Origin of the sequence: Kitasatospora sp. NPDC048540 (genome assembly GCF_040651175.1) — a bacterium.
GTDB lineage: Bacteria > Actinomycetota > Actinomycetes > Streptomycetales > Streptomycetaceae > Kitasatospora.
This window is the reverse complement of sequence record NZ_JBEZIR010000014.1, coordinates 1-98,382: the sequence shown is the minus strand read 5'-3', so window position 1 is coordinate 98,382 and position 98,382 is coordinate 1. Positions and strand designations below refer to the sequence as shown.

The 98,382-nt window shown below is 73.1% G+C and carries 93 protein-coding genes and 6 tRNA genes; 78 read left to right on the top strand and 21 right to left on the bottom strand.

Translation table 11 applies throughout. The annotated features are described in order from the left end of the window. Window positions 1-112: 112 nt before the first annotated feature. From AB0D08_RS08835 to AB0D08_RS08820, 4 genes are all read right to left on the bottom strand, one after another. Window positions 113-184, bottom strand: a tRNA-Val gene (locus AB0D08_RS08835). A 52-nt stretch (window positions 185-236) separates the two neighbouring features. Beyond that, a tRNA-Val gene (locus tag AB0D08_RS08830) sits at window positions 237-308 on the bottom strand. Window positions 309-341: 33 nt separating this feature from the next. Further along, a tRNA-Cys gene (locus AB0D08_RS08825) sits at window positions 342-415 on the bottom strand. A 40-nt stretch (window positions 416-455) separates the two neighbouring features. Continuing rightward, window positions 456-528, bottom strand: a tRNA-Gly gene (locus AB0D08_RS08820). A gap of 300 nt (window positions 529-828) precedes the next feature. Here AB0D08_RS08820 and AB0D08_RS08815 point away from each other — a divergent pair. From AB0D08_RS08815 to AB0D08_RS08805, 3 genes are all read left to right on the top strand, one after another. Then, the gene (locus AB0D08_RS08815; protein ID WP_359887159.1) at window positions 829-1,845 is read left to right on the top strand and encodes a chorismate-binding protein; all 1,017 of its coding nucleotides are present in this window, start codon (window positions 829-831) and stop codon (window positions 1,843-1,845) included. 104 nt (window positions 1,846-1,949) lie between these two features. After that, complete coding sequence (locus AB0D08_RS08810) at window positions 1,950-2,768, top strand: aminodeoxychorismate lyase (protein ID WP_359887152.1); 819 nt, start codon at window positions 1,950-1,952, stop codon at window positions 2,766-2,768. A 59-nt stretch (window positions 2,769-2,827) separates the two neighbouring features. Next, complete coding sequence (locus AB0D08_RS08805) at window positions 2,828-3,670, top strand: GNAT family N-acetyltransferase (protein WP_359887150.1); 843 nt, start codon at window positions 2,828-2,830, stop codon at window positions 3,668-3,670. On the opposite strand, the gene AB0D08_RS08800 is transcribed toward AB0D08_RS08805, so the two are convergent. From AB0D08_RS08800 to AB0D08_RS08790, 3 genes are all read right to left on the bottom strand, one after another. Beyond that, the gene (locus AB0D08_RS08800) at window positions 3,664-4,170 is read right to left on the bottom strand and encodes a DsbA family protein (RefSeq protein ID WP_033823045.1); all 507 of its coding nucleotides are present in this window, start codon (window positions 4,168-4,170) and stop codon (window positions 3,664-3,666) included. The two genes, AB0D08_RS08805 and AB0D08_RS08800, sit on opposite strands and share 7 nt — an antisense overlap. Window positions 4,171-4,239: 69 nt before the next feature. After that, window positions 4,240-4,809 carry a CGNR zinc finger domain-containing protein gene (locus tag AB0D08_RS08795; RefSeq protein WP_359887147.1) on the bottom strand — a complete coding sequence of 190 codons (570 nt, stop codon included), beginning with the start codon at window positions 4,807-4,809 and terminating at the stop codon, window positions 4,240-4,242. A 371-nt stretch (window positions 4,810-5,180) separates the two neighbouring features. Further along, window positions 5,181-5,594, bottom strand: a complete 414-nt coding sequence (locus tag AB0D08_RS08790) for an SsgA family sporulation/cell division regulator (RefSeq protein WP_030056266.1) — start codon at window positions 5,592-5,594, stop codon at window positions 5,181-5,183. Between the two features lie 195 nt (window positions 5,595-5,789). On the opposite strand from AB0D08_RS08790, the gene AB0D08_RS08785 reads away from it, so the two are divergent. The 3 genes from AB0D08_RS08785 to AB0D08_RS08775 all read left to right on the top strand — a co-directional run bounded on the left by AB0D08_RS08785 (window position 5,790) and on the right by AB0D08_RS08775 (window position 6,633). Further along, window positions 5,790-6,230 (top strand): TIGR02611 family protein, encoded by a 441-nt coding sequence (locus tag AB0D08_RS08785; RefSeq protein ID WP_033823043.1) that lies wholly within the window; start codon window positions 5,790-5,792, stop codon window positions 6,228-6,230. Between the two features lie 64 nt (window positions 6,231-6,294). Continuing rightward, window positions 6,295-6,366, top strand: a tRNA-Val gene (locus AB0D08_RS08780). A 195-nt stretch (window positions 6,367-6,561) separates the two neighbouring features. Further along, window positions 6,562-6,633 (top strand) — tRNA-Val (locus AB0D08_RS08775). A gap of 83 nt (window positions 6,634-6,716) precedes the next feature. Here the strand turns inward: AB0D08_RS08775 and AB0D08_RS08770 are convergent. Continuing rightward, window positions 6,717-7,490, bottom strand: coding sequence for a 3'-5' exonuclease (locus AB0D08_RS08770; protein WP_033823042.1), 774 nt, complete (start codon window positions 7,488-7,490; stop codon window positions 6,717-6,719). A 273-nt stretch (window positions 7,491-7,763) separates the two neighbouring features. Between AB0D08_RS08770 and thrS the strand changes: the two genes are divergently transcribed. Together thrS and AB0D08_RS08760 are read left to right on the top strand one after the other, a co-directional pair. Continuing rightward, window positions 7,764-9,743 carry a threonine--tRNA ligase gene (thrS, locus tag AB0D08_RS08765; RefSeq protein ID WP_359887145.1) on the top strand — a complete coding sequence of 660 codons (1,980 nt, stop codon included), beginning with the start codon at window positions 7,764-7,766 and terminating at the stop codon, window positions 9,741-9,743. 78 nt (window positions 9,744-9,821) lie between these two features. Then, a complete protein-coding gene (locus AB0D08_RS08760; protein WP_033823040.1) occupies window positions 9,822-10,382 on the top strand; it encodes an HIT domain-containing protein in 561 nt (186 codons plus the stop codon). A gap of 64 nt (window positions 10,383-10,446) precedes the next feature. On the opposite strand, the gene AB0D08_RS08755 is transcribed toward AB0D08_RS08760, so the two are convergent. Then, window positions 10,447-12,087: a hypothetical protein gene (locus tag AB0D08_RS08755; RefSeq protein ID WP_359887142.1), complete on the bottom strand. Its 1,641-nt coding sequence runs from the start codon at window positions 12,085-12,087 to the stop codon at window positions 10,447-10,449. 205 nt (window positions 12,088-12,292) lie between these two features. Between AB0D08_RS08755 and AB0D08_RS08750 the strand changes: the two genes are divergently transcribed. Next, window positions 12,293-12,715, top strand: coding sequence for a DUF393 domain-containing protein (locus AB0D08_RS08750; protein WP_033823059.1), 423 nt, complete (start codon window positions 12,293-12,295; stop codon window positions 12,713-12,715). A 37-nt stretch (window positions 12,716-12,752) separates the two neighbouring features. Here AB0D08_RS08750 and AB0D08_RS08745 read toward each other — a convergent pair whose 3' ends face one another. Beyond that, window positions 12,753-14,795: an elongation factor G gene (locus tag AB0D08_RS08745; protein ID WP_033823039.1), complete on the bottom strand. Its 2,043-nt coding sequence runs from the start codon at window positions 14,793-14,795 to the stop codon at window positions 12,753-12,755. 247 nt (window positions 14,796-15,042) lie between these two features. Here AB0D08_RS08745 and pgsA point away from each other — a divergent pair, with 247 nt between their 5' ends. From pgsA to AB0D08_RS08660, 17 genes are all read left to right on the top strand, one after another. Continuing rightward, the gene (gene pgsA / locus AB0D08_RS08740; protein WP_033823038.1) at window positions 15,043-15,711 is read left to right on the top strand and encodes a phosphatidylinositol phosphate synthase; all 669 of its coding nucleotides are present in this window, start codon (window positions 15,043-15,045) and stop codon (window positions 15,709-15,711) included. After that, window positions 15,708-16,622: a phosphatidylinositol mannoside acyltransferase gene (locus AB0D08_RS08735; protein WP_033823037.1), complete on the top strand. Its 915-nt coding sequence runs from the start codon at window positions 15,708-15,710 to the stop codon at window positions 16,620-16,622. Before pgsA ends, AB0D08_RS08735 begins: the two co-directional genes overlap by 4 nt. Then, entirely contained in the window at window positions 16,619-17,800 is a 1,182-nt protein-coding gene (locus AB0D08_RS08730) for a glycosyltransferase family 4 protein (protein WP_033823036.1), read from the top strand. The genes AB0D08_RS08735 and AB0D08_RS08730 overlap by 4 nt, the downstream gene beginning before the upstream one ends. An 84-nt stretch (window positions 17,801-17,884) precedes the next feature. Next, window positions 17,885-18,247, top strand: coding sequence for an isomerase (locus tag AB0D08_RS08725; RefSeq protein ID WP_359887139.1), 363 nt, complete (start codon window positions 17,885-17,887; stop codon window positions 18,245-18,247). Between the two features lie 11 nt (window positions 18,248-18,258). Beyond that, a complete protein-coding gene (locus tag AB0D08_RS08720) occupies window positions 18,259-18,804 on the top strand; it encodes a membrane protein (RefSeq protein ID WP_033823034.1) in 546 nt (181 codons plus the stop codon). A gap of 175 nt (window positions 18,805-18,979) precedes the next feature. After that, window positions 18,980-19,891, top strand: coding sequence for a pyridoxal 5'-phosphate synthase lyase subunit PdxS (pdxS, locus tag AB0D08_RS08715; protein ID WP_033823033.1), 912 nt, complete (start codon window positions 18,980-18,982; stop codon window positions 19,889-19,891). Between the two features lie 90 nt (window positions 19,892-19,981). Beyond that, entirely contained in the window at window positions 19,982-20,596 is a 615-nt protein-coding gene (gene pdxT, locus AB0D08_RS08710) for a pyridoxal 5'-phosphate synthase glutaminase subunit PdxT (RefSeq protein ID WP_033823032.1), read from the top strand. A gap of 78 nt (window positions 20,597-20,674) precedes the next feature. Further along, on the top strand, window positions 20,675-21,433 hold the full coding sequence (locus AB0D08_RS08705; protein ID WP_033823031.1) for a YebC/PmpR family DNA-binding transcriptional regulator: 759 nt from the start codon (window positions 20,675-20,677) through the stop codon (window positions 21,431-21,433). Between the two features lie 115 nt (window positions 21,434-21,548). Beyond that, window positions 21,549-22,124, top strand: a complete 576-nt coding sequence (ruvC, locus tag AB0D08_RS08700) for a crossover junction endodeoxyribonuclease RuvC (RefSeq protein WP_359887135.1) — start codon at window positions 21,549-21,551, stop codon at window positions 22,122-22,124. Then, the gene (gene ruvA / locus AB0D08_RS08695) at window positions 22,121-22,732 is read left to right on the top strand and encodes a Holliday junction branch migration protein RuvA (protein WP_033823029.1); all 612 of its coding nucleotides are present in this window, start codon (window positions 22,121-22,123) and stop codon (window positions 22,730-22,732) included. Before ruvC ends, ruvA begins: the two co-directional genes overlap by 4 nt. Window positions 22,733-22,784: 52 nt before the next feature. Then, the gene (gene ruvB / locus AB0D08_RS08690) at window positions 22,785-23,879 is read left to right on the top strand and encodes a Holliday junction branch migration DNA helicase RuvB (protein ID WP_033823028.1); all 1,095 of its coding nucleotides are present in this window, start codon (window positions 22,785-22,787) and stop codon (window positions 23,877-23,879) included. Window positions 23,880-24,079: 200 nt separating this feature from the next. Further along, a complete protein-coding gene (yajC, locus tag AB0D08_RS08685; RefSeq protein ID WP_051813524.1) occupies window positions 24,080-24,493 on the top strand; it encodes a preprotein translocase subunit YajC in 414 nt (137 codons plus the stop codon). A 228-nt stretch (window positions 24,494-24,721) separates the two neighbouring features. Then, on the top strand, window positions 24,722-26,443 hold the full coding sequence (gene secD / locus AB0D08_RS08680) for a protein translocase subunit SecD (protein WP_033823057.1): 1,722 nt from the start codon (window positions 24,722-24,724) through the stop codon (window positions 26,441-26,443). Between the two features lie 4 nt (window positions 26,444-26,447). Further along, window positions 26,448-27,560, top strand: a complete 1,113-nt coding sequence (gene secF, locus AB0D08_RS08675) for a protein translocase subunit SecF (RefSeq protein WP_359887132.1) — start codon at window positions 26,448-26,450, stop codon at window positions 27,558-27,560. A 23-nt stretch (window positions 27,561-27,583) separates the two neighbouring features. Beyond that, window positions 27,584-28,135, top strand: coding sequence for an adenine phosphoribosyltransferase (locus AB0D08_RS08670; RefSeq protein WP_359887130.1), 552 nt, complete (start codon window positions 27,584-27,586; stop codon window positions 28,133-28,135). 2 nt (window positions 28,136-28,137) lie between these two features. After that, on the top strand, window positions 28,138-30,687 hold the full coding sequence (locus AB0D08_RS08665) for a bifunctional (p)ppGpp synthetase/guanosine-3',5'-bis(diphosphate) 3'-pyrophosphohydrolase (protein WP_233289219.1): 2,550 nt from the start codon (window positions 28,138-28,140) through the stop codon (window positions 30,685-30,687). A gap of 109 nt (window positions 30,688-30,796) precedes the next feature. Further along, complete coding sequence (locus AB0D08_RS08660) at window positions 30,797-31,594, top strand: hypothetical protein (RefSeq protein WP_033823025.1); 798 nt, start codon at window positions 30,797-30,799, stop codon at window positions 31,592-31,594. 93 nt (window positions 31,595-31,687) lie between these two features. Here AB0D08_RS08660 and AB0D08_RS08655 read toward each other — a convergent pair whose 3' ends face one another. Further along, complete coding sequence (locus AB0D08_RS08655) at window positions 31,688-32,917, bottom strand: DUF349 domain-containing protein (protein ID WP_033823024.1); 1,230 nt, start codon at window positions 32,915-32,917, stop codon at window positions 31,688-31,690. Window positions 32,918-33,165: 248 nt separating this feature from the next. Continuing rightward, window positions 33,166-33,954, bottom strand: a complete 789-nt coding sequence (locus tag AB0D08_RS08650; protein ID WP_033823023.1) for a peptidylprolyl isomerase — start codon at window positions 33,952-33,954, stop codon at window positions 33,166-33,168. A gap of 249 nt (window positions 33,955-34,203) precedes the next feature. Between AB0D08_RS08650 and AB0D08_RS08645 the strand changes: the two genes are divergently transcribed. The 4 genes from AB0D08_RS08645 to AB0D08_RS08630 all read left to right on the top strand — a co-directional run bounded on the left by AB0D08_RS08645 (window position 34,204) and on the right by AB0D08_RS08630 (window position 38,589). Continuing rightward, window positions 34,204-34,911: an MBL fold metallo-hydrolase gene (locus AB0D08_RS08645; RefSeq protein WP_033823022.1), complete on the top strand. Its 708-nt coding sequence runs from the start codon at window positions 34,204-34,206 to the stop codon at window positions 34,909-34,911. An 11-nt stretch (window positions 34,912-34,922) separates the two neighbouring features. Beyond that, complete coding sequence (hisS, locus tag AB0D08_RS08640; RefSeq protein ID WP_359887126.1) at window positions 34,923-36,185, top strand: histidine--tRNA ligase; 1,263 nt, start codon at window positions 34,923-34,925, stop codon at window positions 36,183-36,185. Further along, a complete protein-coding gene (gene aspS, locus AB0D08_RS08635; protein ID WP_033823020.1) occupies window positions 36,182-37,969 on the top strand; it encodes an aspartate--tRNA ligase in 1,788 nt (595 codons plus the stop codon). Before hisS ends, aspS begins: the two co-directional genes overlap by 4 nt. Before the next feature lie 113 nt (window positions 37,970-38,082). Continuing rightward, the gene (locus AB0D08_RS08630) at window positions 38,083-38,589 is read left to right on the top strand and encodes an N-acetyltransferase (RefSeq protein ID WP_033823019.1); all 507 of its coding nucleotides are present in this window, start codon (window positions 38,083-38,085) and stop codon (window positions 38,587-38,589) included. Here AB0D08_RS08630 and AB0D08_RS08625 read toward each other — a convergent pair. Next, complete coding sequence (locus tag AB0D08_RS08625; protein ID WP_359887122.1) at window positions 38,562-39,599, bottom strand: LysR family transcriptional regulator; 1,038 nt, start codon at window positions 39,597-39,599, stop codon at window positions 38,562-38,564. The two genes, AB0D08_RS08630 and AB0D08_RS08625, sit on opposite strands and share 28 nt — an antisense overlap. A gap of 242 nt (window positions 39,600-39,841) precedes the next feature. Here AB0D08_RS08625 and ppk2 point away from each other — a divergent pair, with 242 nt between their 5' ends. Further along, the gene (gene ppk2, locus AB0D08_RS08620) at window positions 39,842-40,651 is read left to right on the top strand and encodes a polyphosphate kinase 2 (protein WP_359887119.1); all 810 of its coding nucleotides are present in this window, start codon (window positions 39,842-39,844) and stop codon (window positions 40,649-40,651) included. A gap of 9 nt (window positions 40,652-40,660) precedes the next feature. Here the strand turns inward: ppk2 and AB0D08_RS08615 are convergent, their stop codons facing one another. Continuing rightward, window positions 40,661-41,161, bottom strand: a complete 501-nt coding sequence (locus tag AB0D08_RS08615) for a VOC family protein (RefSeq protein ID WP_033823017.1) — start codon at window positions 41,159-41,161, stop codon at window positions 40,661-40,663. 94 nt (window positions 41,162-41,255) lie between these two features. Here AB0D08_RS08615 and AB0D08_RS08610 point away from each other — a divergent pair, with 94 nt between their 5' ends. Together AB0D08_RS08610 and rpsD are read left to right on the top strand one after the other, a co-directional pair. Continuing rightward, on the top strand, window positions 41,256-42,605 hold the full coding sequence (locus AB0D08_RS08610) for a replication-associated recombination protein A (protein WP_033823016.1): 1,350 nt from the start codon (window positions 41,256-41,258) through the stop codon (window positions 42,603-42,605). 320 nt (window positions 42,606-42,925) lie between these two features. After that, window positions 42,926-43,540: a 30S ribosomal protein S4 gene (gene rpsD, locus AB0D08_RS08605; RefSeq protein ID WP_033823015.1), complete on the top strand. Its 615-nt coding sequence runs from the start codon at window positions 42,926-42,928 to the stop codon at window positions 43,538-43,540. Window positions 43,541-43,647: 107 nt separating this feature from the next. Here the strand turns inward: rpsD and AB0D08_RS08600 are convergent, their stop codons facing one another. After that, complete coding sequence (locus AB0D08_RS08600) at window positions 43,648-45,762, bottom strand: regulator (RefSeq protein ID WP_359887115.1); 2,115 nt, start codon at window positions 45,760-45,762, stop codon at window positions 43,648-43,650. Between the two features lie 285 nt (window positions 45,763-46,047). On the opposite strand from AB0D08_RS08600, the gene AB0D08_RS08595 reads away from it, so the two are divergent. The 14 genes from AB0D08_RS08595 to AB0D08_RS08530 all read left to right on the top strand — a co-directional run bounded on the left by AB0D08_RS08595 (window position 46,048) and on the right by AB0D08_RS08530 (window position 60,233). After that, window positions 46,048-46,527, top strand: coding sequence for a DUF948 domain-containing protein (locus tag AB0D08_RS08595; protein ID WP_033823014.1), 480 nt, complete (start codon window positions 46,048-46,050; stop codon window positions 46,525-46,527). 2 nt (window positions 46,528-46,529) lie between these two features. Further along, on the top strand, window positions 46,530-46,952 hold the full coding sequence (locus tag AB0D08_RS08590) for a DUF6167 family protein (protein WP_055731255.1): 423 nt from the start codon (window positions 46,530-46,532) through the stop codon (window positions 46,950-46,952). Continuing rightward, entirely contained in the window at window positions 46,952-49,621 is a 2,670-nt protein-coding gene (alaS, locus tag AB0D08_RS08585; RefSeq protein ID WP_359887111.1) for an alanine--tRNA ligase, read from the top strand. The genes AB0D08_RS08590 and alaS overlap by 1 nt, the downstream gene beginning before the upstream one ends. Continuing rightward, window positions 49,621-50,103 (top strand): Holliday junction resolvase RuvX, encoded by a 483-nt coding sequence (ruvX, locus tag AB0D08_RS08580; RefSeq protein WP_359887108.1) that lies wholly within the window; start codon window positions 49,621-49,623, stop codon window positions 50,101-50,103. Before alaS ends, ruvX begins: the two co-directional genes overlap by 1 nt. Before the next feature lie 86 nt (window positions 50,104-50,189). Next, complete coding sequence (gene mltG / locus AB0D08_RS08575; protein ID WP_359887105.1) at window positions 50,190-51,377, top strand: endolytic transglycosylase MltG; 1,188 nt, start codon at window positions 50,190-50,192, stop codon at window positions 51,375-51,377. Window positions 51,378-51,503: 126 nt separating this feature from the next. Next, the gene (gene mltG, locus AB0D08_RS08570; protein WP_359887103.1) at window positions 51,504-53,294 is read left to right on the top strand and encodes an endolytic transglycosylase MltG; all 1,791 of its coding nucleotides are present in this window, start codon (window positions 51,504-51,506) and stop codon (window positions 53,292-53,294) included. Next, complete coding sequence (locus tag AB0D08_RS08565) at window positions 53,291-54,109, top strand: ATP-binding cassette domain-containing protein (RefSeq protein WP_359887101.1); 819 nt, start codon at window positions 53,291-53,293, stop codon at window positions 54,107-54,109. The genes mltG (AB0D08_RS08570) and AB0D08_RS08565 overlap by 4 nt, the downstream gene beginning before the upstream one ends. Before the next feature lie 103 nt (window positions 54,110-54,212). Continuing rightward, complete coding sequence (locus AB0D08_RS08560) at window positions 54,213-55,055, top strand: shikimate dehydrogenase (protein WP_359887098.1); 843 nt, start codon at window positions 54,213-54,215, stop codon at window positions 55,053-55,055. A 190-nt stretch (window positions 55,056-55,245) separates the two neighbouring features. Beyond that, complete coding sequence (gene aroC, locus AB0D08_RS08555) at window positions 55,246-56,430, top strand: chorismate synthase (protein WP_033823010.1); 1,185 nt, start codon at window positions 55,246-55,248, stop codon at window positions 56,428-56,430. Continuing rightward, window positions 56,427-56,942, top strand: coding sequence for a shikimate kinase (locus tag AB0D08_RS08550; RefSeq protein ID WP_033823009.1), 516 nt, complete (start codon window positions 56,427-56,429; stop codon window positions 56,940-56,942). The genes aroC and AB0D08_RS08550 overlap by 4 nt, the downstream gene beginning before the upstream one ends. Further along, a complete protein-coding gene (aroB, locus tag AB0D08_RS08545; RefSeq protein ID WP_033823008.1) occupies window positions 56,939-58,027 on the top strand; it encodes a 3-dehydroquinate synthase in 1,089 nt (362 codons plus the stop codon). The genes AB0D08_RS08550 and aroB overlap by 4 nt, the downstream gene beginning before the upstream one ends. Next, window positions 58,024-58,464, top strand: a complete 441-nt coding sequence (gene aroQ, locus AB0D08_RS08540; RefSeq protein WP_033823007.1) for a type II 3-dehydroquinate dehydratase — start codon at window positions 58,024-58,026, stop codon at window positions 58,462-58,464. The genes aroB and aroQ overlap by 4 nt, the downstream gene beginning before the upstream one ends. Window positions 58,465-58,566: 102 nt before the next feature. Beyond that, on the top strand, window positions 58,567-59,319 hold the full coding sequence (locus AB0D08_RS08535) for an AAA family ATPase (RefSeq protein WP_051813513.1): 753 nt from the start codon (window positions 58,567-58,569) through the stop codon (window positions 59,317-59,319). 107 nt (window positions 59,320-59,426) lie between these two features. Further along, window positions 59,427-60,233 (top strand): DNA-formamidopyrimidine glycosylase family protein, encoded by an 807-nt coding sequence (locus tag AB0D08_RS08530; protein ID WP_359887093.1) that lies wholly within the window; start codon window positions 59,427-59,429, stop codon window positions 60,231-60,233. A gap of 47 nt (window positions 60,234-60,280) precedes the next feature. Here AB0D08_RS08530 and AB0D08_RS08525 read toward each other — a convergent pair whose 3' ends face one another. Further along, on the bottom strand, window positions 60,281-62,215 hold the full coding sequence (locus AB0D08_RS08525) for a Xaa-Pro dipeptidyl-peptidase (protein WP_359887091.1): 1,935 nt from the start codon (window positions 62,213-62,215) through the stop codon (window positions 60,281-60,283). Between the two features lie 161 nt (window positions 62,216-62,376). On the opposite strand from AB0D08_RS08525, the gene AB0D08_RS08520 reads away from it, so the two are divergent. Then, window positions 62,377-64,038, top strand: coding sequence for a peptide-N4-asparagine amidase (locus AB0D08_RS08520; protein WP_359887088.1), 1,662 nt, complete (start codon window positions 62,377-62,379; stop codon window positions 64,036-64,038). A gap of 71 nt (window positions 64,039-64,109) precedes the next feature. Here the strand turns inward: AB0D08_RS08520 and AB0D08_RS08515 are convergent, their stop codons facing one another. Continuing rightward, complete coding sequence (locus AB0D08_RS08515; protein WP_359887086.1) at window positions 64,110-65,153, bottom strand: phosphatidylinositol-specific phospholipase C domain-containing protein; 1,044 nt, start codon at window positions 65,151-65,153, stop codon at window positions 64,110-64,112. A gap of 316 nt (window positions 65,154-65,469) precedes the next feature. On the opposite strand from AB0D08_RS08515, the gene AB0D08_RS08510 reads away from it, so the two are divergent. The 6 genes from AB0D08_RS08510 to AB0D08_RS08485 all read left to right on the top strand — a co-directional run bounded on the left by AB0D08_RS08510 (window position 65,470) and on the right by AB0D08_RS08485 (window position 71,677). After that, window positions 65,470-66,636, top strand: a complete 1,167-nt coding sequence (locus tag AB0D08_RS08510) for a hypothetical protein (RefSeq protein ID WP_359887085.1) — start codon at window positions 65,470-65,472, stop codon at window positions 66,634-66,636. 140 nt (window positions 66,637-66,776) lie between these two features. After that, on the top strand, window positions 66,777-68,273 hold the full coding sequence (locus AB0D08_RS08505; RefSeq protein ID WP_359887082.1) for a glycoside hydrolase family 3 N-terminal domain-containing protein: 1,497 nt from the start codon (window positions 66,777-66,779) through the stop codon (window positions 68,271-68,273). A gap of 12 nt (window positions 68,274-68,285) precedes the next feature. Continuing rightward, window positions 68,286-68,945, top strand: coding sequence for a DUF1796 family putative cysteine peptidase (locus tag AB0D08_RS08500; protein ID WP_051812864.1), 660 nt, complete (start codon window positions 68,286-68,288; stop codon window positions 68,943-68,945). Between the two features lie 328 nt (window positions 68,946-69,273). After that, window positions 69,274-70,008 carry a PIG-L family deacetylase gene (locus tag AB0D08_RS08495; protein WP_033821546.1) on the top strand — a complete coding sequence of 245 codons (735 nt, stop codon included), beginning with the start codon at window positions 69,274-69,276 and terminating at the stop codon, window positions 70,006-70,008. Then, window positions 70,005-70,796, top strand: a complete 792-nt coding sequence (locus AB0D08_RS08490) for an ABC transporter ATP-binding protein (RefSeq protein ID WP_359887077.1) — start codon at window positions 70,005-70,007, stop codon at window positions 70,794-70,796. The genes AB0D08_RS08495 and AB0D08_RS08490 overlap by 4 nt, the downstream gene beginning before the upstream one ends. Then, entirely contained in the window at window positions 70,793-71,677 is an 885-nt protein-coding gene (locus AB0D08_RS08485; RefSeq protein WP_359887075.1) for an ABC transporter permease, read from the top strand. Before AB0D08_RS08490 ends, AB0D08_RS08485 begins: the two co-directional genes overlap by 4 nt. 56 nt (window positions 71,678-71,733) lie before the next feature. Here the strand turns inward: AB0D08_RS08485 and AB0D08_RS08480 are convergent, their stop codons facing one another. The 3 genes from AB0D08_RS08480 to rpmG form a co-directional block, all read right to left on the bottom strand. Next, window positions 71,734-72,582: an EamA family transporter gene (locus AB0D08_RS08480; RefSeq protein WP_359887072.1), complete on the bottom strand. Its 849-nt coding sequence runs from the start codon at window positions 72,580-72,582 to the stop codon at window positions 71,734-71,736. 303 nt (window positions 72,583-72,885) lie between these two features. Beyond that, complete coding sequence (locus AB0D08_RS08475; protein WP_033823400.1) at window positions 72,886-73,131, bottom strand: type B 50S ribosomal protein L31; 246 nt, start codon at window positions 73,129-73,131, stop codon at window positions 72,886-72,888. 65 nt (window positions 73,132-73,196) lie between these two features. Beyond that, the gene (gene rpmG, locus AB0D08_RS08470; protein WP_051813707.1) at window positions 73,197-73,361 is read right to left on the bottom strand and encodes a 50S ribosomal protein L33; all 165 of its coding nucleotides are present in this window, start codon (window positions 73,359-73,361) and stop codon (window positions 73,197-73,199) included. A gap of 151 nt (window positions 73,362-73,512) precedes the next feature. Between rpmG and AB0D08_RS08465 the strand changes: the two genes are divergently transcribed. From AB0D08_RS08465 to AB0D08_RS08425, 9 genes are all read left to right on the top strand, one after another. After that, window positions 73,513-74,040, top strand: coding sequence for a PadR family transcriptional regulator (locus tag AB0D08_RS08465; protein WP_033823399.1), 528 nt, complete (start codon window positions 73,513-73,515; stop codon window positions 74,038-74,040). After that, a complete protein-coding gene (locus AB0D08_RS08460) occupies window positions 74,037-74,816 on the top strand; it encodes an ABC transporter ATP-binding protein (protein ID WP_082526918.1) in 780 nt (259 codons plus the stop codon). The genes AB0D08_RS08465 and AB0D08_RS08460 overlap by 4 nt, the downstream gene beginning before the upstream one ends. Beyond that, entirely contained in the window at window positions 74,813-75,004 is a 192-nt protein-coding gene (locus AB0D08_RS08455) for a hypothetical protein (RefSeq protein WP_359887069.1), read from the top strand. Before AB0D08_RS08460 ends, AB0D08_RS08455 begins: the two co-directional genes overlap by 4 nt. Further along, window positions 75,001-77,385 (top strand): FtsX-like permease family protein, encoded by a 2,385-nt coding sequence (locus AB0D08_RS08450; protein WP_359887066.1) that lies wholly within the window; start codon window positions 75,001-75,003, stop codon window positions 77,383-77,385. Before AB0D08_RS08455 ends, AB0D08_RS08450 begins: the two co-directional genes overlap by 4 nt. 80 nt (window positions 77,386-77,465) lie before the next feature. Beyond that, the gene (locus AB0D08_RS08445) at window positions 77,466-78,572 is read left to right on the top strand and encodes an aminopeptidase P family protein (RefSeq protein WP_033819216.1); all 1,107 of its coding nucleotides are present in this window, start codon (window positions 77,466-77,468) and stop codon (window positions 78,570-78,572) included. A 78-nt stretch (window positions 78,573-78,650) separates the two neighbouring features. After that, a complete protein-coding gene (gene efp, locus AB0D08_RS08440; protein WP_033819215.1) occupies window positions 78,651-79,217 on the top strand; it encodes an elongation factor P in 567 nt (188 codons plus the stop codon). Window positions 79,218-79,219: 2 nt separating this feature from the next. Next, complete coding sequence (gene nusB, locus AB0D08_RS08435) at window positions 79,220-79,660, top strand: transcription antitermination factor NusB (RefSeq protein ID WP_033819214.1); 441 nt, start codon at window positions 79,220-79,222, stop codon at window positions 79,658-79,660. 135 nt (window positions 79,661-79,795) lie between these two features. Next, window positions 79,796-80,623 (top strand): thioesterase family protein, encoded by an 828-nt coding sequence (locus AB0D08_RS08430; protein WP_359887062.1) that lies wholly within the window; start codon window positions 79,796-79,798, stop codon window positions 80,621-80,623. A 138-nt stretch (window positions 80,624-80,761) separates the two neighbouring features. Further along, window positions 80,762-81,625, top strand: coding sequence for a hypothetical protein (locus AB0D08_RS08425; RefSeq protein WP_033819212.1), 864 nt, complete (start codon window positions 80,762-80,764; stop codon window positions 81,623-81,625). A gap of 94 nt (window positions 81,626-81,719) precedes the next feature. On the opposite strand, the gene AB0D08_RS08420 is transcribed toward AB0D08_RS08425, so the two are convergent. Then, complete coding sequence (locus AB0D08_RS08420; RefSeq protein ID WP_014134541.1) at window positions 81,720-82,223, bottom strand: transcriptional regulator; 504 nt, start codon at window positions 82,221-82,223, stop codon at window positions 81,720-81,722. A 353-nt stretch (window positions 82,224-82,576) separates the two neighbouring features. Between AB0D08_RS08420 and pyrR the strand changes: the two genes are divergently transcribed. The 15 genes from pyrR to metK form a co-directional block, all read left to right on the top strand. Continuing rightward, entirely contained in the window at window positions 82,577-83,203 is a 627-nt protein-coding gene (pyrR, locus tag AB0D08_RS08415) for a bifunctional pyr operon transcriptional regulator/uracil phosphoribosyltransferase PyrR (protein WP_033819211.1), read from the top strand. Window positions 83,204-83,207: 4 nt separating this feature from the next. After that, window positions 83,208-84,197, top strand: a complete 990-nt coding sequence (locus AB0D08_RS08410; protein WP_033819210.1) for an aspartate carbamoyltransferase catalytic subunit — start codon at window positions 83,208-83,210, stop codon at window positions 84,195-84,197. Beyond that, entirely contained in the window at window positions 84,194-85,498 is a 1,305-nt protein-coding gene (locus AB0D08_RS08405; RefSeq protein ID WP_033819209.1) for a dihydroorotase, read from the top strand. Before AB0D08_RS08410 ends, AB0D08_RS08405 begins: the two co-directional genes overlap by 4 nt. Further along, window positions 85,495-86,067 (top strand): hypothetical protein, encoded by a 573-nt coding sequence (locus AB0D08_RS08400; RefSeq protein ID WP_359887056.1) that lies wholly within the window; start codon window positions 85,495-85,497, stop codon window positions 86,065-86,067. The genes AB0D08_RS08405 and AB0D08_RS08400 overlap by 4 nt, the downstream gene beginning before the upstream one ends. After that, complete coding sequence (gene carA, locus AB0D08_RS08395) at window positions 86,064-87,239, top strand: glutamine-hydrolyzing carbamoyl-phosphate synthase small subunit (RefSeq protein WP_051812011.1); 1,176 nt, start codon at window positions 86,064-86,066, stop codon at window positions 87,237-87,239. Before AB0D08_RS08400 ends, carA begins: the two co-directional genes overlap by 4 nt. 2 nt (window positions 87,240-87,241) lie before the next feature. After that, window positions 87,242-90,550, top strand: a complete 3,309-nt coding sequence (carB, locus tag AB0D08_RS08390; RefSeq protein WP_359887053.1) for a carbamoyl-phosphate synthase large subunit — start codon at window positions 87,242-87,244, stop codon at window positions 90,548-90,550. A gap of 70 nt (window positions 90,551-90,620) precedes the next feature. Then, window positions 90,621-91,724, top strand: coding sequence for a quinone-dependent dihydroorotate dehydrogenase (locus tag AB0D08_RS08385; protein ID WP_033819206.1), 1,104 nt, complete (start codon window positions 90,621-90,623; stop codon window positions 91,722-91,724). A 107-nt stretch (window positions 91,725-91,831) separates the two neighbouring features. Next, window positions 91,832-92,689 (top strand): dihydroorotate oxidase, encoded by an 858-nt coding sequence (locus AB0D08_RS08380; protein WP_033819205.1) that lies wholly within the window; start codon window positions 91,832-91,834, stop codon window positions 92,687-92,689. Beyond that, window positions 92,686-93,660 (top strand): dihydroorotate dehydrogenase, encoded by a 975-nt coding sequence (locus tag AB0D08_RS08375; RefSeq protein WP_033819204.1) that lies wholly within the window; start codon window positions 92,686-92,688, stop codon window positions 93,658-93,660. The genes AB0D08_RS08380 and AB0D08_RS08375 overlap by 4 nt, the downstream gene beginning before the upstream one ends. Beyond that, window positions 93,657-94,493 (top strand): orotidine-5'-phosphate decarboxylase, encoded by an 837-nt coding sequence (pyrF, locus tag AB0D08_RS08370; protein WP_033819203.1) that lies wholly within the window; start codon window positions 93,657-93,659, stop codon window positions 94,491-94,493. Before AB0D08_RS08375 ends, pyrF begins: the two co-directional genes overlap by 4 nt. Before the next feature lie 246 nt (window positions 94,494-94,739). Continuing rightward, window positions 94,740-95,066, top strand: a complete 327-nt coding sequence (mihF, locus tag AB0D08_RS08365; RefSeq protein WP_033819202.1) for an integration host factor, actinobacterial type — start codon at window positions 94,740-94,742, stop codon at window positions 95,064-95,066. Window positions 95,067-95,126: 60 nt separating this feature from the next. After that, window positions 95,127-95,684 carry a guanylate kinase gene (gene gmk, locus AB0D08_RS08360; RefSeq protein WP_063794310.1) on the top strand — a complete coding sequence of 186 codons (558 nt, stop codon included), beginning with the start codon at window positions 95,127-95,129 and terminating at the stop codon, window positions 95,682-95,684. A gap of 58 nt (window positions 95,685-95,742) precedes the next feature. Beyond that, window positions 95,743-96,009 (top strand): DNA-directed RNA polymerase subunit omega, encoded by a 267-nt coding sequence (gene rpoZ, locus AB0D08_RS08355; protein ID WP_033819200.1) that lies wholly within the window; start codon window positions 95,743-95,745, stop codon window positions 96,007-96,009. Window positions 96,010-96,157: 148 nt separating this feature from the next. Further along, window positions 96,158-97,396, top strand: a complete 1,239-nt coding sequence (coaBC, locus tag AB0D08_RS08350; protein ID WP_359887046.1) for a bifunctional phosphopantothenoylcysteine decarboxylase/phosphopantothenate--cysteine ligase CoaBC — start codon at window positions 96,158-96,160, stop codon at window positions 97,394-97,396. 156 nt (window positions 97,397-97,552) lie between these two features. Next, window positions 97,553-98,382: methionine adenosyltransferase (gene metK, locus AB0D08_RS08345; RefSeq protein WP_359887043.1), on the top strand; the 830-nt coding region annotated here is incomplete at its 3' end.

Genomic DNA, 98,382 nt, shown 5'->3' with positions numbered 1-98,382 from the left:
GGATTGAACCAGTGACCCCTACCGTGTCAAGGTAGTGCTCTCCCGCTGAGCTAATCGCGCTCGTCCGCTGTCACAGTCGCGGTCGTACTGTTCCGGGCCCCGTGGACCCGAGTGCGCGATACTGGGATTGAACCAGTGACCCCTACCGTGTCAAGGTAGTGCTCTCCCGCTGAGCTAATCGCGCTCGTCCGCTGTCACAGTCGCGGTCGTACTGTTCCGGATCTTGTCGATCCGAGTGCGCGATACTGGGATTGAACCAGTGACCCCTACCGTGTCAAGGTAGTGCTCTCCCGCTGAGCTAATCGCGCGGGAAGGACCCCCGGCGAACCAGGGGCACCTCTTGGAGGTGGAGACGGGATTTGAACCCGTGTACACGGCTTTGCAGGCCGTTGCCTCGCCTCTCGGCCACTCCACCAGGCAACTTCTGAAGAACGATCTTACCCTGTTCCCCATCGAGCGGACGACGAGATTCGAACTCGCGACCCTCACCTTGGCAAGGTGATGCTCTACCAACTGAGCCACGTCCGCCTGTCTCCCGGCCGCTTCCCCGATCTTTCTCGGCTCCGCGTCCCGGCGACGTGTTGAACTCTAGCGGATTCCCGGGCCAGCTAAAAATCCGTTCCCGCAGCGTGGCGCGGGGGTGGCCCCGAGGTGGCGGTTCGTCAGCCGGATCGGCCGTCCGGGGCACGGCGTCCCGCGGGACGCCGACCTACACTTCAGGCACCGGGGCCGCACCCCGGCCCGCGCGCCCGCACCCGGGCAGCAGTACCGAATCCGCGCAGGAGAACCGTGTCCGGCCGCACCGCCCAGCTCAGCCCCGACCAGCCGATGGCCCGCTTCGGCGGACTCCTCGCGACCGGGCTGCGCGAGGTGACCTCGGACCCGGCCGCGCTGGACTCGGCCGGCTTCTGGGCCGTCGCGTACGACTTCGAGGGCCGGCTGGTCTGCGCCCGCTTCGACGAACTCCACCCGGACCTGGCGCCGCCGCGCACCGACCGCTGGCTCGGACCGTCCCCGGACGCCTGGCACAGCTCCCTGGACCGGACCGCCTACACCGCGGGCGTGCGCCGCATCCGCGAGCACATCGCGGCCGGCGAGGTCTACCAGGCCAACCTGTGCCGGGTGCTGTCCGCGCCGCTGCCCGACCCGGAGCGCACCGACATCGACGCCCTCACCGGTCTGCTCGCCCACGGGAACCCGGCGCCGTACGCAGGAACGATCCGGCTCCCCTCGCACGGGGTGGAGATCGCCACCGCCTCGCCGGAGCTCTTCCTGCGCCGCGTCGGCGACACCGTCTCCTCCGGCCCGATCAAGGGCACCGGCCGGACCGAGCACGACCTGCTGGAGAAGGACCACGCCGAGAACGTCATGATCGTCGACCTGGTCCGCAACGACCTGGGCCGGGTCTGCGAGACCGGCAGCGTCACCGTGCCGGACCTGTGCGTGGTGGAGAAGCACCCCGGCCTGGTCCACCTGGTCTCGACCGTCCAGGGCACCCTGCGCGCGGACGCCGGCTGGCCAGGCCTGCTGGCCGGCACCTTCCCGCCCGGCTCGGTCACCGGTGCCCCCAAGTCCAGCGCCTTGCGGATCATCGAAGCCCTGGAGACCTCGCCGCGCGGACCGTACTGCGGCGCCGTCGGCTGGGTCGACGCCGACCGGGGCGAGGCCGAACTGGCCGTCGGCATCCGCACCTTCTGGATCGACCGGAGCGACGGCCGTCCGGTCCTGCGGTTCGGCACCGGCGCCGGCATCACCTGGGGCTCCGACCCCGAGCGCGAGTGGGACGAGACCGAGCTCAAGGCCTCCCGGCTGGTCGCGATAGCGTCGGGCACCCACGTCTACTGAGCCCCACGTCCACCGAGCCCCGCATCCCCCGAGCCCGCGCACCGATCCCCCCGTGCCGCCACCCCCGGCACCCACCACGGCACCCACCCGAGGAGCAGCGCCCGATGAAGATCTGGGTCAACGGATCCCTGGCGGAGAGCGACACCGCGGCGCTCTCCGTGCTCGACCACGGCCTCACCGTCGGAGACGGCGTGTTCGAGACCGTGAAGGCCGCCGACGGCCGGACCTTCGCGCTCACCCGCCACCTCGACCGGCTCACCCGCTCCGCCCGCGGCCTCGGCCTGCCCGACCCGGACCACGCCGTGCTGCGCGAGGCCTGCGCCCAGGTCCTCGCGGCCAACCCGATGCCGCTCGGCCGGCTCCGGATCACCTACACCGGCGGCACCTGCCCGCTCGGCTCCGAGCGCGGTGACCAGCCGCCGAGCCTGGTGGTCGCCCTCGACACCGCCAAGCGCCGGCCGGACACCACCGCAGTGGTCACCGTCCCCTGGCGCCGCAACGAGCACAGCGCGGTCGCCGGCCTGAAGACCACCTCGTACGCCGAGAACGTGGTCGCCCTCGCCGCCGCCCACCGGGCCGGCGCCTCCGAGGCGCTGTTCGCCAACACCGCGGGGCTGCTCTGCGAGGGCACCGGCTCCAACGTCTTCCTGGTCGTCGACGGCCAGTTGCTCACCCCGACCCTGGCCTCCGGCTGCCTGGCCGGCATCACCCGGCAGCTGACCGTGGACTGGACCGGCGCCGAGGAGCGGGACCTGCCGTTCGAGGTGCTCTTCGAGGCCGAGGAGGTCTTCCTGACCTCCACCCTGCGCGACGTCCAGGCGGTGTCCCGGATCGACGGACACGAACTGCCCGCCCCCGGCCCGGCCACCCTCAAGGCGATGGCCCAGTTCGCCGAGCGCAGCGCGGACGACCTCGACCCCTGAGCCCGCGCGGGGTGCCCGACCGGTGGTAGAACCGGGCCCCCACCGGGAAGGGAGCCCCCATGACCACCACCCTGCGCCCCGAGGGCGACGAGCACCCCTGGCCCGGCGGCGGCCGCAGCCGGCGCTGGCAGATCCGGGTCAACGGCCGCCCGGTCGGCGGCCTGCGCACCACGGCACTGCCCCGCGGCGACCAGTGGTGGGGTGAGATCTCCGAACTGGAGGTGGTCGAGGGCCGCCGGCGCGGCCGGGCCACCATCGGTGCGCTGGCCGCCGAGGAGGTGCTGCGCGGCTGGGGGTGCAGCCGGGTCGACGTGGCGGTGCCGGCCGATGCGCGGGCCGCCCTCGGCCTGGCCCGCGCGCTCGGCTACACCGAGCGGATGCGCAACATGGCCAAGCGGCTCACCGCCCCGCCCGAGCTGCCGCCGGGCCTGACGGTCCATCGGATCGGCCCCTCGGAGTACGAGGAGTGGCTGGCCGAGGCCCGGGCCGGCTACCTCGCCGACCTGACCGCCTCCGGGCTGACCCCGGCCCAGGCCCGGGCCAAGTCGGACGCCGACCACCTTCAGGTGCTGCCCCGCCGGGAGGCCACCGAAGGCGTGGCGCTGCGGCAGCTACGGGACGCCGGGGGCAGCACCGTGGGCAGTCTCTGGGTGGCCCTGAGACAGGGCACCGGGCCCGACGGCGGGCCGCTCGCCTGGGTGATGGTCGTCCAGGTCGACGAGGCGCACCGGCGCCGCGGCCACGGCCGCGCCCTGATGCTGGTCGCCGAACGCGAATGCCTGGCGGCCGGCGTCCACCACCTCGGCCTGAACGTGTTCAGCAGCAACGAGAGCGCCGCCGCGCTCTACACCTCGCTCGGCTACCGGGTCACCCTGCGGGTGCTCGGCAAGCCGCTCTACTGACCGGCCGCCCGGTGCTGCTCGATCAGCTCGACGATCTGCGCGCGCAGCCCGTCCTGGCTCTTGCCGCCGTCCAGCCGCCGGCCGGCGATCACATAGGTGGGCGTGCCGCTCACCCCGATCGCCTTGCCCTCGGCCTGGTCGGCGTCGACGAGCAGCATGTGCCGGCCGTCGATCAGCGCCAGGTCGACCTCGTCGGCGTCCAGCCCGATCTCCTCGGCCACCGCCACCAGGAACTTCGCCCCGCCCCGCTCCAGCTCCGCGATCCGGCCGAGCACGGCCTCCACGTACTCCCAGCCGCGGCCCTGGTCGAAGGCCTCCTGGGCGGCCTCGGCGGCCTGGTAGGCGTGCTTGTGCTTCTCCAGCGGGAAGTGCCGCAGCTCGACGGTGAGGGAGTCGCCGTACTGCGCGCGCAGCGCCCGCACGTCGTCCAGGGCGGTGCGGCAGTCCGGGCACTGGAGCTCGCACCAGAGCTCGAGGCGGGGGAGGGGGGCTTCGGTCATGGCCCCAGTCTCCCACCGGGCCGCGCCGGCCTGGACGACGTGCGGGCGCTGACCGGGCCGGGAACGGCCTCAGCCGGTGGCGACCGTCTCCGCGGAGCGCTGCCGGGCCCGGTAGGCGGCGACGTGCAGCCGGTTCCCGCAGGTCCGGCTGTCGCAGTAGCGGCGGGAGCGGTTGCGCGAGAGGTCGACGAAGACCCGGGCGCAGTCTGGCGCCTCGCAGCGGCGCAGCCGCTCGCGCTCGCCGGCCATCACGATGAAGGCCAGCGCCATCCCGAGCTCCGCCGCCAGGTGGTCCCCGAGGGCGGCGTGCGGGGCGAAGTAGTGGATGTGCCAGCCGTGGTGGTCGTGGTTGGTCAGCCGGGGCGTGGTGCCGGCCGCCGCCACCACGGCGTTGACCAGTTCGGCGGCCCGGTCGGTGGAGCCCGCCGAGAACACCTCGCGCAGCCGGCCGCGGAGCTGCTGGACGGCGGCCAGGTCGGCGGCGGTGAGAGCGTCGACCTCGCTGATCTCCTGGCGCACCACGAACCCGGCCAGCGCGGCCAGGTCCGGCAGCTGCTCGGCGCCGCACGCCTCGGGCGCGGTGTTGAGCAGCTCGACCAGAATGCTCAGGGCGCACTCGGTGTCATGGGTGATCAGCACGTGGGGGCTCCTCACGCGGCGGGGGCCGGTGCCTCCCGCGTCGGTCATCACCTGTGACTCTACCGGGAGCCACCGTCACCCGGCGGTGAACGGGCAGGTACGCGCCAGCCCGGCGGCCGGGCGCCGGGCCGCAGCGACGCCGACGGCGCGGCCGCCACACCCGGTGAGGGGTGGAGGCCGCGCCGCCGGGCGCGTTCCTCGCCGCGGTCGCGGCGGACTGTCGCCCGCCGTGGCCGCGGATGGTGCTCCTCGCTCTGGGCCGCCCCCGGTGCCGCCGCAGGGCGGCCCGGTGCGCGTCCGTGCCCCCGAGTTGGACGGACGCAGTGTGAGGTTCGCCCCGCCGCTCGCCGGCGGCGGGCACCCCGGTCGGATCAGCTCTCGGCGAGGATGTGGGACAGCTCCCGGTCGAGGTCGAAGTGACGGTGTTCGGTGCCGGGCGGCACGGCGGCGTCGGTGCGCTTGAGGAACGACTCGAGCGCACGTGCCGGGGCTTCCAGCAGTGCTTCTCCTTCCGGAGAGCTCAGGGCGATGCAGACCACCCCCTGTCCATGGCTGCGCGAGGGCCACACCCGCACGTCGCCGGTGCCGGTGGGTCGGTGCAGCCCCTCCGCGAGGAGGTCACGGGCGAACACCCACTCAACGGTCTCGTCGGCACCGGTGTGGAACGTCGCGTGCACGGCATAGGGGTCGGCGGTGTCGTAGCGCAGGCCCGCGGGGACGGGCAGTGAGGACTCGCTGGACACGATGAGGCGCAGGTGCAGCTCGCAGCTGACCGTGGTGTTCATAAGCGCCAGGGCCTTTCGCTCAGTGTGCGCTCGGGGAATCGCACGTCGGCGAACGGACCATCCCACCTCTAAGCCCGCTGTAAACCCGTCTGTCCCGATTCAGGTGCGAGTCGTACCCCTTCCGGCGCATTGCGGAATCGCCACGGCCACCCCGCTCGCCCCCGTCCCGCCCGGAACTCGGGTACTTTTCGCGGCATGGCTGTACGAAGTGACAAGGAACAGGCTGTGACGGCCGGCGACGACGGCCCCGGCGGCGGTGGCGGCGACGCCGGGGACCGGTGGACCGGCTCCCGGGCGCCGCGGTTCGTCCGGCGCTCGCCCGCGCTGCACCAGAGCTGGCGGGTGATCGTCTTCGTGGCGGGGCTGGCGGTGGTCGTGCTGGGTGTCGCGATGCTGCCGCTGCCCGGTCCCGGCTGGGTGGTCATCTTCCTGGGCATGGGCATCTGGGCGACCGAGTTCGAGTGGGCCCGCCGGGTTCTGCGCTGGACCAGGCAGAAGGTGGCCGAGGCGGCCCACCGGGCGATGGACCCGAAGGTCCGCCGCCGCAACCTGGTGATCACCGCGCTGGTGGTGGCGGCGCTCGCCGCGGGCGTCGGCTGGTACCTGTGGCGCTACGGGGCGGCGCTGCCCTGGTAGCCGGGGCCCGCCCGGGGAGTGTTCGGAGCACCCCCGCAGATGGGGTAATGTTTTCCCTGCACCCGGGCGATTAGCTCAGCGGGAGAGCACTTCGTTCACACCGAAGGGGTCACTGGTTCGATCCCAGTATCGCCCACCGGAATGCAGAGTAAGGCGTAGGGCCCCGGCCATTCATTGGCCGGGGCCCTTGCTTTTTATATCTGCGGCCGTAACTCCTGATGCCTATTCACCAGTGGGGTGCGCAGCGGGATCTGTGGGGGCGTCGGGCCGGGCCGGTGGAAGCGGATTGCGGACCCAGGGCCAAGTAGTGCTAGTCTTCTTCTCGTTGCCCGGGCGATTAGCTCAGCGGGAGAGCACTTCGTTCACACCGAAGGGGTCACTGGTTCGATCCCAGTATCGCCCACCGAGCACAACAGTCAGGCCCCGACCACCAGTTGGTCGGGGCCTGACTGCTGTTCGGGGCCCCCTCGGGGCGCCCCCGGGCGTTCAGGCCGCCAGCTCGCAGCGGTGGTCGGCGGTCAGGGTACGGCCGCAGCCGCACCGGGCCGGCCGCAGCGGCCAGGCGAAGTCGACCCGCTCCTCGCTGCCCGACCGCTCGAACCACCGCTGCAGGCCGCGGGCCTGGGCCGCGTGCCAGACGGCCTGGCGCAGGTGGAGCTCCGGCGGGGTCAGCGTGCCGAGCCGGTCCGGGAAGCGGGAGCCGAGGGCGCGCACCAGGTTGAGCGCCGCGGTGGCGTCCGCGGCGGCGTCGTGGGCGCCGACCAGGCTGATGTCGTAGTGCGCGCACAGGTCGGTCAGGGTGCGCCGGCCCTTGCGGTAGCGGTCCACGTGCTTGTCCAGCACCCACGGGTCCAGCACCAGGAGTTCGGTGCCGGCCAGGCCGGCGGCCAGCGAGCCGCCGCGGTGCCGGCGCAGCTCGCGGTCGAGCAGGGTGAGGTCGTACGGGGCGTTCATCACCACCACCGGGACGCCGGCCAGGGCCTGTTCGGCCAGCGCGCGGGCGATCTCGCCGACCACCGCGCGGGCCGGGCGGCCGTGGGCGCGGACCTGCTCGTCGCTGATGCCGTGCACGGCGCGGGCGCCGTCGGGGATCGGCACCCCCGGGTCGGCGAGCCAGGTGGTGGTGCGGGCGGGCAGGCCGGGGGCGCGTTGCAGGACCAGGGCGGCGGAGACGATCCGGTCGGACTCGACGTCCACGCCGGTGGTCTCGGTGTCGAATGAGGCGAGCGGACCTTCGTACCAGTGCCGAGACTGCTGCATGACTGCCCCTCACGGTGCCACCTGGCGGGGCGCGGCGCTCCGCCGAGGACCAGCGGCGCGCCGCGCCCAGCGGCGTTACGCAGTGGTGATACCGCAGTTGACGGCCGCTCAATCCCCGTCGCGGACCGGTCGCCCGCCGGGGCGGTGTCACGGAACGTGAGGGCGGTGTCACTGGTGCGCCGGGGTGGTATCGGTGCACGGCGGACGGCCCCGTCCCGTTACCATCGGGTTGCGCAGCAGAGTGCTGCGGCACACAGATGTCAGGAGAGACCGGTGACCGACGTCCGGATCATCATCAACCGCGAACCCGATCGGGAAGAGCGCGTGGTGACCACGGGCACCACCGCCGCCGATCTCTTCGCCGACGACCGCTCGATCATCGCGGCGCGGGTGGCGGGCGCGCTGAAGGACCTCGCGTACCAGGTGCAGGACGGCGACGAGGTCGAGCCGGTCGAGATCTCCAGCAAGGACGGCCTGGACATCCTGCGGCACTCCACCGCGCACGTGATGGCGCAGGCCGTGCAGCAGCTCTTCCCGGAGGCCAAGCTCGGCATCGGCCCGCCGGTCAAGGACGGCTTCTACTACGACTTCGACGTCGAGAAGCCCTTCCACCCCGATGACCTCAAGGCCATCGAGAAGAAGATGCAGGAGATCATCAAGCGCGGGCAGAGGTTCTCCCGCCGTGCGGTCACCGACGAGGCCGCCCGCGAGGAGCTGGCCGCCGAGCCGTACAAGCTGGAGCTGATCGGCCTCAAGGGCAGCGCCGCGACCGCCGGCGAGGGCGCCGACGTCGAGGTCGGCGCCGGCGAGCTGACCATCTACGACAACCTGGACGCCAAGTCCGGCGAGCACTGCTGGGGCGACCTCTGCCGCGGCCCGCACCTGCCCAGCACCCGGCACATCCCGGCCTTCAAGCTGATGCGCAACGCGGCCGCCTACTGGCGCGGCAGCGAGAAGAACCCGATGCTGCAGCGCATCTACGGGACCGCCTGGCCGACCAAGGACGAGCTGAAGGCGCACCTGGAGTTCCTGGAGGAGGCCGCCAAGCGCGACCACCGCAAGCTCGGCAGCGAGCTCGACCTCTTCTCCATTCCGGAGGAGATCGGCTCCGGCCTCGCGGTCTTCCACCCCAAGGGCGGCGTGATGCGCCGGGTGATGGAGGACTACTCGCGCAAGCGCCACGAGGAGTCCGGCTACGAGTTCGTCTACTCGCCGCACGCCACCAAGGGCACCCTGTTCGAGCTCTCCGGCCACCTGGACTGGTACGCCGACGGCATGTACCCGCCCATGAAGCTCGACGGCGAGACGGACTACTACCTCAAGCCGATGAACTGCCCGATGCACAACCTGATCTACCGCTCGCGCGGGCGGTCGTACCGCGAACTGCCCCTGCGGCTCTTCGAGTTCGGCACCGTGTACCGGTACGAGAAGTCGGGCGTGGTGCACGGCCTGACCCGGGCCCGCGGCTTCACCCAGGACGACGCGCACATCTACTGCACCCGTGAGCAGATGGCGGACGAGCTGGACTCGCTGCTCACCTTCGTGCTGAACCTGCTGCGCGACTACGGCCTGAACGACTTCTACCTGGAGCTCTCGACCAAGGACCCGGAGAAGTTCATCGGGTCGGACGAGGACTGGGAGGAGGCCACCGAGACCCTGCGGGCGGCCGCCGAGAAGCAGGGCCTGGAGCTCGTCCTCGACCCGGCCGGTGCGGCGTTCTACGGCCCGAAGATCTCGGTGCAGGCCAAGGACGCGATCGGGCGGACCTGGCAGATGTCGACCATCCAGGTCGACTTCCAGCTGCCGCAGCGCTTCGAGCTGGAGTTCCAGGGCTCGGACGGCAACCGGCAGCGGCCCGTCATGATCCACCGGGCGCTGTTCGGCTCGATCGAGCGGTTCTTCGCGGTGCTGCTGGAGCACTACGCCGGCGCCATGCCGCCGTGGCTGGCCCCGGTCACCGTGGTCGGCATCCCGATCACCGACGAGCACATCCCGTACCTGCGCGAGGTCGCGGCCGAGCTGAAGAAGCACGGTATCCGGGTCGAGGTGGACGCCTCGGACGACCGGATGCAGAAGAAGATCCGCAACGCGCAGAAGCAGAAGGTCCCCTTCATGCTGATCGCGGGCAACGACGACGTCGAGGCGGGTGCGGTCTCCTTCCGCTACCGCAACGGCGAGCAGAAGAACGGCGTCCCGGTGGCCGAGGCGGTCGCCGAGATCGTCGACGCCGTGGAGCGCCGCATCCAGGTGTGATCCGGCGGCGGTGGCACGGTGCGGGGCAGGCTCGAACGAGTCTGCCCCGCACTGGTTTCCCGGCGGGCTCCGGCGCCTATGCTGATCAGCATGACGAGCGAGCCGGAACTGCAGCAGGGCGTGGGGGAGCCGGACGGCTTCCAGCGCCTGTGGACCCCCCACCGGATGGCGTACATCCAGGGTGAGAACAAGCCCACCGGGCCGGCCCCCGGCGACGGCTGCCCGTTCTGCTCGATCCCCGAGCTCAGCGACGAGGACGGGTTGATCATCGCGCGCGGCGGCTCGGTCTTCGCGGTGCTCAACCTGTACCCGTACAACGGCGGCCACCTGATGGTCGTCCCCTACCGGCACGTCGCCGACTACACCGACCTCGACCCGGCGGAGACCGCCGAGCTGGCCGACTACACCAAGCGCGCGATGACCGCGCTGCGGGCCGCGGCCGGCGCGCACGGCTTCAACATCGGGATGAACCAGGGCGCCGCGGCCGGTGCCGGGATCGCCGCCCACCTGCACCAGCACGTGGTGCCGCGCTGGGGCGGGGACACCAACTTCATGCCGGTGGTCGGCCACACCAAGGTGCTGCCGCAACTGCTCGCCGACACCCGCAAGATGCTGGCCGAGCTCTGGCCGCAGGACTGAGCCGGACCGCCCACGCAAGAGGGCCGGCCCCACCGGGACCGGCCCTCTTCCGTGCGCCGCCGGGTCAGCCGGCGTCGTAGCGGTCCGCGTGGTACGGACGGGCGCCCTGCATCTCGGACTTCATGATGTTCGAGCGGTTGGTGAAGCGGTCGGTGGAGACGTCGTGCTCGTCCAGGAAGTCCATCGTTGCGGCCAGGATGACGTTCACCACCGGGGTCGCCCCCTGGATCACGTCGTCCGACTTGAACCGGCTCGGCCAGGTCTTGTCCGCCCAGGACGCGCGCAGGCTGAACGGCTCCGGCAGCCCGACCGAGCCGCCCAGCCAGGTGAGCAGGGTCGGGATGCGCATGAACGGCGCCCGCACCGCCTGCCGGACCACCTCGTCGTTGTCCACCAGGGAGAGCTGGACGGTCTGCTCCTCCCAGAACCGGACCGGCTTGGCGACGTTCTTCTCCTTGGGCTTGGGCTTGCCCGTGAAGTAGCCGGCGATCGGCCCCAGCGCGTGGCCGGCCACGCTGACCCGCAGGTTGTTGTGCAGCACCGAGATGTCCACCAGCAGGGTCGCCACCAGCTGGCCCTTGTGCAGCACGAACTGCACCGCGATCCGGTGCCGCAGGTCGGTGCCGTAGGTCTGCCGATTGGCCACCTCGCCGACGGCGAAGTCGCGCATCCGGAAGCCGTCCATCTCGCTGCCGCCGGGCCGGCCGATCTCGTCCGCGCCCTCCGGGATGTCCTGGACCACCCACTGGTGGACGGCGGGCCGGGGCATCGCGCCGTTCGGGATCTCGCTGGTGGCCAGCGAGCCGAGCCGGTCGGCGATCTTGCGGGCCAGGTCGTAGATGTGGAAGGTGCGGAAGTCCTCGTGGCCCTCGGCGGGCCGCAGGTCCTCGGAGAGGTCCCAGTTCGCCCAGCGGGCGCCGACCCCCAGGATGCCCTTGGTGCCGGCGTAGTGGTGGACGTTGGTCTCCTGCTCCGCCGTCAGACGGTCCAGCGAGCCCTTGAGTTCGGTGGCCTTCTTGTCGAGGTGGTCCCGGGGGACCGCCTTGGGCACGGTGGCGGCGACCGCACTGCCCTCGACCAGACCGCCCCAGCGCGAACGGAGTTCGACCGTGGAGCGCAGCGCGATCCGCTTGGCCAGGAACCAGCCGGCCACCGGGCCCAGCATCATGACCCGGAAGTACAGCCCCCAGACCCCGCCGACCGGCGGCCGGACGGCGAACAGCACGGCCAGCGCGGCGGCGGCCAGCAGGGCCAGGGTGCCGAAGAAGCCGTCGCGGGCCGAACCGGCCTTGGCGAAGTACGCGCGCACCTGGTAGGCGGCCAGCCAGATCAGGGTGCCGGGCAGGAAGATCCCGCCGCAGAGCAAAGTGACGGTGCTGAGCTGGCGGTCCCGGGCGTCCCGCAGGTCCTGGGCGGCCAGGCAGTGCTCGACCACCATCCGGACGTCGGTGCCGAAGGAGGGCACCAGCGGATTGCGCTTGGGCGGCAGGGTGCGGTCGAGCAGGGCGCGGCTGAAGGCCTCACCGGCGCTCGGCCGGAAGAGGGCGAACTTGCCCTCCTTGACCTTGACCCCGGCGAGGTCGCCGAGCACCTTGTAGTCGCCGTCGCGGTAGGCCGCCGAGGAGAGCGCCTGGGTGACCGCGGTCTGGTTGCCGACGTCCGTCCGGGGTATCTGCGCACCCGGGGTCATGTCGAGCTGGCTCACTGTGGCAGGCCCTCCTCCCCTTGTCAGCGGCAGGTTACCGTGCCGCCGCCCCGTCGCGTGGATGATCGTCTGAACCGCTGTCACATCTCGGCCACCACCGGTCCCGTCCCTGATGGTGCCCGTTCGCGGCGCGCTTCGATCCTCCGCCGATCGGTTGTCTTCCGGGGGCGTCCGGATGAGGCAGGATCGGGGCATGGCTGAGGACATGCGGCGGGACCCGGTACTGGTCTTCGACGGCGACTGCGGTTTCTGCACCACCTGCGTCAACTTCGCGGAGCGCTACCCGCGGGCGACCCTCGCCTCGGGCGGCTGGAGCGCCGTGCCGTACCAGTTCGCCGACCTGGCGGCGCTGGACCGGCGGGCCGGCGGACGCGGCCTGGTCACCGAGGAGCGGGCCGGGCAGGAGGTGCTGTGGGTGACGCCGACCGGCGAGGTGTACGGGGGCGCGCAGGCGGCCGCCCGGCTGCTGCTGCGCTCCGGCGGCGCCTGGGCGTACCTGGGCGGGTTCCTCACGCTGGCGCCGGTACGGCCGCTGGCGGCGGCGGTCTACCGCTTCACGGCCCGCAACCGCCACCGCTTCCCGGGCGGCACCGCGGCCTGCGCGCTGCCGCGGCGCGGACGCGGCTGACACCCGTCCGCGCCCGGGCTCCTCGTGGGCGCCGCGTTCAGGAGGCCTTCTCGTAGCGGGCCGCGACCGCCGCCGGCATCGGTGCGTGCCGCAGGTAGCTGCGGGAGAAGCTGCCGGTGCCGTGCGAGAGCGAGCGCAGGTCCACCGGGTAGTGGGTCAGCTCGATCTCGGGGACCTCGGCCCGGACCAGGCTGAGACCCGGGCCGCAGGGCTCGGTGCCCAGTACGTGCCCGCGCCGGGCGGACAGGTCGCTCAGCACGGCGCCCTGGTACTCGTCGGGCAGCATCACCTGGACCTCGTCGACGGGTTCCAGCAGCTGTACCTTGGCCTGGCCGGCGGCCTCCTTGAGGGCGAGCGCGGCCGCGGTCTGGAACGCGGCGTCGGAGGAGTCCACCGAGTGCGCCTTGCCGTCGGTCAGGGTGACCCGGATGTCGGTCACCGGGTAGCCGGCCAGCACCCCGTGGGCGAGCTGGGCCCGTACCCCCTTCTCCACGGACGGGATGAAGTTGCGCGGCACCGAACCGCCGACCACGTGGTCGACGAACTCGAAGCCGCCGCCGGGCAGCGGCTCCACGGTCAGGTCGCAGATCGCGTACTGGCCGTGCCCGCCGGACTGCTTGACGTGCCGGCCGTGGCCCTCGGCCCGGCTGCCGAAGGTCTCCCGCAGCGCCACCCGGTACGGGACCGCGTCCACGTGCACGCCGTAGCGCGAGCGCAGCCGGTCCAGGGCGACCGCCTGGTGGGCCTCGCCGGTGCACCAGAGCACCAGTTGGTGGGTGTCGGGGTTCTGCTCGACCAGCAGCGCCGGGTCCTGGGCGGCGAGCTTGGCGAGGCTCTGCGAGAGCCGGTCCTCGTCGGCCTTGCTGTGCGCCTCGACCGCGACCGGCAGCAGGGACTCCGGCAGCGGCCAGGGCGGGAGCACGTCGGGTCCGGTGGTGAGGGTGTCGCCGGTGCGGGCGCCGGCGAGCTTGGCGACGCAGACGATGTCGCCCGCCGTGCCCTGCCCGACCGGGCGCTGCTGGCGGCCGAACGGGCAGCTCAGGCCGGTGATCCGCTCGTCGGGGCGGCCCGGCAGCCCGACCGTGGTGTCGGGCCGCAGGGTGCCGGAGAACACCCGGGTGAGGCTGAGCCGGCCCACGTACGGGTCCTCGCCGGTGTGGATCACCTGGGCGGCGAGCGGGGCGTCGGCGTCGCAGGCGGGGAGGTCGTCGGCCCGCTCCAGCGGGGAAGGGAAGGCGGCGGCGATCAGGTCGAGCAACTCCTCGGCGCCGGGGGCCGGGCCGCCGGGTTCGGCGGGCGGCGCGGTGGCGAGGACGGGGTGCAGGGTGTCCTGGCGCAGTTCGCGGCGCAGCGCCGCCGTCAGTGCCCCGGTGTCGAGCTCCTCGCCGGCCAGGTAGCGCTCCAGCAGGGTGTCGTCCTCGCCGGCGATGGCCTCGGCCAGCAGGCTGCGCTCGGCGGTCAGGTCGCCGCTGTCGCCCGGGTCGCCGCGGCGGGTGCCGGTGAGCAGTTCGACCGAGCCGGTCAGGTGCCCGTCGGTGAGCGTGTAGTGGTGCAGCGGCAGCAGGGTGTCGGTGCGGCCGTCGGCGAGGTCGGCCCGCAGCGCGGTGAGGGTCTCGTCGAGGCGGACCCGGGCCGCGTTGAGGTGGGTGAGCACGACGGCCCGCGGCAGGCCCGCATCGGCGCACTGGCGCCAGAGCGCGAGTACGGCCGGTCCGACGGGTTCGGTGGCGGAGATCACGAACAGGGCGGCCTCGGCGGCGCGCAGGGCGGCCTGCAGCTCGCCCGCGAAGTCGGCGTAGCCGGGCGCGTCCAGCAGGTTGATCTTGGTGTCGCGCCAGGCGAGCGGGATCAGCGAGAGCTGGACGGAGCGCTGCTGCTGGTGCTCGATCTCCTCGTGGTCGCCGACGGTGGTCCCGTCGGGGACGCTTCCGGCCCTGGTGAGGGCGCCGGCGGTGAGCGCGAGGGACTCCGCCAGCGTGGTCTTGCCGGCCCCGCTGGCGCCGACCAGCACGACGTTGCGCAGCTGGTCGGGGCGCTCGACGGTGGGGGCGGGGCTGTGGGTGACTGTCCGGTCCGGCATGCTCTTCTCACCTCCGTACGCCCCATTGGTCCGTTACTGTCGGGGACGGGGTGATCACGTCCCGTTGGTGCCGAACTGCCCTCGGTGGCGGCCAGTTGGCCCGGGAACCCGCTCGCGGGCGTGGGGCGACGGAGCGCGCGAGCAGCGTGGATACCATTGTCCAGCCGGGTGGGACGATCCGCTCGGCCGCCCGGTGCCGCCAAGGGTCCGGAGCGTGATCCCGAGAATCGGAGCGGTCCGGAAGGCCATGCTCAACAAATACGCGCGTGCCTTCTTCACACGTGTCCTGACGCCGTTCGCCGCCCTGCTGCTCCGCTGGGGTGTGAGCCCGGACGCGGTGACGCTGATCGGTACCGCCGGCTCGGTCGCCGGGGCGCTGGTGTTCTTCCCCCGGGGCGAGTTCTTCTGGGGCACCATCACGATCACCCTGTTCATCTTCTCCGACCTGGTCGACGGCAACATGGCCCGCCAGGCGGGGCGTTCCAGCAAGTGGGGCGCGTTCCTGGACTCCACGCTGGACCGGGTCGCGGACGCGGCGATCTTCGGCGGCCTGGCGATGTGGTACGCCGGGAAGGGCGACAACAACCTGCTCTGCGTGGTCGCGATCTTCTGCCTGGCCAGTGGCCAGGTGGTGTCGTACACCAAGGCGCGCGGCGAGAGCCTGGGCTTCCCGGTGGACGTCTCCGGTCTGGTCGAGCGGGCCGAGCGGCTGGTGATCACGCTGGTCGCGGCCGGTGTCGCGGGGCTGCACACCTTCGGGCTGCCGTACGTGGAGTGGCTGCTGCCGTTCGCGCTGTGGGTGGTGGCGGCGGGCAGCCTGGTGACCATGCTGCAGCGGATCCTGACGGTCCGCCGGGAGTCGATCGAGCTGGACCGGGCCGCCGCGGTGGCGGCCGCGGCCGAGGGGGCGGAGTGAAGGAGCGGTTGGCCGACTCGGCCTACGCGCTGGGCTGGGCGGCCGTGAAGCGGCTGCCCGAGCCGGTGGCGCGCGGCCTGTTCAACCGGATCGCGGACACCGCCTGGCGCAAGCAGGGCAAGGGCGTGCGGCAGTTGGAGGCCAACCTCGCCCGGGTGCACCCGGAGGCGGACGCGGCCCGGCTGCGCGAGCTGTCGCGCGCGGGCATGCGGTCCTACCTGCGGTACTGGATGGAGTCGTTCCGGCTGCCGGCCTGGAGCCTGGCCCGGATCGCCGACGCCATAACGGTGAAGAACCTCGAGCCGCTGAACGAGGCGATGTCGGCGGGGCGCGGCGCGGTCCTGGCGCTGCCGCACATGGCCAACTGGGACCTGGCCGGGGCGTGGATCGCCTCGGCCGGCGGCTACCCGTTCACCACGGTCGCCGAGCGGCTGAAGCCGGAGTCGCTGTTCGACCGGTTCGTGGCCTACCGCGAGGGCCTGGGCATGGAGGTGCTGGCGCTCACCGGCGGCGAGGTCTCGGTGATCGGCACCCTGGCCCGGCGGCTGCGCGCGGGCGGCCTGGTCTGCCTGGTCGGCGACCGGGACCTGTCCGAGGCCGGGATCCAGGTGGACTTCTTCGGTGAGGCGACCCGGATGCCGGCCGGCCCGGCGGCGCTGGCCCAGCAGACCGGCGCGGCGCTGTTCCCGGTGACGCTCTGGTACGACGGTCCGGTGCTGCGGGCCGAGATCCACCCGGAGATCGCGGTGCCGGCCGAGGGCGACCGGCGCTCGCGGACGGCCGCGATGGTCCAGGAGCTGGCCGACGTGTGGGCCGAGGGCATCCGGGAGCACTCGGTGGACTGGCACATGCTGCAGAAGCTGTGGCTGGCGGACCTCACCGGTCCGCGGGCCCCGAGGGGGAGCCAGTGAAGATCGGCATCGTCTGCCCGTACGACTGGGACGTCCCCGGCGGGGTGCAGTTCCACATCCGCGACCTGGCCGAGCACCTGATCGGGCTGGGCCACCAGGTGTCGGTGCTGGCCCCGGCCGAGGACGACGAGGCGCTGCCGCCGTACGTGGTCTCGGCGGGCCGCGCGGTCGCGGTGCCGTACAACGGGTCGGTGGCGCGGCTGAGCTTCGGCATCCTGTCGGCGGCGCGGGTGCGGCGGTGGCTGCACGACGGGCGGTTCGACATCCTGCACGTGCACGAGCCGAACTCGCCGAGCCTGTCGATGCTGGCCGCCTGGTCGGCCTCCGGGCCGATGGTCGGCACCTTCCACACCTCCAACCCGCGCTCCCGGGCGATGATCGCGGCCTCGCCGATCCTGCAGCCCGGCCTGGAGAAGATGAGCGCCCGGATCGCGGTCAGCGAGTACGCCCGGCGCACCCTGGTCGAGCACCTGGGCGGCGACGCGGTGGTCATCCCCAACGGCGTCGACGTGCGGTTCTTCGCGGACGCCGAGCCGGACCCGCGCTGGCAGGGCGCGGCGCCCGACGGCGGGGCCGGCACGATCGGTTTCATCGGCCGGATCAACGAGCCGCGCAAGGGCCTGCCCACGCTGCTGGCGGCGCTGCCGCGGATCCTCGCGGAGCGCCCGGGGGTGCGGCTGCTGGTGGCCGGCAAGGGCGACGAGGAGGAGGCCGTGGCCGGGCTGGCGCCCGAGGTGCGGGCCCAGGTGGAGTTCCTCGGCATGGTCAGCGACGCCGAGAAGGCCCGGCTGCTGCGCAGCGTGGACCTGTACGTGGCGCCCAACACCGGTGGCGAGAGCTTCGGGATCATCCTGGTCGAGGCGATGTCGGCGGGCGCGCCGGTGCTGGCCAGCGACCTGGACGCGTTCCGGCAGGTGCTGGACGGCGGGGCGGCCGGCGAACTGTTCCCGGTGGAGGACGCCGAGGCGCTGGCGGGCGCCGCGGTGAAGCTCCTGGGCAACCCGCAGCGGCTGGCCGAACTGCGGGAAGCGGCCTCGCGGCACGTGCGGCGGTTCGACTGGGAGACGGTCGGTGCGGACATCCTGTCCGTCTACGAGACGGTGACGGACGGCATGCCGCCGGTCGCCGAGGACGAGCGCTCCGGCTGGCGCGAGCGGTTCGGGCTGGCCCGCGACTGAGCCGGGTCCGGCCCACCGGCCCCGCGGGCGGCGCCGGTGGGGGAGGATGGCGCGGTACCGACACCGTGCCCAGGGGAGGGCCCCATGCCGCAGATCACCGTCGACCACTCCGTGGACGTGAAGCTCGACCGGCGGGCGTTCGCCGCCGAACTGCACCCGCTGGTCGGCGAGGTGATCGGCGCGGCGGTGGCGGAGTGCAAGACGCGGTTCCGGCGGGTCGAGGAGAGCTACGTCGGTGACGGTGCCGCCGCCCGCGAGGTGGTGCTGCTGGAGATCCGGATCCTGGACGGCCGAACCGTCGAGCAGCGGACGGCGCTGGCGGAGGCGCTGCTGGGACTGCTGGAGCGCTCCGCGGTGGCCGCCGAGGGGGTCGAACTGCACCTGGCGGTCGATGTGGTGGAGATGGACCGGCGGACCTACCGGAAGTCGGTTTCGGCGGCGGGGTAGCGTAACGGCCTGTGACTACCTGGATCTGGGCCGCCGCGGCCGTCGTGCTGTTCGCCGTCTACCTCAGCTGGACGGCGGGCCGGCTCGACCGGCTGCACGCGCGGATCGACGCGGCGCGGGCCTCGCTCGACGCCCAACTGGTCCGGCGGGCCTCGGTGGCGCTGGAGCTGGCCACCTCCTCGCTGCTGGACCCGGCCGCCTCGATCCTGCTGTACGAGGCCTCGCACGCGGCCCGGCAGAGCGAGGACGAGCACCGCGAGGTGGCCGAGAGCGAGCTGAGCCTCGCGCTGCGCGCGGTGCTGGCCGAGCCCGAGCAGGTGCGGGCGCTGCTGGCGGCGCCCGGCGGGGCCGAGGCGCTGAAGGAGCTGACGGCGGCGGTGCGCCGGGTGCCGATGGCGCGGCGGTTCCACAACGACGCGGTGCGGGCGGCCCGAGCGGTACGCGAGCACCGTCTGGTTCGGTACTTCCGGCTGGCCGGCCGGGCGCCGTTCCCGCTCGCGTTCGAGATGGACGACGAGCCTCCGGCGGCGCTGACCCCGGAAGGCGCTCCGGCCTAGGTCCGGGCTCACCGGGCCCGGGGAACGGCCCAGCTTCTCGTACGGAGCTTTGGTCCGGATCCAGCCTCTTTGTCGTATGCCGAAGGTCCCAGTGGACCGGATGGCGCGTGGATCAGAGGCCGTTCGGGCCTACGATAGGGCGATAGCACTGGTTCATCTTCGAGTGAGGTCTCACGTGTCCACCACCCCCATCACCGCAGACCAGCCGCAGATCGGCACCGCCCGCGTCAAGCGCGGCATGGCCGAGCAGCTCAAGGGCGGTGTGATCATGGATGTGGTCAACGCCGAGCAGGCGAAGATCGCCGAGGACGCCGGTGCGGTGGCCGTCATGGCCCTGGAGCGCGTCCCCGCGGACATCCGCAAGGACGGCGGCGTCGCCCGGATGTCGGACCCCAACATGATCGAGGAGATCATCGCGGCCGTCTCCATCCCGGTCATGGCGAAGTCCCGGATCGGCCACTTCGTCGAGGCCCAGGTCCTGCAGTCGCTCGGTGTCGACTACATCGACGAGTCCGAGGTGCTGACCCCGGCCGACGAGGTAAACCACTCCGACAAGTGGGCCTTCACCACCCCCTTCGTCTGTGGCGCCACCAACCTGGGTGAGGCCCTGCGCCGCATCGCCGAGGGCGCGGCCATGATCCGCTCCAAGGGCGAGGCCGGCACCGGCAACGTGGTCGAGGCCGTCCGCCACCTGCGCCAGATCAAGAACGAGATCGCCAAGCTGCGCGGCTTCGACAACAACGAGCTGTACGCCGCCGCCAAGGAGCTGCGCGCCCCCTACGAGCTGGTCAAGGAGGTCGCCGAGCTCGGCAAGCTGCCGGTCGTGCTGTTCTCCGCCGGTGGTGTGGCCACCCCGGCCGACGCCGCGCTGATGCGCCAGCTCGGCGCCGAGGGCGTCTTCGTCGGCTCCGGCATCTTCAAGTCGGGCGACCCGGCCAAGCGTGCCGCCGCCATCGTCAAGGCCACCACCTTCTACGACGACCCGAAGATCATCGCGGACGCCTCCCGCAACCTGGGCGAGGCCATGGTCGGCATCAACTGCGACACCCTGCCGGAGACCGAGCGCTACGCCAACCGCGGCTGGTAGGCCTCCCTCCTCGCCCGCCGGCCCGCCGCGGCTCCACCGCGCGGCGGGCCGCGCCACGCATCCGCACCGATTTCCCAAGGGGTAGCAACCGTGTCCACCAACAACCCAGTCATCGGCGTCCTGGCCCTCCAGGGAGACGTCCGCGAGCACCTGATCGCGCTCGCCGCCGCGGACGCGCTGGCCCGGCCGGTGCGCCGGGCCGAGGAGCTGGCCGAGGTCGACGCGCTGGTGATCCCCGGCGGCGAGTCCACCACCATGTCCAAGCTGGCGCTGCTGTTCGGCGTGATGGACCCGCTGCGCGAGCGGGTGGCGGCCGGGATGCCGGTCTACGGCACCTGCGCCGGCATGATCATGCTGGCGGACAAGATCCTGGACGGCCGGGACGACCAGGAGACGGTCGGCGGCATCGACATGACGGTGCGCCGCAACGCCTTCGGCCGGCAGAACGAGTCCTTCGAGAGTGCGATCCCGTTCCAGGGGCTGGGCGACGAGCCGGTCAACGGCGTGTTCATCCGGGCCCCCTGGGTGGAGTCGGTCGGCGAGGGCGTCCAGGTGCTGGCCGAGGTGCCCGCCGCGGACGGCCCGGACAGCCGGATCGTCGCGGTGCGCCAGGGCAACCTGCTGGCCACCTCGTTCCACCCCGAACTGACCGGTGATCACCGGGTGCACGCGTACTTCGTGGCGATGGTCGAGAACGCGCACTGACCGTGTGCGAGGTGTCGGTGACGACACCGGTAAGATCTCCTCTGTTCATTTCCATCTGGCGACGTAAAGGAGCTGGCGATGTCCGGCCACTCTAAGTGGGCTACCACCAAGCACAAGAAGGCCGTGATCGACGCCAAGCGCGGCAAGCTCTTCGCCAAGATGATCAAGAACATCGAGGTGGCGGCGCGCACCGGCGGCGGCGACCCGGCGGGTAACCCCACGCTGTACGACGCCATCCAGAAGGCGAAGAAGAGCTCCGTCCCGATCGACAACATCAACCGCGCCGTCAAGCGCGGTTCGGGCGCCGAGGCCGGCGGGGCCGACTACTCCACGATCATGTACGAGGGCTACGGCCCCAACGGCGTCGCGGTGCTGATCGAGTGCCTCACCGACAACCGCAACCGCGCCGCCTCCGACGTGCGCGTGGCGATGACCCGCAACGGCGGCTCGATGGCCGACCCGGGCTCGGTGTCGTACCTGTTCAACCGCAAGGGCGTGGTGATCGTCCCGAAGTCGGACGGCGTGGACGAGGACAAGGTCTTCGAGGTCGTCCTCGACGCCGGCGCCGAGGAGGTCAACGACCTCGGCGAGACCTTCGAGGTGATCTCCGAGGCCACCGACATGGTCGCGGTCCGCACCGCGCTGGTGGACGCCGGGATCGACTACGACTCGGCCGACGCCAACTTCGTCCCCAGCATGCAGGTCGAGCTGGACGCCGACGGCGCCCGCAAGATCTTCAAGCTGATCGACGCCCTCGAGGACAGCGACGACGTCCAGAACGTCTTCGCCAACTTCGACATCAGCGACGAGGTCGGTGCCGAGCTCGACGCCGAGTGACCAGGCAGCACCTCCCCGGCCCGGTGGTCCGCCAGGACCGCCGGGCCGGTGTCGTCCTCCCCGGCTGTCGGTGGCGGGCGGTAGCCTGCACGGGTCACGGAAAGGCGGCACGGCATTGCGCGTACTAGGGGTGGACCCCGGGCTGACCAGGTGCGGCGTCGGCGTGGTCGACGGTGCGCCCGGGCGGCCGCTGACCATGGTCGGGGTCGGGGTGGTCCGCACTCCCGCCGAGGCCGAGATCGGGCCGCGGCTGCTGCTGGTCGAGCAGGGGATCGAGCAGTGGCTGGACGAGCACCGGCCGGACCTGGTCGCCGTCGAGCGGGTCTTCGCCCAGCACAACGTCCGTACCGTGATGGGCACCGCGCAGGCCAGTGCGGTCGCGATGCTCTGCGCCACCCGGCGCGGCATCCCGGTCACCCTGCACACCCCGAGCGAGGTCAAGGCCGCCGTCACCGGCTCCGGCCGGGCCGACAAGGCGCAGGTCACGGCCATGGTCACCCGGCTGCTGCGGCTGGACGCCCCGCCGAAGCCGGCCGACGCCGCCGACGCGCTGGCGCTGGCCATCTGTCACATCTGGCGCGGCGGCACCACCAACCGGCTCACCGCCGCCATCGCCCAGGCCGCCGCGGCCGCCCCCGCACCCCGTACCGCCCGCCGGGCACCCGCCGTCCACCAGGAGCGCCGCCGATGATCGCCTTCGTCCAGGGTCCGGTGGCGGCCGTCGCCGCCGGCACCGCCGTCGTCGAGGTCGGCGGCGTCGGGATGGCCGTCCAGTGCACCCCGGCCACGCTGGCCCGGCTGCGGCTCGGCGAGAGCGTCCGGCTGGCCACCTCACTGGTCGTCAGGGAGGACTCGCTCACCCTGTACGGCTTCGCCGACGACGACGAGCGGGCCACCTTCGAGGTCCTCCAGGCCGCGCCCGGCGTCGGCCCCCGGCTCGCCCAGGCCATGCTCGGGGTGCACAGCCCGGAGGCGCTGCGCGTCGCGGTGGCCGGCGGGGACGAGAAGGCGCTGATCGCGGTGCCCGGCATCGGCAAGGCCAAGGCGGCCAAGCTGCTGCTGGAGTACAAGGACAAGCTGGGCGCCCCGCACGGCACGGTGCCCGCCCAGAAGCCGGTCGCCACCGGGCCCGCCCCCTGGCACGAGCAGCTGCACGCCGCCCTGGTCGGGCTCGGCTACGCCCCGCGCGAGGCGGACGACGCGGTCACCGCCGTCACCCCGGAGGCCGAGGCGCAGGGCGTGCCCGACATCGGGGTGCTGCTGAAGGCCGCCCTGCGCGGCCTGAACCGCGCCCGCTGACGCCGTACCGATCTGACGACCTGTTACTTTGTCGACAATGGAGCCCGTCCCGATGAGCCCGTACGATCCCGAGCCCGCCGACCGCCTGGCCGCCGACCGGCTGGTGCAGGCGGCCGCCGACGGCGAGGACCAGGCGGTCGAGGCGGCGCTGCGGCCCAAGCTGCTGGACGAGTTCATCGGCCAGGAGCGGGTGCGCGAGCAGCTCTCGCTGGTGCTCCAGGCCGCCCGGCGGCGCGGCAGCGCCCCGGACCACGTGCTGCTCTCGGGCCCGCCCGGGCTCGGCAAGACCACCCTGTCGATGATCATCGCGGCCGAGCTCAACGCCCCGATCCGGATCACCTCGGGCCCGGCCATCCAGCACGCCGGCGACCTGGCCGCGATCCTCTCCTCGCTGACCGAGGGCGAGGTGCTCTTCCTGGACGAGATCCACCGGATGTCCCGGCCCGCCGAGGAGATGCTCTACCTGGCGATGGAGGACTTCCGGGTCGACGTGATCATCGGCAAGGGTCCCGGCGCCACCGCCATCCCGCTCGAGCTGCCGCCGTTCACCCTGGTCGGCGCCACCACCCGGGCCGGCCTGCTGCCGCCCCCGCTGCGCGACCGCTTCGGCTTCACCGGCCACATGGAGTTCTACGCGCCCGCCGAGCTCCAGCGGGTGGTGCACCGCTCGGCCGCCCTGCTGGACGTGGAGATCGACCCGGCCGGCGCCGCCGAGATCGCCGGGCGTTCCCGCGGCACCCCCCGGATCGCCAACCGGCTGCTGCGCCGGGTCCGGGACTTCGCGCAGGTCAGGCATGACGGCGTGGTCACCAGGGAGATCGCCGCCCGGGCCCTGGAGGTGTACGAGGTCGACGCCCGCGGCCTCGACCGGCTGGACCGGGCAGTGCTGGACGCCCTGCTGCGGCTGTTCGGCGGCGGCCCGGTCGGCCTGTCCACCCTGGCGGTCGCGGTCGGTGAGGAGTCGGAGACGGTCGAGGAGGTGGCCGAGCCGTTCCTGGTCCGCGAGGGACTGCTGGCCCGCACCCCCCGCGGCCGGGTCGCCACCGCCGCGGCCTGGCAGCACCTGGGGATGACCCCGCCGCTCCAGCAGCCCGGCGGGGCGGGCGCGGTCCAGCCCGGCCTGTGGCACGGAAAGGGTCAGGTCTGAGCGGGCCCGGCGACGGGGTCGTGAGCGAAGCGCACAGAAACTGTGCAGGCAGAGGGTCGCCACTTTCGGCGGCAGGATGCGATGCTTGGCGTTGTCCGATCGATAAGGGTCGCCTAGACTCCGCCGGACCGCCCCTCTCACCCGATGGGCCGACGCATACCCTGGCCGCCCGGGCGGGCGGCCTGTAAAGGACCCTGGCTGTGAACTTCATCATCCTCCTCCTCCCGCTCCTGGCGATCTTCCTGCTGTTCCGTTCGCAGAAGAAGCGCCAGTCCCAGATGCAGACGATGCAGCAGGCACTGGAGCCGGGCGCGGGCGTGCGCACCATCGGCGGCCTCTACGCCCTGGTGAAGTCGGTCAACGAGGAGACCGTCGAGCTGGAGATCGCGCCGGGTGTGGTCACCCACTTCACCAAGGGCGCCGTCGCGGCCGTGCTGGACCCGCTGGAGTACGACGCGATCATCAACGGCCGCCCGGCCGAGGACGACGCGGACGAGCTCGGCGAGCCGGTCGAGGACGTTGACGCGCACGACGCCGAGGACAAGCCGCTCAGCCTTGACAAGGACAAGTCGGGCAACAGCAGCGCCGACGGTGGGGCTCCCGAGAGCAAGTAGTACGGTCGGGCCTTGCCCGGCCGAGCGGCACCCGCCGCTGGCCAACAGGACCTCAGGGCCGTCCGCCGCCGATCCCGTCCGCCACGAGCCGGACCGGACCGGTCCGCGCGACGGCATGGACAGGGAGAAACGAGCAAGGTGGCAACACCAAAGTCGCGTCCGCGCGACGGTTACCCCGGACGGGCGCTGGCCCTCATCCTGGTGGCGACCGTCGGACTGGTCGCCCTCATGTTCGGGACGGGTCACAAGACCCCGCGTCTCGGAATCGACCTCGCCGGTGGCACCAGCATCACGCTGACCGCTACGTCGAAGGACCCGTCCGCGATCAACAAGTCCAGCATGGACATCGCGGTCGGGATCATTCAGCAGCGCGTCAACGGCTTGGGTGTCTCCGAGGCGGAGGTGCAGACCCAGGGCAACAACAACATCATCGTCAACATCCCCGACGGTGGTGACCAGCAGACCGCGATCAAGCAGGTCGGCGACACCGCGAAGCTCTACTTCCGCCCCGTCCTGACCTTCGCCCCGAGCGGCCAGCCCGCCGTGGACCCGTCGGCCTCCCCGAGCGCCCCGGCCACCGGCAGCCCCTCTCCCGGCGCCTCCCCGAGCAGCTCCGCCACCGGCTCGGCCGCCACCCAGGCCTCCCCGAGCGCCGGTGCCTCGGCCAGTGCCAGCAAGGCCGGCCGCGCGGTCAGCGGCGCCCTGCAGGCCGACCCGACGGCCTCGGCCGGCGCGAGCACCGCCGCCACTCCGGGCGCCGCCGCCTCGCCGGGCACTCCCGCCGACCCGGCCGCCACCCCGGCCCCGGCCACCGACCCGGCCATCGCCGCGCTGCAGCAGCAGTTCGCCGCGCTGGACTGCTCGGACCCGGCCCAGCGCAAGGACCTGCAGACCGACCCGACCAAGCCCGCGCTCGCCTGCTCCTTCCAGCAGGAGGACACCGCGGTCAAGGGCCAGAAGGTCTGGAACAAGTTCATCCTCGGCCCGGTCGCCCTCAACGGCGGTGACGTCGCCAAGGCCCAGGCCGGCTTCGACACCCAGCAGGCGGCCGGCTGGCAGGTCCAGCTGTCCTTCACCGACGCCGGCTCGAAGTCCTTCGCCGCGGTCACCGGCCAGCTCGCCACCCAGCCGCAGCCCGCCAACGAGTTCGCCATCGTCCTGGACGGCAAGGTGGTCTCCCACCCCTACGTCCAGCAGTCGATCACCGGCGGCAACGCGGTCATCTCCGGCAACTTCGGCCAGGAGGAGGCCAAGGGCCTCGCCAACGTGCTGAGCTTCGGCGCCCTGCCGCTCGACTTCACCAAGAGCGACGTCACCACCGTCTCCCCGCAGCTCGGCGGCGAGCAGCTGAAGGCCGGCCTGCTCGCCGGTCTGATCGGCATGATCCTGGTGGTCATCTACTCGCTGGTCTACTACCGCGGCCTCGGCCTGGTGTCGATCGCCGGTCTGCTGGTCTCGGCCTCCCTGACCTACGCGATCATGTCGCTGCTCGGCGCCACCATCGGCTTCGCGCTGAACCTCCCGGCGGTCTGCGGCGCCATCGTCGCGATCGGCATCACGGCGGACTCCTTCATCGTGTACTTCGAGCGCATCCGCGACGAGGTCCGCGACGGCGCCCCGCTGCGCCCGGCCGTCCAGCGCGCCTGGCCCCGGGCCCGGCGCACCATCCTGGTCTCGGACTTCGTCTCGTTCCTGTGTGCCGCGGTGCTGTACCTGGTGTCGGTCGGCAAGGTCCAGGGCTTCGCCTTCACGCTGGGCCTGACCACGCTGCTCGACGTCGTGGTGATCTTCCTGTTCACCAAGCCGCTGATCACCCTGCTGGCGCGCACCAAGTTCTTCTCCAGCGGCCACAAGTGGTCCGGCCTGGACCCGAAGCGGCTGGGCGCGCGCCCGCCGATCCGGAGCAGCCGCCGCCGCGGTTCCGCCCCCAGCGCCCCCAAGGAGGCCTGACGCCATGTCGCGCTTCGGCAACATCGGCCACCGCCTCTACCAGGGCGAGATCAGCTTCGACTTCGTCGGCCGCCGCAAGCTCTGGTACTCGATCTCCGGCGTGATCGTCCTGGTCGCGGCCATCGGCCTGGCCATGGGCCTGCACCTGGGCATCGAGTTCAAGGGCGGCTCGGTCTACACCGTGCACAAGCCCGGCCTGTCGGTCTCGCAGGCCCAGGACGTCGCCAACAAGATCACCCACGACTCGACCGCCGTGGTGCAGTCGACCGACAAGGGTGACGTCCGGATCCAGGTCAGCTCCGCCTCCGGCGTGGACGCCTCGACCTTCACCGAGCAGCTCTCCAAGGAGCTTTCGGTGCCGGCCAACGAGGTCGACGCCCAGGTGATCGGCCCCAGCTGGGGCCACGAGATCTCCCAGAAGGCCCTGCTCGGCCTGGTGATCTTCATGGTGCTGGTCACCATCTACCTGGCCGTCGCGTTCGAGTGGCGGATGGCGGCGGCCGCCCTGGTCGCCCTGATCCACGACCTCCTGATCACCATCGGTGTGTACGCCCTGGTCGGCTTCGAGGTCACCCCGGGCACCGTGATCGGCTTCCTGACCATCCTCGGTTACTCCCTGTACGACACCGTCGTCGTCTTCGACACGGTGAAGGAGAACACCAAGGGCATCACCAAGCAGAACAAGCGCACCTACAGCGAGGCCGCCAACCTCGGCCTCAACCAGACCCTGGTGCGTTCCATCAACACCACCGTGGTCGCGCTGCTCCCGGTCGCCGCGCTGCTGTTCATCGGCGGCGGCCTGCTGGGCGCCGGCACCCTGAACGACATCTCGCTGGCCCTGTTCATCGGCCTCGCGGCCGGTGCGTACTCCTCCATCTGCGTCGCCACCCCGCTGCTCGCGCAGCTCAAGGAGATGACGCCGGAGATGAAGGACCTGGCCAAGCGGGTCGCCGCCCGCCGGGCCGCGGACGCCAAGGCGGCCGAGCAGGCCGCCGAGCAGGGCGAGCACGGCGACCACGGCGAGGACGAGTCCGGCCAGCCGGCGGGTATGGTTGGTCAGCGCAACCAGCCGGTCGGCCGCGCCCGCGGCAAGGGCCGCCCCTCCGGCAAGCACTGAGCCCGTACTCCGTAAGGACCCCCGTGACCTCCGCTGACCCCGTCCTGGCCGAGCTGCTCAACAGCCGGATCAGGGACGTACCGGACTACCCGAAGCCCGGCGTGCTGTTCAAGGACATCGCGCCGCTGCTGGCCGACGCCGAGGCCTTCGCGGCCCTCGCCCGGGCGCTGGCCGACCGGGCCCGGGAACTCGGCGCCACCAAGGTGGTCGGGCTGGAGGCGCGGGGGTTCGTGCTGGCGGCCCCGGCGGCCTTCGCGGCGGGCCTCGGCTTCGTGCCGATCCGCAAGAAGGGCAAGCTGCCCGGCGAGGTCTTCGCCCGCTCGTACGAGCTGGAGTACGGCACCGCCACCCTGGAGGTGCAGTGCGACGCCTTCACCCCGGGCGAGAAGGTCCTGGTGGTGGACGACGTGCTGGCCACCGGCGGCACCATCGGTGCCTCGGTGGACCTGGTCCGGGAGGCCGGCGCCGAGCTGGTGGGCGTGGTGGTCCTGATGGAGCTGGGCTTCCTGCCCGGCCGGGAGCGGCTGGAGCCGCACCTGGGCGGTGCTCCGCTGGAGACCCTGGTCACCGTCTAGTCATTCCCCCGAGGGGGCGTACGGCCACGGCCGTACGCCCCCTCGGGCGTTCCCGGCCGGGCGGCGGAACGCCCGGCCTGCACTCTCGGTACCATGAAGGTTCACCCCTGCCCAGTTGTGCGAAGGGGCAGGCCCCGCGCCCCCGAGGAGTGTCCTTGCCCGACGAGGTTGTGCCCACGGCTGACCAGACCAGGACCGCGCCTTCCGGTACGGCCCCGGTCCGCCCCGGGCCGCCCGCCGCGCCCCGGCCGTCCTCCGGCGGCATGCGCGCCCGCCTGGCCCGGCTCGGCGGCCAGCGCAGCTCCACGGTCAACCCGGTGCTGGAGCCGCTGTTCCGCACCATCCGGGCGCAGGACCCGAAGGCCGACCCGGCGCTGCTCAAGGACATCGAGAACGCCTACGCGGTGGCCGAGAAGTGGCACCGCGGCCAGAAGCGCAAGAGCGGCGACCCGTACATCACCCACCCGCTCGCCGTCGCCACCATCCTGGCCGAGCTGGGCATGGACGCCCCGACCCTGATGGCCGGGCTGCTGCACGACACCGTCGAGGACACCGACTACGGCCTGGAGACCCTGCGCCGCGACTTCGGCGACTCGGTCGCGCTGCTGGTCGACGGCGTGACCAAGCTGGACCGGGTCAAGTTCGGCGAGGCCGCGCAGGCCGAGACCGTGCGCAAGATGGTCGTCGCGATGGCCAAGGACCCGCGGGTCCTGGTGATCAAGCTGGCCGACCGGCTGCACAACATGCGCACCATGCGCTACCTCAAGCGGGAGAAGCAGGAGAAGAAGGCCCGCGAGACGCTGGAGATCTACGCCCCGCTGGCGCACCGGCTGGGCATGAACACCATCAAGTGGGAGCTGGAGGACCTCGCCTTCGCGATCCTCTACCCCAAGATGTACGACGAGATCGTCCGGCTGGTCGCCGAGCGCGCGCCCAAGCGCGACGAGTACCTGGCCACCGTGATCGACCAGGTCCAGGGCGACCTGCGCGGGGCCCGGATCACCGCCCAGACCACCGGCCGGCCCAAGCACTACTACTCGGTCTACCAGAAGATGATCGTGCGGGGCCGCGACTTCGCCGAGATCTACGACCTGGTGGGCATCCGGGTCCTGGTCGACACCGTCCGCGACTGCTACGCGGCACTGGGCACCATCCACGCGCGGTGGAACCCGGTGCCGGGGCGGTTCAAGGACTACATCGCGATGCCCAAGTTCAACATGTACCAGTCGCTGCACACCACGGTGATCGGCCCCGGCGGCAAGCCGGTCGAGCTGCAGATCCGGACCTTCGACATGCACCGCCGGGCGGAGTACGGCATCGCGGCGCACTGGAAGTACAAGCAGCGCGCGGTGGCCGGTGCCTCCAAGGTCCGCACCGACACCCCCACCCACGGGCGCCAGCACGACAAGGCCGACGCGGTCAACGAGATGGCCTGGCTGCGGCAGCTGCTGGACTGGCAGAAGGAGACCGAGGACCCGAGCGAGTTCCTCGAGTCGCTGCGCTTCGACCTGTCCAACAACGAGGTCTTCGTCTTCACCCCCAAGGGTGACGTGATAGCGCTGCCGGCCAGCTCCACCCCGGTGGACTTCGCCTTCGCGGTGCACACCGAGGTCGGCTACCGCTGCATAGGGGCCCGGGTCAACGGCCGGCTGGTGCCGCTGGAGTCCACCCTGGAGAACGGCGACGCGGTCGAGGTCTTCACCTCCAAGGCGGAGAACGCCGGGCCGTCGCGGGACTGGCTGACCTTCGTCAAGTCGCCGCGGGCCCGCAACAAGATCCGCGCCTGGTTCTCCAAGGAGCGCCGCGAGGAGGCGATCGAGCAGGGCAAGGAGGCCATCGCCCGCGCGATGCGCAAGCAGGGCCTGCCGATCCAGCGGATCCTCACCGGGGACTCGCTGGTGACCCTGGCGCACGAGATGCGCTACCCGGACATCTCCTCGCTGTACGCGGCGATCGGCGAGGGCCACGTCACGGCGCAGTCGATCGTGCAGAAGCTGGTCCAGGCGCTCGGCGGTGAGGAGGGCGCGGTCGAGGACCTCTCCGAGACCACCACCCCGACCCACCAGAGCCGGGCGGTTCGCCGCCGGGCCAAGGGCGACCCCGGCGTGATCGTCAAGGGCGTCGAGGACGTCTGGGTGAAGCTGTCGCGCTGCTGCACCCCGGTGCCCGGCGACCCGATCGTCGGCTTCATCACCCGCGGCAACGGCGTCTCGGTGCACCGTTCGGACTGCGTCAACGTCGAGGCGCTGACCCAGCAGCCGGAGCGGATGATCGAGGTCGAGTGGGCGGCCACCCAGTCCTCGGTGTTCCTGGTCGCCATCCAGGTCGAGGCGCTGGACCGCTCGCGGCTGCTGTCGGACGTCACCCGGGTGCTCTCCGACCAGCACGTCAACATCCTCTCCGCGGCGGTGCAGACCTCCCGGGACCGGGTGGCGATGAGCCGGTTCACCTTCGAGATGGGCGACCCGAAGCACCTCGGCCACGTCCTGAAGGCGGTCCGCGGCGTGGAGGGCGTCTACGACGTGTACCGGGTGACCTCGGCCCGCAAGTAGCTCCGGCGGCCCCGCCCCCCCCGCGGCGGCTGCGGATGCGGGGCCTCCGCGAGCGGCACAGAATGTCACCGTCCGATGCGGTGCTGGGTGTCGACTCGCGGAGGCCGCCATGGGTGGCAGGCAGATCGTCGTGGCCGTGCTGATGGGTGCCGGGCTGACCGCCGCCACAGGCTGCGGCGGCGGAGGAGCGGGCGGCGGCGGGTCCTCGGCCCAGCCGGCCGCGGCGTCCTCGGCCGACCCGTCCGCACCGAACGGGGTGGAGTCGCTGGCCCCGCGCGAGATCGTCGACAAGTCGGTCCAGGCGCTCAAGGAGAGCCACAGTGTCCACGTGGCCGGCCAGGTGAGTTCGGCGGGCTCGGCGGTCACCATCGACCTCGCAATGGACGGCGATGCGCACTGCGCCGGCTCGATGAGCCTGGACGGCGAGGGCGGCTTCGGCGTGGTCCAGCTCGGCGAGCAGCTCTGGATCAAGCCCGACCAGACCTTCCTGGAGACGCACGGCGGCCCGGCCATCGCGGCCCTGGTCGGCGACAAGTACCTGCGGACCACCACCGCCAACACCGACTTCGCCGACGTCGGCTCGCTCTGCGACCTGAACACCATCGCCGACCTGATCGGCACCGACAACGGCCCGCTCGGCCAGGGCAGCCGCACCACGGTCGACGGCACACCGGTCGTCACCGTGCAGACCACCCAGGGGGACAGCCCGGGGACCCTGTACGTGGCGGTCCAGGGCCGGCCCTATCCGGTCCGGCTGGAGACGAACGGCGGCAGCGAGGGCGGCCGGCTCGACTTCAAGGACTTCGGTGCCCAGGTCGCCGCCACCGCCCCGCCCGCCGACCGGACCCTCGACCTGGACGAGCTGCAGCGCGAGTCCGGTGCGACCGGCGCGGCCAGCCCGGTCTGAGCCGGCCCGGTCTGAGCCGCCGGACCCCGGACGGAACACGGGCAGGGCCCCCTCCGCGGAGGGGGCCCTGCCCGTCTGCTGCCGGGGGCGGCGTCAGCCGCTGAACTCCTGGAGGCTCTTCAGCGCCTGGTCCAGCAGCGCCTGACGGCCAGCCAGCTCGTTCTCCAGCTTGGCGACCTTGCTCGCGTTGCCGGCCGCCCGGGCCTTGTCGAGGTCGGCCTGGAGCTTGTCCACCGCGGACTGCAGCAGCCCGGTCATGCCGGCCGCGCGGGCCTTGGCCTCCGGGTTGGAACGCTGCCACTCGGCGTCCTCCGCCTCGCGGATCGCCCGCTCGACGGTGTTCAGCCGGGCGTCCAGCTTCGGCCGGGCGTCGCGCGGCACGTGGCCGATGGCCTCCCAGCGCTCGTTGACGTCCCGCAGCGCGGCCTTGGCGGCCTTGAGGTCGGTGATCGGCAGGATCGCCTCCGCCTCGACCAGCAGGGCCTCCTTGAGCTTCTGGTTCTCGCCCTGCTCGGCGTCACGCTCGCTGAAGGTCGCGGAGCGGGCCTGGAAGAAGACGTCCTGCGCGCCCCGGAACCGGGCCCACAGCTCCTCCTCCGCGTCCCGCTGGGCGCGTCCGGCCGCCTTCCACTGGGTCATCAGGTCGCGGTACGCGGCGGCGGTCGCACCCCACTCGGTGGAGTCCGAGAGCGCCTCGGCCTCGATGACCAGCTTCTCCTTCACCGCACGGGCCTGGTCGCGCTCGACGTCCAGCGCGGCGAAGTGCGCCTTGCGGTGCTTGGAGAAGACCGACCGGGCGTGCGAGAAGCGGTGCCACAGCTCGTCGTCGCTCTTGCGGTCCAGCCGCGGCAGCGCCTTCCAGTTGTCCACCAGGGCACGCAGCCGGTCGCCGGCCTCCCGCCACTGGGTGGACTCGGCCAGCCGCTCGGCCTCGGCGACCAGCGCCTCCTTGGCCGCGCGGGTCTCCTCCTGGGCCTTGGCCCGGGCCGCCCGGCGCTCGGTCTGCCGGGTCTCGATCTCGCCGGCCAGCGTGTCGAGGCGCTTGGCCAGCGCGTCCAGGTCGCCCACCGCGTGCGCCTCGACGACCTGGGCGCGCAGGTGGTCGAGGGCGACCTGGGCCTCCTTGGCGGCCAGGTCGGTCTTGCGGACGCGGTGCTCCAGCAGGCCGATCTCGGCCTCCAGGCCCTGGTACTTCCGCTCGAAGTAGGCGAGGGCCTCCTCCGGGGAGCCCGCCTGCCAGGAGCCGACGGCGCGTTCGCCGTCCGCGGTCCTGACGTACACGGTCCCCTGCTCGTCGACACGGCCCCACGGGTCGCTGCTCACAGCGCCTCCTCCACATGACGCCGCGGCCCGCTCAGTGCGGGGCGCGCGCGTCGTCCACAGTTGATGTGCGGCGGACCGATGAAGTCCGCCGTCCGGACCGTCCGTTGTTGCGCCGAGGGTGACGGCCGACGGTCAGGGCACCCTATACAACAGCAACATAGGCGACCAGCGCCGGTGCTGTCCGCATCCGGGCCGGGCGATTTCCGCCGGCGCCGCGGCCCGCTCGGGGACCGCGGCGCCGATGCCGGTCAGCCCTTGGCGACCGTCACCTTGTCGAGGACCACGCCGGCGGTCGGGGCGCCGTCGCCGCCACCGCCCTGGACCCCGCCGGCGGCGATGTTCTGGAGCACGTCCAGACCGCCGGTGATCTTGCCGAAGGGGGTGTAGCTCGGCGGCAGCTGGGTGTCCTTGTAGACCAGGAAGAACTGGCTGCCGTTGGTGCCCGGGCCCGCGTTGGCCATCGCCAGGGTGCCGGCCGGGTAGGTGGCGCCGGTCAGGTTCTCGTCCGCGAACTGGTAGCCCGGGCCGCCGGAACCGGTGCCGGTCGGGTCACCGCACTGGAGCACGTAGATGCCCTCCGTGGTGAGCCGGTGGCACTTGACGTGGTCGAAGTACTGCTCGCCGGCGAGGAAGGCGAAGGAGTTCACCGTGTGCGGCGCCTTGGCCGGGTCCAGTGACACCGTCACCGTGCCGCAGCTGGTCTGCAGGGTCCCCGTGTAGGCGGACTTGCCGTCGACCGTCATGGCCGGCTCGGTCTTCCACTGCTTGCCGTTCGGCTGGCCCGCGGCCGGCGGGTTGCAGCCCTTGACCTGGGTGACCGGGGCGGTCGGGGCGGCCTGCGGGGTCTTGGACTTGTCGGCGGAGTCGAACACGCCGCCCGCCCACGCACCGCCGGCGGCGACCACCACGACCGCGAGCGCACCGCCGATGATCGCGTTCCGCTGCTTCCGGCGCTTGTGCGCCTGGGCCCGGCGCGCCATCTGGCGCTCGTACTTCTCGCGGGCGAGCTGTCGCCGTCGCTGTTCGTTGCTGGCCACCGGCCGTGTCTCCTACGTATGCGCTGGACGTCTGGGGGAAAAGTGCCGATGCGGATCATCGCATCCGTTGGCGGCCAAGTGTAAGGAGTCTGTGCGTAAGTTCGAGGTCAAACGCGATGTGCACGGGACACGATCGACCCGCGGGGGCACGTGGTAACGGGTTCGCCCGCGGTGGTGTCCCGCCGGTAGGCTCTGGTGCGACCAGGCGGTGAGACCCGAGCGCCCGCCCCCGACCGTAGAGGACTCGCGTTGTTCGTCGCCGGATTTCCAGCCGGGGCCTGGGGCACCAACTGCTACCTGGTAGCGCCGGCCGCCGGTGAGGAGTGCGTGATCGTCGACCCCGGTCACGAGGCCACCCGGGGCGTCGAGGACCTGATCCGCGAGCACCGGCTGAAGCCGGTCGCGGTGGTCCTCACCCACGGACACATCGACCACATCGCCTCGGTGATGCCGATCTGCGGCGCCCGCGGCGTGCCCGCCTGGATCCACCCCGAGGACCGCTACATGATGGCCGACCCGGAGCGGGCGCTCGGCCGCTCGCTCGGGCAGCAGCTGATGGGCAGCCTCACCGTCGGCGAGCCGGACGACGTCCGCGAGCTGGCGGACGGCAGCCTGCTGGAGCTGGCCGGACTGCAGCTCACCGTCGACCACGCGCCCGGCCATACCAAGGGGTCGGTGACCTTCCGGACGCCCGCATCGGACGAGATCCCGCCGGTGCTCTTCTCGGGCGACCTGCTGTTCGCCGGCTCCATCGGGCGTACCGACCTCCCGGGCGGGGACAGCGCGGCGATCATGCGTTCGCTGGCCCGGGTGTGCCTGCCCCTCGACGACGCGACCGTGGTCCTCTCCGGCCACGGCTCCCAGACCACCATCGGCCGTGAGCGCGCCACCAACCCCTACCTCCAGCAGGCGGCAGGAGCGCTCGATGCTCCGGCCTTCCCGCGACGAGGAATGTGACGGAAGAGAAGTTGAGCACCTTCAGCGCCCCCAAGGGCACCTACGACCTGCTGCCGCCGAGCTCCGCGACCTTCCTGGCGATCCGCGAGCGGCTCTCCGGCCCCGCGCGCCGGGCCGGCTACGGCTACATCGAGACGCCGGTCTTCGAGGACGTCAAGCTCTTCTCCCGCGGCGTCGGTGAGTCCACCGACATCGTCACCAAGGAGATGTACAACCTCACCACCAAGGGCGGCGACGAGCTGGCGCTGCGCCCCGAGGGCACCGCCTCGGTGGTCCGCGCCGCCCTCCAGGCCAACCTGCACAAGCAGGGCAACCTGCCGGTCAAGCTCTGGTACTCCGGCTCCTTCTACCGCTACGAGCGGGCCCAGAAGGGCCGCTACCGCCAGTTCGCCCAGGTCGGCGCCGAGGCGATCGGCGCCGAGGACCCCGCGCTGGACGCCGAGCTGATCATCCTGGCCGACGACGCCTTCCGCTCGCTGGGCCTGCGCGACTACTCGCTGCTGCTCAACAGCCTCGGCGACCGGCAGTGCCGGCCGGTCTACCGGGCCGCCCTGGTCGAGTTCCTGGCCGGCCTCGACCTCGACGAGGACACCCGCCGCCGCGCGGAGATCAACCCGCTGCGGGTCCTCGACGACAAGCGCGAGTCCGTCCAGGCCCAGCTCACCGACGCGCCCCGGCTGCGGGACTTCCTCTGCGAGGACTGCAAGGCGTACGACGAGCAGGTCCGCGAGCTGCTGACCGCCGCAGGCGTCGCCTTCGTCGACGACCCGAAGCTGGTCCGCGGCCTGGACTACTACACCCGGACCACCTTCGAGTTCGTGCACAACGGCCTCGGCGCCCAGTCCGCGATCGGCGGCGGCGGCCGCTACGACGGCCTGTCCGAGATGCTCGGCGGCCCGGCGCTGCCGTCGGTCGGCTGGGGCCTCGGGGTGGACCGCACCTTCCTCGCGATGGAGGCCGAGGGCATCGTCCTCGACCTGCCCGCCGCCACCTCCGTCTACGCCGTCGCGCTCGGCGAGACGGCCAAGAACGTCCTGTTCGCCAAGGTGGTGGAGCTGCGCCGGGCCGGCGTCGCCACCGACCTGGCGTTCGGCGTCAAGGGCATCAAGAACGCCATGAAGTCCGCCGACCGCTCCGGCGCCCGCTACGCCCTCGTGGCCGGCGACCGGGACCTCGCCGAAGGCGTCGTCCAGCTCAAGGACATGTCCACCGGCGAGCAGACGCCCGTCGCCCTCGAAGCACTCGTCACCACCCTGAAGGAGAAGCAGCTGTGATCCGCACGCACGACGCGGGCACGCTCCGCGCGGAGCACGCCGGCACCACCGTCATCCTGGCCGGCTGGGTCGCCCGCCGCCGTGACCACGGCGGAGTCGCGTTCATCGACCTCCGCGACGCCTCCGGCACCGTGCAGATCGTGGCCCGCGACCTGGAGGCCATCGGCAGCCTGCGCGCCGAGTACTGCGTCAAGGTCACCGGCGAGGTCCGGGTCCGCCCGGAGGGCAACGAGAACCCGGACATCGCGACCGGCGCGATCGAGGTCGTGGTGAACGAGCTGGAGGTGCTCTCCGAGGCCGCCCCGGTGCCGTTCCCGGTCGCCGAGTACGAGCCCGGCACGGTCAACGAGGAGGTGCGCCTGCGCTACCGCTACCTGGACCTCCGCCGTGAGGGCCCGGCCCGCGCGCTGCGCCTGCGCTCCAAGGTCAACCACATCATCCGCACGGTGATGGAGGAGAACGACTACCTCGACATCGAGACGCCGTACCTCACCCGCTCCACCCCCGAGGGCGCCCGCGACTTCCTCGTCCCGGTCCGCCTGCAGCCCGGCCACTGGTACGCCCTGCCGCAGTCGCCCCAGCTGTTCAAGCAGCTGCTGATGGTGGCCGGCATGGAGCGCTACTACCAGATCGCCCGCTGCTTCCGCGACGAGGACTTCCGCGCGGACCGGCAGCCGGAGTTCACCCAGCTCGACATCGAGGCGTCCTTCGTCGACCAGGAGGACATCCTGGCCCTCGGCGAGAAGATCGTCGGTGCCATCTGGCGCGAGGTGCACGGGTACGAGATCCCGAACCCGCTGCCCCGGATGACCTACGCGGACGCGATGAACCGCTACGGCTCCGACAAGCCGGACGTCCGCTTCGGCCAGGAACTCACCGACCTGACCGAGTACTTCCAGGGCACCGAGTTCCGGGTCTTCCAGGCCCCGTACGTCGGCGCGGTCGTCATGCCCGGCGGCGCCTCCCAGCCGCGCAAGCAGCTGGACGCCTGGCAGGACTGGGCCAAGGCGCGCGGCGCCCGCGGCCTCGCCTACGTGCTGGTCGACGCCGAGACCGGCGAGCTGCGCGGCCCGGTCGCCAAGAACCTCTCCGAGGAGCACCTGGCGGGCCTGGCCGCCGCGGCCGGCGCCAAGCCGGGCGACGCGGTGTTCTTCGCCGCCGGCAAGAAGACCGCCTCGCAGGAGCTGCTCGGCGCGGCCCGCCTGGAGATCGGCCGCCGCTGCGAGCTGATCGACGAGTCGGCCTGGGCCTTCCTGTGGGTCGTCGACTTCCCGATGTTCGAGCCGATCGAGGACGACAAGGGCGCCTTCCAGGGCTGGCACGCGGTGCACCACCCGTTCACCGCGCCGACCGCCGAGTCGCTGGCGACCTTCGACACCGACCCGGGCACGGCCCTGTCCAACGCCTACGACCTGGTGCTCAACGGCTCCGAGCTGGGCGGCGGCTCGATCCGTATCCACCAGCGGGACGTCCAGAAGCGGGCCTTCGACGCGATCGGCCTGTCCGAGGAGGAGGCGCAGTCGCAGTTCGGCTTCCTGCTGGACGCCTTCAACTACGGCCCGCCGCCGCACGGCGGTGTCGCCTTCGGCCTGGACCGCATCGTCACCCTGCTGGGCGGGTACGACACCATCCGTGACGTGATCGCCTTCCCGAAGACCAGCACCGGCGGTGACCCGCTCACCGGCGCGCCGACCCCGATCACCCCGGCCCAGCGCCGCGAGGCGGGCGTCGACGCCAAGCCGAAGGGCACGGACGCCGCCGCGGCGTCCGAGGTCAAGGCCTGACACCCGGTCAGTAACACCATGCTCACGGCCCCGGCCGGTGCGATCCGCCTCAGGGTAGGCTCGCCCCGCCCGGGGCCGGTGCACAACGGCGTGCCACAGCAGAGGGGTCGAGGATGACCATCCGAACCAGAGTCGAGAACCCGGCGGACGCCCCCGCCACCAGACGTGTCCACATGGCGGCCTTCCCCGGCCCCGAGGAGGCCGACCTGGTGGACGCGCTCCGCCGGGACTCCGCCTGGATACCGGCTCTCTCGCTGGTCGCGGTCGACGACCGGGACCTCATCGTCGGGCACGTCCTGCTCACCAGGCTCCGGGTCGGCGACGGCGACGGCCTGTCCATGGCGCCGGTCGCGGTCGCCCCCGAGTGGCAGCGCAAGGGCGTCGGCGCCGCCTTGGTCCGGGCCGCGCTGGCGGCCGCCGAGACCGCGGGGGAGCGGCTGGTGGTGGTGCTCGGTGACCCGGACTACTACGGCCGCTTCGGCTTCGAGCCGGCCTCCCGGCACCGGATCAGCGGCCCGTTCGAGGCACCCGACGCGTACTTCCAGGCGCTGCCGCTGCCCGGGTACGACGGCGGCCCGCACGGCGTGTGCCGCTACCCGGCGCCGTTCGCCGAGGTCTGACCGGCCGGGGCGGGCGCCGGGCCCGGGGCCGGAGCAGGCGCGGCGGGCGCCGTCGCGCCGCCGGGGCGCCGCTGGGCGGGCACGGTGTCCAGCGGCGACGGTCCGGGGCAGGCCGGCCCGATCCGCACGGTCTCCCGGCAGCTGCGCACGAACGCGGCCATCGCGGGCGTGAGCGGCCGGTCCAGCGGCCAGTACAGGCCGACCCGGCTGGCGCTGACCCCGCGCAGCGGCCGGTAGACCACGCCGGGCCGGGAGGCCAGCCGGCTCATCGTCACGGGCGCGAAGCCGATGCCCTGCCCGCAGGCGATCGCGGTCAGCCACTCGTCCGCGTTGTGCGCGACCGCGCCGATCCGGACCGGGTGGCCGCCGCGCTCCTCGACGGCCAGCCAGTAGTCCCGCCAGAACCCGGCCTCCCGCGGGATCGCGACGAAGTCCTCGTCCAGCAGCTCCGCCAGGTCCACCACCTCGCGGTCGGCCAGCCGGTGGCCGGCCGGCAGCACCGCGCAGCGCTCCTCCACACCGAGCTCGGCGCAGTTGTACGCGGCCGCGATGGCGGCGGGCGCGTGCCACAGCGCCAGGTCGATCTCGCCGGAGGCCAGCCCCGAGGTCGGGTCGAACCAGTTGTTCTGCCGCATCCGGACCTGCCAGCCGGGCATCCGGCGGCCGAAGTCCTCGACCGTGGCCAGGCCGACCGCGTTGATGGTGCTGCCCTCGAACCCGACCCGCAGGGTGCCCTGCGCCTCGACGGCGGCCCGGCGGGTGGCCCGCAGCGCGTCCTCCCAGCCGGTCAGCAGCGCGGGCACCCGGTCCGCCAGCACCCGGCCCGCGGCGGTCGGGGTCATGCCCTCCCGGGAGCGCTGGAACAGTCGTACCCCGAGCTGGGTCTCCAGCTGGCGGATCTGCTTGGTCAGGGTCGGTTGGCTCACGAACAGGCGGGCGGCCGCCCCGGTCAGCTGGCCCTCCTCGCAGACCGCGGCGAAGGAGCGCAGCAGGCGGGTGTCGATGTCCATGCCGCAAGGTTATGGAAGCGGTAATTTGCCGTAACGGCGGGGTCCGGGGGACAGTTGATCACTCGTCGGGCGGGCCCGGCCCCGGCAGCACAGGGGAGTGCCGGAACCGGGCCCGCCCGGCCTGCCGTACTCGCCGCGCACCCCGCTGCCGCCCACCCGCGCCGACCCGCGCCGACCTGCGCCGGACGGCGAAGCCCCGTAGCGTGAGTGACCGTCAGCCGCACGTGCGAACGGAGGGCCCGGTGGCGGGGAAGCGCAGGGATCGACTGCCGAGGAAGCTGTACGAGGCGGAGCTGCTGCGCCTGCAGTACGAGCTGGTGAAGCTCCAGGAGTGGGTGCGCGCCGAGGGCGTGCGGCTGGTGGTCGTCTTCGAGGGCCGGGACGCGGCCGGCAAGGGCGGCGCGATCAAGCGGGTGACCGAGTACCTCAACCCCCGCATCGCCCGGGTCGCGGCACTTCCGGCGCCGACCGAGCGCCAGCGCGGCCAGTGGTACTTCCAGCGCTACGTGGAGCAGCTGCCCGCGGCCGGGGAGATCGTGCTGTTCGACCGCAGCTGGTACAACCGGGCCGGGGTGGAGAAGGTGATGGGCTTCTGCACCGCGGAGGAACACCAGCAGTTCCTGCGCCAGTGCCCGACCTTCGAGCGGATGCTGATCGAGGCCGGGATCCTGCTGCGCAAGTACTGGTTCTCGGTCAGCGACGTGGAGCAGGAGCGGCGGTTCCGGGACCGGATGGCGGACCCGATGCGGCAGTGGAAGCTCTCCCCGATGGACATCGAGTCGATCAGCCGCTGGGAGGACTACTCCCGGGCCAAGGACGAGATGTTCGTGCACACCGACGTCCCGGAGTCGCCCTGGTACGTGGTGGAGAGCGACGACAAGCGGCGGTCCCGGATCAACATGATCTCCCACCTGCTCTCCTCGGTGCCCTACCGGGAGGTCCGCCGCCCCGAGGTCGAACTCCCGCCCCGCCCGGCCTCCCACGGCTACCGCCGCCCGCCGCGCGATCTGCAGACCTACGTCCCGGACCACGGGGCGGCACTGGAGGCCTGAGGGCCCGCGTCAGGTGGCCGAGCCGGCTGCGGCTCCGGTGGGGCGGTCGGGGCCCCAGCGGTCGATGGCGGCGGGGAGGTCGAGCGGGCCCGGGCGGGCGTCGGAGTCGGCGGCCGGCCAGTCCTCGCGGGGGACGCGCCACATCAGCTCGAACTCGTTGCCGTCCGGGTCCTTGGCGTAGAAGGACTTGGACACCAGGTGGTCGGTGGAGCCGACCAGGGCGCCGCGCTCGGCCAGCCGCCGCCCGAGCTCGGCCAGCTCGCCGAGGGTGCCGACCTCCCAGGCCAGGTGGTACAGGCCGACCCTGCCCTGCTCGGGGCCGGGTGCGTCCGCGCCGATCGCGAACAGGCCGAGGTCGTGGTCGTTGCTGCTGCCGGCGGCGCTCAGGAAGGCGGCCCGCCCCGGCATCAGGTGGTCGAGCTGGAAGCCCAGGACCTCGCGGTAGAAGGCGACCGAGCGGTCGACGTCGCGGATCCAGAGCACTGCGTGGTTGAGTCGGCGTACGGACATGGCGCCACCCTACGCCCCCCTGGTTCAAATTCGAACTACGGGGGTCCCGCCAGCGGGCGCCCGGGCTGTCGGAGCTCTCGCATACCCTTCAGAGGTGGAAGAACCGGACCTCTTCACCGCCGCCGCCGAGGCACGCCAGGCCGCCGAGCCCGGCCGCGCGCCGCTGGCCGTACGGATGCGCCCGCGCACCCTGGACGAGGTGGCCGGTCAGCGCCGGCTGCTCAAGGACGGCTCGCCGCTGCGGCGGCTGGTCTCCGGTGCCAAGGGGCCCGCGGCGACCAGTTCGGTGATCCTCTGGGGGCCGCCCGGCACCGGCAAGACCACCCTCGCCCACGTGATCAGCCAGGCCGTCGAGGGCCGGTTCGTCGAGCTGTCCGCGATCACCGCCGGGGTCAAGGAGGTCCGGGCGGTGATCGACGGCGCCCGCCGGGCCGTCGGCATGTCCGGCCGCGAGACGGTCCTCTTCCTGGACGAGATCCACCGCTTCTCCAAGGCCCAGCAGGACTCCCTGCTGCCCGCGGTGGAGAACCGCTGGGTCACCCTGATCGCCGCCACCACCGAGAACCCGTACTTCTCGGTGATCTCCCCGCTGATGTCCCGGTCGCTGCTGCTCACCCTGGAGTCGCTCACCGACGACGACGTACGGGCCCTGCTGCGCCGCGCGGTGGCCGACGAGCGGGGCCTGGCCGGCAGCGTCGAGCTGACCGCCGAGGCCGAGGACCACCTGGTCCGGCTGGCCGGCGGGGACGCCCGGCGGGCGCTCACCACCCTGGAGGCCGCGGCCGGCGCCGCCCTGGACAAGGGCGAGGCCGAGCTCACCCTGGCCACCACCGAGACCGCCGTCGACCAGGCCGCGGTGCGCTACGACAAGGACGGCGACCAGCACTACGACGTGGCCAGCGCGCTGATCAAGTCGATCCGCGGCAGTGACGTGGACGCCACCCTGCACTACCTGGCCCGCATGATCGAGGCCGGTGAGGACCCCCGGTTCATCGCCCGGCGGCTGATGATCTCCGCCAGCGAGGACGTCGGCCTGGCCGACCCGACGGCGCTGCCGACGGCGGTCGCGGCCGCCCAGGCCGTGGCGCTGATCGGCTTCCCCGAGGCCCGGATCATCCTGTCCCAGGCGGCCATCGCGCTGGCGCTGGCCCCCAAGTCCAACGCCGCCTACCTGGCGATCGACGCGGCCCTCGCCGACGTCCGCCAGGGCCTGGCCGGCGCGGTGCCGCCGCACCTGCGGGACGCGCACTACGGCGGCGCGGGCAAGCTCGGCCACGGCCAGGGCTACCAGTACCCGCACGACCTGCCGGAGGGCATCGCCGCGCAGCAGTACGCGCCGGACCCGGTGCACGGCAAGGAGTACTACCGGCCGACCCGGCGCGGCGGGGAGGCCCGCTACGCCGACATCGCGGAGTGGACCAGGGCGCGGCTCAAGGGCGACTGATCGCACGGTAGACTGTCCCGAAGTGCCATGTCCCGGGCACGGCGGCGGATGCGAATCCGACCGACCGGCCGCACCAGCGGGGCACCGGCCCGTGGCCACTCCTCCGGGAGCGGCCCTTGGAGCGTCGCGCACCGGCTTTCGGTGTCGCGGGCAGCCCACCACCTCCGTGGTCGGTGGGCCTCTCGTGTGCATGCACAGATGTGCCCGGCTCCGGAGAGCGGCTGATCACCCCTCGCGGGTGGTTTTTCTCCGGGTCGCGAGGAGCGACCTCCGTCAACACCTGGTGAAGCCGTATTCGTGAAGCAAGGAAGGTTTGGTTCATGGCGAACCAGAAGCGTCCCAAGGTCAAGATCGCTCGTGCCCTTGGCATCCCGCTGACCCCGAAGTCCGTCAAGTACTTCGAGGCCCGCCCGTACCCGCCCGGCCAGCACGGCCGTGGCCGCAAGCAGAACTCTGACTACAAGGTCCGTCTGACCGAGAAGCAGCGTCTGCGCGCGCAGTACGACCTGAGCGAGAAGCAGATGGCGCGGGCGTTCGACCGTGCCAAGAAGGTCGAGGGCAAGACCGGTGAGGCGCTGATCGCCGAGCTGGAGACCCGTCTCGACGCCCTGGTCCTGCGTTCGGGCATCGCCCGCACCATCTACCAGGCCCGTCAGATGGTCGTGCACGGCCACATCGAGGTCAACGGCAGCAAGGTCAACAAGCCGTCGTTCCAGATGAAGCCGGGCTTTGTCGTGACCGTCAAGGACAAGTCCAAGGAGAAGACCCCCTTCCAGGTGGCTCGCGAGGGCGGCAACGCCGGCGAGGGCCAGACCCCGAAGTACCTCGAGGTCAACCTGAAGGCCCTGGCCTTCCGCCTGGACCGCCAGCCGCAGCGCCGCGAGATCCCCGTGATCTGCGACGAGCAGCTGGTCGTCGAGTACTACTCGCGCTGACCCGCGAGCACGTACCCCACCGAGCCCCGCAGCCTGCCGGCTGCGGGGCTCGGCCCGTTCCGGGCGCCGGGCCCCCGGAAGGCCGGGGCCCCGGGACGGCGGGGAGCTCAGAACGCCGGTACCGGTGACGGCCGCACCGGCCGCGGCCCGGGCAGGCCCTCCGGCCCCGGCCGGCCGCCGCGGCCCAGCGCGCGGGAGACCGCAGCGTCCAGGTCCAGCTGCCCGCCGAGGCGGAACGCCTCGTGGAACTCCTGCTCGGTCAGCCCGTCCCGGGCCCGCCGCTCGCACTCCAGGTGCGGCCCGTTGAACGACCGCGAACCGAAGAACGGCTTGCCCACCGCCTGCCAGATCCGGTGCGCCGCGCCCTGCAGCACCCGGGCCTCCACCAGGTCCCCGTCCGGGGCCTCGGTCTCCAGCAGCGCCAGCACGTCCATCGCCAGCACGATCCCCAGCAGGTCCCGGAACAGGTGGTTCAGCCGTACGCACTCCCGGGCGTGGGCCCGCGCCAGCCGCACCTCGCCCGACGACCAGCGGGCGTAGGCCAGCGCGTACAGACCGTAGGCGTACGCCCACTGCTCACCGTGCTGCTCGGCGATCTCCCGGACCTCCGAGATCCAGCGCTCGCCCTGCTCGGCGTCGCCCAGGAACAGGTACGCGATGCCCAGCTCGAACATCGCCATCAGGACGTTGCTGTTCAGCTCGCCGATGGTCTTGTAGTGCCACAGCGCCTCCTCGAACAGTTCCGCCGCCCGCTGCGGCTCGTCCCCGATCAACGCCGCACAGCCCTGCCGGTGGACGGCGTACGCCAGCGCCCGGTCGTCGCCGGTGGCCAGCGCCTGCTCGCGGCACTCCTCCAGGGCCGGCCGGGCCCGCGCCAGGTCGCCCTGCAGGGTGGCCATGTAGCCGGTCACCCAGAGCGCCTTGGCCCGGGCCTCGGTCGGTGCGGGGGCCAGCGCCAGCGCCCGGTCCAGCCAGTGCCGTCCCTCGCCGAGGTGCCCGGAGCCGACCCAGTAGAACCACAGCGTCCCGGCCAGCACCAGGGCCAGCTGCTCCTCGCCGGGCTCGGAGAGCGAGAACTCCAGCGCGGCCCGCAGGTTCGGGTGGGCCAGCCGGGTCCGCTCGGCGGTCTCCGCCTGCCGCGGGCCGAACCACTCCACCTCGCCCCAGGACGCCACCCCCAGGTACCAGTCCCGGTGCCGGCGCAGCAGCCGGTGCCGGTCGCCGCCGGCCCGCAGCCACCGGGCGCCGTACTCGCGCAGGGTGTCCAGCAGCCGGAACCGGACCTGCTGCGGGCCCTCCTCGCGGAGCAGGACCGACTTGCCGACCAGCTCCCCGAGCAGGTCGAGCACCTCGTCCGGGTCGATCCCCTCGCCGCCGCAGACGTACTCGGCGGCGTCCAGGTCGAACGTCCCGGCGAACACCGACAGCCTGGCCCAGAGCAAACGTTCCTTCATGGTGCACAGTTCGTGGCTCCAGCCGATCGTGGTGCGCAGCGTCTGGTGCCGCGCCGGAGCCGTCCGGGAACCGCCGGTGAGCAGCCGGAACCGGTCGTCCAGCCGGAGGGTGATCTGTGCCACCGACAGCGCCCGCAGCCGCCCCGCCGCCAGCTCCACGGCCAGCGGAATGCCGTCCAGGCGGCGGCAGAGCACGGCCACCTCGGCGCGGTTGCGCTCGGTCAGCTCGAAACCGGGGAGCACCGCGGCGGCCCGGTCGGCGAACAGCGTGAGCGCGTCCGGCGTGCCGCCGCCCGGCGGCGGGTCGACCGGCAGCGGGGCCAGCGGCAGCAGGTGCTCGCCGTCCGTCCCCAGCGACTGCCGGCTGGTGGCCAGCACCCGCAGGCCCGGAGCCGCCCGCAGCAGGGTGTCGACCAGCTCCGCGCACGGGCCCACCAGGTGCTCGCAGCCGTCCAGCACCAGCAGCAGCCGCTGCTCGCGCACCTGCTCGACCAGGACCTCGTACGGTGGGCGGGCGGTGGAGTCGGTCAGCCCGAGCGCCTCGAGCACCGCGTGGCCGAGCAGCAGCGGGTCCTGGACGGCGCTCACCTCGGCGTACCGGACTCCGTCCGGGAACAGGCCGGTCAGCTCGGCCAGCCGGGCGGCCCCGCGCATCGCGAACCGGGTCTTGCCGACCCCGCCGGGCCCGGTGACGGTCACCAGCCGGGCCGGGCCCATCAACGCGGTCAGGGCGGCCAGCTCGCCGCGGCGGCCGACGAAGCTGGTCACGTCGGCGAGCAGCCGGCCCGCCGGCGTACCGCCCCGCGCTGGCGTCGGCCCACTCGACAACTGCCGCCCCCCGTCCGGCCTGGCCGGACACCGGCCGGCCACCCTGGCGGCCCGCGACGCGCGGGCCCACCCGGCCCAACGAGGCGGCCCGTACGAGGTCACGCCCGCCGTCCGCGCGACCGGCCGGGCGACCAGGCGATATCCGGTCGGGTGAAGGGGTCCGGCCGCGATAGGGTTCACCTTTGAGGAAGATCTGCAGACGTGGCGAGGCGAGGGAGCGCACCGGTGTCCGTGGGAGAGCTGGCCGGCCTGCTGGTGGCCGTGTTCTGGGCGGTCCTGGTCACACTGCTCGCGGTCGTCCTGGTACGGCTGTCGCGGGTGCTCAAGGAGGCCACCGTACTGGTGTCGGCCGTCACCGAGCAGGCCGTGCCGCTGCTGGTCGACGCGGGCACCGCGGTGCGCAGCGCCAACGAGCAGCTGGAGCGGGTGGACGAGATCACCGCCAACGTGCAGGACGCCGCCGCCAACGCCAACGCGCTCTCCTCCACCGTCGCGGCCACCATCGGCGGCCCGCTGGTCAAGGTCGCTGCCTTCAGCTACGGCGTCCGAAAGGCCGTCAGCCGCCAGCAGGGCACCGTCACCGTCCCGCCGCAGTCGGCCGAGCGGGAGGCGCTGGCCAGCCTGATCCGGGCCGAGGTGCGCGCGGCCACCGCGCCGCGCGGCGGCGGACTGATCTCCCGTGTCCGGCGAGCCGTGAGGGGCTGACGATGGTTCGACGGATCTTCTGGATGGCGGTCGGCGCGGGCGCCACCGTCTGGGCCATGAACAAGGCCAACGAGGCCGTGCACCGGCTCACCCCTGACAGCCTGTCGGGCACCGCGGCGCGCGGCGCCCTGCACCTGGGCGACGCCGCCAAGCGGTTCGCGCGGGACGTGCGGGCCGGCATGGCCGAGCGCGAGGAGCAGCTGCGCGGCGACCTCGGCCTGGACGGCACCGCGGTCCTCGAGCCGCCGCGCCGGCGAGCGCCCCTGCGCGGCGAGCCGACGTACCGAGCTATCCCGGCGGCCCCGGGTTCCCCGGGCGCCGCCCTGCCCCCGCCTCGCACCATCCGCACCATCCCCCAAGCCATTGATTCGCCCTCCCGCCGGCTCGACGAGCTGCCGGGAAGCCCCAACCGGAAGGACCACTGATGGAGTCGGCAGAGATCCGCCGCCGCTGGCTGCGCTTCTTCGAGGAGCGCGGCCACACCGTCGTTCCGTCGGCGTCCCTGGTCGCCGACGACCCCACCCTGCTGCTGGTCAACGCCGGCATGGTGCCGTTCAAGCCGTACTTCCTCGGTGAGGTGAAGCCGCAGTTCTCGCGGGCCACCTCGGTGCAGAAGTGCGTACGCACGCTGGACATCGAAGAGGTCGGCAAGACCACCCGGCACGGGTCGTTCTTCCAGATGTGCGGCAACTTCTCCTTCGGTGACTACTTCAAGGAAGGAGCCATCAAGTTCGCCTGGGACCTGCTCACCACGCCCGTCGCGGACGGTGGCTACGGCCTGGAGAAGGAGAAGCTCTGGATCACCGTCTACCAGGACGACGACGAGGCCGAGCTGATCTGGCGGGACGTCATCGGCGTGCCGTCCGAGCGCATCCAGCGCCTCGGCATGAAGGACAACTTCTGGTCGATGGGCGTCCCCGGCCCGTGCGGCCCGTGCTCGGAGATCAACTACGACCGCGGCCCCGCGTACGGCGAGGAGGGCGGCCCGGCCGTCAACGGCGAGCGCTACCTGGAGATCTGGAACCTGGTCTTCATGCAGTACGAGCGCGGCCACGGTGACGGCAAGGACGGTTTCGAGATCCTCGGCGACCTGCCGAGCAAGAACATCGACACCGGTCTCGGCCTCGAGCGCCTCGCCGCGATCCTCCAGGACGTCGACAACCTCTTCGAGATCGACACCAGCCGGATGATCCTCGACCGGGCGGCCGAGCTGACCGGCCACACCTACGGCGCCGACCACAAGTCGGACGTCTCGCTGCGCGTGGTCACCGACCACTTCCGCACCGCGCTGATGCTGGTCGGCGACGGCGTCACCCCCGGCAACGAGGGCCGCGGCTACGTGCTGCGCCGCATCCTGCGCCGCGCGATCCGCAACATGCGGCTGCTGGGCGCCACCGGGCCGGTGGCCAAGGAGCTCATCGACATCTCGATCAAGGCGATGGCCCCGCAGTACCCGGAGCTGGAGGCCGACCGCAAGCGGATCGAGACGGTCGTGGTCTCCGAGGAGAACGCCTTCCTGCAGACCCTGAAGTCCGGCACCAGCCTGCTGGACGCGGCCATCACCGAGACCAAGCAGTCCGGTGGCGCGGTGCTCTCCGGCGACCAGGCGTTCAAGCTGCACGACACCTACGGCTTCCCGATCGACCTGACCCTGGAGATGGCCGAGGAGCAGGGCCTCCAGGTCGACGAGACGGGCTTCCGCCGCCTGATGCAGGCGCAGCGGGACGCCGCCAAGGCGGACGCCAAGAAGAAGAAGATGGGCCACGCCGACGTCGCCGCGTACCGCGAGGTCGCCGACAAGTCCGGCGCGTCCGTCTTCACCGGCTACAGCGCCACCGAGGGCGAGGCCACCGTCGTCGGTCTGCTGGTGAACGGCGTCCCGGCGCCGGCCGCCACCGAGGGCGACGAGGTCGAGATCATCCTCGACCGCACCCCCTTCTACGCCGAGGGCGGCGGCCAGCTCGCCGACCACGGCCGGATCCGGCTGGAGTCCGGCGCGGTCGTCGAGATCCGTGACGTCCAGCAGCCGGTGCCGGGTGTGATCGTGCACTCCGGCGGGGTGCTGTTCGGCGAGGTGGTGCTCGGCGCGTCCGCGTACGCCACCATCGACACCGACCGCCGCCGGGCCGTCTCGCGGGCCCACTCGGCCACCCACCTGACCCACCAGGCGCTGCGTGACGCGCTCGGCCCGACGGCCGCCCAGGCCGGTTCGGAGAACGCCCCGGGCCGCTTCCGCTTCGACTTCGGTTCGCCCGCCGCCGTGCCCAGCAGTGTGCTGACCGACGTCGAGCAGAAGATCAACGAGGTGCTGGTCCGCGAACTCGACGTCACCGCCGAGGTCATGACGATGGATCAGGCCCGCAAGGCCGGCGCCATCGCGATGTTCGGCGAGAAGTACGGCGACTCGGTCCGGGTGGTCACCATCGGCGACTTCTCCAAGGAGCTGTGCGGTGGCACGCACGTCGGCAACACCGCCCAGCTGGGCCTGGTGAAGCTGCTCGGCGAGTCCTCGATCGGTTCCGGCGTGCGCCGGGTCGAGGCGCTGGTCGGCGTCGACGCGTACAAGTTCCTGGCCCGCGAGCACACCGTGGTCTCCCAGCTCACCGAGCTGGTCAAGGGCCGCCCGGAGGAGCTGCCGGAGAAGATCTCGGGCATGCTCGCCAAGCTCAAGGACGCCGAGAAGGAGATCGAGCGCTTCCGCGCGGAGAAGGTGCTGGCCGCCGCCGCGGGTCTGGCCGACGCGGCCGAGGACGTCCGGGGCGTCGCGCTGGTCGCCGCCCGGGTCGCCGACGGCGCCGGTGCGGACGAGCTGCGCAAGCTGGTGCTGGACGTCCGGGCCCGGCTGGGTTCGCGTCCGGCCGTGGTCGCGGCCTTCACCGTGGCGAACGGCCGTCCGCTGACCGTCATCGCCACCAACGAGGACGCCCGCGCCCGCGGCGTCAAGGCCGGTGAGCTGGTCCGCACCGCCGCCAAGACGCTCGGTGGCGGCGGTGGCGGCAAGGACGACGTCGCCCAGGGCGGCGGCACCGACCCGGCCGCCGTGGACGCGGCGATCGCCGCCGTCCGCGGCCTGGTGGCGGAGCGCACCGCCTGATGGAGGAGTTGCCGGAGAAGGTCTTCCGCCGGGGCCGCCGGATCGCCGTCGACGTGGGCGACGCCCGGATCGGGGTCGCCTCCTGCGACCCCGACGGGCTGATCGCCACGCCGGTGGAGACGGTCCCCGCGGGGGGCCGCTCCCAGGCCCGCCTCAAGGAGATCGCCGAGGAGTACGACGCGATCGAGGTGGTGGTGGGTCTGCCCCGCTCGATGAGCGGCAAGGAGGGCCCGGCCGCGGCCAAGGTCCGGGCGTACGCCGGCCGGCTGGCCGGGCTGCTCGCGCCGGTGCCGGTGCGGCTGGTGGACGAGCGGATGACCACGGTCACCGCCAGCCAGGGCCTGCGGGCCTCCGGACGGAGCAGCAAGAAGGGCCGCTCGGTGATCGACCAGGCGGCGGCCGTGGTGATCCTGCAGAGCGCCCTTGAGACCGAACGGGTGAGCGGTCGGGCGCCCGGTGAGAGCGTCGAGCCGGTCAGCTGATCACTCTGGCCTAGCGTGCGGTGAGGGGCCCGTGCGGACGTGAGTCCGTACGGGCCCCGGCCGTTCCCGCCGACCAGAGGGCAGCCGTGTCCGATCCGTTCATCGCACCAGGTCTGACGCCCGGACTCAGCCCCGGCCACCTCGGTGCGCCGGTCCTCGAGCCGGAGCCCCGCGCCCTGCTCGGCGGCGGCGAGCAGCCGCCTCCGCCGGACCCGCGCCGGCGGCACACCGGGCTGGCCTGCCTGCTGACCGCCGTCGCGCTGCTGGCGGTGGTGGCCGTGGTGATGGCGACCGTCTACGTGATGTGGCCCAAGGGCCGGCCGCCGGCCGCCGACTACACGGGCAACGGCAGCGGCACGGTCCAGGTGTCGGTGAGCCAGGGCGCCTCGCTGACCCAGATCGGGCAGACCCTGGTCAAGAACGACGTGGTGGCCAGCGCCCGGGCCTTCACCGAGGCCGCCGCCAAGAGCCCGGCCGGGAACCGGATCCAGCCCGGCACGTACACCCTGCACCACCGGATGTCCGCGGCCGCGGCGCTGAACGTCCTGCTGGACCCGGGCAACGCCAATGCGCTGACCATCCCCGAGGGCCGCCGGACCACCCAGATCTACGCGGCGGTGGACTCCCGGCTGAACCTGCCGGCCGGCACCACCGAGTCGATCGCCAAGCAGCGTGCGGGCGAACTGGGCCTGCCGCCCGACGCGCACGGCAACCCCGAGGGCTACCTCTACCCGTCGACGTACCCGATCACCGGGGACACCACGCCGCTCGGGCTGCTCCAGGAGATGGTGAAGGAGGCCGGGAAGGCCGCCGAGGCCAACGGTGTGGTCGGGGTCGAGGGCCAGTCCGCGTACCAGATGATGATCGTCGCGAGCCTGGCCGAGGCGGAGGCGGACAATCCCGACGACATGGCCAAGGTGGCCCGGGTCATCTACAACCGGCTGGCCAAGGGGATGCCGCTGCAGCTGGACTCCACCATCAACTACGCGCTGGGCCGCTCCACCCTCACCACCACGGCCACCGACACCAAACTGGACTCGCCCTACAACACCTACCTGCACAAGGGCCTGCCGCCCGGTCCGATCGGCAACCCCGGCCGGGACGGCCTGCACGCGGCCACCCACCCCGCGGAGGGGGACTGGATCTTCTTCGTCACCGTCAGCCCCGGGGACACCAGGTTCACCGACAGCCCCGAGCAGCACCAGAAGAACGTCGACGAGTTCAACGCCTACCGCGCCGAGCACCCCGCCTCACCTGCACCGGCCTCACCGTGAGGACCTGCGGGACCGGCCGGGACCCTCCCTGCGGTACGGTAACGTCTCCCATCGGGCGTGTCCCTAGCACGCCGGTTCGAGACGTCTGCGGTCCGCCACGGGCGCAGGAACGCGTTAAGGGGATCGATGACTGATCTGGGTGGGGGCTACCGCCCCCAGGGCGACCAGCCGTGGTACCCGGGGTCCCCGGGTACAGGCGGACAGCAGCCCCGGCCCGGCGGGCAGCCGGACGCCTGGCAGCAGCAGAACCCGCAGGGCGTTCCGTTCGGCCAGCAGCAGGGGTACCCGCAGCAGCAGGGCTATCCCCAGCAGCAGGGGTACCCGCAGGGCGGCTACCCGCAGCAGCAGGGATATCCGCAGCAGCAGCAGCAGCAGCAGCAGGGCTGGCCCCAGCAGGGCGGCCAGGGCGGCCAGTACGGGCAGCAGCAGGGGCAGCAGGGCTACCAGCAGCCGCAGTACGGCCAGCCGCAGCCCGGGTCCGGCTACCAGCAGCAGCCGTACCAGCAGCAGATCCCGCAGCAGCAGCAACAGCAGCAACAGCCGCAGCAGCCCGTCCAGCAGCAACCGCAGCAGGTGCGGCAGCAGCAGCCGCCGCGGCAGGCGCGGCCGCCGCAGCCGTCCGGCCCCGGTCCCGACGGCATCGACTGGGAGGCCGAGGCCGCCGCGCTGGACGGCCCGCAGGCCGAACCGGAGTTCGACGACTGGGCCGACCCCGCCGCCGAGGACGAGTACCTCGACGAGCCGGGCGAGCAGGCCCCCGACGAGGACGAGTCCTTCTTCGGCGGCGCCGAGCAGGACACCTCCCGGGACGCCGAGCGCAAGCGCAAGGAGAAGGGCAAGAAGGCCGGCCGCCGCAACCGCGGCGCCTGCCTGGTGGTCGCCCTGGTGCTGATGGGCGGCGTCGTCGGCGCCGGCTGGTGGGGCTACGGCTTCTACCAGAGCCACTTCGGCCCGCCGCCGGACTACCAGGGCGACGGCGCCGGCTCGGTCACCATCGAGATCAAGCCGGGCAGCGGCGTCGCGATGGGACAGACGCTCCGGGAGGCCGACGTGGTCAAGAGCGTCGAGGCCTTCACCGCCGCGTTCCAGAAGAACCCGAAGGCGAACACCATCCAGCCGGGCTTCTTCACCATGAAGCACCAGATGTCCGGCGAGGCCGCGGTGAAGTACCTGGTCGACTCGGCCGGCGGCAACGTGCTGGTGATTCCCGAGGGCCTGCCCTCCGGCGACATCTACGCCGCGATCGACCGCAAGCTCAAGGTCGAGAAGGGCACCACGGCCAACGCCGCCAAGGCGCAGGTGGCCAACCTCGGCCTGCCGGCGTACGCCCAGGGCAACATCGAGGGCTTCCTCTACCCCACCCGCTACTCGATCGCCGACGGCATGAAGCCCGAGGACGTGCTGAAGCAGATGGTGACCAACGCCGTCCAGCACTACCAGGACCTCAAGCTCGACGAGAACGCGCAGAAGATCGGCCTGAAGAACGCCTACGAGGTGATCACCGAGGCCAGCATCCTGCAGCGCGAGGGCAACAACGACGCGGACTTCGGCAAGATGGCCCGGGTCATCTACAACCGGCTCAACACCAACGCCACGCAGCACAAGCTCGGCATGGACACCACGCTCCAGTACTCGCTCGGCCGCACCGCGCTGACCGAGAAGGAGATCAACGACGGGTCCAACAAGTTCAACACCTTCGTCAACCCCGGCCTGCCGCCGACCCCGATCTCCAACCCGGGCGACGAGGCGATCAAGGCCGTGCTGAACCCGACGCCGGGCGACTGGGTCTTCTTCATCGCGATGTCCAGTACCGAGACCCGCTTCGCGACGACCGGTGCCGAGCACGCCAAGAACGTGGAGGAGTACTGCAAGGCGCAGGGCAAGGGCTTCGACAAGCAGGGCAACTACTGCAAGTGACCGAGCCGACCGGAGATCCGCAGCCGCTGCTCCAGGCGCAGCAGGTGGACGTCGTCCGCGACGGCCGGTACCTGCTGCGCCAGGTCTCGCTGACGGTGCGGCCGGGCGAGCACTGGGCCGTGCTGGGGGCCAACGGCGCCGGCAAGACCACGCTGCTCGCCCTGCTCGGCGCCCTCTCCCACCCCACCCGGGGGCAGGTGCGGGTGCTGGGCCGGCAGCTCGGCCGGGTGGACCTGCGGGAGCTGCGCTCCTACCTCGGGCACGTCAATCCGCGGCACCCGCTGCGCTCGCCGCTGACCGTCCGCCAGGTGGTGCTCACCGGCATCACCAACAGCGTGGAGCTGTACCCGCGGTGGCAGCCCACTGACGACCAGGCCGCGCACGCCGAGTCGCTGATCGCCACCCTGGGGATCGGCCACCGCGCCGAGGCGCCGTGGACCACGCTCTCGCAGGGCGAGCGCGGCCGGGCGCTGATCGCCCGCGCGCTGATGCCCGCACCCCGTCTGCTGCTGCTCGACGAACCGGCCACCGGTCTCGACCTGACCGCCCGCGAGCAGCTCCTGGACAGCCTGGACGACCTGCGGCTGCGCCACCCGGAGCTGGCCAGCGTGCTGGTCACCCACCACTTGGAGGAGCTGCCCGTCAGCACCACCCATGCGCTGCTGCTGCGCGACGGCGAGTCGGTGGCGGCCGGGCCGGTCGACGAGGTGCTGACCACCGAGCTGGTCAGCGCGTGCTTCCGGCACCCGATCCGGATCACCCGCAGTGACGGCCGCTGGGCCGCCCGGGCCGCCGCCAAGTCCCCCGCCCGCTGATCCCGCCGGCGCCGGGGTCCGGCACCCCGACCGGTCCCGGTCCCGGCCGCCGGTGCGGCGGCACTAGGGTGGCGGTCATCCAGAGGGAAAGGTGACCAGCTCCGTGACGACGCACCACCGGGCCGCCGTACTCGGCTCGCCCATCGCGCACTCGCTCTCCCCGGTGCTGCACCGGGCGGGGTACGCGGCGCTGGGCCTGGCCGATGGCTGGCACTACGACCGCTTCGAGCTGGACGAGGCCGCGCTGCCCGCGTTCGTGGCCGGGCTGGGCCCGGAGTGGGCCGGGCTGTCGCTGACCATGCCGTTGAAGCGGGCGGTCATCCCGCTGCTGGACGAGGTGAGTGCGACGGCGCTGCGCGTCGACGCGGTGAACACCGTGGTGTTCGGCCCGGACCGGCGTCTGCACGGTCACAACACCGACATCCCCGGCCTGGTGAACGCCCTGGCCGAGCGCGGCATCGACCAGGTCGGGTCGGCGGCGGTGCTGGGCGCGGGGGCCACCGCCTCCTCCGCGCTGGCGGCGCTGGCCCGGATCTGCGACGGCCCGGTGACGGCGTACGTCCGCAGCCCCGAGCGGGCGGCCGAGATGCGGGCGCTCGGCGAGCGGCTCGGGCTCGACCTGCGGACCGCCGACTGGGCGCGGGCCGCCGAGGCACTGGAGACCCCGCTGACCATCTCGACCACGCCGGCCGGGGCCACCGACCAGGTGGCGGCGGCCGTCCCGGCGCGGCCGGGCGCCCTGTTCGACGTGCTGTACCACCCGTGGCCGACCCCGCTGGCGGCGGCCTGCGCGCAGCGCGGGGCCACCGTGCTGGGCGGTCTCGACCTGCTGGTGCACCAGGCGGTGCTGCAGTTCGAACTGTTCACCAAGGTGGCGGCGGGCCCGCTGGCCGCGATGCGGGCGGCCGGCGAGGCCGAGCTGGCCCTACCCGGGTCGTACCGCTGATCCCGCAGGTCAGCAGGGGTGTCGACGGTCGAGGAGCGGACGTGCGGTGTCCGGAACCCGGACCGTGCGCCCGGTCGGCCGCCGGACGTGAAAAGATCGGAGACGGACGGCGGGCCCGGTACCTCGGGGCCGCCCAAGACGCCCGGCCCGGCCCGCAGCTGCGGTCCGGGCCGCTGACGAAGGAGCTCCGTTGGGTAGGTTGCGCTGGCTGACGGCGGGGGAGTCGCACGGTCCCGCTCTGGTCGCGACGCTGGAGGGCCTGCCGGCCGGTGTGCCGGTCACCACCGAGCTGGTGGCCGACGCGCTGGCCCGCCGCCGGCTGGGATACGGCCGTGGTGCGCGGATGAAGTTCGAGCAGGACGAGGTCACCTTCCTCGGCGGCGTCCGGCACGGCCTCACCATGGGCAGCCCGGTGGCGGTCATGGTCGGCAACACCGAGTGGCCCAAGTGGGAGCAGGTGATGTCGGCCGACCCGGTGGATCCGGAGATCCTGGCCAACCTGGCCCGCAACGAGCCGCTCACCCGCCCCCGCCCGGGCCACGCGGACCTGGCCGGCATGCAGAAGTACTCGATCGAGGAGGCCCGCCCGATCCTGGAGCGCGCCTCCGCCCGTGAGACCGCCGCCCGGGTCGCGCTCGGCGCCGTCGCCCGCTCCTACCTCAAGGAGACCTGCGGCATCGAGATCGTCTCGCACGTGGTGGAGCTGGCCGCCGCCAAGGCCCCGGCCGGGGTCTACCCGCTGCCCTCCGACGAGGCCCGCCTCGACGCGGACCCGGTGCGCTGCCTGGACCCGGAGGCCTCCGAGCGGATGGTCGCCGAGATCGACCAGGCCCACAAGGACGGCGACACCCTCGGCGGTGTGGTCGAGGTGCTGGCGTACGGCGTGCCGGTGGGTCTCGGCTCGCACGTGCACTGGGACCGCCGGCTGGACGCCCGGCTGGCCGCCGCGCTGATGGGCATCCAGGCGATCAAGGGCGTGGAGGTCGGCGACGGCTTCGACCTGGCCCGGGTGCCGGGCTCGCAGGCGCACGACGAGATCGTCCCCACCCCGGAGGGCGTCCGGCGCACCTCGGGTCGCTCGGGCGGTACCGAGGGCGGTCTGTCCACCGGTGAGCTGCTGCGGGTGCGGGCCGCGATGAAGCCGATCGCGACCGTGCCGCGGGCGCTGCAGACCCTGGACGTGCGCACCGGTGAGCCCGCCAAGGCGCACCACCAGCGTTCGGACGTCTGCGCGGTGCCGGCGGCCGGGATCGTCGCCGAGGCGATGGTGGCGCTGGTGCTGGCGGACGCGGTGGCGGAGAAGTTCGGCGGCGACAACGTCTCCGAGACCCGCCGCAACGTGCAGGGCTACCTCGACAACCTGATCGTCCGATGAGCGGACCGGTGGTCGTGCTGGTCGGCCCCCCGGGGGCCGGCAAGTCCACGGTCGGGCGGCTGCTCGCCGCCCGGCTCGGCGTGGGCTTCCGGGACACCGACGCCGACATCGAGCAGTCGGCGGGCAAGCCGATCCCCGAGATCTTCGTGGACGAGGGCGAGCCGCACTTCCGCGCGCTGGAGGCGGCCGCCGTCGCGGCCGCCGTCCGTGACCACGACGGGGTGCTCGCGCTCGGCGGCGGCGCGGTGATGGCCGAGGCCACCCGGGCCGAACTGGCCGGGCTGCCGGTGGTGTTCCTCGACGTCGCGCTCGGGGACGCCGTCAAGCGGGTCGGCCTGGATGCCCCGCGCCCGCTGCTCGCGATCAACCCGCGGGCCCGCTGGCGGGAGCTGATGGACCTGCGCCGCCCGGTCTACCTGGCGGTCTCCACCGCGGTGGTGGACACCGAGGGCCGCACGCCCGAGCAGGCCGCCGACGCCGTACTGGAAGCACTGGAGCTGAAGACCCCATGACTGACACCGTCACGATCCGCGTCGGCGGCAGCGCCGGCCACGACCCGTACGACGTGCTGATCGGGCATCAGCTGCTCGGCGAGCTGGCGCCGCTGATCGGCAACCGGGCCAAGCGGGTGGCGATCATCCACCCGGAGGCGCTGGAGGCCACCGGCGAGGCGATCCGCGAGGACCTGGCCGCCGAGGGCTACGAGGCCATCGCGCTGCAGGTGCCCAACGCCGAGGAGGCCAAGAGCGCCGAGGTCGCCGCGTACTGCTGGTCGGTGCTCGGCCAGACCGGCTTCACCCGCAGCGATGTCATCGTCGGCCTGGGCGGCGGGGCCACCACCGACCTGGCGGGCTTCGTGGCGGCGAGCTGGCTGCGCGGGGTGCGCTGGATCGCCATGCCGACCACGCTGCTCGGCATGGTGGACGCGGCGGTCGGCGGCAAGACCGGCATCAACATCGCCGAGGGCAAGAACATGGTCGGCGCCTTCCACCCGCCCGCGGGCGTGCTGGCCGACCTCGGCACCCTGGAGACCGTGCCCCGGCACGACTACGTCTCCGGGCTGGCCGAGGTGATCAAGTGCGGGTTCATCGCCGACCCGGAGATCCTCGACCTGATCGAGGCCGACCCGCAGGGCGCCACCACCCCGCAGGGCCCGCACACCGTGGAGCTGATCCGCCGGGCCATCCAGGTCAAGGCCGACGTGGTCTCCGGTGACCTCAAGGAGGCCGGGCGGCGCGAGATCCTCAACTACGGCCACACCCTGGGCCACGCCATCGAGCGCAACGAGCGCTACAAGTGGCGGCACGGCGCGGCGATCTCGATCGGCATGGTGTTCGCCGCCGAACTCGGCCGGCTCGCCGGCCGGCTCGACGACGAGACCGCCGACCGGCACAGGGCTGTGCTCGGCTCCGTCGGCCTGCCGCTGACCTACCGCGGTGACGCCTGGCCCAAGCTGCTGGACGCCATGAAGATCGACAAGAAGTCCCGCGGCGACCTGCTGCGCTTCGTCGTGCTGGACGGCCTCGGCAAGACCTCCATCCTGGAGGGCCCCGACCCGACGCTGCTGGTCGGCGCGTACGGGGAGGTGTCGGCATGAGCCGGGTGCTGGTGCTCAACGGTCCCAACCTCGGCCGCCTCGGCAGCCGGGAGCCGGACGTCTACGGCGCCACCTCCTACGCCGGGCTGGTCGAGCGCTGCACCGCGCTCGGCAAGGAGCTCGGCTTCGAGGTGGAGGTCAAGGAGACCAACTCCGAGCAGCAGATGGTCGAGTGGCTGCACTGGGCGGCCGACCGGCAGACCCCCGTGGTGATCAACCCGGGCGCGTTCACGCACTACTCGTACGCGATGCGGGATGCCGCCGCGCAGCGGACCGCGCCGCTGATCGAGGTGCACATCTCCAACCCGTACGCGCGGGAGGAGTTCCGGCACAACTCGGTCATCGCGGCGGTCGCCTCGGGCACCATCGCGGGCTTCGGGCTGGGCTCGTACGAACTGGCCCTGCGCGCCCTCGCGGAGCAGCTCACCACGCGCTGACGTGCGATCATCGGCCCGGCCGCGGACTATGTCCGCCGCCGGGCCGACGTGTAGTGTCCCCGTCGGGAGGTGACCGTGACGCAGTACGCAGGGGGAGGACCAGTGCCTCCGCGACCACTGGCGCCGCCGTACCCGGCCCCGCAGGGCGGCCACCAGCCGCCGCCGTACACCCCGGCCCGGCCGCCGCACCCGGGCGGCCCGCCGCCCGCCGCCGCACCGCCGCAGCCGACCGGCCACTTCGTGCTGCCGACCGGAGCCCCCGTGCAGCTTCCCGCCCACCCGCCGCAGCACCTGCCCACCGGGCCGCTCGCGGTGCTGCTGATCGGCCCGGCCGGTGCGGGCAAGACCACCGTCGCCCGGCACTGGGCCGAGCGCCGGCCGACCGCGACCGCGCACATCAGCCTGGACGACGTCCGGGAGTGGGTGCAGGCCGGGTTCGCCAACCCGCAGTCGGGCTGGAACACCGCCTCCGAGGCGCAGTACCGGCTGGCCCGCCGCACCTGCGGCTTCGCCTGCCGCAACTACCTGGCCAACGGCATCTCCTGCATCATCGACGACGCCGTGTTCCCGGACCGCCCGGCGATCGGGCTCGGCGGCTGGAAGCGGCACATCGGCCCCGGCATGATCCCGGTGGTGCTGCTGCCGGGCCTCGACTCGGTGCTCGCCCGCAACGCCCGGCGCAGCGGCAACCGGCGGCTCAGCGACGAGGAGGTCGCCCGGATCCACGGGCGGATGGCCGGCTGGCGCACCTCCGGCCTGCCGATCATCGACAACTCCCAGCTGGACGTGGCCGCCACGGCCGCCGCGCTGGACCACGCGATCCTGTCCCGGCTGACGGGCCGGCCCGCGGGCTGAGCCGGCCGGCCCAGCTCCCCGGCCCGGCTCCCCGGCCCGGCGGGGTGTGTCGTACCCCGCTGCGAGAATGGACGGGTCGCAACGGATCTGCCGAGGAGCTGACGCCCGTGCCCGAGGGCCACATCATCCACCGCCTGGCCACCGAGAACTTCCGGGTCTTCGGGGCGCGGCCGGTGCGCGTCTCCAGCCCGCAGGGCCGGTTCGCCGAGGGGGCGGCGCTGCTGGACGGCCGTCGGCTGGACGAGGCCGAGGCGCACGGCAAGCACCTCTTCCTCGGGTTCGGCGAGGCGTGGCTGCACATCCACCTGGGCCTGTACGGCGGCTTCACCTTCGGCGAGGGCCCGGCGCCCGAGCCGGTCGGCCTGATCCGGCTGCGGATGGAGTCCGACGACGCGTACGCCGACCTGCGCGGCCCCAACACCTGCGAGCTGCTGACCCCGGCGGAGAAGGCCGCGGTGCACCGCAGGCTCGGCCCGGACCCGCTGCGTGCGGGCGCGGACCCGGTGCCCGCCTGGCAGCGGATCTCGCGCAGCTCCACCACGGTGGCCGCGCTGCTGATGGACCAGAAGGTGCTGGCGGGCGTGGGGAACGTCTACCGCGCCGAGGTGCTGTTCCGGCTCGGCATCAGCCCGCACCGGGCCGGCCGAGACCTGTCCAGGGCGGAGTGGGACGCGATCTGGGCGGACCTGGTGGCCCTCATGCACGAGGGGGCGGGGATCGGCCGGATCGACACCGTCCGTCCGGAGCACACCCCCGAGGCGATGGGCCGCCCGCCGCGGGTGGACGACCACGGCGGCGAGGTCTACGTCTACCGCCGCACCGACCAGCCGTGCCTGGTCTGCGGGACACCGGTGCGCACCGAGGAGCACGCGGCCCGCAACCTCTTCTGGTGCCCGGCCTGCCAGCAGCGCTGACGGCCGGCACCGGCCGGGCCCGCCCGGGGGCGGGCCCGGCGGGCGGGCTACCGGAAGGTCTCCGGCCGGGCCGCGGTGCCGCCCGCGCCGCCGGTCAGGGCGGGCAGCGCGGCTCCCTCGTGCGGTACGGCCTGCGGGAGCGGGCCCGGGCCGCCGGTGAGCGGCAGCCGCACCGAGGAGTGCGCCAGGTCGAGGGTGAGGGCCGGCCGGGTGGACGGCGGGTCGATCAGCCCGTGGTCGGTGCCGGCCACGATCAGGGCCAGCCGGTGCCCGGCGGGCACCACGTGGTCGGTGCCGGCGAGGTCGAAGGTGATCGGGTACGCGGTGCCCGGGGTGAGGGTGAGGGACCGGTCGAGCCCCGCGTAGTGGCCGAGGTCGGCCCAGCCCCGGCTGAAGACCGTGGCGCCGACCTGGGCGGTGTCGGCGGCGGTGTCCAGGAAGCAGGCGCTGTCGCCCGCGGTGCTGTCACCCCAGCAGGAGCGGGTGCCGAGGGTGGTGATGCCCTCGCCCGCGGCCTGGTAGTCGCGGACGGTGGCCGGGCCGAGGTCGACCAGCACCGCGCTCAGCCGGGCGCTGCGGGTGGACGGCTTGACGGTCAGGGTGATCGAGCCGCCGCCGGAGATCCGCAGCGGCTGGGTGAGCGCGCCGGTGGCGAAGACGGTCTTGTCCGGGGTGGAGCGGTCGGCGTCGGCGGCCCAGGCGTTCTCGTCGCGCGCCGGGTCGTCGGTGAAGGCCGCGGTACCGCTGCCCAGGCCGGTGGTGAGGGTGCCGGGGCGAAGGCCGAGGGTGGTGGTCACGGTGCCCGGCGCGGGCCACGTCCGGTCCTGGGTCCACTGGTCGGGGGCCCGCTCGATGTCGGCGGCCGGCCCGTTCTGGACGCCGTTGTCGACGCCCAGCAGGTAGTGGTCGAACCAGGCGTGCAGGGTGTCCACCCACGCCGTCCGGCGGAAGTCGAACGGGTCGACGTGGCCGGTCTGGGAGAGCCAGATCTTGCGCTCCACCCCGTTCTGCGCCAGCGCCGACCACCACTGGGAGAAGTTGATGTCCCGGACGTTCAGGTCCTGCAGCCCGTGCACCAGGAAGACGCTGGCGCGCACCTTGGCGGCGGAGGCGACGTAGTCGCGCTGCTGCCACAGCGGGGTCCAGTTGCCGTTGGCGGGGGAGCCGGCGGCGAGCTGCTTCTGCACGGTCGAGCAGTGCCCGAGGGTGGCCCGGCTCTCCACCGCGGCGGACAGGTCGGCCGGGGTGCCGCTGTAGAGCGGCGCGCCGTCGGAGCGGTAGTAGTCGTACCAGGAGCTGATCGCGGAGATCGGCACCACGGTCCGCAGGCCCGGTACGCCGGTCGCGGCCACGCCGTTGGCGATGGTGCCGTCCCAGGACTTCCCGATCATGCCGACCGAGCCGTCGGTCCAGCCCGCCTTGGCGGTGCCGGTGCCGGTCCGGGAGGTGTAGCCGGCGGCGCGGCCGTTCAGCCAGTCGACCACCGCCTTGGCGGAGGTGATGTCCGAGGGGCCGCCGACGTCGACGCAGCCGTCCGAGCGGTTGGTGCCGGCCAGGTCGACCAGGACCACCGCATAGCCGCGCGGGACGAAGTAGTTGTCGTAGAAGAGCGGGAACTGCACCGGCCCGCCCTGCGCGTCGTAGGTCTTCAGCTGGCTCTCGTTGCCGCGCCCGCAGCAGGAGTAGTACGGGCTGGCGTCCATGATGACCGGGACCTTGAGGCCGGCCGCGGCCGGCTCGCGCGGGCGGACGATGTCGGCGGCGACCCGGTCGGTGCGGCCGTTGCCGTCACCGTCGAGCCCGGTGTCGACCCAGACGGTCTCCCGGACGGCGTCGGCGTAGGAGTAGACGGGCTGGCTGGCACCGCTGCGGACGGTGCCGCCGGTGCTCGCGTGCGCGGCGGCCGGGCCCAGCGCGGCGGCGGCGAGGAGCGCGAGCAGGGCGGTGAGGAGGGCGGACAGGCGCTTTCGGCTGGTTGTCACAGGTTTTGACGGTAGTCGTGGATCCGGCTGCGCCAGAAGTCTTTTGACGTGTCGTCGACAAGATTTTACGAGCGGCGGAGGAGGGGTCGCGCCCTCTTGACCCGGCCATGCCATGGACTGGAGGATGCCTCGACCGCCAGGCAGCGAGGAGAGGCACCCCGATGGCCGTTCGTCCCCTGTACCGGCGCGCGGCACGGCTGTTGGCCGCCGTGCTCGCGCTCGCCGCCACCCTGCTGGCGGCCGGCCCGGCCAGCGCCGACTTCGGCACCGACTACCACGACCCGTTCAGCGTCGCCAAGCCGTTGACCAGGCCGGACACCCGCTCCTGCACCGTCGAGACGATGCACGACCAGCCGTTCAGCAACGGCTACGGCAACCCGCCGGACACCCCGTACACCGTCACCCTCACCCCGCCCGCGGCCTGCCGGGGGCCCTGGTCCGCCGTGGTGCTCGACCTGCACGGGCGGGTGGCCGGCCGGCAGTTCGACCGGCTGTTCACGGTGCGGATCGGCGGGGTCCAGGTGCTGCTCTCCTCCACCCCGGAACCCTCCGCCGACGGCATCGAGTGGAGCGTGGAGCGCGACGTCACCCGCTACGCGCCGCTCCTCGACCGCCCGCAGCCCTTCGCCCTCGACCTCGCCAACGTCACGGACGCCACCTACACCGGCGTCTTCCGGATCACCGCGAGCCTCACCTTCTACACCGCCTCCCCCCGGCACCCGGCCGCCGCCACCGCCGACCGGCTGCTCACCACCGGCCCGTTCGGCCTCACCGGCGCCGCGCCGTCCGCCGCCGTGCCGCTGGTCTTCCCGCAGAACCTGGAACGCCTCACCGCCGAGGTCTACACCCGCGGCGGCGGCGCCTGCGAGGAGTTCGCCTACGCCTCCGCGCCCGACGCGTACGTCAGCGCCAACCCCGGCCTCGGCCTGTGCGGGAAGGGCCCGTTCCGGGAGCTTCGGCTGTCGGTGGACGGCCGCAGCGCGGGCGCCGTCTGGCCGTACCCGGTGATCTACACCGGCGGCTGGGACCCGCTGCTGTGGCGGCCCACCCCCGGCATCGCCGCCTTCGACCTGCCCGGCTACCGGCTCGACCTGACCCCGTACGTCGGACTGCTGCTCGACGGCCGCCCGCACAGCATCGGCATCGCCGTCAACGCGGCCGAGAGCCAGAGCAACGACCTGTGGACCGGCCAGATCAACCTGTTCGCCACCGTCGACCACGGCCGGGCCCGCACCGAGGGGCGGCTCATCGACCACCGGGTCGCCCCCGAGGCCGCCGTCACCACCGCCCTCACCGACCAGGGCGGCGGCAGCGGCCACTGGACGGTCACCGCCACCCGGCACGACACGGCCACCGGCTGGGTGCAGACCTCGCACGGCCGGGTCAGCACCGAGGTCCGGGACGACCTGGCCTTCTCCTCGGACGAGCAACTCGCCTCCGGTGGGAACGAGTTGACCCTGCGCAACCGGACCGACCTGACCCGCGCCGTCACCACCCGGGCCGGTCTCGGCCCCGCCCTCACCCGCACCGCCCACGAGAGCGACCCGCTGGACGTCGGCTACCACTACGTCCGGGACGCGGCCGGCAACACCGACCAGCGGACCACCATGACACTCGGCCGCCACCAGGAGGACGGTCTGCGCCTCGGCCCGCTCACCCTGGCCCGCAGCACCGTCGACCACACCTACGCCCCCACCGCCCACCGCCACGACGGCGACACCACCGTCCGCACCGCCGAGGCGACCGAGGACTACCGCTCCACCGGGCCCGACGGCCCCTACCACCGCAGCGCCGCCACCCGGGACGGGTGGCCGGTGCCCTGAAGTCGCCCTGTACGGCCTTCGCCCGCGGTGCGTGGCCGGCCCGTCTCCCCGGGCCGGCCACGCACCTGCGGTCAGCCCCGGGGGAGGACCAGGGACTGGACCTCCGGCAGGTGACGCCAGTCGCTGGAAACCACGGAGGCGTGGGCGGCGGCGAGCTGGACGGACCGGGCGCGGGCCTGGTCGGCGGTCGGGTCGGTGCCGCTGATCGCCGGGGCGACGTTCTGGGCGTCCGTCATCACCAGCAGGTAGTGGCGGCTGTCGTACCAGGAGGTGTCGATCCCGTTCAGATAGGCGGCCGCGTCGCCGTCGAACAGGACGAACCACGGCCGGATCGCGCTCTCGTAGCGGGTGCGCGGGTCGGCCGCCGCGGCGCCGTGCACGGCCGGGAAGATCTGCGCCTGCCCGAGCTTCCCGGCGGCCGCCAGGTCGCGCAGGTAGCGGCCGTACTCGACGTCGGTGTGCAGGGTGTCGAAGGGGTTGCTCTCCTCGACGGTGCCGGGGATCACCTCGACCACCGCCCGGCCGGCCAGCGCGGCCCGGCTCGGCCAGTTCCCGGCCCGGGCCGCGTCGTCGAGGGTGGCGTACGAGCCGCCGGGCCCGGCCAGCAGGTCGGCGGGCCGGTAGGCGGCGGCGCCCAGGTGGGCGGCTATCAGGGCGTCCAGCTCCTTGGGGCCCATGCCGCGGTTGGCGGCGAAACCGCCCTTGAGCTCCAGCTTGACCACCAGCGGGCCGGCGGTGGGGTGGGCGGCGAGCCAGACCCGGATGTCGTCGAAGCAGGACTCCAGGTTCTTGTTGGCGCCGCCGCTGTAGAGCTGGGCGGCGGAGCTCGCGTTGACGCAGTTGTTGCTGTTGCCGAGCGGGTTGGAGTGGCTGACCTTCCACTCCTTGGTGATGGTGTCCGTCCAGGCGTCCAGCTCGATCATGCCGGTGCCCGTGTCGAGCGCCTGGGCCAGGTACGAGAAGGCCGCCGGGTCATAGGTGTTGTGCAGGCCGACGGTGGTGGCGGAGCCGAACGGGAGGTCGCCGGTGCCGGTGGCCGACGCCTGCGGGGCGGGGATCAGGGCGGCGGCCGACAGCGCCAGCACGGCGGCGGCGAGGGTGCGACGGACGGTCAAGGTTCCTCCTGGGCGGGGGATGCCGGGGTTCGGTGGGACCAGCGTCGACCATTCGAGCGCACGGAAGGTGACATGACAAGGAACTGGCGGATGCTTCGGGGTGAGCGTCCGCCGCCGCCGGGCTCCCGCGGTCGCCGGGGGTCGCCGCGGACGGGTGGCGGGTGCCGGTGCGGGCGGACCGCGGGTGCCGGATTGAGTCAACCAGTGGTCTGGACCACAGCCCTGACGGAGGGTTAGTGTTCCTGCTCGGGCGCCACGTCGAAGCGGCGGACTCCGTGCCCGATCCTGCTGCCGGCCAATCCGACGGGACCCGTCTGTGATCGACATCGTGGTGGTGCTCCGGGCTGAGGACGCGGTCCTCGACTTCCTCTCCGTGCTGGCCGACCCCGGCGGGGCGCAGACCGAGGTGGTCGTCGCCGGATCCGGCACGGTGCTCACCCTCCCCGCCGGCGCCCCGCCCGCCGAACGGCTGGCCCTGCTGGGCCCGTTGGTCGGTCCGGCCGGCCCGGCCGATGCGCCGTCGGGGCCCGGACCGGACGCCGCCGCCCTGATCGCCCGGGCCGGGGCCGGCCGTCCCGCCCGGATCTGGACCCACTCCCCGGCCGACAACCGCCGCAGCCGCGGCACCCTCGGCCGGTCGGTCGCCCGGGCGGCGGCGGGCGCCGCACTGCCGGTACGGCACGCCGTGGGCTACTCGCCGTACCTGCAGTTCGTCAGCGACCTCGACCACCCGCTGAGCCGCGAACTCGTGTCGGCCAAGCTGGAGTTCGTCAACCGCTGGTGCGCCCACCTGCTGGCCTGCGACCACCCGCAGCACATGCTCCGCACCGCCCGGGTCCCGTCCGCCGAGCGCTTCTTCGAGGCCGACGAGGAGGAACGCGACCGGCTGTTCGCCCTGCTCGCCAGCCTCGACGACGAAGCGGCCTCGGTCGCCGACCCCTGGGAGTTCGACTCCTCCCGGTACGAGGCCGACCGGCTCGACGCCGCCGCCGCCTGGATCGCCCGCCACTGCCCGCCGCAGTCCGGGCAACTGGTCGAAGTGGGCGCCTGCGAAGGGGCGTTGACCCGAAGGCTGGCCGCAGCCGGGCACCAGGTGCTGGCCACCGAGCCCAATCCGCGGTTCCGCACCCGCCTCGCCGCCGCACTCGCCGGCACCCCCGCGGTCCGGATCGGCGACGCCGACCTCGCCGCACTGACCGGACCGGACGCCCCGGCCTCCCCGGCCCATCTGCTGATCGAGATGCTCTACTACGGCCAGGACCTCGACCTGATCGACCGGCTGCCCACCGAACGGGTCCTGGTGGCCCTGGAACCCGCGACGCTGGACGCCCGGCTGCGCCCGTGGCTGGCGGGCTCGCGGAACTGGCGGGCCGCCGAGGAGACCGAACTGGTCGGCCCCCGGCTGGAGCCGGTCTGCGGCGGCCGCGCCTACCTCAGCAAGCGCGGCAGCACGGGCGTCCTGCTGCGCCGAACCCGAGGCTGACCCCGGGGCTCCCGCCCGTTCCCCCTCGCCCGATCCCGGCGCCCGATCCCGTCGCCCGTTCCCCGTACCGACCGCTCCGACCGCCGCCGGTAGTCCTGACCCCACCGACCCGACAGGTCCCAGGAAGGCACCGCACCGCCATGCCCCACCGCACCGCCACCGCCCTCGCGGCGCTCGTCAACTCCTGCCTGCTGCCCGCGTACGCCGGCCGCACACCCGCCGACTGGATCCTGCGGGCCGCCGACGAGGGCCTGGCCGGCGTCGCCCTGTTCGGCACCAACCTGCTCGACGCCCGGGGCCCGCTGCGCGAGGACATCACCGACCGCCTCCGCGCGGTCCGGCCCGACCTCCTGATCGCACTGGACGAGGAGGGCGGGGACGTCACCCGCCTCGACTACCTCACCGGCAGCGCCTACCCGGGCAACCACGCGCTCGGCACCGTCGACGACCCAGAGTTGACCACCCTGGTCGCCGCCGCCATCGCCGCCGACCTGGCCGCCGCCGGTGTCAACCTCTGCCTGGCACCGTGCGCGGACGTCAACTCGCGCCCGGACAACCCGATCATCGGCGTCCGCTCGTTCGGCGCCGAACCCGCACTGGTCGCCCGGCACACCGCCGCCTTCGTGGCAGGCCTGCAGCGCCACGGCATCGCCGCCACCCTCAAGCACTTCCCCGGCCACGGCGACACCCGGACCGACTCGCACACCGCCCTGCCCGACGTCGACCGCGACCGCGACCAACTGGCCGCACTCGACCTGCCGCCGTTCGCCGCGGGTATCGCCGCGGGCGCCAAGCTCGTGATGACCGGCCACATCCGGCTGCCCAGGATCGACCAGCTGCCCGCCACGTTCAGCCACTCGGTCCTGACCGGCCTGCTGCGGGAAGAGCTCGGCTTCGACGGGGTGATCGTCACGGACGCCCTGGACATGGCCCCGATCGTGGACCGCTGGGGCTTCGGCGGAGCCGCGGCGGCCGCCCTGGCCGCCGGAGCCGACCTGGTCCTGCTCGGCTCCCCGGACGCCGAGAAGCTGCTCCCAGAGATCCATCACGAGGTCGAACTCGCCCTCCGGGAGGGCCGGTTGACCGAACAGCGGCTCGCCGAGGCCGCCGCCCGGGTCGCCGCCCTGCGCGTCTGGGCGCGGCCCGCGGCCACCCCGCCCCGGCCGGACCCCGCCGTGGGCCTGGCCGCCGCCCGCCGGGCACTCACCGCGTACGGGCTGACGCCGCCCGGCGCGCCCCGGACCGTCCACACCGTCCGGCTCGGCGCCACCGCCAACCTCGCGGTCGGCGAGGCCCCCTGGGGGCCGGCCGGACCGCTGGCCGCGCTCGGAGCCCTCGCGGGCAGCACGGAGGTGGAACCCGGCACCGACCCGGCGGAGATCCCGCTGCCCGGCGGCCCGCTCGTGGTCGCCGTCCGCGACGCCCACCGCGACCCCTGGCAGCGGGACACCCTGCGGGCGCTGCGGGCCCGCCGCCCCGACCTGGTCACGGTCGAGTTCGGGCTGGCCGCGCAGGACCCGGCCCCGGACGGCCCGACCCTGCTGACGAGAGGCGCCGGTCTCGCCAACGCCACCGCCGCCGCCGAGTACCTGTCCGGCCGCAGCTGGCAGGGCCCGCTGCGATCCGGCCGGGCCTGAGCCGTGACCGGGGTGCCCGGGGGAGCCGGCGACGCCGACGCGCACGCCGGGTTCGACCACTACGTCGGCCTCGGCTACCACTGCGAGTCCACCTACCAGCTGCGCCGGATCACCGGCGACGACCGGGCGCACTTCTTCGACTGGCTGGACCTGGAGTTCGACTCCGTCGTGGAGACGGTCGCCGCCGGCTTCGCCAACGTCCTGCGCCCCGGCCTGGTCGAGCCTTTCGACGAGGGACGCTGCGCGCTCGACCGGGGCAGCGACATCCGCTTCTTCCACGACTTCCACCCGGCCGGGCCCGGACCGCTCACCCAGGCCGACATCGACCGCCAACTACCGGAGGTGCGAGCCAAGTTCGCCGCTCTCGCGAACCGCTGGCGCAGCCTGGCCGGGTCCACCCGCCGGGTGCTCTACGTCCACCACGACGCCTTCGACGAACTGGCCGCCGCCGACCTGCGCCGCCTGCGCGCCGTACTCGCCGCCGAACACCCCGGCCACCGCTTCGCCCTCCTCTGGCTGCGCCGCACCCCGCCCCCGGACGCCGACCGGCTCCCGCCCGGCATCGCCTGGGACACCGTCGCGGCGGCGCCGGGGCGCTGGCAGGGCGACGACACCGAGTGGGACCGCGCCCTCGCCACGCACCGCGCGATTCCGGAAGGCATCTCTTCCTGATGGGGTCACCCCAAGGGGCGCGGGGAACTGCGCGATTCCGGAAGGCCACCCACCCGCACCCGGGGTCCGGGGGCCGGATGCACCTCGGTAGCCGCCGCCGGCCCGGGCACCGTCTCCTGATGGGGCACCCCAAGGGGCGCGGGGAACTGCGCGATTCCGGAAGGCCACCCACCCGCACCCCGGTTCCGGCAGCCGGTTGCACCTCGCCACCCGTCGATCCCCGACCCGCCTCCCGCCGCGCGCGGCTTCCCCGCGCCCCTGCCCCGGTAGCCGCCCCAGCCGCGCAGCAGCTCGGCCCACGCCCCGTAACCCCCGGAGACCAGCACCCGTGAACCCCCCTGCCTGGCGTACCGTCGTCCTGTCCCCGCACTTCGACGACGCCGCCCTCTCCCTGGCCGGCCTGATACCCGAACTCCCGGGCCCGGTGGCCGTGGTGACCGTCTTCGGCGGCGCCCCGGCCGCGGACCGGCCGGTCTCCTGGTGGGACTCCGCCTGCGGTTTCTCCACCGCCCAGGAGGCGTACCGCTCCCGCCGGGCCGAGGACGCCCGCGCCTGCCGGCTGCTCGGCGCCGACCAGGTGGTCCTGGACCACCCGGACGGGCCGTACGCGGACGGCACCGAACCCACCGGGGTCGACCGCCTCCTGGCCGACCTGCCCTCCGGCGCGACCGTCCTGGTCCCGGTCGGGTCGAACCAGCCCGACCACCAGCGGGTCCGGGACCGGGCGCTGGCCGCCCTCGCCGCCCTCGGCGCGCCACCGCCGCTCGTCTACGCCGACCTCCCGTACACCGGCCACCTCCCGGAGTGGGGTACCGACGAGGCCGACCGGGCGCTCGCCCGCAGCCCGATGTGCGGCCTCGCCTATCAGGACCTCAGGCTCACCCACCGCACGGCGGTCCGGCACGACCTGCGCCTGACCGACGAGCAGTGGGCCGCCAAGCGCGAGGCCGTGCTCTGCCACGCCTCCCAGCTGGCCCCGCTCGCGGCCGACCACGGCAGCCTGCTGGCCCGTACCGGCCCGCTGCGCGCCGAGCTGGTCTGGTCGCTGGAGGTGCCGGCATGAGCGGGCCCGCGCGGATCCTCACCGCCCGCGGCCTGGTGAAGGAGTTCCGCCGGGGCCGGGCCGTCGACGGGGTGGACCTCACCGTGCACGCGGGGGAGCGGGTCGGCCTGCTCGGGCCCAACGGCGCGGGCAAGACCACCACACTGCTGATGTGCCTCGGCGCCGTCGAACCGGACGGCGGCACCGTCGACATCCTCGGCCACCGGCTGCCCGCCGCCCGCTCGGCCGCGATGCAGGCGGTCGGGTTCGTGGCCGGATACCTCCCGCTCCCTGACCGCCTGCGGGTCCGGGAGTACCTGCGGCTCTACGCTGACCTGTACGGCCTGCGGCGCACCGGGGCGGCCGTCGACGCGGCCCTGGAACGGTTCGGCCTGACCCGGCTGGCCGCCGCGATCGGCACCGAACTCTCCAGCGGCCAGCGCACTCTGGTCGGCATCGCCAAGGCGGCCCTGCATGCCCCGGCGCTGCTTGTCCTGGACGAGCCGACCGCCTCGCTCGACCCCGACATCGCCCTGCGGGTGCGCACCGCGCTGCTCGAGCTCTCGACCGGGCACGGCACCGCGCTGCTGGTCACCAGCCACGACATGGTGGAGGTCGAACGGCTCTGCCCGCGCGTGGTGTTCCTCGCCGCCGGCCGGGTCGTGGCCGACGGTGCGCCCACCGAGATCGCCCGCCGCTACCGGCGCGCCGACCTGGAGGGCGTCTTCCTGCACCTCGCCGCCGAACGCGACGCCGCGGCCGGCGGCCGGGACCTCGCCGCCGGCCGGCCGCGGGGGAGCGCCGCATGACCGCCGCAGTGCCCCAGTTCCCCGCCCCCGCCCCCGCCGCCGCCCCGGCTCCCGCGGCGGCCCGCCGCCCGCCCGCCCAGGCGTCCCTGTACCGGATCCGCGCCGTCGCCCGCCGTCACTGGCTGGTGCTGCGCCGCAGCCCGCACCGCTTCTTCGACGTCCTGGTGTGGCCGGTCGTCGACACCCTGCTCTACGGCTCGATCGGGTTGTTCGCGGCGGGCACCGCCGACCCGGCCACCGGGCCCGGGGCCGAGCTCGCGGTGTTCCTGCTCAGCGGGACCGTGCTGTGGCACCTGGTGCACCAGACCCAGATCTCGCTGGCCACCGGTTTCCTGGAGGAGACCTGGTCGCGCAACGTCCTCGGTCTGCTCACCACCCCGCTGAAGGGCTGGGAGTACCTCGCCGGGGTCGGCCTGTTCGCCCTGCTGCGGACGGCGCTGAGCACCACCGCCGTCGCCGGGCTGGCGTTCGCCGCCTACGCCTTCGACGTCACCGCGCTCGGCCTCGGGCTGGTCCCGGTCGCCGCGCTGCTGCTCGCCTGCGGCTGGGCGGTCGCGCTGACCGTGGTCGGCCTGGTCCTGCGGTACGGCAGCGGTGCCGAGGCGCTGGTCTGGGGCGCGCTGTCGGTGGTCATGCCGCTGTCCGGCGTCTTCTACCCGGTGGCCACCCTGCCGGCGCCGCTGCGCCCGGTCGCCGAGGTGCTGCCGACCACCCACGTGTTCGCGGCGGGCCGCGCCCTCGCGGCCGGACACGCCATGCCCTGGCGGGAGTTGGCGCTGGCGGCCGGCGGGACGGCGGTGGTGCTGGCGGCCGGACTCCTCGCACTCGGCCGGCTGCTCCGCTCGTTCCGCCGCCGCGGCCTGGTCACCCGCTACTCCTGACGTACGCCGTGCGGCCTGACGTACGCCGTGCGGGCCCCGGGCCGATTTCCCCGGGCCTACCCGCCGGCCGCGAGCAGCAGGGTGCCGAGGACCGCGAGTCCCGCGCCGAGCAGCTGGACCCGCAGCAGCCGCTCCTTGAGCAGCCCGCGCGCCATCAGCGCGGTGACCACGGGATACAGCGAGGCCAGCACCGCCGCCACCGCCTGCGAGCCGGCGTTGGCGGCGGTGGCGTACATCCCGTTGGCGGCGACGTCGGCCAGGCCCACGGCGGCGAGTACGGGCAGACTGCGGGCGGCGGCCGCCAGCCGGGCGGGCCGCCGCCGGGAGGCGCGCAGCAGCAGGCAGCCACCGACCAGCGCGTTGCAGCCGCGCAGGACGAACAGGGTGAGCAGCAGTCCGGCGCCGCCCGCGGCGTGGGCGGTCAGGGTGAGGACGGTGCCGAAGCCGAGTGCCGCGCCGAGGGCCAGCAGGACGGCCCGGCGGCCGACCGCCTGCCCGCCGCGTTTCGGGCCGCCGGCCAGGGCCACCCCGGCGACGGCCACGGCGATGCCCGCGCTCTGGGCGAGCCCGGGCCGTTCGCCGAGCGCCAGCCCGACGCCGACCGGTACCGCCACCCCGACGGTGGCCAGCGGCGAGACCACGCCCATCGGCCCGAGCGCCAGCGCGCGGTAGAACGCCAGCAGCGCGAACGGTCCGACCACGCCGCCCGCCACCGCGAACCAGAGCACCGCCGAGCCGCCGGACCAGCCGCCGGTGGCCGTCACCGCCACCGCGAGCAGGGTGGCGGCGGCGCTCTGCGACACGACCACCACCGTCAGGGCGGGCAGCCGCCGGGTGATCGCGCCGCCGCCGTAGTCCGCCACGCCCCACAGCAGGCTGGCGGTGAGCGCGAACACGGCGCTCATCCGGTCGTCCCGTTCGGCACGGCGGCCTCCGCGGCTCGGTGGTGCTGGGCTCGGCACGGTCGCGCCGGGCCGGGCGGTACCCGGGGCGCGGGGGCGTGCCGGGCTGCCCGGCGTGGGCGGGCCCGGAGCGGGAGCGTAGTTGAGCCCGGTGGACCACGGCATCGATTTCCGGTCAACAAGGCTCCGCCCAGGGAGAGTTGACCAATTCCCGGCCGGTCCCGCGGCCGCTCCCGGCCGCCTGCCCCCGAACAGCGGACTGCCCCGCCACCCGGGGTGCGGGTGGCGGGGCAGCCGGCTGCCCGGTCAGGACAGGCCGTAGCGGCGCCGGTAGAGCTCGACCCGTCCGGCGGTGTCCAGCACCCGGGCCTTGCCGGTGTACACCGGGTGGGTGGCCGAGGAGGTCTCGACGTCGACGACGGGGTAGCTGCGGCCGTCCTCCCACTCGACGGTCCGGTCGCTGCTGAGCGTCGAGCGGGTGAGGAAGGCGAACTCGCCGGTGCGGTCGCGGAAGACCACGGGGCGGTACTCGGGGTGGATGGCGTGCTTCATCTCTCGCATCTCCTCTGCTGGCGTACGGGTGTGCTGCCGGGCGGGTCCCGCCGCGCGGGGCCGGGTCAGCGCTGTTCGCGGAAGACCACGTGCGCCCCGGCGACCGGGTCGAACTTGCGGATCTCCAGCCGGTCCGGGTCGTTGCGGCGGCTCTTGCGGGTCACGTAGGTGTAGCCGGTGCCGGCCGTCGACCGCAGGGTGACGATCGGGCGCAGGTCGCTGCGGGCCATCGGATCCTCCTCAAGGTGGCAATGGAAGTCATTGTCATGGCATCACAACCGGCACCCCCGGGGATTCATTCCCGGTCCGCCGCGTGGACCCGGAACTCCTTCGGCGGGGCGCTATGCACTCGGTGTATACCTGCGGGGTATAGTCGCCGTCATGTCACTCGGACACACCATCCTCGGGCTCCTCGAGTCCCACCCCAGCCACGGCTACGACCTCAAACGCGCCTACGACGACAGGTTCGGCCGCACCCGCTCGCTCGCCTACGGCCAGGTCTACTCGACCCTGTCGCGGCTGCTGAAGAACGGCCTGGTCGAGGTCGAGGGCGTGGAGCCCGGCGACGGCCCCGAGCGCAAGCGGTACGCCATCACCGAGGCGGGCGTGACCGACGTCGCCGACTGGCTCGCCCGGCCGGAGAGCCCGGAGCCGTACCTGCAGAACACCCTGTACACCAAGGTCGTGCTGGCCGTGCTGACCGGCCGCCGGCCGTACGAGGTGCTGGACGTGCAGCGCGCCGAGCACCTGCGGCAGATGCGTGAGCTGACCCGCCGCAAGGCCACCGGGGACCTCGCCGACCAGCTGATCTGCGACCACGCGCTGTTCCACCTGGAGGCGGACCTGCGCTGGCTGGAGCTGACCGGCGCCCGCCTGGACGAGCTGGCCCGGGAGGTGGGCGAGCGATGAGCGTCTCACCCGTCGAAGCCGCCGACGAACACACCGACGAACTCGCCGACCACCGCGCCGACCACCGCTCCGGGCCCGCCGAGCAGCCCCCGGGCCGCCCCGGCGCGCTGCTCACCGCCACCGGCCTGGTCAAGAGGTACGGACCGACCAGCGCACTGGACGGCGTCACCCTCTCCCTGATGCCGGGCGAACTGCTCGCCGTGATGGGCGCGTCCGGCTCCGGGAAGTCCACCCTGCTGCAGTGCCTGGCCGGGATCGTCCGCCCGGACGCGGGGACGGTCACCTACCGCGGCCAGGACCTCGCCGACCTCTCGGACTCCCGGCTGAGCGCGCTGCGCCGCACCGACTTCGGCTTCCTGTTCCAGTTCGGCCAGCTCGTCCCCGAACTGTCCTGCCTGGAGAACGTCGCGCTGCCGCTGCGGCTGAACGGCGTGCGCCGCCGGGTGGCCGAGGCGCACGCCCGGACCTGGCTCGACCAGCTGGAGGTCGGCGACACCGCCGCCCAGCGGCCCGGCGAGATATCCGGCGGCCAGGGCCAGCGGGTGGCGGTCGCCCGGGCGCTGGTCACCGCCCCGCGGGTGGTCTTCGCCGACGAGCCGACCGGCGCGCTCGACTCGCTCAACGGCGAGCGCGTGCTGCAACTGCTGCGGGCCGCCGTCCAGGAGTCCGGTGCCGCCGTGGTGCTGGTCACCCACGAACCCCGGGTCGCCGCCTACACCGACCGCGAGGTGGTCCTGCGCGACGGCCGCACCGGCGGCCGGGAGGCGCGCCGGTGACCCGCCGATCGCCCGCCCCGGGGCCCGCCGTGGCCGGGCCCCTCCTCGGACTTGCCGCCGTCATGGTGCTGGTCGCCACCGCCCTCCTGGCCGGCGGACCGGCACCCGGCCGCGCCACCGCACCCGACCGCGCCACCGCACCCGTCCCCGCCGCCGGCGGCCCCCGATCCCAGGAGAGGGCACCGTGAACCAGCCCGCCCCGCCCGCCCCCACCGACCGGCCGGCCCCGACCGTACGGCTGCGCCGCCTGGGCCAGGTCGGCATCGGACTGCGGCTCGCCTTCACCGGCGGCCGGGGCAGCCTGGCCCGTACCCTGCTGACCGCCGTCGGCGTCGGCCTCGGCGTCGCCACGCTGCTCTTCGCGTCCTCGTTCCAGACCATGAAGCACCACCGCGACGACCGGATCCACGCCCTGGTCGACACCATGCACGCCGACGACGGCCTCGCCGCCGGCCCCGGCACCCTCCTGCTGGTCGACGCCTCCACCACCTACCACGGCGCCGAGGTGCGCGGCCGGATCGTGCAGCCGGAGGGCCCGCGGGCCCCGCTGCCCCCCGGTCTGACCGCCTTTCCGGCACCGGGCACGATGGCCGTCTCCCCGGCCCTGGCCGAGCTGCTCGGCTCCCCGGACGGCCGGCTGCTCGAGGAGCGGATCGGTCACCCGGTTGCCGGGCGGATCGCCGACCGCGGCCTGGTCGGCCCCGGCGACCTCTCCTTCGTCCTCGGCGCCGACGACCTGAGCCCCGAGCGGGGCGCCGTCCGGATCGACTCCATCGGCGACTCCTACCCGCCGCGCGAACTGGAGCCCGAACTGGTCCTGCTCAGCGTGACCGGCATCGTGGTGCTGCTGACCCCGGTCGTGGTGTTCGTCGCCGCGGCGACCCGGTTCGGCGGGGAGGCCCGCGACCGCAGGCTGGCCGCGCTGCGGCTGGTCGGCGCCGACCGCGCGATGACCGCCCGGATCGCGGCCGGGGAGGCGCTGGCCGGTGCGCTGACCGGGCTGGCGGTCGGCTGGCTGCTCTTCCTGCTGGCCGGGCACCTCGCGGAGTCGGTGACCATCGAGGGCCTCAGCGTCTTCGCGGCGGACATCGACCCCGACCCGTGGCAGGCGGCCACCGTGATGGCGGCCGTGCCGCTGCTCGCGGTCGCGGCCGCACTGCTCGCCATGCGGCGGATCACCGCGGAGCCCCTCGGCGTGGTGCGCGGCAGCGACCGGACCCGCCGCCGGCTGTGGTGGCGCCTGGCCCTGCCCGTCACCGGGGGCCTGCTGCTCTCCCAGACCTCGCCCGGGGTCGACCTCGGTGCCTCGCCGTTCGACCTGGCGGTCGTGGTGGCCGGGCTGGTGCTGCTGCTCAGCGGTGTCGCCGCGGTGCTCCCGGCGCTGCTCGAACTGACCGTCCGCGACCTGTCGTTCGGGCCGCCGTCGGTGCAACTGGCGCTGGGCCGCCTGCGGCTCGGCGGCGGCGCGGCCGCCCGGGCCACGTCCGGCACGCTGGTCGCGGTCGCGGGCGCCGTCGTGCTGCAGAGCCTGTTCGGGGCCATCGCCGCGCAGCACCGGGCCCGCTACGCGGACGCCGACGGGCCGCGCGCCGGGGCAGTCCAGGCCCGGGCCACCTTCCCCGGCGCCGACGGGTCCGCGGCGGAGTTGGCCGCCCGGCTGCGGGTCGGCGACGGTGCCCGCTCCGCCGTCGGCTACCTCCCGGTCTACCTGCGCGGCGCCGCCCGGGACCCGAACCGGACCTCCCTGGCGCTGGTCGGCTCCTGCGCCGACCTCAAGGCGCTCGCCGAGCTGCCCTCCTGCACCGACGGCGACGGCTTCCTGCTCACCGGGACGGGCCCGGCGGCCGCCGCCGGTCCCGGGCTGCGGCCCGGCGCCGAGGTGACGGCGGACCGGGCGGCCGCCGACGGCTCCGCACTGCTCTGGCGGCTCCCGGCGGCGCTCCTGCCCGCGGTGGAGCGTCCGCTCTCCCCGGCCGACGGCCCGGCCGGGGACCTGCTGCTCACGCCCGCCGCCGTCCCCGCCGCCCTGACGGCCGGCCAGGACGCCCGGGTCGACCTGGAGCTCGACACCGCCGTGCCGGACGCCCGCGAGGTCCTGCGCACCGCCGTCCAGCGGATCGACCCGCAGGCCAGGCTGCTGCTGTCCGACGAACGGGCCTTCGGCCAGGACCGTGCCTTCGACGGCGTCCGCCGGTCGCTCACCGCCGCCGTGGTGGCCACCCTGGTGCTCATCGCGCTGAGCATGCTGGTGAGCCTGCTGGAGCAACTGCGCGAACGCCGCCGGTCGCTGGCCTGCCTGCTGGCCTTCGGCACACCGCGGCGCACGCTCGGCCTGTCGCTGCTGTGGCAGAGCGCGCTGCCGACCGGGATCGGCCTACTGCTGGCGGTCGGCCTCGGCAGCGCCGTCGGCCGGATGCTGCTGCACCTGGCCGGTCTGCCGCCGCGGATCGCCTGGGACGGGGTCCTCGCCATGGCGGGCGCCGCCGCGGCCGGCGTTCTGGGCGTCACCGCGCTCACCCTCCCGGTGCTGCGGCGGACCACCGCGACGGGCGCCCTGCGGCACGAGTAGCGCCGCCCCCCGGCCCGGGCCGGGCCCCGGCCGAGCGTGCTCGACGGGCGCCCGGCCGCCCGGCTCCGTACGCTCGACCCATGTCCGATGCGCACGCGGCCCGACGGGAACGCCTCCGGGAGTACTGCAGTGCCTCCGGCGCCGATGCCGCACTGATCACCCGCGCCGCCAACGTCCGCTACCTCACCGGCTGCCCGCCGTGCGGTGCGAGCCTGCTGCTCACCCGGGACCGGGTGCTGCTGGCCGTACCGGACGACCTGCCGCCGGACGACAGCGGTGAGCACCTGATCGACGAGGACGTCGCCCGGCTGCCGGTGCTGTCGCAGACCGACACGGCGCCGGCCCTCGCCGAGGCGGCGGTCCGGCTGAAGGTCGGCGACCTGGCGGTGGAGGAGCACGACCTCACGGTCAGCCGCCACCACACCCTGGCGCAGACCGCGGCCGGGGTCCGCCTGCTCGACCTCGACCTCGCGGTCGAGCGGCTGCGGGTGGTCAAGGACGAGCACGAGATCGCCGACCTGCGGATCGCCGCCGAGATCGCCGACCAGGCGCTCGGCGAGCTGCTGGAGTCGATCCTGGTCGGCCGGACCGAACGGCACCTGGCGATGGAGCTGGAGCGCCGCATGATCGACCACGGTGCGGACCGGGCCGCCTTCCCGGTCTCGGTCGGTACCGGCGCGCACTCCGGGCTGGAGCACCACCAGCCGACCGACCACCGGGTCGAGGAGGGCGACTTCCTCACCGTGGTGCTCGGCGCGCAGTACCGCGGGTACGGGATCTGCACCGCCCGGACCTTCGTGATCGGCGCGGCCCCGGCGCCCTGGCAGGTGGAACTGCACCGGCTGGTGTTCCACGCCCAGCGGGCGGGCCGGGAGGCGCTGGGGCCGGGCGTGCCGCAGCACGTGCCGGACGACGCGGCCCGTTCGATCCTCCAGGCGGCCGGTCACGCCGAACGCGCCGCGCATCCGGTCGGACACGGAATCGGCCTGGAGATCCGGGAGGCGCCGCGTCTGGGCCCCGCCGACATGGGTAAACTGGACAGTCGCGTGCCGGTCACCGTCGGTCCGGGGGTCCATCTCCCGGGCAAGGGCGGGGTCCGGATCGAGGACACGCTCGTGGTGCGCCCCCCTGAGGAGGGCGGGCCCGAGCTGCTCACCATAACGACCAAGGAGCTCCTCGCCCTGTAGTCGGCGGCCCAGGCCACGGACGGCGGGACGCGTCCCTTCTTGGTTCCTTGACAGCTATATCCAGGAGTTAGTGCGCCCGTGGCTTCCACGAACGATCTCAAGAACGGCATGGTCCTCAAGCTTGACGGCGGCAAGCTCTGGTCCGTCGTCGAGTTCCAGCACGTCAAGCCCGGCAAGGGCCCGGCCTTCGTGCGCACCAAGCTGAAGGAGGTCCTGACCGGCAAGGTCGTCGACAAGACCTTCAACGCGGGCACCAAGGTGGAGACCGCCAACGTCGACAAGCGCGGCATGCAGTTCTCCTACAAGGACGGCGAGCAGTTCGTGTTCATGGACACGGACACCTACGACCAGCTCCCGATCGACCCCGCGGTCGTCGGCGACGCCGCCAAGTACCTGCTGGAGGGCTTCGAGGCCCTGGTCGCCGTCTACGAGGGCGCCCCGCTGTACATCGAGCTCCCGGCCTCGGTCGAGCTGCTGATCGAGCACACCGAGCCCGGCGTGCAGGGCGACCGCTCCACCGGCGGCTCCAAGCCGGCCACCCTGGAGACCGGCGCCGAGATCCAGGTCCCGCTCTTCATCGTCACCGGTGAGAAGATCAAGGTCGACACCCGCGACGGCAGCTACCTCGGCCGGGTGAACAAGTAACCGTGGCGGCTGCACGCAGCAAGGCCCGCACCAGGGCCTTCCAGATCCTCTTCGAGGCCGACCACCGCGGTGTCTCCCCGGAGCAGGTGCTCGCCGACTGGGTGGCCCGCGCCCGCGACCCGAGGCCCGACGAGGGCATCCCGCAGGTGGCCGAGTACACCATGCAGCTGGTCGAGGGCTACACCCAGTACGCCCGCCGGATCGACGAGCTGATCGCCACCTACGCGATCGGCTGGACGATCGACCGGATGCCGGTCGCGGACCGCAACGTCCTGCGGCTCGGCGCCTACGAGCTGATCTGGGAGGACGGTGTCCCGGACGCGGTCGTGGTCGACGAGGCCGTCGAGATCGCCAAGGAGTACTCCACGGACGAGTCGCCCGCCTTCGTGAACGGCCTGCTGGCCCGCTTCATGGAGCTGAAGCCGACCATCCGCCGGGACTGACGTCCCGCTCGTGAAGGCCGCCGGACCCCTGGTCCGGCGGCCTTCACGCGTCCCTGGCCCCCGGACCGGCCGCAGCGTAAGCTACTGGCCGGTAGCAAGAGTGGGCCGAGGACCGCCGCAGCGAAGGACACCGCCATGACCACCGCCGTACGCAGTGAGTTCGACCGGGGCATCGCCCTGACCCCGCACCCAGGGGAGCCCGGCCGCCACGGGGCCGAGCTCGGCGCCGGCTGGCAGATCGGCGGCGGCGTCAACGGGGGCCTGCTGCTCGCGGTGGCCGGCCACGCGCTGTCGCTGCGCAGCCCGGCCCACCCGGACCCGGTCTCCATCAGCGGGTACTACCTCTCCGCCGCCCGGCCGGGGCCCGCCACCGTCAGCACCGAGCTGATCCGCGAGGGCCGCTCGCTGTCCACCGGTACCGCCTCGCTGGTCCAGGACGGCGAGGAACGGCTGCGGGTGCTCGCCACCTACGGCGACCTGGCCGCGTTCGGGGACGAGGTGCACACCAGTGCGCAGCCGCCCGTCATGCCGCCGCCGGAGCAGTGCATCGGCGTCGAGCACGCGCCGCCGTCGCTGGTCGAGCAGGCCGCCCTGCTGGAGCGCTTCGACCTGAGACTCGACCCGGCCACCATCGGCTGGGCGCTCGGCGAGCCGTCGAAGCAGGGCCGGATCCAGGGCTGGTTCAAGCTGGCCGACGGCCGGGAGCCGGACCCGCTGCTGCTCCTGCTGGTGGCCGACGCGCTGCCGCCGGTCACCTTCGACCTCGGCCTGCCCGGCTGGGCGCCCACCGTCGAACTGACGGTCCACCTGCGGGCGAAGCCGGCGCCGGGCTGGCTGCGGGTCAGCCACGCCACCCGGAACCTGGCCGGCGGCCACTTCGAGGAGGACGCCGAGATCTGGGACTCCACCGGCCGCCTGGTCGCCCAGTCCCGCCAGCTGGCCCGGGCGCCGCGCCCGCAGTGAGCGCCGGGCGCGCGAGTGTTGCCCTCGGTTACAGGTCTGTGACACCGCGTGCGTGTGCGGCGCGTGGGGGTGGGGAGTAACAGGGGCAGCGGCCGTCCCCGGCCGTCCCCTTCGAGCCCCGTCCCCCAGGAGCCCGCGATGCCCCGGAACAGCCGCACCCCCCGGTCCTCCCGCTGCACCTCTCCCGGGAGCGGCCGCCGGCCCGAGGAGGCCTTCGTCACCGGGATCCTGGCCTGCCCCGAGGACTTCGAGCGGGCCCGCCCGTGGGGCCTGACCGACGCGGCCGACCATGCGGCGTACCTGGTGGACACCGCGGCCCTGCTGGCCGAGGCCCGGCGGGTCTTCGGCACCGTCCAGGCCCGGATGTTCCACCCCGGGGACTTCGCCGACTTCTGCCTGCTGCACGGCCTCGACCCGGCCGAGCAGCAGGCCCGCGACCGCTACCTGGTCAACCCGCCGCTGCAGACCCAGCTGCTGCCCTACCAGGGCGAGGAGCTGGCCGACGACTTCCTGCCGCGGCTGGTCCGGGCCCGGGAGAGCGGGCTGACGCTGCGCCACGCCGACCTGCTGCTGGACGGTGCGCTGTGCGGGCCGCAGGAGCAGTTGCCGCCGCGGCTGCGGCAGGCCCACGACCAGGCCTCGGAGGTCTTCCGCCGGATGCTGGTGGGCGCGGGCGCCGGGACCTTCCAGTTCCACCTGGTGGTCGACGCGCCCGGCGGGCGGCTGCAGGCGGACGCCCGGGTGCTGCACTGGGACGACGGCGTGGTGCGGATCCACGACGAGGACCTCGACCTGGTGTGCGCGGTGCTCTGCGTGGGCCTGGCCCGGGAGCTGCCGGGGGCGGCGCTGCTGCACGGCTCGCAGGGCTCGGCGGGTTCCTGCGGGGAGTACCGGCAGGTGGCCTGGGCCTGGCAGAGCACCGGCTTCGGCTACACCCCGGCCGCGGTCGAGCTGGACGGGGTGGAGGCGCGGCCGGGATTCAGCCTCGGCTCGGTGTGCTGACGGCGGCTCGGGACCCCGGCCCGGACAGCGCGACGGCGGGGTGCGCGGCCGTGGCCGCACACCCCGCCGTGACGTTTCTGCTGACGGGGGAGCGTCAGCCGGCGTCCTCCTCGCGCACCGCGCGACGGGCGTCCGGGTTCAGCACACCCCAGCTGATCAGCTGCTCGGTGAGGATCGACGGCGACTGGTCGTAGATCACGGCGAGGGTGCGAAGGTCGTCCTGGCGGATCGAGAGCACCTTGCCGTTGTAGTCGCCGCGCTGGCTCTGGATGGTGGCCGCATAGCGCTGGAGGGGACCGGCCTTCTCGGACGGCACCTGAGTCAGTCTCTCCAGGTCGAGGACCAGGCGCGGCGGCGGCTCGGCCGCACCGCCCGGGGTACCGCCGGGGAGCAGCTCCTGCACCGGGACGCCGTAGAACTCGGCCAGCTCGGCCAGGCGCTGCACCGTCACCGCGCGGTCGCCGCGCTCGTAGGAGCCGACGACGACTGCCTTCCAGCGACCCTGGGACTTCTCCTCGACGCCGTGCAGGGAGAGACCCTGCTGAGTGCGGATCGCCCGGAGCTTGGCCCCGAGTTGCTTCGCGTAGTCGCTGGACATAGATCTCCCCGGACGAGATTGCTTCGCGTTCAGTGGTGAGCCACGAGCGGGCGGGTGATGACCGCGGATCCGGCCGACTGTACCGGTGGGTACAGCGGCGGTCTCGTAACTCACTGTGAGGTTACGTAGAGTGAGGTAGTCGCGTCAAGCCGAATGGGGCAGTCGTGCGAATAGCTCCCGGCCGGTCCGTGAACCGCCGCGGTACGCACGAAAGGGGGAAGCGGAACGGGTCGGTCCTCGGTGCGGGTGAGCGCACTGCTACCATGGGCGAGGCTTCCGCCACGGTCGGGAGCCCAATTCCAGACATCCTTTAAGGCCCGTCCAGTGAGGCGGGGAAGGAGGTCCGCTTCGGCATGACCACGCCCATCTCTGCATCCGCACCGCGCCCGCCGCACCAGGTGCTCGACGCCGGGGACATCACCCGGATCGTCACCCGGATCGCCCACGAGATCGTCGAACGCGCCAAGGGCGCCGACGACGTGGTGCTGCTCGGCATCCACACCCGCGGTGTCCACCTCGCCCGCAGGCTCCAGGCCCGGCTCAACCAGGTGGCCGGCCGCGAGATCCCGCTCGGCACCCTCGACATCACCATGTACCGGGACGACCTGCGCCTGAAGCCCGCCCGGGCGCTGGAGCACACCGAGATCCCCGCCGAGGGCATCGACGGCAAGCTGGTCATCCTGGTCGACGACGTGCTGTTCTCCGGCCGCACCATCCGGGCCGCGCTGGACGCCCTGAGCGACATCGGCCGGCCGCGCGCCGTCCAGCTCGCGGTCCTGGTCGACCGCGGCCACCGGGAGCTGCCGATCCGCGCCGACTACGTGGGCAAGAACCTGCCCACCTCGCTGCGCGAGGCCGTCCAGGTCCAGCTCGCCGACACCGACGGCCGCGACGCCGTCCTGGTCGGCGACCGCGACTACGCCGCCCGGTCCTCCCAGGCGCTCGCCGCCCAGCCGTCCGACCCGCACCTCCCGGAGTGACCGCGTGAAGCGCCATCTCGTCTCCACCGCGGACCTCAGCCGCGACGACGCCCTGCTCATCCTGGACACCGCCGAGGAGCTGGCCCACCTCTCCGGACGCTCCGTCAAGAAGCTGCCCACACTGCGCGGCCGGACCGTCGTCAACCTCTTCTTCGAGGACTCCACCCGCACCAAGACCTCCTTCGAGGTCGCCGAGAAGCGGCTGTCCGCCGACGTCATCAACTTCTCCGCCAAGGGCTCCTCGGTCTCCAAGGGCGAGAGCCTCAAGGACACCGCGCTGACCCTCCAGGCGATGGGCGCCGACGCCGTCGTCATCCGCCACCACGCCTCCGGCGCGCCGGCCCGGCTGGCCGGCTCCGACTGGCTGCACGGCAGCGTGATCAACGCGGGTGACGGCACCCACGAGCACCCCACCCAGGCGCTGCTCGACGCCTTCACCATCCGCCGCCACCTCAACCCGGGCACCGGCCACGACCTGGCCGGCCGCCGCGTCGCCATCGTCGGCGACGTCCTGCACAGCCGGGTCGCCCGCTCCAACGTCCACCTGCTGACCACGCTCGGCGCCGAGGTCACCTTCGTCGCCCCGCCGACCCTGCTGCCGATCGGCATCGAGAACTGGCCCTGCCAGGTCAGCTACGACCTCGACGCCGTGCTGCCCAAGACCGACGCGCTGATGATGCTGCGGGTCCAGCGCGAGCGGATGAACGCCGCGTTCTTCCCGACCGAGCGCGAGTACTCCCGCCGCTACGGCATGAACGGCATCCGGATGGCCCAGCTGCCCGAGCACGCCATCGTGATGCACCCCGGCCCGATGGTCCGCGGCATGGAGATCACCGCCGAGGTCGCCGACTCCCCGCGCTGCACCGCGGTCGAGCAGGTCGCCAACGGGGTCTCCGTCCGGATGGCCGTGCTCTACCTCCTGCTCGGCGGGGCGGTCTTCGCCGACGCCCCCGCCGACGCATCCCGTACCGACTCCCCGGAGGCCGCCAAGTGACGAGCTACCTGATCCGCAACGTCCAGATCCTCGGCGGTGCGCCCCAGGACATCCTCATCGCCGACGGCGTGTTCCGGGAGATCGGCACCGGCCTGACCGCCGAGGCCGACATCGACATCGACGGCCACGGGCTGATCGCCCTGCCCGGCCTGGTCGACCTGCACACCCACCTGCGCGAGCCCGGCCGCGAGGACGCCGAGACGGTCCTCACCGGCACCCAGGCGGCGGCCAAGGGCGGCTACACCGCCGTCCACGCGATGGCCAACACCTTCCCGGTCGCCGACACCGCCGGCGTGGTCGAGCAGGTCTGGCGGCTCGGCCAGGAGTCCGGCTACTGCGACGTGCAGCCGGTCGGCGCCGTCACGGTCGGCCTGGAGGGCAAGAAGCTCGCCGAGCTGGGCGCCATGCACGACTCCGCCGCAGGCGTGCGGGTCTTCTCCGACGACGGCAAGTGCGTCGACGACGCGGTGATCATGCGCCGCGCGCTGGAGTACGTGAAGGCCTTCGACGGCGTCGTCGCCCAGCACGCCCAGGAGCCCCGGCTCACCGAGGGCGCCCAGATGAACGAGGGCCAGGTCTCCGGCGAGCTCGGCCTCGGCGGCTGGCCGGCCGTCGCGGAGGAGGCGATCATCGCCCGTGACGTGCTGCTCGCCGCGCACGTCGGCTCCCGGCTGCACGTCTGCCACCTGTCCACGGCCGGCTCGGTGGAGATCGTCCGCTGGGCCAAGGCCAAGGGCTGGGACGTCACCGCCGAGGTCACCCCGCACCACCTGCTGCTCACCGACGAGCTGGTCCGCAGCTACGACCCGGTGTACAAGGTCAACCCGCCGCTGCGCACGGCCGCCGACGTGGAGGCGCTGCGCGCCGCGCTGGCCGACGGCACCATCGACGCCGTCGCCACCGACCACGCGCCGCACCCCGCGGAGGACAAGGACTGCGAGTGGGCCGTCGCCGCGATGGGCATGGTCGGCCTGGAGACCGCGCTCTCGGTCGTCCAGCAGACCATGGTCGACACCGGCCTGCTGAACTGGGAGGGCGTGGCCGACCGGATGTCCCACCGCCCGGCCCGGATCGGCCGTCTGACCGGCCACGGAAGGCCCGTCTCGGTCGGTGAACCGGCCAACCTGGTGCTCTTCGATCCCGCGTACCGTGGGCTCGTGGATCCCGACAGCTTTGCGACGCGCAGCCGAAACACCCCCTACCGCGGTCTCGACCTCCCCGGGCGGGTGCACGCCACCTTCCTGCGCGGCACCGCCACCGTGCTGGCCGGCGAGCTGGCCGAGCAGGGCGGGCTCAAGTGACCGCCACCGCCGTCGCGCGGCTCGCCGCCGAAGGCCAGGCCAAGGTCACCAACTGGCCCGGCTACATCGGCTGGACGGTCGGCCTGGTGATCGTCATCGCGCTGGTCTACTGGCTGATGCGGCAGGGCTGGAACTGGCGCCGCACCCTGCAGTCGGACCTGTCCGCGCTGCCCGCCGTCCCGGCCGAGCCCGGCGAGGCCGTCCGCAGCGCCGCAGGCCGCTACCACGGCACCACCACCGCCGGGAACTGGCTGGACCGGGTGGTCGCCCACGGCCTCGGCAACCGCAGCCTGGCCGAACTGACCCTGACCGGGCGCGGCCTGCTGGTCCGCCGCCCGGGCGAGGCCGACCTGTGGATCCCGGCCGAGGCGCTCACCGGCGCCCGCCAGGACTCCGGCATCGCCGGCAAGGTCGTCCCCGCCGGCCTGCTGGTGGTCGGCTGGCGCCTGGGCGAGGCCGAGCTGGAGTCCGGCTTCCGGCTGGACCGGCCCGAGCAGCACGCCGACTGGGTCGCCGCCACCCTCGAACTCTCCCCCCGTACCAAGCAGACGGAAGGCACCGCATCATGACCGCACCTGCCCCCACCACTCAGCGCTTGAGGCGGGAGCGCGTGCCCGCCGTGCTCGTCCTGGAGGACGGCCGGACCTTCCGCGGCCAGGCCTACGGCGCCGTCGGCGAGACCTTCGGCGAGGCCGTCTTCAACACCGGCATGTCCGGCTACCAGGAGACCCTGACCGACCCCTCGTACCACCGCCAGGTGGTCGTGATGACCGCGCCGCACATCGGCAACACCGGCGTCAACGACGAGGACCCGGAGTCGAAGCAGATCTGGGTGGCCGGCTACGTCGTGCGCGACCCCTCCCGGGTCCCCTCCAACTGGCGCTCGCGGCGCTCGCTGGACGAGGAGCTCGCCGCCCAGGGCGTGGTCGGCATCTCCGGCATCGACACCCGGGCGCTCACCCGCCACCTGCGCGAGCGCGGGGCGATGCGGGTCGGCATCTTCTCCGGCCCCGCGCTGGCGGAGGAGTCCGCGCTGCTGGCCCGGGTCAACGAGGCGCCCGAGATGAAGGGCGCCGACCTCTGCGCCGAGGTCGCCACCACCGAGCCGTACATCGTGCCGGCGGTCGGCACCAAGCGCTTCACCGTCGCCGCGATCGACCTCGGCATCAAGGCGATGACCCCGCAGCTGATGGCCGAGCGCGGCATCGAGGTGCACGTGCTGCCGGCCGGCTCCACCCTCGAGGACGTCTACGCGGTCGAGCCCGACGGCGTGTTCTTCTCCAACGGCCCGGGCGACCCGGCCACCGCCGACCACCAGGTCGCGGTCATGCAGGGCGTACTGGCGCGCCGGACCCCGCTGTTCGGCATCTGCTTCGGCAACCAGATCCTCGGCCGCGCCCTCGGCTTCGGCACCTACAAGCTGAAGTACGGCCACCGCGGCATCAACCAGCCGGTCCAGGACCGCACCACCGGCAAGGTCGAGGTCACCGCGCACAACCACGGCTTCGCCGTCCAGGCGCCCCTGGACAGGGTGAGCGACACCCCGTACGGCCGCGCCGAGGTCTCCCACGTCTGCCTCAACGACGACGTGGTCGAGGGTCTCCAGTGCCTGGACACCCCGGCGTTCAGCGTCCAGTACCACCCGGAGGCCGCGGCCGGCCCGCACGACGCCGCGTACCTCTTCGACCGCTTTGTCGACCTGATGGCCGGTGCCCCGGCCCGCACCACCACAGGGAGCTGACCGTGCCGAAGCGCACCGACATCAAGTCCGTCCTGGTCATCGGGTCCGGCCCGATCGTCATCGGCCAGGCGGCGGAGTTCGACTACTCCGGCACCCAGGCCTGCCGGGTGCTCAAGGCCGAGGGCCTGCGGGTGATCCTGGTCAACTCCAACCCGGCCACCATCATGACCGACCCGGAGATCGCCGACGCCACCTACGTCGAGCCGATCACCCCGGACTTCGTCGAGAAGATCATCGCCAAGGAGCGCCCCGACGCGCTGCTGCCGACGCTGGGCGGCCAGACCGCGCTCAACACCGCGATCTCGCTGCACCAGGCGGGCACCCTCGACAAGTACAACGTCGAGCTGATCGGCGCCGACGTCGAGGCGATCAACAAGGGCGAGGACCGCGAGCTGTTCAAGGGCGTGGTCGAGGCCGTCAACGCCAAGATCGGCCACGGTGAGTCCGCCCGCTCGGTGATCTGCCACTCGATGGAGGACGTCCTCGCCGGCGTCGACACCCTCGGCGGCTACCCGGTCGTGGTCCGCCCCTCGTTCACCATGGGCGGCGCCGGCTCCGGCTTCGCGCACAACGAGGAGGACCTGCGCCGGATCGCCGGCCAGGGCCTGACCCTCTCGCCGACCACCGAGGTGCTCCTGGAGGAGTCCATCCTCGGCTGGAAGGAGTACGAGCTGGAGCTGATGCGCGACAAGCACGACAACGTCGTGGTGGTCTGCTCCATCGAGAACTTCGACCCGATGGGCGTGCACACCGGTGACTCGATCACCGTCGCCCCGGCGATGACGCTGACCGACCGCGAGTACCAGATCCTGCGCGACATCGGCATCGCGGTGATCCGCGAGGTGGGCGTCGACACCGGCGGCTGCAACATCCAGTTCGCGGTCAACCCCGAGGACGGCCGGGTCATCGTCATCGAGATGAACCCGCGGGTCTCGCGCTCCTCCGCGCTCGCCTCCAAGGCCACCGGCTTCCCGATCGCCAAGATCGCCGCCAAGCTGGCCGTCGGCTACACGCTCGACGAGATCCCCAACGACATCACCGAGCAGACCCCGGCCTCCTTCGAGCCGACCCTCGACTACGTCGTGGTCAAGGTCCCGCGGTTCGCGTTCGAGAAGTTCCCGAGCGCCGACGCCACGCTGACCACCACCATGAAGTCGGTCGGCGAGGCCATGGCGATGGGCCGCAACTTCACCGAGGCGCTGCAGAAGGCGCTGCGCTCGCTGGAGAAGAAGGGCTCGCAGTTCAGCTGGACCGGCGAGCCGGGCGACAAGGCCGAACTGCTGGTCGAGGCCCAGGTCCCGACCGACGGCCGGATCAACACCGTGATGCAGGCCATCCGGGCCGGCGCCACCCAGGAGGAGGTGTTCGACGCCACCCGGATCGACCCGTGGTTCGTCGACCAGCTCTTCCTGCTCGACGAGATCGCCGCCGAACTCGCCGAGTCCGACAAGCTCCACCCCGAGCTGCTGCGCCACGCCAAGCGGCACGGCTTCTCCGACCAGCAGATCGGCGAGATCCGCGGCCTGAAGCCGGACGTGGTCCGCGAGGTGCGGCACGCGCTCGGCATCCGTCCGGTCTTCAAGACCGTGGACACCTGCGCCGCCGAGTTCGCCGCCAGGACCCCGTACTTCTACTCGTCCTACGACGAGGAGAGCGAGGTCGCCGCCCGCACCAAGCCCGCCGTGATCATCCTGGGCTCCGGCCCGAACCGGATCGGCCAGGGCATCGAGTTCGACTACTCCTGCGTGCACGCCTCCTTCGCGCTGGCCGAGGCCGGGTACGAGACCGTCATGGTCAACTGCAACCCGGAGACCGTCTCCACCGACTACGACACCTCCGACCGGCTCTACTTCGAGCCGCTCACCCTGGAGGACGTGCTGGAGATCGTCCACGCCGAGCGGCAGGCCGGACCGCTGGCGGGCGTCATCGTCCAGCTCGGCGGCCAGACCCCGCTGGGCCTGGCCCAGGCACTCAAGGACAACGGCGTGCCGATCGTCGGCACCCAGCCCGAGGCGATCGACCTCGCCGAGGAACGCGGCGCCTTCGGCCGCGTGCTGCGCGACGCCGGCCTGCCGGCCCCCAAGCACGGCACCGCGTTCTCCTTCGAGGAGGCCAAGGCGATCGCCGACGAGATCGGCTACCCCGTGCTCGCCCGCCCGTCCTACGTGCTCGGCGGCCGCGGCATGGAGATCGTCTACGACGAGGCCTCGCTCGCCTCCTACCTGGAGCGCCACGCCGGCCTGATCTCCGAGCACCCGGTGCTGATCGACCGCTTCCTCGACGACGCGGTGGAGATCGACGTCGACGCGCTCTACGACGGCACCGAGCTCTACCTCGGCGGCGTCATGGAGCACATCGAGGAGGCCGGCATCCACTCCGGCGACTCCGCCTGCGCGCTGCCCCCGATCACCCTCGGCGGCTACGACATCAAGCGGCTGCGGACCTCCACCGAGGCCATCGCGCGCGGCGTCGGGGTGCGCGGCCTGATCAACATCCAGTTCGCGCTCTCCGGCGACATCCTCTACGTCCTGGAGGCCAACCCGCGCGCCTCCCGGACCGTGCCGTTCACCTCCAAGGCGACCGCCGTGCCGCTCGCCAAGGCCGCCGCCCGGATCTCGCTCGGCGCCACCATCGCCGAGCTGCGCGCCGAGGGCCTGCTCCCGGCCGAGGGCGACGGCGGCACCCTGCCCGCCGACTGCCCGATCTCGGTCAAGGAGGCCGTGATGCCGTGGAGCCGCTTCCGCGACATCCACGGCCGCGGCGTGGACACCGTGCTCGGCCCGGAGATGCGCTCCACCGGCGAGGTCATGGGCATCGACAAGGTGTTCGGCACCTCGTACGCCAAGGCGCAGGCCGGCGCGTACGGCGCGCTGCCCACCAAGGGCAAGGTCTTCGTCTCGGTCGCCAACCGCGACAAGCGCAACCTGGTCTTCCCGGCCCGCGCCTTGGTCGAGCTCGGCTTCGAGGTGCTCGCCACCGCCGGCACCGCCGAGGTGCTCCAGCGCGGCGGCATCCCGTCCACCATCGTGCGCAAGCACAGCGAGGGCGAGAGCGAGACCGGCGAGCGGACCATCGTCCAGCTGATCCACGACGGCGAGGTCGACCTCATCATCAACACGCCGTACGGCACCGGCGGCCGCCTGGACGGCTACGAGATCCGCACCGCCGCCGTCTCCCGCGGCGTGCCCTGCCTGACCACCGTGCAGGCGATGGGCGCCGCCGTCCAGGGCATCGACGCGCTGACCCGCGGCGAGGTCGGGGTGATGTCGCTGCAGGAGCACGCGGCGCTGATCAACGCCGGCCGCAAGTAGCACGACCCTAGTGGGGGGCACCGGGACCGGGTGCCCCCCACTTCCCATGTCCGTTCAGGAAGGCCTGCCCGTGTACAAGACCCTGTTCAACCTCGTCTTCCGCAAGATGGACCCGGAGAAGGCCCACCACCTCGCCTTCTTCTGGATCCGGCTGGCCGCCTCGGTCCCGGGTCTGCGGCAGCTGGTCCGGCTGGTGCTGGCCCCCCGCCACGCCTCGCTGCGCACCACCGCGCTCGGCCTGGACCTGCCCGGCCCGTTCGGCCTCGGCGCCGGCTTCGACAAGGACGGCATCGGCATCGACGGCCTGTCGATGCTGGGCTTCGACTTTGTCGAGATCGGCACCGTCACCGGCGAGCCGCAGCCCGGCAACCCGGCGCCCCGGCTGTTCCGCCTGGTCGAGGACCGGGCGCTGATCAACCGGATGGGCTTCAACAACCAGGGCTCCGCCCGGGTCGCCGCCCGCCTCGCCGCGCGCCCGCACACCACCTCCACCCCGGTGATCGGCGTCAACATCGGCAAGACCAAGGTGGTCGAGGAGGCCGACGCCACCGCCGACTACCTGAAGTCCACCGAGCGGCTCGCCCCGTACGCCGACTACCTGGTGGTCAACGTCAGCTCCCCGAACACCCCCGGGCTGCGCAACCTGCAGGCCGTCCAGGTGCTCGGCCCGCTGCTGTGGGACGTCCGCAAGGCCGCCGACGCCGCCACCGCGCACCACGTCCCGCTGCTCGTCAAGATCGCGCCCGACCTGGCCGACGAGGACATCGACGAGATCGCCGACATGGCTCTGCACCTGGGCCTCGACGGCATCATCGCCACCAACACCACGATCGGCCGCGACGGCCTGCGCGAGAGCGCCGACCGGATCGAGGAGATCGGCATGGGCGGCCTGTCCGGCGCCCCGCTGAAGGCCCGCTCGCTGGAGGTGCTGCAGCGCCTGCGGGCGCGCACCGAGGGCCGGCTGGTGCTGATCTCGGTCGGCGGCATCGAGACCGCGGAGGACGCCTGGCAGCGGATCCTGCACGGCGCCGACCTGGTCCAGGGCTACAGCGCCTTCATCTACCAGGGGCCGTTCTGGATGCGGCGGATGCACCGCGGCCTGGCCGACCGGCTGCGGGTGAGCGGCTACCGCACCATCGCCGAGGCGGTCGGCACCGCCAAGCCGGACGCCTGAGCGGGGCGCGGCGCACGGGCGTGCGGGCGTCCGGGCGAAGTGACAGTGTCCGGACGGGTTTGGGAGAGTTCACACCGTCACAACGGCCGGCCGAGAGGTGGAGCGAGATGGCCAACCCCGTCCAGAGCGATGCCGAGGTGCTCGCCAGCACCGCCGAGGGGACGTACCGCCGCCTGGTGCTCCGGGCGCCCGAGGCGGCCCCCCGGGTCGCACCCGGCCACTTCGCCACCCTCGCGGTGGGCGGCCCCGGGTCCTCGCTGCTGCTCCGGCGGGCCTTCCACATCGACCGCGCCGACCCGGCCGCCGGGACCATCGAGCTGGTGCTCGCCGACCACGGGGCCGGCACCCGCGAACTGCGCCGCGCCCGGGCCGGCGACCGGCTCGCCCTGATCGCCCCGCTCGGCACCCCCTTCCCGCTGCCCGAGGGCCCGGTCAGCGCCCTGCTGGTGGCCGAGGAGTACGGCGCCGCGGCGCTGCTCACCCTCGCCGAGGAGATCCGCCGGGCCGGCGGCCAGGTCGGCTTCATCCTGGGCGCCGCCGGCGCCGACCGGCTGTACGGCGTGGAGCGGGCCAGGGCCCTGACCCAGGACGTCCTGGTGGTCACCGCGGACGGCTCGGCCGGCCTGCCCGGCCGGGTCACCGGACCGCTCGCCCAGGCCATCGCTGCCATCGACGCCCGGGTGGTGTACACCGCGGGTCCGGCCGCGCCGGCCGCCGAAACGGCCCGGATCGCCCAGGAGCTCGGGGTGCGCTGCTGGACGGCGGTCGAGACCCCGATGGCCTGCGGCACCGGGATCTGCATGGGCTGCGTACTGCCGGTGGTCGGCGCCGACGGCGTCAGCCGCTTCACCCGCTGCTGCACCGACGGACCGGTGTTCGACGGCGCCCGGGTGCGCTGGTCGGAGCTCGGCTCGGTACCGCCGGACCTGGAAGGCGCACCCGCGGCGGAGGTGGCGGCCCGGTGAACCCCGAGGACGTCGACCTCACCGTCCCGTTCGGCCCGCACACCCTGCCGAACCCGCTGACCACCGCCTCCGGCTGCGCCGGGTACGGGCGGGAGCTGGCCAGGTTCGTCCCGCTGGACGAGCTGGGCTCCGTCACCACCAAGACCATCACCGCCCGGCCCCGGGCCGGCGCCGCCACCCCGCGGACCGCCGAGACCCCCTCCGGGCTGCTCAACGCGATCGGACTGCAGGGCGCCGGCATCGACGTCTTCGTCCGCACCGAGCTGCCGTGGCTGGCCGAACGCGGCGCCCGGGTCCTGGTGTCGATCGCGGGGGAGCGGCTGGAGGAGTACGCGGAGGTGGCCGCCCGGCTCAACGGCCGCCCCGGCGTGATCGGCATCGAGGTCAACCTCTGCTGCCCGAACGCCGCCGCCCGCGGCCCGGTGTTCGCCGGGAACCCCGCCACCTCGTACGACGTGGTCCGCGCGGTGCGCCAGGTGGCCGACGCGGACCTGCCGGTGTACGCCAAGCTCTCGCCTGACGTCACCTCGATCACCGAGATCGCCGCCGCCTGCGTGCAGGCCGGCGCCGACGGCCTCTCGATGATCAACACCACCCAGGGCCTGGCCATCGACCTGGACACGCTGCGCCCCGCCCTGGCGAGCGGCGCCGGCGGCCTGTCCGGGCCCGCGGTACGCCCGATCGCGGTGCGCTGCGTCCACCAGGTCCACGCCGCCATGCTGGCCGGCCGCATGCCGCAGGTGCCGATCATCGGCATGGGCGGCCTGCGCAGCGGCCGGGACGCCCTGGAGTTCGCGCTGGCCGGCGCGGACGGTGTCGCGGTCGGCACCACGCTGTTCCACGACCCCGCCGCCCCGCTGCGCATCCTCGACGAGCTGCGCGCCGAGCTGGCGGCCCGCGGTTTCGCCAAGTTCACCGACGTGGTGGGCCTCGCCCACCGGACCACCCCCCGACCGGAAGGATCCCCGTGACCCTCGCCCCCTTCGGCGCCCGCCTCCGTACGGCCCTCGACACCCGCGGCCAGCTGTGCGTGGGCATCGACCCGCACTCCGCCCTGCTGACGGCCTGGGGCCTGGCCGACGACGTGGCGGGCCTGGAGACCTTCTCCCGCACCGTGGTCGAGGCGCTGGCCGACCGGGTCGCCGTGCTCAAGCCGCAGGCCGCGTTCTTCGAGCGGTTCGGCAGCCGCGGCATCGCGGTGCTGGAGCGCACGGTGGCCGAGGCCCGCGCGGCCGGTGCGCTGGTGGTGATGGACGCCAAGCGCGGCGACATCGGCTCCACCATGGCCGCGTACGCCGAGACCTTCCTGGCCGCGGGCAGCCCGCTGTTCTCCGACGCGCTGACGGTCAGCCCCTACCTGGGCTTCGGCTCGCTGCAGCCCGCCGTGGACCTGGCCCGGGCCAACGGCGCCGGGCTCTTCGCGCTCGCGCTCACCTCCAACCCGGAGGGGGCCGAGGTGCAGCGGGCGCTCGGCGCCGACGGCGTCAGCGTCGCCCAGGGCGTGCTGAACCGGCTGGCGGCCGAGAACGCCGGCGCAGAGCCGCTCGGCTCCTTCGGCGCGGTGGTCGGCGCGACCCTCGCCGAGGCCGGCGCGGACCTCGCGATCAACGGCCCGCTGCTGGCCCCCGGGGTGGGCGCGCAGGGCGCCACCGCCAAGGACCTGCCGCGGGTCTTCGGGGCCGAGGTCGGCAACGTGGTGCCCAGCGTGAGCCGTGACGTGCTGAAGCACGGACCGTCGGTGACGGCGCTGCGGGAGGCCGCCGCGCGCTTCGTCGAGGATGTGAGCGCAGTCACAAACGCCTGAGAATACCGGCCGCAACGCGGTGGATTTGCCCGGAAAGTCCTGGGTCGGCCCTGGCTGACCAGGACTTTTCGTGTTCTTTTCCTGACGTGGAAGCCCAAGTTGGGTAGTGTCCGGCGGTAGGTCGTCGAACGGCGGCGGATTTCCGCCGCTCTCGCAGGTCAGAGCCCCTAACCAGGGGTCTGCCTCCGGTGGCCGGGCACCACCAGTCATAGCTCCTCCCTTCCATTCACACCTGAGGTGAACGGCGTGGCTCTTCCGCCCCTTACTCCTGAACAGCGCGCCGCCGCGCTGGCCAAGGCCGCCGAGGCTCGTCGGAAGCGTGCCGACGTCAAGAACCGGCTCAAGCACTCCGGCGCCTCGCTGCACGACGTCATCAAGGCGGGCAAGGCCGATGACGAGGTCATCGGCAAGATGAAGGTCTCCGCCCTGCTGGAGAGCCTGCCGGGCGTCGGCAAGGTGCGCGCCAAGCAGATCATGGAGCGTCTCGGCATCTCCGAGAGCCGCCGTGTCCGTGGTCTCGGCACCAACCAGATCGCCTCCCTGGAGCGGGAGTTCGGCGGCGCGGCGTCCTGACCGGACCCCGAGTCGTACCCCGTGGTCCCCGGATCGTCCGCGATCCGGGATAATCGGTGCATGAGTGAGCGTCCGCGGCTGACCGTGCTCTCCGGCCCTTCGGGGGTCGGCAAGAGCACGGTCGTCGCTCATATGAGGAAGCAGCACCCCGAGGTCTGGCTCTCGGTGTCGGCGACGACCCGCCACCCGAGGCCCGGCGAGAAGGACGGGGTCCAGTACCACTTCGTCGACAACGACGAGTTCGACAAGCTGGTCGCCAACGGCGAACTGCTGGAGTGGGCCGTGTTCGCGGGCAACCGCTACGGCACCCCCCGGCAGGCCGTGCTGCAGAAGCTCGAACGCGGCGAGCCGGTGCTGCTGGAGATCGACCTCCAGGGCGCCCGCCAGGTCCGCGAGTCGATGCCCGAGGCGCAGCTGGTCTTCCTGGCCCCGCCGAGCTGGGACGAGCTGGTCCGCCGGCTCACCGGCCGGGGCACCGAGCCGCAGCACGTGATCGACCAGCGGCTGGACGCCGCCAAGGTGGAGCTGGCCGCGGAGCCGGAGTTCGACACGACGCTGGTCAACACCTCCGTCGAGCAGGTCGCCTCCGAGCTGCTAGCCTTGCTCGGTGTAGTCTGACCGGATCGGTTCGTACAACCGGTCCTTGTCAGAGATATCCACTTCGGAAGGTTCTAGCGTGTCCTCTTCGATGACCGCGCCTGAGGGCATCATCAACCCGCCGATCGATGAGCTGCTCGAGGCCACCGACTCCAAGTACAGCCTGGTGATCTACGCGGCCAAGCGCGCGCGCCAGATCAACGCCTACTACTCGCAGCTCGGCGAGGGCCTGCTGGAGTACGTCGGCCCGCTGGTCGACACCCACGTGCACGAGAAGCCGCTGTCGATCGCGCTCCGCGAGATCAACGCCGGCCTGCTGACCGCCGAGGCGATCGAGGCGGCCTGAGCTCCGGCACCCCTTCGGTGAGGGCCCGTCCCGCCGGTCGAAAGACCTGGTGGGGCGGGCCCTTCCGTGTGCTCCGGGCCACGTCGCGCCCGGCGTCTGAAGGGTCGTAAGGTGAACGTCGACCCGACCCGGAGGAGATGCAGCACCCATGAACGCGAGCCCGGAGCAGCCCCACGCCCCGCGCGTGGTCCTCGGCGTCAGCGGCGGCATCGCCGCGTACAAGGCCTGTGAGCTGCTGCGACGGCTCACCGAGTCGGGGCACCGGGTGACCGTGGTACCGACCGCGGCCGCGCTGCACTTCGTCGGCGAGGCCACCTGGGCCGCGCTGTCGGGCCGCCCGGCTGCCACCGAGACCTGGGCCAGCGTCCACGAGGTGCCGCACGTGCGGATCGGCCAGCAGGCCGACCTGGTGGTGGTGGCCCCGGCCACCGCCGACCTGATGGCCAAGGCCGCCCACGGCCTCGCCGACGACCTGCTGACCAACACCCTGCTCACCGCCCGCTGTCCGGTGGTCTTCGCCCCGGCCATGCACACCGAGATGTGGGAGCACCCCGCCACCCAGGAGAACGTCGCCACGCTGCGCCGCCGGGGAGCGATCGTGCTGGAGCCCGCGGTGGGCCGGCTCACCGGCGTGGACACCGGCAAGGGCCGGCTGCCCGAGCCGTCCGCGATCTTCGAGGCCTGCCGCCGGGTGCTGGCCCGGGGGACCCAGGAGCGCGACCTGGCCGGCCGCCACGTGGTGGTCTCGGCCGGCGGCACCCGGGAGCCGCTGGACCCGGTGCGCTTCCTGGGCAACCGCTCCTCCGGCAAGCAGGGCTACGCGCTGGCCGCCACCGCCGCGGCCCGCGGCGCCCGGGTCACCCTGCTGTCGGCCAACGCCGAGCTGCCGGACCCGGCCGGCGTTGACCTGGTGCGGGTGTCCACCGCGCTGCAACTGCGCGAGGCGGCGCTGAAGGCGGTGGTGGACGCCGACGTGGTGGTGATGGCGGCGGCGGTGGCCGACTTCCGGCCTGCCGAGTACGCCACCGGGAAGATCAAGAAGGTGGACGGCGTCGAGCCGGCCCCGGTCGCGCTGGTCCGCAACCCCGACATCCTGGCCGAGCTGTCCGCACACCGGGCCCGCCCCGGCCAGCTGGTGGTCGGCTTCGCCGCCGAGACCGACGACGTGCTCGCCCACGGCCGCGCCAAGCTCGCCCGCAAGGGCTGCGACCTGCTGGTGGTGAACGAGGTCGGCGACGGCCTGGCCTTCGGGCTGGACACCAACGCCGCCGTCGTGCTGGCCGCCGACGGGGCCGAGGTGCCGGTCCCGCACGGCCCCAAGGAGGCGCTCGCGGACACCGTCTGGGACCAGGTCGTCACCCGGTTGCGAGCTGCCGACGCGCTGTGATCCGCACTGCTTGTACGCCCGATTGCGCGGGCAGGTGGCCCGTCCGAGGGGCCTGACCGTTACACTCCAGGAATCAAGTCTTTCCGGATGACCATGGCCGGTGCGCACCGCGTCGTGGTCGTTCAGTCAGCAGCCGCTGCAACCCCAGGGAGCGCTGTGTCTCGCCGCCTGTTCACCTCGGAGTCGGTCACCGAGGGACACCCCGACAAGATCGCTGACCAGATCAGCGACACCATCCTGGACGCCCTCCTCAAGGAGGACCCCACCTCGCGCGTCGCCGTGGAGACGCTGATCACCACCGGCCTGGTGCACATCGCCGGCGAGGTCACCACCAAGGCGTACGTCCCGATCGCGCAGCTGGTCCGGGAGAAGATCCTGGAGATCGGCTACGACAGCTCCAAGAAGGGCTTCGACGGCGCGTCCTGCGGCGTCTCGGTCTCGATCGGCTCGCAGTCGCCCGACATCGCGCAGGGCGTGGACACGGCGTACGAGGCCCGGGTCGAGGGCGATGACGACCACCTGGACAAGCAGGGTGCGGGCGACCAGGGCCTGATGTTCGGCTACGCGTGCGACGACACGCCGGAGCTGATGCCGCTGCCGATCACGCTGGCGCACCGGCTGTCGCGCCGGCTGTCGGAGGTCCGCAAGAACGGGACGATCCCGTACCTGCGACCGGACGGCAAGACGCAGGTCACCATCGAGTACGACGGTGACAAGGCGGTCCGCCTCGACACGGTGGTGGTGTCCTCGCAGCACGCGAGCGACATCGACCTGGAGTCGCTGCTGACGCCGGACATCCGGGAGTTCGTGGTCGAGCCGGAGCTCAAGCGGCTGGCGGACGACGGGATCAAGCTGGTGACCGACGGGTACCGGCTGCTGGTGAACCCGACCGGCCGGTTCGAGATCGGTGGTCCGATGGGTGACGCGGGCCTGACCGGCCGCAAGATCATCATCGACACGTACGGCGGGATGGCCCGCCACGGTGG

Bases quoted from the DNA above. Each gene is read 5' to 3' on its own strand.
- AB0D08_RS08815 (WP_359887159.1), top strand. From the start codon at position 829: ATGGCCCGCTTCGGCGGACTCCTCGCGACCGGGCTGCGCGAGGTGACC.
- AB0D08_RS08810 (WP_359887152.1), top strand. From the start codon at position 1,950: ATGAAGATCTGGGTCAACGGATCCCTGGCGGAGAGCGACACCGCGGCG.
- AB0D08_RS08805 (WP_359887150.1), top strand. From the start codon at position 2,828: ATGACCACCACCCTGCGCCCCGAGGGCGACGAGCACCCCTGGCCCGGC.
- AB0D08_RS08800 (WP_033823045.1), bottom strand. From the start codon at position 4,170: ATGACCGAAGCCCCCCTCCCCCGCCTCGAGCTCTGGTGCGAGCTCCAG.
- AB0D08_RS08790 (WP_030056266.1), bottom strand. From the start codon at position 5,594: ATGAACACCACGGTCAGCTGCGAGCTGCACCTGCGCCTCATCGTGTCC.
- AB0D08_RS08785 (WP_033823043.1), top strand. From the start codon at position 5,790: ATGGCTGTACGAAGTGACAAGGAACAGGCTGTGACGGCCGGCGACGAC.
- AB0D08_RS08770 (WP_033823042.1), bottom strand. From the start codon at position 7,490: ATGCAGCAGTCTCGGCACTGGTACGAAGGTCCGCTCGCCTCATTCGAC.
- AB0D08_RS08760 (WP_033823040.1), top strand. From the start codon at position 9,822: ATGCTGATCAGCATGACGAGCGAGCCGGAACTGCAGCAGGGCGTGGGG.
- AB0D08_RS08750 (WP_033823059.1), top strand. From the start codon at position 12,293: ATGCGGCGGGACCCGGTACTGGTCTTCGACGGCGACTGCGGTTTCTGC.
- AB0D08_RS08745 (WP_033823039.1), bottom strand. From the start codon at position 14,795: ATGCCGGACCGGACAGTCACCCACAGCCCCGCCCCCACCGTCGAGCGC.
- pgsA (WP_033823038.1), top strand. From the start codon at position 15,043: ATGCTCAACAAATACGCGCGTGCCTTCTTCACACGTGTCCTGACGCCG.
- AB0D08_RS08725 (WP_359887139.1), top strand. From the start codon at position 17,885: ATGCCGCAGATCACCGTCGACCACTCCGTGGACGTGAAGCTCGACCGG.
- AB0D08_RS08705 (WP_033823031.1), top strand. From the start codon at position 20,675: ATGTCCGGCCACTCTAAGTGGGCTACCACCAAGCACAAGAAGGCCGTG.
- ruvA (WP_033823029.1), top strand. From the start codon at position 22,121: ATGATCGCCTTCGTCCAGGGTCCGGTGGCGGCCGTCGCCGCCGGCACC.
- ruvB (WP_033823028.1), top strand. From the start codon at position 22,785: ATGAGCCCGTACGATCCCGAGCCCGCCGACCGCCTGGCCGCCGACCGG.
- secD (WP_033823057.1), top strand. From the start codon at position 24,722: ATGTTCGGGACGGGTCACAAGACCCCGCGTCTCGGAATCGACCTCGCC.
- secF (WP_359887132.1), top strand. From the start codon at position 26,448: ATGTCGCGCTTCGGCAACATCGGCCACCGCCTCTACCAGGGCGAGATC.
- AB0D08_RS08660 (WP_033823025.1), top strand. From the start codon at position 30,797: ATGGGTGGCAGGCAGATCGTCGTGGCCGTGCTGATGGGTGCCGGGCTG.
- AB0D08_RS08630 (WP_033823019.1), top strand. From the start codon at position 38,083: ATGACCATCCGAACCAGAGTCGAGAACCCGGCGGACGCCCCCGCCACC.
- AB0D08_RS08625 (WP_359887122.1), bottom strand. From the start codon at position 39,599: ATGGACATCGACACCCGCCTGCTGCGCTCCTTCGCCGCGGTCTGCGAG.
- AB0D08_RS08615 (WP_033823017.1), bottom strand. From the start codon at position 41,161: ATGTCCGTACGCCGACTCAACCACGCAGTGCTCTGGATCCGCGACGTC.
- rpsD (WP_033823015.1), top strand. From the start codon at position 42,926: ATGGCGAACCAGAAGCGTCCCAAGGTCAAGATCGCTCGTGCCCTTGGC.
- AB0D08_RS08590 (WP_055731255.1), top strand. From the start codon at position 46,530: ATGGTTCGACGGATCTTCTGGATGGCGGTCGGCGCGGGCGCCACCGTC.
- alaS (WP_359887111.1), top strand. From the start codon at position 46,952: ATGGAGTCGGCAGAGATCCGCCGCCGCTGGCTGCGCTTCTTCGAGGAG.
- ruvX (WP_359887108.1), top strand. From the start codon at position 49,621: ATGGAGGAGTTGCCGGAGAAGGTCTTCCGCCGGGGCCGCCGGATCGCC.
- mltG (WP_359887103.1), top strand. From the start codon at position 51,504: ATGACTGATCTGGGTGGGGGCTACCGCCCCCAGGGCGACCAGCCGTGG.
- AB0D08_RS08550 (WP_033823009.1), top strand. From the start codon at position 56,427: ATGAGCGGACCGGTGGTCGTGCTGGTCGGCCCCCCGGGGGCCGGCAAG.
- aroB (WP_033823008.1), top strand. From the start codon at position 56,939: ATGACTGACACCGTCACGATCCGCGTCGGCGGCAGCGCCGGCCACGAC.
- aroQ (WP_033823007.1), top strand. From the start codon at position 58,024: ATGAGCCGGGTGCTGGTGCTCAACGGTCCCAACCTCGGCCGCCTCGGC.
- AB0D08_RS08520 (WP_359887088.1), top strand. From the start codon at position 62,377: ATGGCCGTTCGTCCCCTGTACCGGCGCGCGGCACGGCTGTTGGCCGCC.
- AB0D08_RS08505 (WP_359887082.1), top strand. From the start codon at position 66,777: ATGCCCCACCGCACCGCCACCGCCCTCGCGGCGCTCGTCAACTCCTGC.
- AB0D08_RS08490 (WP_359887077.1), top strand. From the start codon at position 70,005: ATGAGCGGGCCCGCGCGGATCCTCACCGCCCGCGGCCTGGTGAAGGAG.
- AB0D08_RS08485 (WP_359887075.1), top strand. From the start codon at position 70,793: ATGACCGCCGCAGTGCCCCAGTTCCCCGCCCCCGCCCCCGCCGCCGCC.
- AB0D08_RS08480 (WP_359887072.1), bottom strand. From the start codon at position 72,582: ATGAGCGCCGTGTTCGCGCTCACCGCCAGCCTGCTGTGGGGCGTGGCG.
- AB0D08_RS08475 (WP_033823400.1), bottom strand. From the start codon at position 73,131: ATGAAGCACGCCATCCACCCCGAGTACCGCCCCGTGGTCTTCCGCGAC.
- rpmG (WP_051813707.1), bottom strand. From the start codon at position 73,361: ATGGCCCGCAGCGACCTGCGCCCGATCGTCACCCTGCGGTCGACGGCC.
- AB0D08_RS08465 (WP_033823399.1), top strand. From the start codon at position 73,513: ATGTCACTCGGACACACCATCCTCGGGCTCCTCGAGTCCCACCCCAGC.
- AB0D08_RS08460 (WP_082526918.1), top strand. From the start codon at position 74,037: ATGAGCGTCTCACCCGTCGAAGCCGCCGACGAACACACCGACGAACTC.
- AB0D08_RS08445 (WP_033819216.1), top strand. From the start codon at position 77,466: ATGTCCGATGCGCACGCGGCCCGACGGGAACGCCTCCGGGAGTACTGC.
- AB0D08_RS08430 (WP_359887062.1), top strand. From the start codon at position 79,796: ATGACCACCGCCGTACGCAGTGAGTTCGACCGGGGCATCGCCCTGACC.
- AB0D08_RS08425 (WP_033819212.1), top strand. From the start codon at position 80,762: ATGCCCCGGAACAGCCGCACCCCCCGGTCCTCCCGCTGCACCTCTCCC.
- AB0D08_RS08420 (WP_014134541.1), bottom strand. From the start codon at position 82,223: ATGTCCAGCGACTACGCGAAGCAACTCGGGGCCAAGCTCCGGGCGATC.
- pyrR (WP_033819211.1), top strand. From the start codon at position 82,577: ATGACCACGCCCATCTCTGCATCCGCACCGCGCCCGCCGCACCAGGTG.
- carA (WP_051812011.1), top strand. From the start codon at position 86,064: ATGACCGCACCTGCCCCCACCACTCAGCGCTTGAGGCGGGAGCGCGTG.
- AB0D08_RS08380 (WP_033819205.1), top strand. From the start codon at position 91,832: ATGGCCAACCCCGTCCAGAGCGATGCCGAGGTGCTCGCCAGCACCGCC.
- gmk (WP_063794310.1), top strand. From the start codon at position 95,127: ATGAGTGAGCGTCCGCGGCTGACCGTGCTCTCCGGCCCTTCGGGGGTC.
- coaBC (WP_359887046.1), top strand. From the start codon at position 96,158: ATGAACGCGAGCCCGGAGCAGCCCCACGCCCCGCGCGTGGTCCTCGGC.